Source organism: Candidatus Pantoea formicae, assembly GCF_011752625.1.
GTDB lineage: Bacteria > Pseudomonadota > Gammaproteobacteria > Enterobacterales > Enterobacteriaceae > Pantoea > Pantoea formicae.
Map to the genome: position 1 here is coordinate 227053 of NZ_VWXD01000006.1, position 89606 is coordinate 316658.

Here is an 89606-nt window from a genome sequence, read left to right on the forward strand (position 1 = left end):
ATCAAATTCTGATGCTGGATGAAACAACCCTGCCCGGTTTTTGGTATGGCACTGCCATTCTGTATGGCGCTCCCTCAACTGGCGCTGGCGCGCAGCAGTAAACGCGTGGCGAGATCGTCACTCAACGCGCGTCGGCCACGCATATCCAGCTGTTGATCACACCAGGCATCGGCCAGCGGCGGTTCTGCCACTTTGAGCAGCACAGCCGCACTCGCCAATTGTAATATCTCTTGCGTCACGTCTCGTGCCACGCCTTCACGCAGGTTATTCAATTGCAGCCGTAGCTGACGCCATCGACGATCAAAGTGACGGTTACTGCCTTTCACTGCATCGAACTCATCATTCAGCATCGTCATCACATCCGCATGACGCCCTAAAACGCGCAATACGTCGAGGCACATGACATTACCCGAACCTTCCCAAATGCTGTTCACCGGCATTTCGCGATAAAGGCGCGGCAGCTCACTCTCTTCGCAGTAACCCATCCCACCCAGCACTTCCATCGCTTCCGCCACAAACGGCATGCCCGCCTTGCAGATGCCGAATTTCGCGGCGGGAGTCAACAAGCGCGCATATAAGCGTTCATGCTCACTGGCGGGGGTTGACCAGGCTCGTGCCAGCCGTAATAGCAGCGCAGTCTGTCCCTCCAGTTGCAGCGCCTGCTGCGCCAGCACATAACGCATCAATGGCTGGTCGCTGAGGTTTTTTCCCATCACTTGACGCTGCTGCGCGTGGTGCAGAGCGATGGAGAGCGCTCGACGCATCAAACCATGGCTACCCAAGGCACAGTCAAAGCGCGTCATGCCACCCATCTTAAGGATCAAGCGGACGCCATCGCCCTCTTCGCCCATCAACCAGCCAATCGCGTCCTGAAACTCCACTTCGGCACTGGCATTGGAACGATTCCCCAATTTGTCTTTCAATCGTTCGATACGGATGGCATTACGCGTTCCATCCGGCAGCAGTCGTGGCAGGAAGAAACAGCTCAATCCCTGTGCCGTTTGCGCCAGAATCAAATGCGCATCACTTTGTGGCACCGAGAAGAACCATTTGTGGCCGGTAATACGATAAGGCTCACCCGATCCCCGCACGCCAAGCGGTTCCGCGCGCGTCGTATTGCTCAAGACATCCGTACCGCCCTGTTTCTCCGTCATCCCCATACCAATCAACAGCCCGCGCTTTTGGCTGCCCGGCAGATGATGCGCATCGTAACGGTCGCTGAGCAGCGGTTCACGCCAGCTGGCGTAAGCGTCCGGCAGATGGTTTTGCAGCAGCGGGATGGCAGCGTGCGTCATGGTGACGGGACAAAGCGAACCCGCTTCCACTTGGGCATGCAGGATAAAACGCGCAGCACGCGCCACCATCGCATTGGGCTGCACATCCGGTTGCCAACTGAGATTGTGTAAGCGACTGGCACACAAGCCTTGCATCAAAAGATGCCACGCAGGATGGAAGCGGACTTCATCGAGTCGTTCACCACGCGCGTCATAGCGCATCAATTCGGGTGCTTGAGTGTTGGCCAGGCGGCCTAATTCAAGCGATTCGGCGCTGCCAAGTTGCAGCCCGACGGAGGCGAGCCATTCACGATCCCAGCTGGCACCTTCACGGGTGACCGCTTCGACCAAGGCGCTGTCGCGGGTAAACAGGTTAGTGTTGCTGAGTGGTTGCGGTTGATTGAAAACACTGTGAGTTGTCCAAGGCATCACATTGCATCCCCCATACTTGAACACATGGTTCAAGTATGGAGAGGATGTGCAGTTATGCCTGGTACAAAAACACTTTTGCGGCGAGGATCACGCCTGACGCTGGCGCACCGCTTCAAACAGGCACACACCGGTCGCCACAGAGACGTTCAGAGAAGAGACGCTACCTGCCATCGGGATGCTGATCAGCTCATCGCAATGCTCGCGAGTCAGACGACGCATCCCTTCGCCTTCTGCACCCATCACCAGCGCCATTGGGCCGGTCATTTTGCTCTGATACACCGTGTGATCGGCTTCACCTGCGGTACCGACCACCCAAATGTTATATTCCTGCAGCAGACGTAAGGTGCGCGCCAGGTTGGTAACGCGAATCAACGGCACGTTTTCAGCGGCGCCGCTGGCGACTTTTTTCGCTGTGGCATTGAGTGGGGCGGCGCGGTCTTTGGGCACAATGACAGCATGCACGCCAGCGGCGTCTGCGCTACGCAGGCATGCGCCCAGGTTATGGGGATCGGTAACGCCATCCAGCACCAGCAAGAACGGCTTATCGAGGCTTTGCAGCAGGTCCGGCAGGTCGCCTTCCTGATAGTTCTTGCCTTGCTTGACGCGCGCCACAATGCCCTGATGCACCCCGCCTTCCACCTGGCTATCCAGCCATTGACGGTTAGCCACCTGCACTACGATCCCCTGAGCTTCCAGTGCGGCAATCAGTGGCTGCAGGCGACGATCGTCACGGCCTTTGAGAATAAAGACTTCCTGAAAACGCTGAGGATCACGTTCCAGCAGCGCCTGCACGGCATGAATACCAAAAATTATTTCACTCATTTGTTTGCTCAAGGTTGGATGTAGATATTTGAATATTGGGGTAATAACCAGGTGCGCATAAATGCGCACCCTACAAAACGCGCTATTCTGACGTACGGTAGCCATTACAACAGGCTGACCTTACGTAGGGGCGCCATTTATGGCGACCCTTGCATCAAGATGCGATCAGCCCTTCAGGCCTCGCGCCCCAGCCTCAGGCTTCGTTAGGTTTCTTCTTCGGCCCACGCTTGGCCTTTGTGGCGGCGGCGATTTTACGGGTTTTCTCTGAGACTTTTTTGCCTTTTTTCTCAGTTTTTGCCGGTTTTTCAGCAACCGCTGACTTTTTCTTATCACCACGGAATGCAGAATCAGGCTCGAAAGTGCCTTTTTTACCCGCATCACGGCGGCGCTTAGCCGGTGGTTTACCGCCGCGCTTCTCACGTTCACGCTCGGTTTTACCCTCACCGCGCGGCACGCGTTTGCTGGAGATCAGCGCGAAGTCGATTTTTCTTTCGTCCATATGCACCGCTTCGACACGGACTTCAACAGCATCGCCAAGGCGATAAGTACGGCCACCTGACTCACCGATCAGACGTTGACCAATCGGATCGAAGCGATAGTAATCGTTATCCAGCGTGGAAACGTGGACCAAACCATCGATAAACAGGTCATTGAGACGGACAAAGAAACCAAAGCCAGTGACGCTGGAGATCACGCCGTTGAAGACGTTACCCACCTGATCCTGCATAAAGTCACACTTCAGCCAATCGGCCACATCACGCGTTGCTTCGTCAGCGCGGCGTTCGGTCATCGAACAGTGCTGGCCGAGTTGCAGCATCTGCTGCATGTCGTAGTGATAGCCACCGTTTGGTGTGGTATTGCCCTTCAGCGTGCCCTGCTCTTTGGCCAGCAGATACTTAATGGCACGGTGCAGCAGCAGATCGGGATAACGACGAATCGGCGAGGTAAAGTGCGCGTATGACTGAAGCGCCAGACCAAAGTGGCCACGGTTCTCAGGATCGTAAACTGCCTGCTTCATCGAGCGCAGCAGCATGGTTTGCAGCATTTCCGCATCGGGGCGATCGGCCACTTGCTTTAACAAATCGGCATAATCGATGGGGTTCGGTTTCGCGCCGCCCGGCAGACTCAAGCCCAGCTCGTTCAACACGGTACGGAAGCTTTTGATGCTGTCTTCCGTTGGACGATCGTGATCGCGGAACAGCGAAGGTTCCTGATTTTTCTCGACAAAGCGAGCAGAGGCAATGTTCGCGAGAATCATGCACTCTTCAATCAACTTGTGCGCGTCATTGCGTACGGTGCGTTCCACGCGATCAATGCGACGTTCAGCATTGAAAATAAATTTGGCTTCTTCAGTTTCAAAGGAGATGCCGCCACGCTGTTCACGTGCAATTTCCAGCGCCTGATACATTTGATGCAGCTCTTCCAGATGCTTCACCTGCGCGGCGTACTGCTCGCGCAACTCAGCATCACCCTGCAGAATGTTCCACACTTTGGTGTAGGTCAGACGCGCATGGGAGTTCATCACCGCTTCATAATGTTTGAAACCGGTCAGCTTACCGCCCGCAGAGACCGTCATCTCGCAGACCATGCACAGGCGATCCACCTGTGGATTGAGTGAGCAGAGGCCGTTAGAGAGAATCTCTGGCAGCATCGGCACCACTTGAGAGGGGAAGTACACGGAGGTGCCGCGCTGGTGCGCTTCCGCATCCAGTGCCGTACCCGGACGCACGTAATAACTCACATCGGCAATCGCCACCCAGAGACGCCAGCCACCACCGCGTTTTTTCTCACAGTACACCGCATCATCAAAGTCACGCGCATCTTCACCATCAATGGTGACCAGCGGTAACTTGCGCAGATCGACGCGGCCTTGTTTCGCCGCTTCTGGCACTTGCTCATTTAGCTTAGAAATCTCTTTCTCAACTTCTTCCGGCCAGGTATGGGGGATCTCGTGGGTGCGCAGCGCCATATCGACTGCCAAGCCGGTGCCCATATTATCGCCAAGAATCTCGGTAACCTTGCCGATGGCTTTGGTGCGGCGGGTTGAGCGCTGCACGATCTCTACGACCACCACTGAGCCCATGCGCGCGCCCTGGGTTTCTTCCTGCGGGATCAGGATATCAAAGCTCAGGCGGCTGTCATCCGGCACCACAAAACCTGTACCGGCATCGGTAAAGTAGCGGCCCACAATCTGGCTATTACGCGGTTCCAGCACGCGCACGACGCGTGCCTCACGACGACCTTTACGATCCGCACTGCCCGGCTGCGCCAGAATCACATCACCGTGCAGGCAAAATTTCATCTGCTCAGCAGAGAGATAAAAATCGTCTTTCTGGCCTTCCACGCGCAGGAAGCCATAGCCATCACGATGGCCAATCACTTTGCCGCGCAGTAAGTCGAGGCGCTCTGGCAAGGCGTAACATTGACGACGGGTAAACACCAGCTGACCGTCGCGCTCCATGGCGCGCAGACGACGGCGCAGCGCTTCGAGCTGCTCTTCGCTGGTGATATTCAATTCCTGGGCAATTTCATCACGATTGATGGGTTTCTCACGCTTTTCAAACAGCGCCAGAATAAATTCGCGGCTTGGAATGGGGTTGTCGTACTTCTCTGCTTCTCTATCCTGGAAAGGATCTTTTGACATTACGGTTCCTCCGATGTCATTTAATTTGGATTGCCACCGGCGGTTCGGACAATAAAATTTGGTACAGCGAATCGTTATCTTTGACCAGGTCAGCCAGCGTGTAGTTATCCAATTCCTGCAGGAAAAGTTGGACCGCACTGTTCAGTGCATTACGCAGACGACAGGCTGGGGTGATAGCACACTCTTCACAGTTCACCAGCTGCAAAGGCTCCATTTTTCTCACAACCTGGCCAATCACGATTTTTTCCGGGTCCATGCCTAAACGAATTCCGCCGTTTTTACCGCGTGTTGCGGCGACAAAGCCAGCCCGGCTCAGTTGATTGATGATTTTAACCATATGGTTACGCGACACTCCGTAGGTGTCGGTGACTTCGGTAATGTTGGTCTGCTTACCTTCCGGCAACGTCGCCATGTAAATCAGCGCACGCAGACCATAATCGGTAAAACTTGTTAGTTGCACATATACCTCGGTGAATCATCGGGCGTTAGGGTTATGCGCCGGTCGGCGTGGTGTTTAAGTATGATGATAAACCAGTGTGTGAAGGCCGGTGCGTTTTTTTCAGGCAAGTATCGATAACTGCAAGAAAAAAGAGAGTGAGCGGAGTCAAAGAGCGGATAAACAAAGGCCGGACTATGTCCGGCCTGAGAAGATTATGCGTCGAACGGGTCGCGCAGAATCATGGTCTCACTACGGTCCGGGCCAGTAGAAATAATATCAATCGGCACACCGGTCACTTCTTCTACACGCTTAATGTAATCACGTGCTGCCTGTGGCAAACCTTCCAGCGTCTTCACGCCAAAGGTGGTTTCGCTCCAGCCTGGCATGGTTTCGTAGATTGGCTCAATGCCTTCCCAACCTTCCGCAGCCAGTGGCGTGGTGGTCATTTCGCGGCCATCAGGCATACGATAAGCCACACAGATTTTCACTTCTTTCAGGCCATCCAACACGTCCAGTTTGGTCATGCAGAAACCTGACAGAGAGTTGATTTGTACCGCACGACGTACTGCAACCGCATCCAGCCAGCCAGTACGACGACGACGACCGGTGGTCGCGCCAAACTCGTGGCCCTGTGCACACAGGAACTCACCGGTTTCATCAAACAGTTCGGTTGGGAATGGACCTGCACCCACGCGAGTTGAGTAAGCTTTCACGATACCCAGCACATAATCGACGTAACGCGGACCGATACCAGAACCGGTCGCTACGCCACCCGCGGTGGTGTTCGACGAGGTCACATACGGATAAGTACCGTGGTCGATATCCAGCAGCGTACCCTGCGCACCTTCGAACATGATCAGATCGCCACGCTTACGCGCGCCGTCCAACAGGTCAGAAACGTCAACCACCATGCTGGTCAGAATGTCAGCCACAGCCAACGTATCGCTCAGCACTTTTTCGTAGTCAACCGCATCGGTTTTGTAGTAATTAACCAGCTGGAAGTTATAGAAATCGACGATTTCTTTCAACTTAACGGCGAAGGTTTCTTTGTTGAAGAGATCGCTCACGCGCAGACCGCGACGTGCAACTTTATCTTCGTAAGCTGGACCGATACCACGACCGGTAGTACCGATAGCTTTGGCGCCACGCGCTTTCTCGCGCGCCACGTCCATCGCGACGTGATATTGGAGAATCAGTGGACATGCTTCAGAGATCAGCAGACGTTCACGTACCGGCACACCGCGCTCTTCCAAGCCTTTCATCTCTTTCATCAGCGCTTCAGGTGAAAGCACAACACCATTACCAATGATGCTGGTCACGTTATCACGCAGGATGCCAGATGGAATTAAGTGGAGGACGGTTTTTTCACCGTTGATGACAAGTGTATGGCCTGCATTGTGGCCACCCTGGTAACGCACAACGTAATTCGCGCGTTCAGTCAGAAGGTCTACGATCTTACCTTTACCTTCGTCACCCCATTGGGTGCCCAGTACGACGACGTTCTTACCCATTTTTTCAAAATCACCGATTGCTTAAAAATGGATTCTACCACCGGATTTTGTCTCTTTCAGCACTTTTAGCATACGATTGCGCGGTTTTTTGCCTGAGTTTTGGTCAACTCACAACATGTAGGGGAAATCATGATGGCAAAACACAATTTATCCATGCGACATCACAAAAATTCAGATTCAACCATTCGCATGGACGCTGAGCATGTAATAAATCACAACACCTGCCACCACCAAGCCACCGCCAAAACGATGCAGGATGCGGTCGGGTAATTGCGCCATCGACAAGATCATGCGACGCCAGATGCGTGGCAGGAACATCGGTCCCAACCCTTCCAGCACCAAAACGAGCGCGAGTGCCATCCAGATGGTTGTGTTCATTGTATTTTTCCCAAAAAAAAGGCCGACAACATTGTCGGCCTCAAGGTTATATCAGTTATTAACGCGTGGTGTTAGTAGGCGCCTTCATAAAGCGGAAGAAATCGCTATCCGGGCTTAATACCATCACATCCTGATTATCAGAGAAGCTGTTCTCATAGGCACGCAAGCTACGGATAAAGGCGTAAAAATCAGGATCCTGACTGAATGCATCGGCAAACAGCTTCGCTGCCTGAGCATCCCCTTCACCACGAGAAATCAGCGCCTGACGCTGAGCTTCTGCCAGAGTACGCGTCACCTGGTAGTCTGCCTGCGCACGCAGTTTCTCTGCCTCTTCCTGACCTTGTGAACGCTGACTACGCGCTACGGCTTCACGTTCAGCACGCATACGGTTGTAGATAGCATCTGACACTTCAGCTGGCAGGTTGATCTGCTTGATACGTACATCAACCACCTGAATACCCAGAGCCGCCATACTGTTCGGATTCGGCGCTGGTTCGTTGCTGTTGGTTTCACGCTCAACACGGGCTGCCGCGCTGGCGATAGCATCATCTGCTGCTGGCGTCGCGACTTCATCATCATTGCCCGCAGTACCGGTATTCAGGGCATCGCGCACGTCGGTAGTCAGACGGCCACGTGAGTCCGTGACGATGTCCTTCACATCCAGACGACCCATTTCAGAACGCAGACGGTCGCTAAACTTACGCTTCAGCAGGACTTCTGCCTGAGAAACGTCGCCACCACCGGTTGCCAGGTAGTAACGGCTGAAATCACTGATACGCCATTTGATGTAGGAATCAACGATCAGATCTTTCTTCTCTTTGGTCACAAAGCGGTCAGCTTGGTTATCCATGGTCTGAATGCGTGCATCCAGCGACTTCACGGTCTCAATAAATGGAATCTTGAAGTGCAAGCCCGGTTCGAATACTTGCGGTTTGTTCTCGCTGTCACGCAGAACCTTACCGAAACGCAGCACGATGCCACGCTCACCTTCTTGCACCACAAACAGTGATGCGTACAGCGCCACCAGTACGACAATGATTACGGCGATAATTGGCTTACGCATCGATTACTCCCTCCCTGCGCGCTGGGTATCGTTGCGCAGCGCATTCGCGCGACGCTGGTCCATGATGCTACTTGGACTGTAAGATGAAGTCTCATCGCTGCTGGCAGTGCTGCCTGACGAAGACGGCAACTTCATCAAATTGGTATTTTTCTGGCCGCCCTGGTTGCCAGAAACTTGGCCCCCACGCATCAGTTGATCCAGTGGCAGAACCATCAGGCTGTTACCACGGTCGTTAACCAATACCTTGCGCGTATGACTGAGCACGCGTTCCATGCTTTCGATATACAGACGCTCTTTGGTAATTTGCGGTGCGGCTTTGTATTCAGGCAGCAGTAACGCAAAGCGGGCCACTTCACCCTGAGCTTCCAATACCGTACGCTCTTTGTAAGCACGGGCTTCTTCAAGAATACGTTGAGCCTGACCGTTTGCACGCGGCTGTACTTCATTCGAGTAGGCTTCTGCTTCACGCACGTACTGCTCACGGTTCTCACGTGCGGCGATGGCATCGTCAAACGACGCTTTCACCTCTTCCGGTGGACGCGCCGCCTGGAAGTTCACGTCGAGCAGCGTGATACCCATGTTGTAAGGACGGATGGTTTCGTCAAGCTCACGCTGGGTTTCGCTACGCACCACGGTACGGCCTTCTGTCAGAATACGATCCATGGTGGAACGACCGATGACACCGCGCAGCGCGCTGTCAGTGGCCTGGCGCAGGCTGTCGTCAGCACTGGTGACCGCATACAGATAGCGTTCAGGATCGGTCACACGGTACTGCACGTTCATTTCAACGCGCACCACGTTTTCGTCTGAAGTCAGCATCACGCCAGAAGCAGCCAGCTCACGCACGGCTTCAACGTTGACGGCACGGACCTGATCGATAAAGGTCGGTTTCCAGTTCAGACCCGGCTCAACCAGATGGCTGAATTTGCCGAAGCGCGTCACCACGCCTCGTTCCGCTTCTTTGATGGTGTAGAAACCGCTGGCAGCCCAGATGACCACTGCGGCTACAGCAACGATGCCAACCAGTTTGCCACCGCTACCACCGCCGCGCTGGCCATTGTTGTCACTCTGTTTGCCACCGCCCAGTCCGCCGAGTTTTTTACTCAGCTTACGGAAGATATCATCCAGATCAGGAGGCCCCTGATCGCGCCCTCCCTTATTTCCCCCAGAGTTGCCGCCTTGATTATTGCTGCTTCCCCACGGGTCGCGGTCCTGTCCGTTATTTCCGGGCTGATTCCACGCCATGTCTCTACTCCATTTATTGTATTTACGTTTTTTACCCTTCCTCTTTCGAATTGCAGCTGCGTTGGCTGTCTTCGTTCACTCCAGTCACTTACTGACGTAAGCTCCCGGAGATTCACTCAGTTGCCGCCTTGCTGAAATCCGAAATAGTCGGTCAAAACCTGCTTATCTGCGGCTTACAGCAATTGTCACAACACTTTTCAATCAGTTGGGTAAAGGCGTTAGGGCAATATCAAACAATATAACTGGCTAAGGATGGCTCCTGCTTGCACAAACGACGCCAGTCAACGATAGGCATTCGCACGTGTAAACCGACAGAGCCATCATCTTCATTCCATTCTTTTTCAATCGCCTGCAACTGATAGAAGCGGCTGCGCAAACGGCCCGCTTCCGGCGGCAGACGTAAATCGTACTGCGCAATTTCACCGGCTAAACGCTCAGAAAGCGCCTGCCAAAGTAAAGGTAGACCTTCTCCACTCTGAGCGGAAAGCCACACGCGAGTGGGTTTATTCTCTTCATCACGATCAATACGCGGCACAAAGCCATCCAGCATATCGATCTTATTCATTACCAACAGCGTCGGTATCTCATCGGATTCGATTTCTGCCAGCACTTCATTTACGGCTTCAATATTGTCGTTAACGCGTAAATCGGCAGCATCGATCACATGCAGTAATAACGTCGCCTGACGCGTTTCCTGCAGAGTAGCTTTAAAGGCCGCCACTAAGTCATGTGGCAAGTGGCGGATAAAACCAACGGTATCCGCTAATACCACTTCACCCACGTCTGCAACGTTCAGGCGACGCAAAGTCGGATCAAGTGTGGCAAACAGCTGATCCGCCGCATACACATTGGCAGATGTCACCGCATTGAACAGGGTGGATTTTCCGGCGTTGGTGTAACCCACCAGTGAAACGGTTGGCACATCGGCTTTGGCGCGGGCTTGTCGGCCCTGTTCACGCTGTTTCTCTACACGCTCAAGGCGGGAAAGGATAAGGCTGATGCGGTTACGCAACAAACGACGGTCCGTTTCCAACTGCGTTTCACCCGGTCCACGCAGACCGATACCGCCTTTTTGGCGTTCGAGGTGCGTCCATCCACGCACTAATCGGGTTGCCATATGGCGTAACTGTGCCAGCTCGACCTGTAATTTACCCTCATGGGTACGGGCGCGCTGGGCAAAAATATCGAGAATTAAGCCAGTGCGGTCGACAACGCGACATTCACACACTCGCTCGAGATTACGTTCTTGGGCAGGCGATAAGGCATGATCGAATAACACGACCGATGCTCCACTCGCTTTCACCGCATCGGCAATTTCAACTGCCTTTCCTTCACCGACAAAATATTTGGGATGTGGCGCTTTACGGCTGCCAGTGATCACTTGCAGCGCTTCGACGCCCGCAGAAGAGACAAGAGTTTCAAACTCCTGCAAATCTTCCAGCTCTTTGTCTTGGGAGAACCAGATGTGTACCAGTACGGCCTGCTCACCGGCATCATAACGGTCAAACAAGCTATAACCTCGCTAAAATAAAATAACCAGGACGGGAAAACGTTTTCGCTCCCCAGCCCTGGCTTTACGGCATCGCAAAATTATTCTGCGTTATCGCCGTCTTGTTGTGGCTGCGACTGAGCGCCCTGGTTGCTTCCGCCATGATGGTAATTGCTGCTACCACCGCTACCGCCCGGGTTGTTGCTATGGTGCGAAACCGGACGCGAAGGAACCACTGTAGAGATGGCGTGCTTGTACACCATCTGGCTAACCGTGTTTTTCAACAGAATGACGAACTGATCAAAGGATTCAATTTGTCCTTGCAGCTTAATACCATTCACCAAATAGATCGAAACCGGTACACGTTCACGACGCAATGCGTTCAAAAACGGGTCTTGTAATGATTGCCCCTTAGCCATTCTATCTTTTCCTTATATGCTTGTTGTTTGTTACTTTAAGAACCGTGGTTCAGAAAAACTGCGTAAAAATTTGCGCACGATAACGGACCAATTGTACACAATCATCCCTGCTTCGCACTAACTACCTGAAGCACCGCATTACGCGCTAATTCTGGCTCGTCACTGTCTAACCAGTGGACTTCAGGCCAGCCACGTAACCAGGTCATCTGGCGTTTAGCGAGCTGCCGGGTGGCGCAAATTCCCCGATAAACCATTTCGTCGTAATCGATTTCACCAGAAAGATAAGACCACATCTGGCGATAACCTACACAACGAATGGAAGGCATGTCCGTATGCAAATCACCTCGTGCAAACAGTTCACGAGCCTCCGCTTCAAATCCTGACGCTAGCATCTGGTCGTAACGCAACGCAATGCGTTGATGTATCAGTTCACGACTCGCCGGAGCGATAGCAAATTGGTACACGTCGTAGGGTAACGCTTCGCCGGATGTTTTTGTCAGTTCCGTTAAAGTTTTACCCGAAATAAAAAAAACTTCCAGTGCTCGCGAAAGTCTCTGCGGATCATTCGGATGAATACGACTACCCGCGACCGGATCGATTTCACACAGTTGGCGGTGCAGGGCTTCCCACCCCTTCTCCGCCGCCATTTGCTCAATCTTCTGGCGCACGTCGGGATCGGCCGAGGGCAACGGCGACAATCCTTCAAGCAACGCCTTGAAGTAGAGCATGGTTCCACCAACAAGCAGCGGAATCTTACCCTTTTGGGTAATCTCCGCCATTTCTGCCAAGGCATCGCGACGAAACTCTGCAGCGGAATACGCTTCCGCTGGGTCACGAATGTCCAGCAAACGATGGGGCGCCAGTGCTAACTCTTCTGCCGACGGTTTCGCCGTGCCAATATCCATCCCGCGATAGATTAAGGCAGAGTCAACGCTGATTAGTTCAACCGGAAGTTGCTGACGCAACGAGATGGCTAACGCCGTCTTTCCGGAAGCAGTAGGCCCCATCAAAAAAATTGCCTTTGGCCGGCCAGCCTGGTTTAGTTCACTCATGCTTCAACGCGTTAATCGCGCTCTCAATCTCAATGGTCTGTAACAGACCTGAAGGCGGCGACTTCAGCAGTTGCGGACAAAGCCGTTCCAGCTCTGCCAGCAGTGCAATCGCCTGCGAGTGATTCCAGTTCGCTGTTTCTGCTTCATCACGTCTTGCCAGCCATTGGGCCAGCGAGGATGCAGAAACCTCTTGCTGCCGGGCGAGATAGCCTAACAGGTCTGGAATCAAGATTTGTAAATTTTGTGTTCGTAACGGTAAAGGGACAGCGCGTAGGGTCACATGCTGACCTTCTCTTTGTAAATCAATGCCCATCAAGCCCAACAGCGCGGCTTGCGACTCAATAATATTCAACTCTTCTTTGGCAATTTTCAGCCGTACGGGGATCAACAATGGCTGAGGCTTTAGCCCCTCTTCTCCCGGTTGTAACTGGGCCTGTTTTAGCCAGCGCGCAGCAACACTCAGTGAAAGAAGCTGCAACTGAGTGCCACGCTCCAACAACGCATAGCGTTCGTGCATCACGCTTAATACGCGACCAAAGCTCTGTGCATGCGCAGCCAGTGGCGCTTCTCGTGCGTCCGCTTGCCGGGCAGCAGGCTTCGAGGGGGAGATAACATCCCGTGGCGTTTCCACCACAGATGTTTTCATCAACTGCTGATAAGCAGTCCCTTCACGTGCGCGATAAACCGGCTCTTTGCTCTGCCAACCTGCTTGCGCGCCGCTTGTAGATGTTCCGGCGTTGTGACGAGGTGTGTTGGCGGGCTGTGCGAAGTGATTAGCCCCCGCAGCCTGGCGATTTTCCGGCTGCCACTGTGGGATCGGTTCTTCCGCATGCGCGATCGGTAACGCCGCCGCACGACTGGCCTGCAGTGCGCTCATCACGCCCTGCCAGATAAAGTCATGTACCAGCCGCGACTGGTGAAAGCGCACTTCATGCTTGGCGGGGTGTACATTCACATCCACCTGATGAGGATCAATTTCCAGATAAAGCACATAAGCCGGTTGTTGGTCGTCACCAAGTTGCGTCTGATAGGCTTGGCGGATGGCGTGGTTGATCAGCTTGTCACGCATCATACGGCCATTCACATAGCAGTACTGTAGGTCGGTAACCTGACGCGAACCCGCCGGATCGGCCACCCAGCCGCGTAATGCCAGATCGTCATGCTGCCAGTCAATGCGCAGCGCATGCTGCATAAATGTGGTGCCACAGATGGCGCCTAACCGACGCTCTCGCTGCGCATCCTGATCCACCGCGCGATACTGTCGCATCAGCTTGCCGTTGTGCGTCAGTGATATCGCCACGTCAAAACGTGCCAGCGCGATACGGCGAATCACCTCATCAATGTGCGTAAATTCGGTTTTTTCGGTACGCATAAACTTGCGCCGCGCCGGGGTGTTGTAGAACAGATCGAGCACTTCAAGCGATGTGCCTACCGGATGGGCCGCAGGTTTCACCGTGACATCCATATCACGCCCTTCCGCATAGGCTTGCCAGGCTTCGTTTTGTTCCGCAGTACGTGAGGTGAGCGTCAGACGCGAAACCGAGCTGATACTGGCAAGTGCTTCGCCGCGGAAACCGAGGCTGACAATCGCCTCCAGATCATCAAGCGAGGAAATTTTGCTGGTGGCATGACGCGCCAGCGCCATCGCCAACTCCGCTTTGGCAATACCGCAGCCGTTATCACGGATGCGAATAAGCTTGGCGCCGCCTTTTTCGATATCAACATCAATACGGGTTGCCCCCGCATCAAGACTGTTTTCCACCAGCTCTTTAACGACCGATGCCGGTCGCTCAACCACTTCGCCTGCGGCAATCTGGTTCGCCAGCTGCGGAGGTAAAATCTGTATTGGCATGGTGGTGTTCCTTGTAGCGGGCTGGCTCCTTAGAGCCAGCAATCAGGATTGCGGAATCTTTAAATTTTGCCCCAGCATGACATTGCTCGACTTCATATTATTCGCCTGCATGATGGCTTTGGGACTGACGCCATAATGCGCCGCAATCCCGGTGAGCGAATCCCCTCTCACCACTTTATGCCGCGTTGGACGACTGGCCGTAGTGGCGATGACGCCCGACTTTGCGGGCACCTTCAGGCGTTGCCCCACCCATACCACATCGCGCTTCAGATTGTTGAGATCGCGCAAGGTGTCCATGCTGACGCCATATTTGGCGGCAATGCCGGAGAGTGTCTCACCGCTCGTCACTGTGTGGCGTTGAGTGGCGCCGGTATATTGCACAGTGCCCGTCGCCGGGTTGCTGGCTACGCTAACCGCTGGTGCGCTGTCCAGCGGCCGGTTTTCCTCCTTTGGGATGGATTGCAGCGGATGCGCGAGGAAATAGTTACGCAGTCCTTTATAAATCGACTGAGCAATCTTCTCCTGATACGCGCTACTGCCAAGCAGCCGCTCCTCCGCCGCGTTACTGATAAAGCCAGTCTCAACCAGTAAAGAAGGGATATCCGGGGAACGCAACACGCCAAGGCTGGCATGTTCCGGTAAACGTTTGTGCAACGGTGTGACACCACGCAGTTGCTGCAACACTTTTACCGCTACGTCATAACCTACGCGCTGAGAGTGGCCGAACTGCAAATCCAGCACCGCCTGGCTTAGGTAGGGATCGGCCTGGCTGTTCGCCAGTAAATCGCCGGCACCACCCAGCAGTTCAGACTGCTTCTCTTTCTGCTCCAGCCAGTTAGCCATTTCGTTGTTCGCGCGACGGTTTGACAGCACCCAGACCGATGCACCGGTCGCTGAATGGTTTGGTGCGGCATCGGCGTGAATGGAAACCAGCAGGTTGGCATTCTCTTTACGCGCCACCTCTGAACGGCCCATCACCGAAATGAAGTAGTCGCCGTTACGCGTCAAGACTGGCTTGAACATCGGGTCCTGATCCATCAATGCCTTAAGTTTACGCGCAATGGCAATGGTGACGTTTTTCTCATGCAATCCATGCTGACCCGAGGCACCCGGGTCCTGGCCGCCGTGGCCGGCGTCGATCGCGACAATCACCGCTTCGTTACGCGATACCGCACCGCCAGGGCGCACCGTAGTATTGGTGTTAGAAACCGTGGTGACGGGATTGGCATTGAACGGATTCGCGGCACTTTCACTCTGACGTACCGCCGTCACGGGAGCGGCAGCCGAGCTACGACGTGCCGGCTGCGTGCCGTTGATAGTGAACACAACGCGGTACTGATTACCCTCGCGCTGTGTGGTCGCACGTGTCTTTGCCGCCTGCGTTAGCTCAAACACCAAACGAATGCTTTGTTTATCTTTTGGCTGGCTATTGCGAATGCGCTGAACAATGTTTTCACCGCTGAAATTGAGCGGTAAGCCTTTAATCGCACCGCTCTGGCGAATATCCAGCACTACGCGGTTCGGGTTGTGTAGCGGAAAAAAACCATACACAGGTTGGCCGTTAAAGCTCAGTGTGACCGTCGCCTGGCTGTCACCGTTCTCGACTTTAATATCTGACAACGTGGCTGCTAGCGTCGAGGCAGAAAAGAGACAGAGCGCCGCCAGCAAAATCCCTTTCATCCGTGAAATCATGCCTGCTCCCTGCCTTGCTGAAACTGCTGCAACAAGGTTTCACCTACTGCAGAAACGGCATTGATTTCTGCTTCACGTGCAGAATCCACATAGCGCAACGTCAGCGCCAGATCGGGCTCCGGCAGCACGCCACTCCCCTGCTGCGGCCACTCCACTAAGCAAAGGGCATCACCGCTGAAATAGTCGCGAATCCCCATGAACTCCAGCTCTTCGGGGTCGGCGAGGCGATAAAGATCGAAGTGATACAGCGTGCGTGAACCAATCTCGTACGGTTCGACCAGCGTATAGGTGGGGCTTTTGACATTGCCCTGATGGCCCAGCGCCTGCAAAAAGCCGCGACTAAAGGTGGTTTTACCGGCACCAAGATCGCCATAAAGATAGATCACCACCGCGCTGCTGCATACGCGCGCCAGTTGCGCACCCAGATTCAGGGTTGCTGCCTCATCGGGCAAAGGGAGAACACAGGTCTTCATGCTTTATTGTTGGATCATCTCTGGATTAACAAACTGCCACAGCAGTTCGAACAAATCAGTGGCTAACATGCCTCGCGTCCCGCGCTGACGGGCAGCGGCATCAGCTGCTGCCCCATGAGCGACGCAGCCCGCGCAGGCTGCCTCAAATAAATTTAGTTTTTGCCCGACCAGGGCCGCAATGATGCCGGTCAGCACATCGCCCATACCACCTGACGCCATGCCCGCATTACCCACATCAGCAATCGCCATCTCACCCACCGCGCTAGCCACAATGGTGCCAGCGCCTTTCAACACCACCACGCCACCATATTGTTTCACCAGGGTCTGCGCGGCATGTAAGCGATCGTGTTCGATTTCAGCGGTTTTCACACCTAATAAACGTGCCGCTTCGCCGGGGTGCGGCGTAATAATGCGATTCTGACGGTAATCCTGATTGATTGCCAGCAGGTTAAGTGCATCAGCATCCCAAAGCATCGGCTTTTCACTGGTCGCTACCTTCTTCAAGGCCTGCTGGGCCCAATCGCGTTGCCCCAACCCCGGTCCGATGGCGATGACATCAGCCCATTCCAGCGCGTGATCCAGCGATTTATCACTCAAGGTTTCGACCATCAGCTCTGGCCGCGCGGTAAGAATCGGGCCGATATTATCTTCATGTGTCAGCACGCGCACAAGCCCGGCACCGCTGCGCAGTGCCGCCTCCCCCGTCATGCGGATGGCACCCGCGGTGCCCGTATCGCCACCGATGACCAACAGGCGGCCGTGATCGCCTTTGTGCGAGGTGGCGCGACGCGGTTTCAGCCAGTGTGTCAGATACTTTGCATCGTAACGCGAGAGGGGGGCCACTTCGCCAGCAAGATAGGCACCTAAACCCAGCAAGTCACAATGCAACTGGCCCACGTAATCACGCGCTTTACCGGTCAATTGACCCGGTTTTAACGCGATCATGCTGAGCGTGTGATGAGCAATAACGGCGCTACCGGGCGTGGTGCCCGTCGCAGCATCAAGCCCTGATGGGATATCAATGGCCAGAACGGGGGCAGCATGCGCATTGGTTAATTCAATTAGATAATCATACGGAGCAGCAGGGGCGCGATTGATACCTGTGCCCAGCAGCGCATCCACAATCACATCAATCTGTTCTGGCCAAGCGGCTTCCGCTGCATGGATGACGCCCCCTGCCGCCAGCCAAGCCTCCTGCGCAAGCCGCGCTTCTTCAGGCAAAGGCTTGTTACCGACACACGCCAGCAAGGTGACATTCAGGCCCGCCGCTTGCGCCAGCCGCGCCACGACATATCCATCGCCGCCATTGTTGCCATGACCGCACAAAATCAGCCAGTGCTGCGCCTGCGGCCACTGCGCTCTTGCCAGCTCATAACTCGCCTGACCCGCGCGCTGCATCAGTTCATACAGCGTGACACCCATACTGTCAGCAGCATCACGTTCCAGTTTCCTCATCGCCTGCGCAGGCCAGACAGAGTGTGATAAACTGCGTGCGTTTGCTTCAACTTCCTGGTTTCTCATGTCATACCCTCTCGATCTTCAACAGCTTGCCCAACAGATAAAACAGTGGGGGCGCGAACTCGGCTTTCAGCAGGTTGGTATTTGCGATACCGATCTCAGCGCCGAAGAACCTAAACTACAAGCCTGGCTGGAAAAGCAGTATCACGGCGAGATGGATTGGATGGCGCGTCACGGCATGATGCGTGCACGTCCACATGAACTGCTGCCCGGCACATTACGCGTGATCAGCGTACGTATGAATTATCTTCCCGCTAAAGCCGCTTTTGCCAGCACCTTGAAGAACCCACAGCTGGGCTACGTGAGTCGCTATGCGCTGGGCCGCGATTATCACAAAGTATTGCGCAATCGACTGAAAAGGCTTGGAGAAATGATCCAGGCACATTGTGGCGAACTCAACTTCCGCCCGTTTGTCGATTCCGCGCCAATACTTGAACGCTCAATTGCCGCCAAAGCAGGATTGGGCTGGACCGGTAAACATTCACTGATTCTTAACCGTGAAGCGGGCTCCTGGTTCTTCCTCGGCGAGTTGCTGATTGACCTGCCATTGCCGATTGATAAGCCTCAGGAAGAGCAGTGCGGGCGCTGCGTTGCCTGCATCACCATTTGCCCCACCTCCGCCATTGTTGAACCTTATGTCGTAGATGCGCGCCGCTGTATCTCCTATCTCACCATCGAATTGGAAGGCGCCATTCCCGAAGAGTTCCGTCCCCTGATTGGTAATCGAATTTACGGCTGTGATGACTGCCAGCTGATTTGCCCATGGAATCGCTATGGCCAACTGACGGATGAAGAAGATTTTTCCCCGCGCGCCGTTCTGCACGCGCCAGAGTTGATCGATTTGTTCAAATGGGATGAGGCGAAGTTTTTACGCGTCACAGAAGGCTCCGCGATACGACGTATTGGGCATTTGCGCTGGTTAAGAAATGTGGCAGTAGCGTTAGGTAATGCGCCTTACAGTATGGAGATCATGGAGACACTGAGGTCACGGCTGGGGGAGCATTCGATGCTGGATGAACATATTGATTGGTCAATCAGCCAACAGCAGCAAAAACGCAGTGAAAATGCAGTTGAAGTCCAGCTTGCGCAGCAAAAAAGGCTGGTACGGGTCATTGAGAAAGGCTTGCCGCGTGATGCCTGAACAAAAAATAGCAAAGGTTATGCGTTAAAACCTTTTCCACACGCTGTGCATAAAAATAAAAACTTGTTGTCATTCAATTGTCATAGCAGTTGCAATGCATTATTTCAACATTTCGAAATAAAATATTATCCAATAAAATCAACTTGTTATTAAAATAATGTAAATAAATAGAGCTGAATTTGGCTTAATAACACCAATGCAAAGCTGTGGATAACTCTGTTTACGATTTTTTGTAAAATGGCAAGAGTCGCCAGAGAGAATAGCGCTTACGCTGTGGATAATTTTTAAATCAAACGGCAAATGAGAAATTTTGCATGGAGAGTGACGAGACACTTAACTCATTGATTTTTATAGATTTTACCGCATGGAATGCCGGAAAGGTCGCTATTGTGGACTGAATTGCCTGGGATGGCAAGCCTTATTGCGTATTTTTTAGCGTCGATCATCCATCATCATGGCGCATATTATCGCGAAAATCTTTTAAGGTAAAAGCGGTTAACAGGCCCACATTCAACTCAAGTTGGGGCTTAAAATCCACTAAATCCGCAAAAAAGAACGGGTTGATAATTGCTTGTCATCACCTCTCCCACTGTTATTATCAATAATGATAATCATTTACAATAAAAATAACACCGCGCGCCAACCAGCAGCGATACGCACGACAGGGAAAACGTTATGGCAGACACAGCAAGGAGTGCGATGGACAACTCGCGCCACAATCCCACTCAGGTGGCCCAGCAAGCCCTTCCCGAAGGCTGGGCGCGCATCATTCGAATGGAGCAACCTCGCCCCGGCGTGAATATTTGCTTTATGAATGGACGCCCGGATAGCGCATGGACCTTCAAAGTTGAGGGCGGCGCTTCTCTCTCAATGAGCATCCTTTTACGCGGCTGTATCGAGGCGGGCTTTGATAACGGAGAGACTTTTCGCCTGGATGCTGGCTGCGTCAGCCTCACTGCCACCGGTGAACAGGTGTCAGGATGGGATACGCTTACCCCAGAACCTGAGTTCCGTCTGGTCAATATTCACCTGACGCCAGACGCGTTAGAAGGCATGACCGGTCTCAGCATGGATGACGTGTTGAAATACATGAAGTCCATCCTGGGCGGGATGCCACACATCAACGCCAGCGTGGCGCAAATGCCCATCTTTAGCGGCCTGCAACGTTTAGCGGCTGAAATTAGTCAGTGTCGTTATCTTGATGATAAAGCGAGGAATGTTTTTCTCTGTGCCAAAGTCAGCGAGGCCATCGCAGCGGTGCTGGATAAATGTTCGCGTGAGCATGGTAATGCGTCAACGCTGCGCGCTGTACCCTCCGACCGACTGCGATTACTGCAAGCGCGGGCCATGCTGGAAGACCGCCATCAGGAAACATGGAGCGTGCAATCACTGGCCGATGCTGTTGGGTTGAATGAAAAGCGTCTACAGGCGGGCTTTAATGCGTTATACGGTGCCACCGTCCACGAGTCTTTAACACGCATTCGGCTGGATGTCGCGCTAGCCATGCTCTCCTCGGGAGCCAGTGTGACAGAAACAGCGCAGGCCGTAGGGTTCGCCAATGTCAGCCACTTCAGCAAGGTGTTCCGGAATCAGTTTGGCATTGCCCCTAAAAAATGGGCGCACGGACATTTGCCAGAAGAATAACCCTCCACTTCTTGCGGCGATTTGCAGCGTACTCACTTAAAAATGGTCGCAATTTGTCATCCCAACGTAAGTGTAATGTAAAAATATTTCCGAAATTGACAAGTTTTGTCTGGAATGCGGTAGCCGATATTTTGTTCTTCTCTTAGCATCCTGGCACCTGCAGAAAAGGTATTCAGATAAATCTTGATTGGTTGAGCCGCTTTTACGATTGCAACTCTCCTTCTCTGAATCCAAACGCCGGACATGTGCGAGATAAAAACGAAATAACTATCAATCTCATTATCATTCGCATACTCATAAAAACATAAGGGATTGTTTCCTTTTTAACAGGCTGATACCGACATGATTTGGGATCGTAAAGCGGGCAGATATACCGGCACGCTCTCTAAGATTACGTTGTTGACCTTGATGTCATTTTCCAGCGCGCAGACGCTGGCGCAGCAGACTGCCTCCACCGGAGCGGACGCCAAGCCGACTTCCGCAGATACCCTCACCGTGACGGGAAGTGAGCCTGCTGCACCGCCACCGAAAACCATGCTGAACGCCGGTGCCAGCAAAAAAGACCTTGAACGCCGCAAAGCCAGCCACCTGAGTGACGTAGTGGACCAGATCTCCGGCACCTCGATGAACAGCCTTTATGCGCGCCCTGATGTGTCGATTGGCATTCAAGGAGTGGCGGGCTATGGTCGTGTTTCGCAGCAACTTGAAGGCATTTCACAAAACTTTACCGCCTTTACCAGAGATATCGGTCAAACCGGCTCAATCTATGTTGAGCCACAGTTTCTGCAATCTATTGATGTCACGCGCGGCGTGAATACCTCCACCGGTACACTCGGCAGTCTCGGAGGCAGCGTCAATTTCCGCTACCTGGATATTGACGACGTGCTGCGTCCCGGTAAATCGCTCGGTGGCATGGTGCGCGGCTCAACGGGTTTCAGTCAGTATGCCAATGGACAAAAACCGTCGGGCGCCGCTTTCCTTGCTGGCCGTGATGAAAGCTGGGATGTATTGCTCGGCGTATCACGCAGCAAAAATGATGCTTACAGCGTGGGGAGCAATTTCAATCAGGGTGAGATGCTTAATGGGTTTCACGCGACCAATCTGCAGTTCTATGATGATCAAAACACTTATTACAATTCGGCCGAAAACTGCCGCTATGGTGGAGTTACAGGCGTCTCTGGCGGTTTTCAGGATGGCCTGAATAACTGCATGCTGACACCTCAGCGTTTGCAATGGCTAAAACAGGCAGCCAAATCCGGCGCGCTAAAAGGCACTGAGCGAACAGCTGATTCACAAATGCTCCGCCTACGACATTACTTCAACGACGAATTTAACCAACGCCTGGATTTGTTCGCCTCAGCCAGCCACTCGCGTTTTGAAAGCGATCAGAAGCCGCAAATTAAAGCGTCTAATAATGGTACTGACGCGGAATGGTTCGGTTCTCCGTGGTCGGTGAAAAATGAGCTGGATAGCCGTGTGATCAGCCTGAAATATCAGGGTGAATTTTCTGACCTAATTAACCCCAGCATTCAGATTTACCACGAGCAGCAAAGAAGAAAACAGGGCTGGCTCGGTATTGCTGGTTCCTACGCTTATAACCAACCGCTGCATTATGACGTCGATAATCAGTCTAATGGCATCAAGCTGGCTAACAGTAGTCATTTCTCACTGCCGGTGGTGGGCAACTGGCGACTGGATGCCGGCGCAGAATTGCGTCGTGAAAAGAAAACTGTTGATAGCCTTTCCGAAGAAGATGCGCTGCAGAAACAATATGCTCAATGGGGTCTGACCTATGTGGTGCCTGAATGGGACACCGACTCGCGCACTATCACTCAAAGCCTCGCCCTTAATCTCAGCACCGACGACGATGGCCCGCTAAAAATTAGCGCCGGAGTCGGGTTCCAGCACGTGGCAATGGATGTTTATTCACCTCGCTATCTCAGCGGGAATATCGGCAAGGGTGGCACAATTCCAGGGTTCCAACCGTTAATAGACCAGTATATTAGTGCGGGCGAAAGCTATGCGGACGCCACGGAAAAAGCCCTTGAAGAACTCACCGCTGCAACCGATGCAGTTAAGATCGATCCCAGCAACGGTAATGGCTACACGCGCTGGGTGACGGATAACCAGAAGCATCACTACAATCTGAAGTCCGGCAACCTGGCGGTCCAGTATACCCTGCCAGGAACAGGGCTTACTCCTTATGCTTCATTAGGTTATGGTGAACGAGCGCCGACTAGCGGCGAGATGTACATTTCCGGCGCCTGGATGCGCCAAGCCTTTATTGCCAACCCTGATTTGAAGCCTGAAAAAAATCTCTCTCTACAATTAGGGCTCAATTATCATCGCCCTGCCCTGTTTACCGAGTCCGATGATTTCAGCGCCGGGGTAGGCTTCTACCGCAACCGCATCAAAGACTATATCGGCTACGGTCCACTGTGGATGAGCAACGATATTATTGGTGAAAATGGCGGTAGTGCCGGGCAAAGTGTTGGCAGTGTCAACAATCTCAGCGCGGTGATTCGTCAAGGATTTGAATTTAATCTCGCCTATCAGCAACCTCTGTTCTATATCCGCAGCAATTTGACGGTGCCACTGCGTCACGACAATAAAATGTGCAGTGCGAATTCACCCAGCGGCAACTATTACACCCAAAGCATTGCCGATGACGGCACCACCACGATTACGCGCGGTAGCGGAAATGGCGGACAGAGTTGTTACTCCGGCTGGAACTGGATGGAAACCAGCCAGATTGAGCCGATCCGTGGCAGTCTCACTGCAGCGATCACTCCTTATCATGGCCAGTTAGAGCTGGGCGCGACACTTATCTACCGTGGCAAACAGCGCGCCGCTTATTGGTATGTCAAAGATGCTCAGCCGGGTTCGGCAGCAGAAGAGAACTCACAGCAATCGCTGCCCGATCACGATGGCTGGATTACCGCCAACCTATGGCCCAAAACATTCAAAGTCGACCTCTTTGCGAATTACAAAGTCACCGACGATCTGAAACTGGGTGTTTACCTCGCCAACCTGACCAATCAGATGGACGGTACCACCACCAGCATGGGTTACAACTTCTACCCCGGCCGAACCTTAACAGCCAATTTGGAATATCGTTTTTAAATTCAGTTGGTTGAGAGAGTTAGCTTGAAGAAATCAGGGTCAGGATGGTACCTGGCCCATCACAAAAGGAGTAAGCCGTATGTCTTTACAGACCGATGTCACGACCTGGCGTAACAACTTCGACCAAACCAACATCAACACCAATAACCCCGCTTATTTAGGGTCAATCAAGGATACCAGTGGGGTTTATCACACCGGGGCTGCTAGCTATCAAGCGGGGACTAACAACCCCTATCCTTTCACCATTTATGCAGGCCAGGGGGTTAATCACACTACACCCGCTGCTGGAGGGGGCAAATATGTACTGACCTCTACCAATGGATTCAGTTGGACCACCACCGACAGCGACGGAAATGGCAAATATGAATTCAATACCAGTGGCGCACTTAACACTTTGACTCTGGGGACAACACCAGCCACGGATCATGGTGCCGCACCCGCATCATCAACTCTGACATCATTCCTTAGCTCTGCGCCATTGATTCAAGTAACGGGCTTTAATGTCGCGGTGGATTATGTTGCGCAGCATGAGTTTGGCGTAGCAAACGGCAACTCGGCGATTGCCGTGACCGGCACCTTTGCCAGTCTTCTGTCCAACGCTGCATTGTTTGATAGTAGCTCATTGAATGCCGCCATCATCTACGATCTGACCTTCGACAGCACCAGCACTCAAGCCTTTGAGTACGTGCTGGATAAATACCTTGAGTCGAAAGGTTCGGATATCACCGACACCTACGCGCATATTCAAACTGCGCTGGCCGGTTCTGGCGTATCCATCACTTACTACGCCCAGGCAAGTAGTGCGAGTGGCGTGACCACTGCAGCAGTGGCGCAGGCAGAAACCTCTCACGAGTTACTGCATGCAGCCTGATAGGGTGCCAGAAAACCTGACGTCACTGACGGGCTGATTTCAACGCAGTTTTGAAGCTGCATAGATGTTAAGCCCCTCGGCGGCGAGGCTTGGCGTTCCAGCGCCAAGCCTCACTTTCCGGCAATCGCGGAGTGTAGCGCTTTGCCACATCGCCTGCAAACAGAAGCCGCAGGCCGTATTCGTTACCCCGACTTCATGGGGAACAAGGCTAACGTAACATGACAACAGGCAATGCCCGGCTGGCAGATCAGGCGCGCGGCGAGCTTGCTCGCGCCCTGCTGAGCTATAAACGCAGTTTCATCCATATTGGCGTCTTCTCCGGCGTGATCAATATCCTGATGCTGGCCCCGGCGCTCTACATGCTCCAGGTCTACGATCGGGTCTTAACCTCTAACAACACCATGACGCTGCTGATGCTCTCACTGATGGTGATCATGATGTATGCCCTGCTGGGCGCACTGGAATGGGTACGCAGCCTGGTGGTGCTCCGCCTGAGCACCGGCTTTGACCGTACACTGGCGCCACGTGTTTATGACGCAGCCTTCAGCGCCAACCTGAAAAGCGGCAAACTCAACGCCGCTCAGCCACTGGAAGATTTGCAACAGTTACGCCAGTTCGCTACGGGTCAGTCGCTGTTTGCCCTGTTTGATGCCCCCTGGTTCCCGGTCTATTTGCTGGTGATGTTTATGTTCCACCCGCTGCTGGGCTGTTTTGCCCTCGCCGGAACAGTGATTTTGATGTTTGTCGGCTGGCTCAATGAACGCATGACGCGCCCACATCTGCAGCAAGCCGGATTTCTGGCGATGACCTCACGCCGCGATGCCAGCGCCAACCTGCGTAATGCCGAGGTGATTGCCGGTATGGGCATGCTGGCGCATCTGCGCCAGCGCTGGGCCACACAACATCTGGGCTATGTCCGCGAACAAAATTTGGCCAGCGCCCGCATGTCGGCGATTCAGGGCTGGAACAAGGGTCTGCGCCTGACCATTCAGTCGCTGGCGTTAGGTGTGGGCGCCTGGCTGGTGCTGCAACACGAGATGACCGCCGGCATGATGATTGCGGGTTCAATCCTGCTGGGCCGCGCACTGGCACCTATCGATCAGCTGATCGGGGCTTCACGCCAATGGAGCAGCGTCAAAGAAGCGGAGAAACGTCTGAGCCAGTTACTGGCTGAATTCCCACCTCTGGAAACCGGCATGGACTTTCCCTGCCCGGCTGGCGCACTCAACGTCGAGTCCTTAACCGCTGCGCCGCCCACTCAGACACAGCCGGTGCTGCGTGGCATTGATTTCACCCTGCCTGCCGGTGAAACCCTGGTGATCATCGGTTCGTCCGGCGCGGGGAAAAGTTCGCTGGCTCGCTGCCTTGTTAACGCCTGGTCTCCGCTACGCGGTTGTGTTCGTCTTGATGATGCACCAATGACCCAGTGGCGCAGTGAAGCATTAGGCGCACGCATCGGCTACCTGCCTCAGGATGTCCAACTGTTTGCGGGTAGCGTGGCGGAGAACATCGCCCGCTTTGGTGATATGGATGACAGCCGAGTCATGGATGCCGCACAAATGGCCGGCGTGCATGAACTGATCCTGCAACTGCCGGAAGGTTATCAGACCCTGCTGGGCGAAAACGGCATGGGTCTCTCCGGTGGACAGCGGCAGCGCGTGGCGCTGGCGCGAGCACTTTACGATCGGCCTCGCCTGGTGGTGCTGGATGAGCCAAATGCCAACCTCGACCAGGCGGGTGACGCCATGCTGGCGCAAGTGATTGCACGGATTAAACAAGCGCAGATCACCTGCGTCGTGGTGACCCATAAACCCGACATTCTTAAGCAGGCCGATAAGCTGATGGTGTTGCACAGCGGAACGCAAGCAGACTTCGGCCCTACGGCGGAAGTGATGCAGCGTATCCAGCGCGGCAACGCCCCGGCACAGCAGGTGTCTGCGGTACGTCCGCCGCATCTGAACAGCCGCGTCACACCGTTGAATCGCACAGGCAGTGCCGACTTTACCCAGCGCCGGGAGGGTGCATGAGCAGTAAATCCATTATCAGCCTGCCTGTTGCAGGCGAACTGATTGATCCCACAGACGATCTCCTTTCCGTCGATAACCGCCATTATGTGCGTCTTGGCTGGGGAATCGTGCTGGTTGGTTTTGTCGGCTTTCTCACTTGGGCCTCATTGGCGCCGCTGGATGCAGGCCTGCCGCTTGAGGGAAAAGTAATTGTCAGCGGTAACAGCAAAGCGGTGCAGCCTGTCGCCAGTGGCAAAGTCAAACATATCCTGGTACATGAAGGCGATGCGGTTCAGGCAGGCCAACTGCTGGTCGAGCTGGAACCGGACCTGCCTGCTAATCAGCTTGATTCCCTGCGCTTTCAGTACCTCAGCAGTATTGCCAGTGAAAATCGCCTGACCGCAGAGCGCGATGGACTCGCCACCATCCCCTTCGATAGCCGCCTGCGTGACGGTCGCTCACCGCGTTCTGGAGAAATCATCCAAACGCAGCAGCAGCTGTTTGACAGCCGCCGCAGTTCGCAAAAAGCGACCTTAAGCGGGCTGGAGGCCACCATCAGCAGTGCCCGCGATCAGTTGAACAGCCTGCGTAAGGGCTTAAACGCGGTACAGCAGCAGCGCGGCGTGTTTCAGCAGCAGTTAAACGATCAACGCGATCTCGCCGACGAAGGGCTGCTGGCGCGCAATCGCCTGCTGGAGAGTGAACGGCAGTATATGCAGCTTAATGGATCGATTGCCGATCAGCAGGGCCGTTTAGCCAGTCTGCAAGGCCAGTTAATGGAGTCTCAGCAACGTCTGATCGAGCAGCGCGACAACTACCAGAAAGATCTGCGTAACGCATTGGCTGAGACGCGCACCCGCAGTGCCGATCTGCAAGGACGCCTCGACAGCGCGGAATATGAGGTCAGCAACACGCGGATCGTGGCGCCGGTTAGCGGCATCGTCGCGGATGTCAAAGTGTTCACCGAAGGCGGCGTTGTGAATGCTGGCGATCATTTGATGGCTATCGTGCCACACGACCGTCCGCTGCAGGTGGAGGCGCGTCTGCCGGTCGCCTCGATTGATAAAGTCCACGCCGGGCAGAAGGTCGATCTGGAATTCATGGCGTTTAATGTCGCCAGCACGCCGAAAGTGCCGGGCACCGTACGGATTGTCTCCGCCGACCGCATCGAAGCGCCTCAAGGTGAACCCTACTACAACGTTGAAATTGACGTCGATAATTTGCATAGCCGTGAAGTCCTGCCGGGGAAAAATCTTCAGCCAGGTATGCCGGTCACCGCTTTCGTGAAAACCGGTGAACGCACCATGATGAGCTACCTGCTGAAACCCCTGCGCGATCGCAGCCGGATGGCGATGACGGAGAATTAAATGAAAGGAATCACCTTTGTGCACCTGAAAAGCCGCAGGTGCCCGGTGGCTATTTTGCTACTGAGTGCGCTCGCTTTACCGGCTCACGCCGCCATTTTTACCGATACGCCAAACTCGCCGCGCGCCGACGCCGTGGCAGCGAGCAACACACTCGATCTGGCGCAAGCCTATGCACGTATGTTGTACAACGACCCGCAAATCAAAAGTGCGACGGCAGCGCGTGATGCCGGCCGGGACGAAAGCGGTATCGCCCGTGCCGCATTGCTGCCTCAGGCATCCATTACCTATCTCCGCAACCGTACCGATCTGAAAGAGAATATGACTCAGAGCACCGGTATCGCAGGTTTGCCCGACGAGCATTACCAGGTAAAAGAGAAGTTCTACGGCAAACGTGCCGGCATCACCGTTGAACAATCGCTATTTGATTACTCTGCCATCAGTACTTATCGCATCGGAAAAACCCAGGCGCAGTATGCCGACGTGCAGTATCGGCTGCAGCTGCAGCAGGAGGCCGTGACCCTGATTGATACTTATCTCAATGCCCTGCTGGCTCGCGATACCTTGCAACTGGCGCAGTACCAGCTGCAGGTGTACGAGGATATGCTGCGCGACAACCAGCGCCTGATCGATCGCGGCGAAGGCACGCGTATTGATACCCTCGAAACGCGCGCGCAGATCAGCGCCACGCGTTCGGAGCTGATTAAAGACGAAAATGATCTTAAGGATCGATTGGGCGAGCTATCGGCTCTGGTAGGCGAGCCCGTACAACCACAGCAGTTGATGGCGATAAACCTGCAGCATGGGCTGCTGCCATTACAACGTCTCGATCTGCCTACTCTGTTGAAAGATGCCAACGAGCAAAACCCACAGATGCAGGCTGCGCGACTGAGCGTGCAATACAGCGATCTCACCATCGAGAAAGCCAAGGGCGAGTTTATGCCCAAGGTGAGTGCTTTCGCCTCACGAGAGCATATTGAATCGGACAACATCGATAACATCGGGCGGGACTATTACGACAATACTATTGGCATTCAGGTCTCCATTCCGCTGTTTAACGGGGGTTCCAGTTACTACACTGCCCGACAGGCGTACAGCCGGCGTGAACAGGCACAATATGAACTGGAGCACACCAGTAACAGCACTGCGACCCTGCTAGAACAGTATTTTCGCGTTACCGATACCAGCTTAAGCCGCATTCGTACACTGCGGCAGAATGTCACTGAGAGCGAGGATTTAGTGCAGGCGATGCGACGCAGCGTGGCAGGGGGCGAACGCACCAACACCGATGCGCTACAAGCGGAACGTCAGGCCTTCCAGGCGCGGCTGGCGTTAATACGCAGCTATGTGGAGTGGTTCCAGGCGTATGGGAAGCTACAGTTTTATGCTGGGCGTTTTTCTGAGGACGATATTGTGGTGCTGAACCGCCAACTGGTGATGGCGCGCCAGTAAGGCAAAATAAAGACGTAAAAAAAGGACCTTTGAGGTCCTTTTTTCATGGCTCGTAGAAAAAATCTACTGAACCGAATTTGGAGCGGGAAACGAGACTCGAACTCGCGACCCCGACCTTGGCAAGGTCGTGCTCTACCAACTGAGCTATTCCCGCAAAGAGGTGACTACTGTATACATTTTGGAGCGGGAAACGAGACTCGAACTCGCGACCCCGACCTTGGCAAGGTCGTGCTCTACCAACTGAGCTATTCCCGCAACAGGGTACTACTGCACATTTTTTGGAGCGGGAAACGAGACTCGAACTCGCGACCCCGACCTTGGCAAGGTCGTGCTCTACCAACTGAGCTATTCCCGCATAATCTTCGTCTTTCAATTTGCTGCTGCGTTAGCTTCCTTCACTCACACAGGTCACTTACTGAAGTAAGCTCTCTGTGATTCGTTCAGTTGCTGCCTTGCCGCAAACTGAAATACTTGATTCAAAATCTTTGTGCTATTGCCGCGTAACGAATGAAATTCTTCACCGGTACGGGGTGCGCATTATACGAGAAATCCTTTCAGTGGCAAGAGTCTGGAAGCAAAATTTTGCGCTTTCAGCTCGTTTGCTGCTTTAATCGTCAACCTGATGATTTCCTGCGCACCCTATGTCGATTAAAGGTTCAGGAAGTGCTCGCGGTAGTAGGTCAGCTCAGCAACCGATTCGCGAATATCATCCAATGCCTGATGGCTACCCGATTTTTTGAAGCCTGGCAGAATTTCAGGCTTCCAGCGACGCGCCAGTTCTTTCAGCGTGCTGACATCCAGATAGCGGTAGTGGAAATAGGCTTCCAGTTCCGGCATGTATTTGAACAAGAAGCGGCGATCCTGACCAATGCTGTTGCCGCAAATCGGCGAGGTATTCGCAGGTACCCATTGTTTCAGGAACTCAATGGTCGCCAGCTCCGCTTCACGATCGCCATACTGACTCGCCTTCACGCGATCCACCAGCCCGCTGTTGGTGTGGGTGCGCACGTTCCAGTCATCCATCAACGCTAACTGCGCATCGGACTGATGCACCGCTAACACTGGCCCTTCCGCCAGGATGTTCAGGTTGGCATCCGTTACGATGGTCGCGATCTCAATAATGCGATCTTGCTCTGGATCCAGACCGGTCATTTCCAGGTCGATCCAAATCAGATTATTTTCATTTCCAGCTGTCATGCGTTTTCCGCCCGTTGCCAAAGTCGTCATTAAACTCAATTCAGGTGTATCATAGACGTTTTGCCCAGCGGGGCGAAGCCTGGCGAAAGCTGTGAGAGGATGCGTGAGCAAAAATAAACTGTCGAAGGGTCAACAACGTCGCGTAAGCGCGAACCATCAGCGTCGTCTGCAGCAACGGAGCGAGAAGCCCGAACCGGATGACAGCCTGTTTGGAGAAGCGTCCGAAGGCGTGGTGATCAGTCGTTTCGGCATGCACGCAGATGTGGAAGACGGCGCAGGCGCAGTCCATCGTTGTAATATCCGTCGCACCATTCGCTCGCTGGTCACCGGCGATCGCGTGGTGTGGCGTGCAGCCATTGGCGGCGGTAAAGGGATCGTAGAAGCGGTTCACGATCGTAAAACCGTATTAACCCGCCCTGATTTTTATGATGGCGTTAAACCCATTGCTGCGAATATCGATCAGATCATTATTGTGTCGGCGATCCTACCAGAATTGTCGCTCAACATTATCGATCGCTATCTGGTCGCCAGTGAAACCCTCGGCGTCGAACCGCTGCTGGTTCTGAACAAAACCGACCTGCTCGACAAAGACGCGCGAGCATTTGTTGATGAGCAAATGGATATCTATCGCCATATCGGCTATCGCGTATTGATGGTTTCCAGTCGCGCGAAAGACGGCTTGGTTGAGCTGGAACAGGCACTCACCGGGCGCGTCAGCATTTTTGCTGGTCAGTCAGGGGTCGGTAAATCCAGTTTGCTGAACAATCTGTTAGGGTTGGATGTCGCAGGTGATGAGATTCTCACTAACGATGTTTCTGATGTTTCCGGATTGGGCCAACACACCACTACCGCTTCGCGTCTTTACCACTTCCCGCATGGCGGCGATGTGATCGACTCCCCTGGCGTCCGTGAATTTGGATTATGGCATTTAGAGCCGGAACAAATTACGCGCGGATTTGTCGAATTCCGTGAGTTTCTCGGCAGTTGCCGCTTCCGCGACTGCAAACATGATAACGATCCCGGCTGCGCCATTCGTGAAGCGGTTGAAGCGGGCACCATCGATGTCTCGCGCTTCGATAACTACCATCGAATCCTGGAGAGCATGGCGCAGGTAAAAACGCGTAAAAACTTTTCCGCCAGCGAAGATTAACGAGTACAACGGCACATTCGCCAACTGACCGGGGCACTGCTACAATCCGGCCCCTTTTGTAAAACCAAGCGTAATTAAGCCAGGAGGCAACGGTGTTTGATCGTTTTAAACTCGGCCTGAATCATATTCTGCCCAAGAAAGGGCTTACCGAACTTGCCGGCTGGGGCGCCAGTCGTCGTGGTGGCTGGCTGACCAAAGCGGTCATCGACATTTTTGTCTGGTACTACAAAGTAGATATGGCGGAAGCCAGCAAGCCGCACACCGGTAGCTACCGCACCTTCAACGACTTTTTTGTTCGTCCCTTAAAAGAGGGTGCGCGTCCTGTCGATCCAGACGCGACGCTACTGGCGCTGCCAGCCGATGGCGCAGTGAGCCAGTTAGGCCGCATTGAAGGCGATCAAATCTTCCAGGCCAAAGGTCACTATTACACGCTGCAAGCGCTGCTGGCCGGTAACGACGATCTGGCTGAAAAGTTCATTGATGGTGAGTTTGTGACCACTTACCTCGCACCGCGCGACTATCACCGTGTGCATATGCCGTGTAATGGCATCTTGCGTGAGATGTTTTACGTGCCAGGCGATCTCTACTCGGTCAACCCGCTTACCGCACGCAACATCCCGAACCTGTTCGCACGTAACGAACGCGTGATCTGCGTATTCGATACCGATCATGGCCCGATGGTGCAGATTCTAGTGGGTGCAACCATTGTGGGCAGCATCGAAACCGTGTGGGCTGGCACCATTACCCCGCCGCGTGAAGGTGTGATCAAACGCTGGCGCTATCCTTCTGCCGAACATGATGGTGCGGTCGTGCTGTTAAAAGGCCAGGAAATGGGCCGCTTTAAACTCGGTTCCACGGTCATCAACCTGTTTGCGCCAGGCCGTGTTAAGCTGGCAGAAAGCCTTGAGGCCGAAAGCAAAACCCGCCTTGGTCAGCCGCTGGCCATCGCCCTGCCGCAGCCCGGCGAACACGCCCCGCTCGCCGACTAACCGGAAACCTCTCCCGTGCGCGTTTTCCTCTCCCTACTGCTGAGCCTGGTGCTCAGCAGTTCTGTATTTGCCGCCACCGTTCCCCCCGCCAGTCAGCTCAAGCAGGAACTGGATACGGCAAAAGCGGCCAAAGCCTCTCCCACGCAAGCTGAACAGGTTCAGGCGATTGAAGCGGCGATTAATTTCCTCTCTGAGCGTGATGAATCGTTAGAGCGAGCCAAACAGTATCAGCAAGTGATCGACGATTTCCCTCGCTTGGCGCGTGAGTTACGTCAGCAGATCGCTACGCTGACGGACAGCAGCAAAACGGTGCGCAATAACATGAGCAGCGCCGAGCTGGATCAGGAAATCCTGCAAATCAGTAGTCAGCTACTGGAGGAAGGCCGCCAGGCACAGCAGGAGCAGGATCGCGCCCGCGAAATCAGTGACTCGCTGTCACAGTTACCGCAGCAGCAAACCGATGCACGCCGTGCGATGACCGAAAGCGATCGTCGTGCCCAAGGTTTTTCAGCCTCCGCCACGCCGTTAGCCCAAGCGCAGATTTATGCGCGCCTGGCAGAAAATGCCGCTAACAAAGCGCGAGTGGATGAATTAGAGCTGGCACAGCTGTCGGCAAATAACCGCCAGGAATTGGCGCGCATGCGTGCTGAGGTCCATCAGCGCAAAGCCACACAGCTTGATAACTATCTGCAAGATCTGCGTAATCAGCTTAATAACCAGCGCCAGCGTGAAGCCGAGCTGGCACTGGAACGCACAGAACAATTGGCAGAGAACAGTGGCGACCTGCCCGCCTCAATCAGCGATCAATTTCGGGTTAACCGTGAATTATCGGCAGACCTAAATGCGCAAGCCCAACGTATGGATTTGGTCGCTTCACAGCAACGGCTGGCGACGAACCAAACGCTACAAGTGCGTCAGGCGCTCAGTACACTGCGCGAGCAGTCCCAGTGGCTTGGCGCATCGAATCTGTTAGGTGAGGCATTGCGTGCCCAGGTCGCACGGCTGCCAGACATGCCGAAATCCCAGCAGATAGACAGTGAAATGGGGCAGTTACGCGTCCAACGCCTGCACTATGAAGATTTGCTGGAGCGCCAAAAGGACCTGCGTAAAGAGAAGCAGGATGACGGCACGCCCTTCACCAGTGAGCAGATTCGCATCCTTGACGCGCAGTTGAAAACCCAGCGCGAGCTGCTCAACTCGCTCATTTCCGGCTGCGATACGCTGATACTGGAAATCACCAAACTCAAGGTATCGAATACGCAGTTGCAGGATGCACTGAGTGAAGTCAGAGACGCCACGCACCGCTACCTGTTCTGGACGGCGGATGTCAGCGCTGTGGATTTGAAATACCCCATTGAGGTGGCACGCGATTTAACCCGCTTGCTGTCACTGGATACCATCGGGCAGCTCGGTAAAGCGCTGGCCATGATGTTTACCAGTAAAGAAACCGTGATGCCGATTATTTGCGCGGTGCTGTTGGTCGGTTTCAGTATCAGCTCTCGCCGTCATTACAATGACTTTATGGCACGATCCGCTAGCCGCGTCGGCAAGGTCACGCAAGACCGCTTCAGCCTGACGCTGCGTACCGTGTTCTGGTCAATTCTGGTCGCCGTACCGCTGCCTGTCCTCTGGGCTGCACTGGGCTTTGGTTTACAGCACGCCTGGCCATATCCGTTTGCCGTGGCGATTGGCGATGGCATCACCGCGACCCTGCCATTGTTGTGGGCCTTTATGATCAGTGCTGCCTTTGCCCGCCACGATGGGCTGTTTGTGGTGCATTTCCGCTGGCCACAAGCACGCGTGGCACGTGCAATGCGCTACTACTCGCTTTCCGTTGGCTTTATTGTGCCACTGATTATGCTGTTGATTGCCTTTGCCAATCTGGACGATCCACAGTTCTCCGCCACACTCGGCCGCCTGTGCTTTATCCTGATCTGTGGTGCCCTCAGCATTGTTACCGTCAGCCTAAAACGCGCCGGTATTCCGCTGTACCTTGATAAAGAAGGCAACGGCGACAACTTTGTGAACCGCATTCTGTGGAACCTGATGATCGCCATTCCACTGGTGGCCGCGCTGGCTTCCTGCATCGGTTATCTGGCAACCGCGCAGGCACTTCTGGCGCGCCTTGAAACCTCCGTGGGTATCTGGTTCTTCCTGCTGGTGATTTATCACATCATTCGCCGCTGGATGCTGATACAGCGCCGTCGTATCGCCTTTGATCGTGCTCGTCAACGACGTGCCGATATGCTCGCCAACCGTGCGCGCAGCGAAGAAGAAAAAGAGCAACAGACCTCTTCTACTGCAGACACCATCGAGATTGATGAACCCAGCCTGGATTTGGATGAGATCAGCGCCCAGTCATTGCGTTTGGTACGCTCGATTCTGACGCTAATTGCCTTGGTATCCGTGATTGTGCTGTGGTCCGAAATCCACTCTGCCTTTAGCTTCCTCGACAACATTCCGCTTTGGGATGTCAGCACCACCATTCAAGGCGTAGAGAGCGTGCAGCCAATTACGCTGGGCTCGGTATTGATTGCCATTCTGGTCTTTATCATTACTACCCAACTGGTGCGCAATATGCCCGCGCTACTGGAACTGGCACTGTTGCAGCACCTCAGCCTGACGCCCGGCACCGGGTACGCCATTACGACTTTAACCAAGTATGCGCTGATGCTGATCGGGGGGTTGATCGGCTTTTCAATTATTGGCGTAGAGTGGGCGAAGCTACAGTGGCTGGTTGCAGCCTTGGGTCTGGGACTGGGCTTCGGGATGCAGGAAATCTTCGCCAATTTTATCTCTGGTCTGATTATTCTGTTTGAAAAGCCGATTCGTATTGGTGATACCGTGACGATTCGCGATTTGACGGGCAGCATTACGCGCATCAATACACGCGCCACCACCATCACCGACTGGGACCGTAAAGAGATTATCGTGCCTAACAAGGCCTTCATCACCGAGCAGTTTGTTAACTGGTCGCTGTCGGATTCCGTCACACGTGTAGTGCTCACCATTCCGGCTCCCGCACATGTTGACAGTGATGAAGTCACGAACATTCTTAAGCAGGCTGCCGACCGCTGTACCTACGTGTTGGATATGCCCGCGCCAGATGTATTTCTCGTGGATCTGCAACAGGGGATTCAGCTGTTTGAACTGCGTGTACACGCCGCTGAGATGGGACATCGTATGCCGCTGCGTCATGAGCTGCACCAGCTCATTCTGCGCGGTTTCGAAGAGCACGGTATCGAGATGCCCTTCCCGCCCTTCCAGGTGCGCATGGAAACGCTGGGGCGCAAAACCCCCGCGACCAATGGCTCTCCTTCAAGTCGGACTTTCAAGTCTGGTGGCTTATAAACGAAAACGCCCGGCAATCGCCGGGCGTTGTTTTATCTGCTGGCGTTATTTGACGAACGCTTCACCCTGCACAATATCTTTCTTCAGCGTATCTAACATGCCGTTAAGGGCTTGCTGTTCGAATGCACTCAATGGTCCCAATGCACGGCGTTCCACAATGCCGTTTTTCCCCAGCAGCAGGGGCTGTGAGAAGAAGCGTGCATATTCGCCGTCACCTTCTACATATGCGCACTCCACCACATTCGCTTCACCCTGAATCGCACGAACCAATGACAGGCCAAAGCGCGCCGCAGCCTGTCCCATCGACAGCGTCGCTGAGCCGCCACCGGCTTTGGCTTCCACCACTTCGGTACCGGCGTTTTGAATGCGTTTGGTGAGGTCAGCCACTTCCTGGTCGCTGAAGCTAATGCCTTTGACCTGGGAAAGCAGCGGCAGAATGGTAACGCCAGAATGCCCCCCTACGACCGGCACTTCAATGTCGGTAGGCTTTTTACCCTTTAGCGCAGCAACGAAGGTATTGGCGCGAATCACATCCAACGTTGAGATACCAAACAGGCGATTCTTATCGTAGACACCCGCTTTTTTCAGCACTTCAGCAGCAATCGCCACAGTGGTATTCACGGGATTGGTGATCACACCAATCAGGGCTTTAGGCGCGGTGCTCGCCACCTGTTCGATCAGGTTGCGAACTATCCCTGCGTTGACGTTAAACAGGTCGGCGCGATCCATCCCAGGTTTACGGGCTACACCAGCGGAAATCAGCACAATATCGGCACCGTGCAGTGCGGGAGTCGCATCTTCACCACTGAAGCCTTCTACCTTCACATCCGTGGGAATATGGCTGAGATCCACCGCCACACCGGGTGTGACGGGCGCAATGTCATAAAGTGAGAGAGCTGAACCTGCGGGTAATTGGGTCTTGAGCAGCAGTGCAAGCGCTTGGCCAATACCACCAGCGGCACCGAGAACGGCAACTTTCATCCTGAACTCCTTATTAAGGTGGGGCAGAGATATGCCGAAAATCCATCAGGTTACGATTTTAATCAACTTCTCAGGCGATAGCGACACACCTGTCGCGCATTAACAAACGCCGCAATCGGCTCCCGAGACATCTCCACTTCAGAAGTCGCCTGAATGATGCATCCGCAGCCAGAAGACAATGGACGGCAATGATCATCGATAATGTTGTTACCACTTCAATACTATAACAACATTGCAACCTTCGCTTTGCGCGTTACCCCGCGATTTTGGTGCAGCGGGATTCTCTGATAACATGCCACTCCCGCAGCGTTATGTCGCGATTGACTCATCAAGTTTTATTGCATAAAAATTCATCTAAATGCATAATAATTTATCTGCTGTAGGCCTGTTGCCTGCTGCAACTCCTCTCTCATTGGTAGCTTATGCGAAACCCATCAAAACAAGACGACCTGATTAAAGCGTTCAAAGCTTTATTAAAGGAAGAGAAATTCAGCTCGCAGGGCGAGATTGTGCAGGCGCTGCAAGAAGACGGCTTCGAGAATATCAATCAGTCAAAAGTTTCTCGTATGCTGACCAAGTTCGGTGCAGTACGCACCCGCAACGCCAAAATGGAAATGGTGTATTGCTTGCCTGCTGAACTGGGGGTGCCGACCACCACCAGTCCTCTGAAAAATCTGGTGCTGGATATTGATTACAACGATGCCTTAGTGGTGATCCACACCAGCCCTGGTGCCGCACAGCTAATTGCACGCCTGCTGGACTCACTGGGTAAAGCAGAGGGCATCCTCGGGACTATCGCGGGTGACGACACAATCTTCATCACCCCCGCGCGTTCATTTACGGTGAAACAGTTACACGACGCCGTGCTGGTTTTATTCGAACAAGAACTATAAAACCCTGCTGTTTACCGGCAGATCACCTGCCGGTAACAGACCTCACATTTCGCAGTTTCCCGTCACGTTTGTTACAAACTCCTTTCTTAATAATAAGTTACCTATATAACAGCCTGTTCTGCATCTGCTGCCATATTGGTACGACCTTTTCCCCTTCTTAACCATATGCGCTATTTTACACTGCTTTACATATCGTGCTCAGCCGTTATAGCTTCTAATGGCGTATCAGCCAGCGGGATCGACCACGATCTTTCGCACAAAAAGATAATTTGATGCAGATCATTGTTTTTACGGACAAATAACAGTCTATGGTTAAGATCCAGGCGGTTTTTATAACTTCAGGTTCTAAAAAGGTGTCATAAGGACAAAGAATAACAACCAAACATTATTAGCCAGATATTAATTTCATGGGTGATTAGATCTATACTTCTTTTCGTGATGCGAATCACACGAAACAAAAAGATAAAAACAGAAGACGAGGAAAAAAACCATGAAAGTTAAAGCTACTATCGCAACCCTGAGTGTTCTATCTGCCCTGTCATTTGGTGCTTTCGCAGCAGATTCTATCAATGCCCAACAAGCAGCGAATCTGCAGCCTGCCGGCACCATTAGCGTCAGCGGCGTAGGCGGTTCTCCGATGGATTTTCGTGACCAGCTGAATGCCAAAGCCGATCAACAAGGTGCAAAAGCCTACCGCGTGATCGAAGCGAATACCGGCGACAGCTACCACATCACCGCTGAGCTTTATAAATAAGTTTGCTGAATCAAGACGCAGTGTGAAGGCGACCCGTTTGAGACGCATTTGCCTCTCAGGTTGCCAAACCAAATTTCAGGAGAGTGAATCATGAAAACCAAATTAGCTATCGCAGTATTGGGTCTGGCTTCCGTAATTTCTTTCGGTGCCAGCGCTGCCAGCCTGGTGTCTAACGAACAAGCCGAACAACTGCAGCCGCTGAATCAAACCATCAGCGTGAGCGGTGTTGACGGTGACCAGACTAACGTCCGTCAGGAACTGTCGCAGAAAGCGGATGCTCAAGGTGCTAGCCACTACCGCATCATTGAGAACAACCGTGGCGATACCTTCCACGTGACCGCAGAACTGTACAAATAAGAATACATCGAACGTCGGGCGCCTGAGCGGCGCCAGACAATTGATCGACGACCCGCCACACCCACTTTTATGCCGCAGGTTGTTGATTCTAACGAGGAGAAAAACTATGAAAATCAAAACAACCATCGCAGCCGCCAGCCTTCTTTCCCTGTTTGCCTTTGGTGCTTCTGCAGCACAACTGGTGACAGATGAGCAGGCGCAGAATCTGCAACCTACCGGCAGCACTATTACCATCAGCGGTACCGGTGGCTCACCAATGGATTATCGCGCAGAGCTTTCTCAGAAAGCCGATGAGCAAGGTGCCAGCGCCTATAAAGTGATCGAAGCAAAAACCGGTGACAGCTATCACCTCACCGCTGAGCTTTATAAATAATTCCTCGTCAATTCTGACGAACCCTTTGGCCCCGCTCGCCGGGGCCCTTTTTAGGCTTGTCACTTCACATTAAAGCGGAGCTGACCTTCCAGCTCCTCTTCTGCTTCATCAAACAACAGAATCAATGCACCATAGCGGCGTTTCTGCCCTTTCCCCAGATTCACAAACTCAATCTCCAGTGGCAAAGGCAACTTCTCACCCATGATCGCATCCCAGAGATCGTCAAGATCGCTAATGGCTAGATCTGTTAACCCAAAACGATCGCTGAACTGCCGGTAGAAATGGGCCTGATCGACGATTTCGTTGAAATCGAAACGCTCGATTCTCATGGTGATGCCCTCTTTTAGGCAAGTCCGCCAATGTGCAGCGCTTTAACCTCAAGATACTCTTCCATCCCCAGTACCGACCCTTCACGACCCAGTCCCGACTCCTTCACGCCACCAAAGGGGGCCAGCTCGGTAGACACCGCACATTCGTTGATACCGACCATCCCCGCCTCCAAAGCCGCCGACACGCGGAACACACGTTGAAGATTTTGCGTGTAGAAATAGGCTGCCAGACCATATTCAGTATTGTTAGCCCGTTTAATCACATCCGCTTCATCATCGAAACGGAAACAAGCCGCCACGGGACCAAATGTCTCTTCTTGCGCCAGTTTCATGCCTTCATGAGCATCGCCTATTACGGTAGGCTGCCAGAAGTTTCCGCCCAACGGGTGACGCTCGCCGCCCGTTAGCAATCTACCGCCTTTACTCACAGCATCCTTCACATGCTCTTCCACTTTCTCTAGGGCAGAAGGTTCAATCAACGGGCCAACTATCACGCCCTCTTCAACGCCATTGCCCACTTTGAGCTTGCCGACTGCGTCAGCCAATTGATTGACGAACCGATCGTAGACAGCATTGTGAACATAAAAGCGGTTAACGCTGACACATACCTGTCCGGCATTACGAAATTTATTGGCGATCGCGCCCTGCACGGCGGCGTCGATATCCGCATCTTCAAACACGATATAGGGCGCATTGCCCCCCAGTTCCATGGAGATCTTCTTCATGGTCTCAGCAGCATTACGCATCAGCGTCTTACCCACTGCCGTAGAGCCGGTGAAGGAGATTTTGCGTACCGCCTGGCTTGCCATAATGGCATCGCTGATAGCGTGCGTATCACCTGCCACCGCGTTTAATACGCCGTCTGGCACCCCGGCTTCCTGTGCCAATGCCAGCAAAGCAAACGCGCAGAGCGGTGTGTTATTGGCGGGCTTGATGATGCCAGTACAACCAGCGGCCAGCGCCGGGCCTAATTTACGTGTCAGCATAGCCATCGGGAAATTCCACGGCGTGATAGCCGCGACAACGCCAATAGGTTCACGCGTCGCCAGAATGCGCGATCCCGGCTTAGCCGGTGGGATAATTTCACCATTGGCGCGCTTAGCCTGTTCGGCAAACCATTGGATGAAGCTCGCGGCGTATTCCACTTCACCTTCAGCTTCTTTCAGTGGTTTGCCTTGCTCAGCGGTCATTAACTGTCCGAGCCAGCTTTTGTTCTCAATGATCAGTTGATACCAGCGATGAAGAATTTCTGCGCGCTGCTTCGCGGTTTTATCGCGCCAGGCGGGAAAGGCTTGCTGCGCAGCGGCAATCGCCTGCTCTGTCTCCGCTTTCCCGGCCTTAGCGACTTTTGCCAGTACTTCGCCGGTAGCGGGATTGGTCACATCAAAGGTCGCCGTGGTGGTGTGCCATTGGCCCGCCGCGAAGTAACCTGTTTTGAATAGCGCGTGTTGTTGAAGAGAGTTATACATCGATATTCTCCTGTCAGTTTGCATCCTGTCAGAAAAGTATAGATGCCAAAACCGCAGGGTTTTGTGTCAGCGTGGGATCAAAAAAGCCGCTGCGGAGTGCAGCGGCCGGTTTCAGATTTGGATGAGGGTGTTCTGATACTTATCCAGCATCAGCGAGAGTCGCTTCACGGGCTCAGTCACACTCTCTGGTGCCGAATAGTGATGAAGTTTTTCCTGATAAATCTCCAGCTCTTTCAGCAACCGCTCAAAGTAATAGCGCCGCTTGTCATCGCTGGTAGCCGAGATGACCCGATCTGCCGTGTAACGCAGCTGTCGGTGATACGCCGACAGCTCAGCATTGATCGGGACTTCCGCATTGCGCAGTCGCTGGTGTCCAATAATCAAGGTCAGCGCGATACGGTATTTATCAATATCGCCTGGGAACAGATTGAGCAATAAGAACAACTGCTGATAGAGCGCAGGTAAATGGTTCTCGCGACGTCGCGCCTGGTTGGTTGTTAAGGCGGCCACAGCGGCATACATGAAGCGGTTGAGCAGTTTACGGCCAGTACGCGCTTTCGACTTATCGCGGATGAGCAGAATCACCATCATCGCCACGAAGCTGCCAATCCACTGACCCAACGCGTTATCAAGGAATACGTTGAACTCAAACTTCATTGGATTATCCAGCACCAGCACGTTGATAGTACCAATCAGCGCACCCAGCGTCCCGATCTGCCGCCGTTGCACAAAAATACCGCCGATAAAGCCCAAAGCGCCGATCGCAATACACAATAGCAATGCACTTTGCTGCGTCGCAGGCAGGATATAAACGAAGTAGAGCAAGCCCAGCGGAACGGCAAACGCCATGCCGTAGAAGAAGTCTTTTGCCATCATCAGCGGATTCGGCATACGCATGGCCAACGCGGTGATGACCGCGAGCATCACCATACAGCCACTGGCGGAGGTCCAGCCCGTATACAGCCAGAACAGCGAACCGAGCGCCGTGGCGACAAACGTACGCACGCCGTTGATCATCGCATGATGGGTTTCTGCAGAGCGCGCTTGAATCACCACTTCACGCTGTAAAATACTCTCTTCCAGCGTGGTAATGCGGCTGTTGCTTTTCACCCCGTTGATTAACAGCAGATACTCCGTGGCCGCACCGACCCAGCTTGCAACCGTCATCGGCACCGTTTTGCTGGTGATGCCAATCAAGCGGCGCATCACCTTCATACGTTTATGCACATCGTTAACGTTGCTGACCTCTTTCTCAATCAGCAGACGATACTGCGGCGGAATATATTCCGGGCGTGAATTCTGAATCAGGAAGGTTTCTGCAGCTTGGGTGATCAAGGTGAGCGACAGCGTATTCAGCATCTGCAGGCGTCGGCTGGTGTTCTTCCAGCGTGATGACTCCATTAACAACTGGCTACGCATGCCGTTAAGTGCGGTGGTACGACGCACCAGCGCGCTCCAGGCTCTATCGACTTCGTCTTTATCACCATGCGCCACGCACAGTTGTAGCAGCTTGTAATGTGCCACCAGCAGCGCATCGACTTCCGCATCGATCACTTTTTTAATCGAACGCGGTGAGAACAGCATATCAGCGAGAATCGCACACAGAATACCAATCACGATTTCGCTGCAACGCTCCACAGCAAACTGCGGTGCCAAAGTGAGGCCGCCGCTGGCATCTGCCGTGACCACAATAATGAGCGCGGTGTAACCCGCAAGGCCGAGTGCGTAGGAGTTCTCCACTTTGATCAGTGAAGAGAGCCAGACGCACATCCCTGCCCACAAGCAGCACAGTAACAACATGACCACCGGCGCACGCACCGTAGCAATCATGATGGTGAGTGCAGCGATACAGCCAATAAAGGTACCAATAATGCGTAGAATGCCGCGATAGCGCAGTGCGCCAGAGTAGGGATCTCCCCCTGCAGCAAAAGCGGTACCACCGGCCACAATACCGGCAGTCATCACCGCCCAACGCGGCGTTTCCAGATTAAAGTGAAAGCCAATCATCAGCGCGGCGACCAGCGCGAATGTCAGCTTCACCGGGAAACGCAAAAACTCAATCATAACGCCCTCGCTTAACCAAACTCGCGCAGGCGGTTAAAGAACTGCGCCAGCGGCGAGACTTTGGTCTGACGATCTTTGTCACCGGTGATCACCACGGTGGCGGTGGTCCCCGCAGGGAAGCGGTTACCGGGCTGATCGTCAAGATGAATACGCACTGGCACACGCTGTGCCAAACGCACCCACTCAAGATTGGAGTCGATGGTTGCCATACCTTTGCTATCGACGCTGCTGCTGCTGTTGGTCACACCGGCAGCGATGCTGTCCACGGTGCCGCGCAGCACAGTATTACTGCCCAGCGGGGTAATTTCGGCACGGAAGCCCGGACGTACGCCATCCAGTTTGGTCTCTTCCATATAGGCCAACACGTAGAACGAGTGCTGCTGTACCAGCGCAACGGCGACAGAACCACGCGTGATGAACTCACCTTCATAGACATTGAGGTTAGTCACCCAGCCGTCGGACGGTGCTTTAATGGTGGTACGATCCAAATCGATCACTGCCAAATCGCGTGTCGCAACCGACTTCGCCAACTGGTGTTCGCTGGTTTGCAGATCGTTGTTGGCCTGATCGATAGCTTCACGTGACATCGCGCTGGTGCCGAGTTGGTTACGACGCGCCGCTTCACGGCGTTTCTCGTTTACTAGTGCCTGGTAATATTCGACATCGGCTTGGGCTTCATCCAGCGCTTTTTGGTAGCGTGGGCGATCGACCACAAACAGCGTGTCGCCTTTTTTCACCAGTTGGTTATCACGCACTGGCACATCCGTAATAAGGCCGGTGACATCGGGTGAGATTGCCACAACATCGGCGGAGAATTTGGCGTCACGCGTCCAGGGCGATTCGGTGTAAAACACCCAGGCGCGGAAGATGATCACGATTGCGATGATAACCAGCAGGAGCGTAATCGCGTAACGCGCGATTTTTCTTATTAGCGCTTTCACTTAAAAACCTCAGACGAATAGACGGGATACAAGGTAAAACACACAGCAGTACAACGCTGTGTTAAAAAGTGCCGGATGCCACACCAGATCGTAAAGTCCGCTGGGCGTCAGCACGCGTTTCACCAGCCAGAACAGCGCCAGCGAAACCAGTAGTTCAATGAAGATGGGCGGAAAACTCAGCCCGAATACCACAAATACCGGAAGCACACTCATTTCGGTTCCTTAGTTCGACCTTGCCGGATCGCACCGATACCCACCCTCATGCCACGTAGCACGTTGGGTTGATAGTCAGGGGATAATTGGGAGACTGATGGCAACATTCAGGCCGCATTGCGCTAATGATAGCGTATCATCGAGTAAACACAGCCGTGTTAAGGTGCGGTGAACAGACCCAGCGTGCGTATAGTAACGCGCTTGACTATACGTTTTCTACATATTGTGAGCTAAATCACTTTTTAGCCAGAGTAAACAATGGAACGACTCAAAGGCATGTCCATCTTCGCCAAAGTGGTTGAATTAGGCTCATTTACCGCGGCGGCACGTCAACTCCATCTTAGCGTTTCGTCAATCAGCCAGATCGTGGCCAAACTGGAAGATGAACTGCAGGTTAAATTGTTAAATCGCAGCACACGCAGCCTTGGCCTGACCGAAGCCGGCAAGATCTACTATCAAGGTTGTCGCCGTATGCTAGCGGAAGCATCACAGGTTCACGAACAGCTATACGCCTTTAATAATACGCCAATCGGCATTTTGCGCATCGGCTGTTCTTCAACAATGGCGCAAAATGTTTTGTCGGCGATGACCAGCGAAATGCTGAAAGAATATCCCGGTCTGAGCGTCAATCTGGTGACAGGCATTCCGGCTCCGGATCTGATTGCCAACGGGCTGGATCTGGTGGTCCGTGTCGGCGCGTTGCAGGATTCCAATCTGTTCTCCCGTCGCCTCGGCGCGATGCCGATGGTGGTGTGTGCGGCAAAAAGCTACCTGGCGCTCAATGGCACCCCAGATAAACCTGGCGAAATCGATAATTTTTCATGGCTGGAGTACAGCGTTCGCCCGGATAACACCTTTGAGCTGGTGGCACCAGAAGGTCTGGTCACCAAGCTCACACCGCAAGGGCGCTTCGTGACTAATGATTCACAAACGCTGATTCGCTGGCTGAAGGCAGGTTGTGGTATTGCTTATGTGCCATTGATGTGGGTGATTGATGAAATCAACGCTGGAGAGATCGATATTCTGTTCCCGCAATACTATTCAGAACCCCGTCCGGTGTATGCGCTCTATACCGAGAAGGACAAGATGCCGTTGAAAGTGCAGGTGTGTATTGATTATCTGACCGAGTACTTTAAGCAAGTGGCGCAGCAGTATCAGCAGCATCGTAAAAGCTGATACCCCAGGTCGCCATAAATGGCGCCCCTACGGGTTCGGTGAGGTTTTCGTAGGGGGCGCATTTTTTGCGCTCCTGGCATTGGAGGACGCCATAAATGGCGCCCCTACAGAGGACGGTGCCATCATTCATGGAGTGCATCATGAGGAAAGCAGGTTCAACGGTAAGTTGCAGGGCGCGCCATAGGGAAAGCAGGTGCTACGGTAATTCGTAGGGTGCGCATTTATGCGCACCAGGAATCATTAGGCCGTGCCGCCAACCGTGATTTTATCCAGTTTCAGGGTCGGCTGACCCACACCCACCGGCACGCTCTGCCCCTCTTTACCACACACGCCAACGCCTTTATCCAGTGCCAGATCGTTGCCCACCATTGAAATCTGCTGCATCGCTTCAATGCCGGAACCGATCAGCGTTGCGCCTTTCACCGGTTTGGTCACTTTGCCGTTCTCAATCAGATAGGCCTCTGAAGTGGAGAAGACAAATTTGCCGGATGTGATATCTACCTGCCCCCCACCGAAGTTTGGCGCATACAAGCCATACTCCACACTCTGAATAATATCCTGTGGCGTGGATTTGCCCGCCAGCATGTAGGTGTTGGTCATACGTGGCATCGGCAGATGGGCATAAGACTCACGGCGGCCATTACCTGTTGGCGGCACCCCCATCAGACGCGCATTAAGCTTGTCCTGCATATAGCCTTTCAGTATGCCGTTCTCAATCAACACGTTGTATTGACCTGGCACCCCTTCATCATCCACCGCCAGAGAGCCTCGCAGGCCTTCGATGGTGCCATCGTCCACCACGGTGCAGAGTTCTGAGGCAACCAGTTGCCCCATCTTACCGCTGAATACGGAGGTTTCACGGCGGTTGAAATCACCTTCCAGACCGTGGCCCACCGCTTCATGCAGCAGCACGCCCGGCCAGCCTGCGCCCAGCACCACCGGCAAGGTTCCGGCAGGTGCCGCAACCGCAGACAGGTTAACCAGCGCCAAACGAACGGCTTCACGTGCCCATGCATCTGCACGCACATCGCCATTTTCATCGGCGAAGAAGAATTCATAACCGGTACGCGCGCCGCCGCCGCTAGAACCGCGCTCGCGCTTGCCCTGATCTTCAACCTGCACGCTAATAGATAAACGCACCAGCGGACGAATATCTGCCGCCAGTGTGCCATCAGTCGCCGCCACCAGCACCTGCTCATACACACCGCTCAGGCTGGCATTGACTTCCTGCACGCGGGGATCGGTTGCACGGGCCACTTTGTCGACGCGATGCAGCAATGCAATTTTGTCTTCGCGCGTCAGGCTATCCAGTGGGTTAATCGGGGCATACAGTGAACGATTGATCACAGCAGAAAGGGTATGCGCTTTGCCATTTCCCTGTTCCCGCACAATACTGCGTGCCGCTTCAGAAGACTGGCGCAGGGCGTTTAGGGTGATTTGGTCCGCGTAGGCGAAGCCCGTTTTCTCACCGCTGATGGCACGCACCCCCACACCTTGATCGATGTGGTAGGAGCCATCTTTAATGATTTTGTCTTCCAGCACCCATGATTCATGGAAGCTAGACTGGAAATAGAGATCGGCATAATCCAGACGACGTTCTGAAAGCTGCCCTAACAGGGAAAAAAGGTCCTGCTGATTAATGCTGTTCGCAGCTAGTAACTGCTCACTTACCAGATTCAGAGTCATCGTTTCTCACTCATTATGTGCTCGGATAGTCATAGCCTGCGGCAATTCCCCGACAACGTCAAATTCACTTATTGTCGTCTTCGCGCGGTTTGCGCAGCACTTCACTGATTTCCGGTTTATCCAGTGGTCCGCTAATGTGATAACGCAGCAGTGAAATCTTATTCCATATCGGCCCCAAGACTTTACTGGCGGCAAACACCGCCGCACCAATCACTGGGTTGACCACAAAAGCCGTTGCCACGCCAACACCGGCGGAAATTTCGGGTGCCACTACGGCTTCCATATCAATTTGGCGTTTCACCAGATCGATATGACCTTGCATGGCGATATCCGCTTCAAGCCCATCTACCAGCAAGTTATCGGTGCGCATCACGCCATTTTCAATCCACGCCGTGCCGTTGATCGAGTCGAAGTAGAAGCCTTCGCTGAAGGTGTCGCTGAAGTCGAAACGCAGCTTGCGCAGCAGGGCATCAAAACTGAACAGACGCAGCAGCTGCCCCGCGCGGCCAGTATTCACATCGGCGATTTGACCTTTGCCGAAGTGGGTTTTCAGGGTGCCGCTTAAGGTCTCTTCCGAAGGCTGCCACGGTGCAGAGCGCCAGTGCAGGTCATAATCCAGTTTAAATGGCGCATCACGCAGCGGCGTGTTCATACCGAACCAGTTGGTAGCGTCATTAATATTCTTACCGCTCAGCGTCCCTTTCAAAGAGGTGCGCTGATCGCCCGGTTTGTTCACCCACTCACCGTTGATCAGCAACTTAGAACTGCCGGTATCCACGCTACCGTTAGTAAGCGCTAACGTATCGCCTTGCGGCTGTAATCTGGCCTGCATGTGGCCAAACTTCTGACCGCGTAACCAACACTCGTCACAGTTAAACTGTATGGCTGGCCAACTGCTGAAGTTGATACTGCTGCTGTTGCCACCGAACGGTGAAGCCGCGCTGTCCTGCTTATCTGGCCATTCTGGATTGTAATAAAGATAGCTGAGGTCGATCTGCCAGGGTACATGCTGTGCGGTGATCACATTGCCGCGCGCTTCGCGACTTGCCAGCTGCACTTGGGTGTTGCCTGTCGGGCCTTGCGTTACCGTGGCGTTAACGTCGTGCCATTTCTGGCCCCCCAAGGTTAATGTCGGCGTTCGTAAAATCACATCGCCCGGCAGTATAGCCCCGCCCACTTCTGTTTCGCCTTGCGCATTGCGCGAGCTACCCGACCCCGCCAGCAATGCCATCCAGGCTTCACCGTCCAGCGCGGGCAGATTGAGCTCCATACCGCGATTTTCGGGTAGTTTGGGTGTGCTCTTCGCGTCGTTAAGCCAGATGCCACGATCAACGCGCAGTTGCGGTTCCAGAATCCAGCGGCTGTTAAAGCGGTTATGTTCACGTACGCTGCCGCTTAAGGTAAATCCATTCAGATCGCCGGTGGCATTGATGGCAATCGGCATCGCTTCACCACTTTGCTTATCCAGTGGTGCAGGTAAGTGACTGCTTACTGTTTTGCCATCGCCCTTGAGGTCGACTTTATAGGTAGCGCCACCTTTGTGCGGCAGTGTGATATCCACATTCCCCTGCCAGGCCAGGCTACCACTCAACTGGCTACGCACACTTTGCGGCAACGCTTTCAGTTTTGCCGGTTGCCAGTCCCCCAGCAGTTTGACGTTGACGCCAAAATCATTCGGATTTTCAGTGGTGCTAAAGCTGACCCCGGTTGGCTGCCCGAACCAGTTGGCCTGCATCTCTTCGCTTTGGAGGTTGCCGTTGTTGTAACGGAAACGCCCAGTGAGATTGTTAAGTGTGGTGTTCAACGGCTTAATGTGCAGGCTATTGTTGTTCAAGAGCACGCTGCCACTGGCGTGCACCAGCTCACCGTCCAACGGAATATCCAGATTCAGCGAACCGCGGACGTTGCCACCAATCTGCAACTGCTGTAGCGCAGCACCCAAGGTTGATTTCAGCGGCGTCTGTTCAAAGTAATCTGCAATTTGCTGGCCTTCCCCACTGAGATCGCCATCGATAATCAGCTTCTCTTTGAGATAGTCAGGAATCACCGCACTGACGTTGCGCGCGTCCACATCGCCCAGCTTGGTCTTCTCCGCCTTCATCCACAGTCCATTGTTTAAGAAGTCGAGATTGATATCGAGGTTCTCCAGCGCTGGCCAACCAGGCTGGAACTGGAACGTAGAGTTGCGCAGCGGCACCCACACCTCAAACATGCCGTCATTATGTTTGAATGGGAACAAGCTCGGGTCCCCCGCGAACAACAGCGTAGCATTATCCACCTGCCCGCCTTTGATCGACTCACTGAGGAAGTGCGTCAGATCGTGCCCCATCAAGGGTTCAGGGAAGTAACGCCAGGCATCGCCCGCATCGGTCACACGAATACCAGCCAGAATGTCGAGGCGAGGCGATTTGCCAAGATTCTGCTGATAGCGGAAATCCCCTCTCGCCCACAGCGATCGCGCTTGTACATCGAGGTTTTGGCCATCCAGCGTTAAACCGTTGGCATCGCGTAACCAGTTAAGTTTTCCGGTGATCTGCTTAATCTGCAACGGAGCCTGGAACATATCGCCATAAGGCACTTCTGCTTGCCCCATCGCCACATCAAGCTGTCCATTACTCACGCTGCCTGTCGCACTGCCGTTCAAATTGCTGATACCCGGCAGTAGCTCCCATTGCTGCCAGGCCAGATTGCGCCATTTAGCTTGCAAACGTGTTTGCTCAGGTTGATTCAGCGGAATATCCAGCGCCAGCGCATCAATGTTGCCGCGCGGCTGTAGCGCACGCCAGTTATCCAGTAAAGCCGGCGATAACGGCTTGAACAGCGGTACTAAGGGCGCCAGACGTTCCAGATCGAGCTGCGTCGCACGCACACGCACTTCTGCGCCGCTGTTCGCGCCTAACATCTGGTGATCTTCCGGTTTCCACAGCACAGCGAAATGACCCGGTGCCCAGGCAATGCCATCCGTGCTGAGGCGCGTTTGCGGCACTGACAGACTCCAGCCGTTTTGGAAACGCGACAGATGTGCGGTTAATCCATCCACCTGTAACTGGTGATCGCCCTGCTCCCCACGCCAGCGTGCACCGCCTTTGCTCAGCAGTAAATCACCGGCATAGACATCGCCATCACGCAAATTGACCCAGGCCGCCAGGCTGAAGCGCGCACTTTCCAGGCTGGTATTGTCGCGTAGCCAAGGGCCAATCCACGGCCGCACGTCTACGTCATCCGCTTGCATCCAGATGCGGCCATCGTTGAGCAGCCCATTGGTATCATTTAAATCGAGCCGGACCTGCACAACACCGTGCTGGCCAGTAAAGCTGGAGAGGCTGACTTCCCCCTCCGCACGATGGCGCGTGCTTTCGTTAAGCCAGGTCAAGCGCGGGATCGCTAGCTCGGCATGCTGGCCAGAGGGCGTCAGGAAGCGGATACTGCTATCACGAAGATCAAAATGGTCAAACTGACGCAGGAACAGATCGTTAATCTGCGCCGGTCTAAAGCTATTTTTTTGCTGATCGCTGGTGAGCAGCGGATGATTGGTTTCGAGACGCAGCTGCCAAAAGGTGAGATCGCGGAACTGCCAGCGCCAGTGCAGCAGGGATTGCCAGATATTGAGCGCCAGATTGACGCGGCCAATGGTGAGTTGTCCCTCGTCCGGCATGGTGACATTGAGATCGCGGACCTGCAAAGTTGGGCCGAAGTTCTCCCACTTACCCTGCAGTTCACTGGCGTCCACTTTCATACCGCTGACGCGTGAAATCGTCTGCAGTATGTCGCTGCGATAGCTGTTGAGATGCGGCATGACGAGGCGCAACCCGCTGACCAGCAGCGCCACAATAACGATGATTGCGGCGAGCAGCAGTAACAATATCCTCGGCAACCGCCTCACACACCTCTCCTTGCTTTCTGTTGGGTTACAGCCTTCAACCTCACGATTTACATCATGACGACGTCAAACTGCTCCTGCGTATAGAGCGGCTCAACATGGACTTTAACCTGCTTACCGACAAAGATTTCCACTTCCGCCAGCGCATGTGACTCTTCACTTTTCAGCGCTTCCCCTACTGCCGGGGACACATACACCAGGAAGCGGTCAGAATCGTAGGCGTGATGCACGCGTACAATTTCACGCATGATCTCATAACACACCGTCTCAACGGTTTTGAGCGTACCGCGCCCCTTACACACCGGACAATCGGCACAGAGAACATGCTCAATACTTTCCCGCGTACGCTTACGCGTCATTTCTACCAAGCCCAGTGCCGAGAAACCGTTGATGCCGGTTTTCACGCGATCTTTGCTCAGCGCGCTCTCCAGCGAATGCAGGACGCGGCGACGGTGTTCGTCATTACTCATATCGATAAAATCGATGATGATGATACCGCCCAGGTTGCGCAGCCGCAGTTGGCGAGCAATCGCCTGAGTCGCTTCAATGTTGGTGTTGAAGATGGTTTCGTCAAGATTCCGATGCCCGACAAAGGCACCGGTGTTGATATCCACCGTGGTCATGGCTTCGGTTTGATCGATGATCAAATAGCCGCCCGATTTCAGTTCAACCTTGCGTTCCAGCGAACGCTGGATTTCATTCTCAACGTCAAACAAGTCGAAGATCGGTTGCTTACCGCTGTATAGCTCCAGCTTGCTGGCCATCTCCGGGATATATTCACCGGTAAACTCCACCAGCAGATCGCAGGTCAGACGCGAATCAACCCGGATACGATCCAAGGCTGCGCCCGCGAAATCACGCAATACACGCTGCGCCAGCGCTAACTCGCCGTACAGCAGGCAGCGTGTCTGGTTGCGCTTCTTGCGCTCGCTGACTTTGGTCCACAGCCGTTTAAGGAAGGCGGCGTCCTGCGCCAGATCGTTTTCGCAAATGCCTTCAGCGGCGGTACGAATAATAAAGCCGCCCAGATCGTCGCAGTAAGCGGAGACCACGGCTTTCAGACGATCCCGCTCGGCTTCACTTTCAATACGCTGCGAAACGCCCACATGGGAAGCGCCTGGCATAAACACCAGGTAACGCGATGGCAGCGTGATATCAGTGGTGAGGCGCGCACCTTTGGTTCCCAGCGGGTCTTTCACCACCTGCACCACTAAATCCTGGCCGGGGCGCACCAACTCACTGATATCACGGACCACAAAATTCTTCTTTTCATCACCCGCGACGCACTCGGTATGCGGCATGATGTCAGAAGCATGCAGGAAAGCGGCTTTATCCATGCCGATATCGACAAAGGCCGCCTGCATGCCTGGCAAGACGCGGCTGATGCGTCCTTTATAAATGTTACCCACGATGCCGCGCCGTGCTTCGCGCTCAATGTGGATTTCCTGCAAGATGCCGCCATCAATATAGGCAACACGGGTTTCAGAAGGTGTAACGTTTACCAGCAGTTCAGCCGTCATCTTGTCCCCTTAACGCACGCAGCGACTGAAAATGGCTCAGCAGCTCATTGGTCTCAACCAGCGGTAATCCCACTACGGCGTGATAACTTCCATTAATCCTGCGGACGAAATTACCGCCCAGGCCCTGTATTCCGTACGCGCCGGCTTTATCCATCGGCTCGCCGCTGGCGATATAGTGCGAAATTTCCTCTGCCGTGATATTGCGAAATGTCACGTCAGTGGTCACAAGGCAATCTAGTTCACGCTGCGCATCGGCTATCGCCACCGCAGTCATCACCTGATGCGTTTGCCCAGAGAGTTTACTGAGTATTTCTGCAGCATGCTCGGCATCACGTGGCTTTTCCAGCACCTCGTTATTGAGCACTACGATAGTGTCGGCACCTAACACCGGTAAATCCTGCGGTGCCACAGCCACCCCTGCTCGCGCTTTGTCTGACGCCAGGCGACGCACATAGGCTTCCGCCGCCTCATCCGGCTGGCGCTGCTCCTCGACGTCAGTAATAAGACGTTCAAATTGCAGGCCAAGCTGTGTGAGCAGCTCACGGCGACGCGGTGAACCGGAGGCGAGATACAGGGTTATCATAGTATTCCTTACTGAACAGCGAACTGGCGGCGAATCTTTCTCATTAATAAGAATAGCCAAGGCCACAGAATGCCGTCGACTACACTGCTCCAGAAGATTTCAGGACGGAATGAGACATTGATCACCAAAAATTCCGCCCAGAAAACAATGACATCGACTGCAAGCGACAGCACCATAACCATTAATGCTTGTTGCCACAACGCCAGATTTCGGAATAGCTGAAATTTGAAGGCCACCAGATACGCGATGATGCTGAACGCCAGCGCACGTACGCCCAATGTTGAACCGGCCACCAGATCCATGACGGCACCCAAAAAGAAACCAGTCCCCACATTCACGCGGTGTGGCAGCGCCAAAACCCAGTAAATCAGGATCAACAAAAGCCATGAAGGCCGGAACATGAATATCTGTTCCGGCCAAGGCATGATTTGCAGAATGAGGGCAATCAGAAAGGACAGCCAGATAACCCATCGGCCCTGGCTGCGATATCGACTCAAGGCTGGCCTCCGCGTGTGTTCGCAGGAATCCCTTGCGAACGACTGCCGTTAGCGGCGGGCGCGGGTGGCCCCATCTGTTGCGTCATGTCCGGTGCCGGGGGTCCCATTTCGCCTGCGGGCGGCAGGACTTGCGGCATCATCTGCATCAGACGTTCATTCGCCACGCGGTGCACTTCATCCGGTGCCATTGGCATGTCACCGTTCTTATCCGCGCCCCACAGTAGCAGCAGATAACGCAGACGTTGCAGACCTGCTGTTGGGTGCGCCTGAATCACAGTGTAAGCACGTTGAGTATCCACTTTCACTGAGGACACCACGCCAACCGGATAGCCTTCAGGGAAACGACCACCGAGGCCCGACGTGACCAGCACATCGCCCACGCGAATATCGGTGTTACCCGGCAGATGTTCCAGCTGCAGATCTTCGCTACAGCCGTTACCGGCCGCAATCACGCGAATATCGTTACGTAACACCTGAATCGGAAGCGCATGCGAAGCATCGCAAATCAGCAGAACACGGCTGGTTACCTGGCCCACAGCGACCACCTGGCCGACCACACCTTTATCACTGATCACCGGCTGGCCTTCGTAAACGCCGTTTACGCTGCCTTTGTCGATCACCACCTGATCGGTGTAAGGATCGGTCCCGGTTGAGATCACCTGGGTCACCATTTTATGCTCATCCTGACGCAGCGGCGAGCCGAGCAGTTCACGCAGACGTGCGTTTTCCTGCTTGTATTGCCCCAGCATCAGCAGGTCACTGTTTTTCAGGAAGAGCTCACGGCGCAAGGCTTTATTTTCGAGTTCGAGCTGCTGGCGAGAGGCCAGCGTTTCAGATACGCCGTCCAGAAGCTGTCGCGGCCCGTTTGCCAGAAAATAAAATGGACTCACCGACGTGTCCAGGTAGTTGCGGATCTGGGAAAAGGAGCTCACGCGGCTATCAGCGATAATAATCGCAATAGCCACAATGACTGCCAGAAAGAGGCGCAACTGCAGGGAAGGTCCCCTGCTAAAAATCGGCTTCATAAAATCTGCGTGTTCCTCGACATCAGGGAAGAAGCGTTAGCCATATGACCAACGCCTCCAGGGCTGGACGCATCACGCCGTCGTGCGCAGCGTCGATTAGCGCGACTCCCTGCGCAATTTGACCACGGTCTCAGCCGATGAGGAATTACTCCTCGCTGAACAAATCGCCGCCATGCATGTCGATCATTTCCAATGCCTTACCACCACCACGCGCAACGCAGGTCAGCGGGTCTTCAGCAACGACAACCGGGATGCCCGTCTCTTCCATCAGCAGGCGATCGAGGTTACGCAGCAATGCGCCACCACCGGTCAGCACCATGCCGCGCTCAGAGATATCGGAAGCCAGTTCCGGTGGGCACTGCTCCAGCGCCACCATGACGGCACTCACGATGCCCGTTAACGGCTCCTGCAGTGCTTCAAGGATCTCATTGGAGTTCAGCGTAAAGCCACGTGGTACACCTTCTGCCAGGTTACGGCCACGTACTTCAATTTCGTGTACTTCATCACCCGGATAGGCAGAACCGATACCGTGTTTAATACGTTCCGCAGTGGCTTCACCAATCAGTGAACCATAGTTGCGGCGTACATAATTAATGATAGCTTCGTCGAAACGGTCACCACCAATACGTACAGAAGAAGAGTAGACCACACCGTTCAATGAGATCACGGCAACTTCAGTGGTACCACCACCGATATCCACCACCATTGAACCTGTTGCTTCGGATACTGGCAGGCCAGCACCGATTGCAGCCGCCATCGGCTCTTCGATCAGGAAGACTTCGCGCGCGCCCGCGCCCTGTGCCGACTCACGAATAGCACGACGCTCAACCTGAGTTGCACCAACCGGTACGCAAACCAGTACGCGTGGGCTAGGACGCATAAAGCTGTTGCTGTGCACTTGCTTGATAAAGTGCTGGAGCATTTTTTCAGTAACGAAGAAGTCGGCGATAACACCGTCTTTCATTGGACGGATAGCCGCGATGTTGCCCGGTGTACGACCAAGCATCTGCTTCGCGTCATGGCCCACAGCAGCTACGCTTTTAGGCGAGCCAGCACGATCCTGACGAATGGCAACCACGGAAGGCTCGTTCAGCACGATGCCTTGTCCTTTTACGTAAATCAGGGTATTCGCGGTACCCAGGTCAATGGACAAGTCATTGGAAAACATGCCACGAAATTTTTTAAACATACTAAGGGATAATCCTGCAAGCTGGGGGCGGAAAATAAAATCCGCCTACTTTACCAACCACGCGAAGCCGCTACAAGGCGCAAAAACGTTCTGCTTCGGTGAAAAAATACGCTGATTAATTTTTTGGGCCGATTCGCTTATCCCTGGCCACCGTTAAATAGCGCTAAGCCGCCCTATTAAACGCAAATTCACCCGTCGAGAGCGGGTGAATTCCGACATAAAATCTAACATTTCCTACTATCCGAACTGCGCGAGCGGCAATATAAAGGATATAAAAATGACCTTCTACCTCAGAACACGCTCATAAGCATTAAATTCGGTAACGTTGCGAGTGTTTTTTCACATTACTGTTAACCGGTAATGAAGGTGCGAAGAAGTCGCCTTGTCCACCCGAAACACCCAACCCGGCGAGGCTCTGCCACTCCGCGCGCGTTCGCACTCCCGTCGCAAAAACCTGCGTTTGTGTGGATTTGCACACTTCCAGCAAACTTTGTACGAACAGCTGATTTTCGGTACGACGCTCAATATTACGCACTAAGCCTGGATCAAGCTTGATCACCTCAATCGGAAATTGCTTGATGTAGGCACTGCTCACCACGGTTAATCCTGCCTGATCCACCGCAATACGGCAGCCAAAAGCCGTTAGCATTCGGAAAACCGGGACTAAGCGATTGATGTGTTGACAAACATCTGCCTCGGCAAGTTCAAATAAAAAACGCTTTCTTTGCGATTTAGTGCACTGCAACAGCAGCTTTTGCAGCCAACGCTGAAAAGGTTTCTGTAATAACGAATCAATATTCACCGGCAGCGCCAGAGTTTCATCGGGCCAGACTTCGGACAGTGCAGCAATACGTGTAACAAGCTGTCGGTCCCAGCTATCAGTCAGGCCAAGCTGTAAGACCAACGGCATAAATTCGGCTGACACTACCTCTTTATCACCGTCAAAGACACGAGCCAGCATTTCGCGGTGATGAACTTTACCGTCTAAAAGCACAGCGGGTTTCTGGTAAAGCCGTGGGCCACCACGGTTAAGGGTATTTTCCAGTAAGGTACGCCAGCGTACGCTACCACGCCCCATATCCAGCGTGTTGCCCTCACCCACTGACCAACTGTTGCCACCCTGCAACACCGCGCGCCGCGTTGCCATTTCGACGCTTTCCATCACCTGAGAAACACTTTGGCCGCTCCGCCAGGCACTAATCCCAATGTGAATGATGTCATCGCGATCGACCATGCGCATCGGTGGCAGTGAATCAACGGCGTTGACCAATTGATCCGCAATGCTGTTGGCCTCTTTCAGCGTGCGATGGGGCAGCAGCACGGCAAAATCACTGCGGAAATAGCGCGCCAGCAAGGCGCCAGGATAACGCAGGACAAAAGTGGATAACATGTTGATCATATCAAACAGGTATTCGTCCACCAGCGTCGGACCCAGCGTTTCCTGCAGCGTCTCCAGATCCGGTAACCGCACCATCATAACGACGCCATGCGTACCAACATCTTCCTGATCCTCCAGCAGGGTCGCCAACTGGTTATCAAAGAAAAGACGATTATTCAGTCCGGTTCGCGAATCCTGTGCGGCAAAGGTGCGGATCAGAGTATCAATGCGTAAACGCTGCTCACCCGCTTCCTGTAAGTCATTTAATAAGGCATCCATCGCCCGACTGGCTTTAGGTGGCCATTCGCTGTCATGGACGATTTGAGGAATACGTTCACCAGCAAGAATACGTTCGGAGCGGTCCTCTAAATGCTCCATATTCTGCCAACGGCGAGTGATCCAGCGATGCGTCATCACCAGCAAGGCCGACATAATAGCCACGACGGTGCACAAAACAATTAAGGTATAGGCGCCGGTGAAGGAGCGGAACCATGTTTTAGCGGGATCGAGCACCACAACACGCAGCCCGAGACCCGGCGAATGCGCCAGAGGGATGTCAAATTGGATAAAACGGTTCGGTTCGTCTTCCAGCATGGGATTCTCATGCCGATTGAGCTGGAAGATCACGTCATCGCCGTTACGCATCTCAATCTGTTCGGCATTGATGACCGGCATCAGCCTGGTCAGCCATTGCGTAAGTTCTTGCGGCGATTGTGTTGCGAGCGCTTTATCGACCTCGGTAGCCAGCGTGTTGATACGTGTCTCTACCCGCTGCTGCGACAGCCAGATAAAACTAAAAGCGCAGCCCACCAGCATCAATAGCATTGCCAGTAAGCTTAATAATGTAATAAACGCAGAAAACTTAGTTGTTAATCGCATCCCTGTGCCCGTATCACTGCGGTTCTGAACGGTCGCCATCCGACCCGCGCCAAAAGCTCACTGGCGCAAACCTGAGCAAAATATCACAAAACATTGCCTGAATCAGCGCCAGACATGCATCAAATTCATGTGGTGCGCCATGCTAATTGGCCCTTCGCCGCGAGTATAGCCGCAAAGTGTGATGCCCTGCCTTTTACTCCGGCTTTTTCGTCCTATTCTCAACAGAGCGATTCCACCAGGAAATTTCATATTTTTCTGAGCAAAGTGGCGTGACAACTGCCCTTTAAGCAAGCTGTGAGTTATCTACTTTTCGCCGGAGAATGCCATGAAGCTGAAGCAATACCCCACAGAAGCCGACGTCACGCCTGAAAGCATTTTTAATATGCGCCGCCGTCAGGTTTTGAAAGCGCTGGGCCTGGGTGCAGCAGCGGCCAGTTTGCCCGGTGTCGCACAGGCGGATGTATTGAGCTGGTTTAAAGGTAACGATCGCCCCCCTGCCCCCGCAGGCCGTGACCTGCAATTCACCAAGCCCGCAGAGTGGCAGGCTAATTTGCCACTGACGCCGTTTGACAAGGTTTCCGGTTATAACAACTTTTATGAATTCGGTTTAGATAAAGCCGACCCGGCCGCCAATGCTGGCACTTTGAAAACTGAACCCTGGCAGCTGCGTATTGAAGGAGAAGTCGCCAAACCCATCACGCTGGACATGGATGACATCTTCAAGCGTTTTGCCATGGAACAACGTATCTACCGCATGCGCTGTGTTGAAGCCTGGTCAATGGTGATCCCGTGGGTAGGCTTTGAGCTCAATAAGCTGCTCAAGCTGGCTGAGCCCACCAGCAATGCGCGCTTTGTTGCTTTCCAGACCCTCTACGCACCGGACCAAATGCCCGGCCAAAAAGATCGTTTTATCGGTGGCGGTCTGGATTATCCGTATGTGGAAGGCCTGCGCCTGGATGAGGCCATGCATCCCCTCACGTTACTCAGCACGGGCGTGTACGGCAAAGCGCTACCTCCCCAGAATGGCGCCCCGATTCGCCTGACTGTTCCTTGGAAATACGGCTTCAAAGGGATCAAATCAATCGTGAAGATCACACTGACTCGCGATCAGCCACCGACAACATGGAGCCAGATCGCCGCTAATGAATATGGTTTCTACGCCAATGTGAATCCACACGTTGATCATCCGCGCTGGTCACAGGCGACGGAGCGTTTCATTGGTTCGGGCGGCATTCTCAATGTGGAACGTCAGCCAACACTGCTGTTTAACGGCTACGCTAAAGAAGTGGCATCGCTCTATCGCGGGCTCGATTTACGGGAGAACTACTGAGTGCGCCTGACGTTACGTCATATCACCCTGCTGAAAGTGGTGCTGCATCTGGCTGCCTTCTTGCCGTTCGTCTATTTATTTATGGCAGCCAGCCAAGGCTGGCTGAGTGCAGACCCGGCTAAAGACATTCAGCATTTTACTGGCAGGATGGCGTTAAAGCTGCTGCTGGCTACGCTATTGGTCAGCCCTTTAACGCGCTACCTAAAGCAACCCTTGCTGATCCGCACCCGCCGCATGTTGGGTGTGTGGTGTTTTGTGTGGGCCTGTTTGCATCTGACAAGCTACTACCTGCTGGAGTTGGGTTACAACCACCTGCAACTGTTGGGTAAGGAGATTGTTTCACGCCCTTATCTGTTACTGGGGATGATCTGCTGGCTCGTGCTGTTTGCGCTGGCCATCACTTCGTTTCAACGTGCGCAACGCAAACTGGGTCGCCGCTGGCAAACCCTGCACAATGGCATCTATCTAGTCGCGATCCTCGCACCTATCCACTATCTCTGGTCGGTTAAAGTCTTCTCCCCTCAGCCTTGGATATATGCGCTGCTGGCTTTGGTGTTGTTAGGCTGGCGTTACAATAAGTTGCGTAATCTTCTGCGTCGATAATCCCCGCACGGTTGTTTTCCTGTCACGAGATCTGTTAAAAGGTGTGGCCTAAGGGCCGCATCCGATCAACTTCGCAGATAAGACCAGTATTTTGCTGCGAATTGCGACGAAACGGATATAATGCCCGGCTTTATTGCAAGCGAAGTCGCCTTTTTCACTCTCAGGAGTGACAAACGGCAGATGTCGCGGTATTTTACGCGATGCCTCACTGATTGCAGGAGATAGCAGCAAGATGGCGCACAAATTTCACATACTGCTTTTGAACGGTCCCAATCTGAATCTGCTGGGAACGCGCGAGCCTGATAAGTATGGTCATACCACGTTGGCGCAAATTGTCGGCGATCTGACGCAACAGGCTGAACAGCACGATGTGAAATTAAGTCATTTGCAATCGAACGCAGAGTTTCAGTTGATTGATCGTATTCACGAGGCCCGTGGCAATGTGGATTACATCATCATCAATCCGGCTGCGTTCACGCATACCAGCGTTGCACTGCGTGATGCCCTGTTGGCGGTCAGCATACCTTTTATCGAGGTGCATCTCTCGAACGTGCATGCACGCGAACCGTTCCGACATCACTCCTATCTTTCTGATGTATCTGCCGGCGTCATCTGTGGACTTGGCGCTGATGGATACTCATGGGCTTTACAAACGGCAGTAAAACGCCTGTCACATTCCAATTAAACAGAGTACGGAACCACACTCATGGATATTCGTAAAATTAAGAAACTGATCGAACTGGTAGAAGAGTCTGGCATCTCCGAGCTGGAAATCTCCGAGGGCGAAGAGTCCGTTCGTATCAGCCGTTCACCTGCGAACGCTGGCTACCCGGTCATGCAGCAGGCTTATGCTGCACCAATGATGCAACAGCCTGCGCTGGCAACTGCGGTTGCCCCTGTAGCTGCCGCACCTGCTGAAGCCGCTAAGCCAGAAGTCACTGGTCACATCGTGCGTTCTCCGATGGTCGGTACTTTCTACCGCACCCCAAGCCCGGACGCGAAAGCTTTCGTGGAAGTGGGCCAGAAAGTGAACGCAGGCGATACCCTGTGCATCGTTGAAGCGATGAAAATGATGAACCAGATCGAAGCCGACAAATCCGGCGTTGTGAAGGCGATCCTGGTGGAAAGCGGCCAACCGGTTGAATTTGACGAGCCGCTGGTCGTCATCGAATAACGAGGCGAAGCATGCTGGATAAAATTGTCATTGCTAACCGCGGTGAGATCGCTCTGCGTATTCTCCGCGCGTGTAAAGAATTAGGCATCAAGACCGTTGCGGTTCACTCAACCGCTGACCGCGACCTGAAGCACGTGCTGCTGGCAGACGAAACTGTCTGCATCGGTCCGGCGCAGTCGGTCAAAAGCTATCTGAACATCCCTGCACTGATCTCCGCCGCCGAAATCACTGGCGCAGTGGCGATCCACCCAGGCTACGGCTTCCTCTCTGAGAATGCCGATTTCGCCGAGCAGGTTGAGCGTTCAGGCTTTATCTTCATCGGCCCGAAAGCTGACACCATCCGCCTGATGGGCGACAAAGTGTCTGCAATCACCGCGATGAAGAAAACCGGCGTACCGACCGTGCCAGGATCTGACGGCTCGCTGACCGATGACATGGATAAAAACCGTGCCATTGCCAAGCGCATCGGCTATCCGGTGATCATCAAAGCCTCTGGCGGCGGCGGTGGTCGTGGTATGCGCGTGGTGCGCAACGAAAAAGATCTGGAACAATCCATCGGCATGACGAAAGCGGAAGCTAAAGCGGCTTTCAACAACGACATGGTCTACATGGAGAAATTCCTCGAGAACCCACGCCATATCGAAATTCAGGTGATGGCCGATGGTCAGGGCAACGCTATCTATCTGGCGGAACGTGACTGCTCTATGCAGCGTCGTCACCAGAAAGTCGTCGAAGAAGCACCAGCGCCAGGCATCACCGCTGAGCTGCGTCGCTACATCGGCGAGCGCTGTGCGAAAGCCTGTATCGATATCGGCTATCGCGGTGCGGGTACCTTCGAGTTCCTGTACGAAAACGGTGAGTTCTACTTCATCGAGATGAACACCCGTATTCAGGTGGAGCATCCGGTGACCGAGATGATCACCGGCGTGGACCTGATCAAAGAGCAGCTGCGTATTGCTGCCGGTCAGCCGCTGTCGATCAAACAGGAAGACGTGGTGGTACGCGGTCATGCGGTGGAATGCCGTATCAACGCCGAAGACCCGAACACCTTCCTGCCAAGCCCGGGCAAGATCACCCGTTTCCACGCGCCAGGCGGTTTTGGCGTGCGCTGGGAATCGCATATCTATTCCGGTTACAGCGTGCCGCCGTACTACGATTCCATGATCGGCAAGCTGATCACTTACGGTGATACCCGTGAAGTGGCGATCGCGCGCATGAAAAATGCGCTGGCGGAACTGATCATCGACGGCATCAAGACCAACGTCGAGTTGCAGATGAAAATCATGTCCGACGAAAACTTCCAGCAGGGTGGCACCAACATCCACTATCTGGAGAAAAAACTCGGCCTGCACGAGAAGTAATTGCAGAGCAGAGCCAGCAAAGGCCGGTTAATCCGGCCTTTTTCATTTTTGTTGCCTTTGAGGTTGCATAATGGATTGGCGTTTTTTACAAGCGAACAAAGAGGCGCGCTGGTCGTTTTATCTGACGCTGGCTTACCTTGCCGTTTGGGGGCTTTCTGCCTGGTTAGGTGGAAATGAGATCGGCATGTTTGGCTTACCACGTTGGTTCGAGCTTTCCTGCGTCTTTGCGCCGCTGCTGTTTATTGTGTTGTGTTGGCTAATGGTGCGCATCCTGTTCCGTGACATGTCGCTGGAGGACAATGATGGACTCTGAAATCATTCTTCCGCTATTGGCTTATCTGGTGCTGATTGCCGGGCTGTCAGTATTTGCCATGCGCAAACAACGCGAAGGGAATTTCCTGAGCGAATACTTCCTCGGAAATCGCTCGATGGGCGGTTTTGTCCTCGCGATGACCATCACTGCGACCTACATCAGCGCCAGTTCGTTTATCGGCGGCCCCGGTGCAGCTTATAAATATGGCCTCGGCTGGGTATTGCTGGCGATGATTCAGGTGCCGGCCGTTTGGCTGTCACTCGGCGTGCTTGGGAAAAAATTTGCCATTTTGGCCCGTCGCTACAACGCCGTGACGCTGAATGACATGTTGTATGGTCGTTATGGCAGCACGCTGCTGATCTGGCTTTCCAGCATCAGTTTGTTAGTGGCTTTTATCGGCGCGATGACCGTGCAATTTATCGGTGGTGCACGTCTGCTGGAAACGGCAGCAGGTATCCCTTATGACACTGGCCTGCTGATTTTTGGTGGTACCATCGCACTCTATACTGCGTTTGGTGGCTTTCGTGCCAGCGTGCTCAATGACGCGATGCAAGGCCTGGTGATGCTGATCGGCACCTTCCTGCTGCTGTTCGCGGTGATTCATCAAGCCGGTGGGCTGGAAACGGCCGTGACCAAGCTGCGGACAATTGACCCGCAGTTAGTGTCACCGGAAGGCGTGGGCAATGTTATCAATCCCACCTTCCTCAGCTCCTTTGCCGTACTGGTCTGCTTTGGCGTGATTGGCTTGCCGCACACGGCGGTACGCTGTATCTCCTATAAAGACAGTAAGGCCATGCACCGGGGGATTGTGCTCGGCACGATTGTGGTGGTGATCTTGATGCTCGGCATGCATCTGGCTGGTGCATTGGGCCGCGCGATTATTCCGAACCTGACGGTGCCAGACCGGGTTATCCCCACTCTGATGATCACCGTGCTACCACCGATGGCAGCGGGCATATTTCTCGCCGCCCCTATGGCAGCGATCATGTCGACAATTAATGCGCAGCTCCTGCAATCCTCCGCTACGCTGATCAAAGATCTTTATCTGCGCATCGCACCGCAGCATAGCGAGAATGAAGCGCGCTTGCGCATGCTCTCGGGCACCATCACGTTTGTGCTGGGGATTTTACTGCTGCTGGCCGCGTGGAATCCGCCGGATATGATTATTTGGCTCAACCTGCTGGCCTTTGGTGGCCTTGAAGCGGTGTTCCTGTGGCCGCTGGTGCTGGGATTGTATTGGGAACGCGCCAACTCGACGGGGGCTATCAGTGGCATGGTGATCGGTGCAGCCTGTTATACGCTACTCGCCAGCATGAATATCGAACTGTGGGGTTTCCACCCTATCGTTCCCTCATTGATCTTAAGCCTGCTGGCCTTTGTGGTAGGCAACTTGTTTGGCAGCACGCCTGACGCGCGCAATGCTGCAGTGGAATAGAAGAGAAACGCTATGCCTTGGATTCAAATCAAAATTAACAGTACCGGTGAAAATGCCGAACCGCTCAGCGATGCGTTGATGGAGGTCGGCGCCGTATCCGTGACTTTCCAGGATACCCATGACAACCCTGTCTATGAACCGCTGCCGGGTGAAACGCGCTTATGGGGTGATACCGATGTGATCGGCCTGTTTGATGCCGAAACCGAAATGGATGATGTGGTCGCTGAGTTGAGCCAACATCCGCTATTAGGATCGCATTTCCACCATAAGATCGAGCAGATCGAAGATAAAGACTGGGAACGTGAATGGATGGATAACTTCCACCCGATGCGTTTCGGCGAACGTCTGTGGATCTGCCCGAGCTGGCGCGACGTGCCGGACCCGAATGCCGTCAACGTGATGTTGGATCCAGGATTGGCGTTTGGTACCGGCACCCATCCTACCACCTCATTATGCCTGACCTGGCTTGACGGACTCGACCTGCAAGGCAAAACCGTCATCGATTTCGGCTGTGGCTCTGGCATCCTTGCTATTGCTGCACTGAAACTGGGCGCGGCGCAGGCGATTGGTATTGATATCGATCCACAAGCGATTCAGGCCAGCCGCGATAACGCCGAGCGCAATGGCGTATCAGACCGCCTGTCGCTCTATCTCCCGCATCAGCAGCCTGAGAACCTCCTGGCAGACGTCGTGGTCGCCAATATCCTGGCAGGCCCACTGCGCGAGCTTGCGCCACTGATTAGCGTATTGCCCAAAGCGGGCGGGCATCTGGGCTTATCGGGTGTGCTGGCTAGCCAGGCTGAAGGTGTCTGTGAAGCTTACGCTGAACGTTTTGCTCTCGACCCGGTGGCGGAAAAAGAAGAGTGGTGCCGCATAACCGGCGTGCGCCGTTAATGCTGAAAACCGGCTAAGCCTTTGCTGGCCGGTTTCTTATCTGAGCAGCAAAATAATGACGCCACGGGATTGTCACTTAACGAGGCAAATCGGCACCCTTGGGAATCTAAATTAGTACAATTAATAATCACCTTGCCGCCATTTCTCTGGCTAATTACCTGATGTGGCGGTTTTTATGTTGTGATTTAACGCAAGTTTTAAGAAAAACTTTTGTTCACAATTTCAGCGTATTTTTTCAATTGACTGAATTATATAGACTATTATCGAGTAGCTAGTTGTTGAAGGTGATTTCCTTGATCTTTGGCGGCGAATTGTTCAAAGTTTGGCCTTTCATCTTCAGTAAAAAATGCGTAATATACGCCGCCTTGCGAACAGTTAGGGTCACTTCTTTTTCATGCGCATTGGACACCATCAGCTACGTAATCGACTCATTGCTGCACCTATGGCTGGCGTTACCGATAAGCCATTCCGCACACTGTGTTTCGAGAACGGCGCGGGTATGACTGTCTCCGAGATGCTGTCATCAAACCCAGAAGTTTGGGCCAGTGACAAATCCCGTTTGCGTATGGTGCATAGTGACGAGCCCGGCATTCGCGCCGTGCAAATCGCCGGTTGCGATCCTGATGAGATGGCTGCTGCCGCGCGCATTAATGTGGCGTCTGGCGCGCAGGTTATCGATATCAACATGGGCTGCCCCGCTAAGAAAGTGAATCGTAAGATGGCTGGCTCAGCACTGTTACAGCACCCGCTACTGGTGGAATCCATCCTCCGTGCGGTCGTTAATGCAGTGGATGTGCCCGTTACGCTGAAAATTCGCACCGGCTGGGACAAAGAAAATCGTAATTGTGTAGAGATTGCCCAATTGGCTGAACGCTGTGGCATTCAGGCTCTCACCATTCATGGCCGCACGCGCGCCTGTTTGTTTGAAGGGCAAGCTGAATACGACAGCATTCGGACAGTTAAGCAGAGCGTTTCCATTCCGATTATCGCGAATGGTGACATTACTGACCCGCATAAAGCCAGAGCGGTGCTCGACTATACCGGAGCCGATGCTCTGATGGTTGGTCGCGCTGCTCAGGGAAGACCGTGGATCTTCCGGGAAATCCAGCATTATCTGGACACAGGGGAGCTGCTGGCACCGAAGCCGCTGGCTGAAGTGAAGCAAATGCTGATTGGGCACATACGGGAGCTGCACGACTTTTATGGTCAGCGCAAGGGATACCGTATTGCTCGTAAACACGTTTCCTGGTATTTGCAGGAAAGTGCTCCTGATGACCAGTTTCGGCGCACATTCAACGCCATTGAGGATGCCAGCGAACAGCTGGAGGCGTTGGAGGCATACTTCGAAAATCTTGCGTAAACGAAATAAAGAGCTGAAAGAACTATGTTCGAACAACGCGTAAATTCTGATGTACTGACCGTTTCTACCGTTAACTCACAGGATCAGGTGACGCAAAAGCCACTTCGTGATTCGGTGAAACAGGCACTGAAGAACTATTTTGCTCAACTAAATGGTCAGGACGTTAGTGATCTGTATGAGCTGGTATTGGCTGAAGTCGAGCAGCCTCTGTTGGACATGGTGATGCAGTACACCCGTGGCAACCAGACCCGTGCAGCCCTGATGATGGGTATCAACCGTGGTACCCTGCGTAAGAAGCTGAAAAAATACGGCATGAACTAATAGGCTCTTTTAAGCTATTGATAAAAAAGGCGCTAGTGAGAAATCACTGCGCCTTTTTTGTTAAACAGACTACACCATAGACTGCACATTACGCTGAACATATACGAACTCACCCGAACTAATGTTGAGGCCAGTCAGTCCAAAGCAGCCCAGTTTGGCTCATATTCTTTTACTTTTTTCGCCTGCCGCGCCCACTCAGCTACCACAACAAGGTCAATCCACTTTTCTTTTACTCCAGCAATTTTCAGCACCTGATTACCCTCTTGCCAAATGCCATTTCTCAACCTTTTTTCAACAACATCTTTACCTTCTCCAGTTTCTCTGCAATACATCGATATAGGCACACACTCAAGGTTGATCATTTTATGCTCTCAATCTAATCTGTGGGACGTTAAAAAAGTTAATTGAAAGGGAATAATAATGCATGCACTTTATCTCACATCCTTGATTATTCAACTCAACAAAGCTGTTGATACAGGAAATTATAACAAAATTTCCATAGACCAAATCCATGCAGCAATTGAACAAAAAAGACTATTAAGATTTATCAAAGAATCGTGCGGTGAAGATATTGATTTAAGTATTCAGCTTAGTAGCTCTTCGAATTTTGAAGAAGAGTATGAAGAAAGAATTAATAGAATTTTCACAGCTCATGCTGGTGATGAGTCGCGAAAATGGGGAGTGAGAAAATCAGGTCTTTGCTTAGCCTTGGCATGGACCAATGAAATTATACAAATTCATTTTTCTAAATCTGATGACCAAATTTTAGAATAGCCTATAAAATTAGGGGTATTATTTAATACCCCAAAAAATCCTATTTTCCTCTTGGAGTTTTAGGTTTAATCCAATTAAATGACACCGTAGCCGAACGCGCATAATTCTCACGCCTGCGCTGCGCCGCCATGCTGCCCGATACCGTATTGCGGATGATCAGGCGATCAGCACCGTCCAGCTCATGCCCGTCTCGCTTCATGGCTACTGCCAGCGCTTCAGCAATCTCTTTCTGGTGCATACATACCTCAGTTAATTGTTGCTGGAGCCTGCATAACATTAAGTTGTCGGGCTGCAATATGCTCTTTCATGTGATCGCACCACGCGGCAAATATAATTTCAGAAACCTTTATGTCCTGACTGAGAAAACATTTCAGCATGTAGTCAGACAGGCTTTTCTCTAAATCCCAATCAACGATAAATTGGCGAAAAAGTGGGTAAACCCTGTCCGGATTCTGGTTCTCTTGCAATTCGACCAAGGTTTCGAATGGAGGAACAATATATGTCACCTCCACTTCGACCAGATCGCCCTGAGACGGTATGTTTACCGTTTTGGAAAACAACGTACCTTCAGGCCATGCTCTTGGGTCGTTAATCACATCTGATCCTCTACGTAGATACCAGCGGAGATGATTGCACCACCGATGCGTCGTTGACCGTAGCAGAGCGGGACTGGATAGCCTTGAGACGCTGTGTTGGTCGGGCTACCGAAGGCATAGGAAGCTTGGTTATCGGCGCTCTGCTTGCTAGCAAGTCCTGTTGGTTGAGGTGAAAGCATCTGAACAATTCCGCCAACCATCAGTGCGGCACCAAACTTCGCCACTCCAAACCCGACCGTAGATAGCGTACCGGATGACATAACACCTACAACTACTCCAACAACAACCAATACCGCACCCAAAATCGTTTGCAGAGCACCTGCTCTTTTGCTGCCAACAATGACCGGAGCAATTTTTATCTCTTTGCCAATATGTGGGTATTCGAAATCATCTTTATTCACATTCTTACCCCCAATAAAAACAGAGTAAGTGAGTCCGCGCTTACGACTATTATTTAGAAACTTTTCAAAGCCGGGAATTGTTATGCAAAGTGCGCGAATTGCCTCTCTAGCTGAACTAACCATTCGGCGATGTGTTTTACCGAAGGTTTGCCCAAGAACTCCATATAAACGGATTTCTGTCATTACTTCATTCGGTGCCAGTTGTAATGGACCTTTCATAGTTGATACCTCTCAAATACCGTCGAACGCGCCAAGGCGCTGTTTATGACTATCACTCATGCTGAACTCAAAATCTTCGTGCTCTGCCTGCCAGGTGCCGAACGACATCAGCGCGGCAACTGCCGGGTCTATCTTGTTAGCTGACTTCTTCTTATTGGGCTTGATGTTGGCGTTAGCGTCACTTTCCATCACCACATTACTGATTGCCCAGGCGAGAACCGGATCGCCGTTATGGCGCACCACCTGACGATTAACGAATACCTCAAGCGACTTCGCTACCGGATTAAAGCGGGTATACGTCTGCTGGAACGGCTCCACATCAAGGCCTGCGCCCTGTAACTGAGTTCGAAGATGTGTGGCGTTCCACGTATCGAAGCCCACCAGGCTAATACCGAACATTTCCGCATCACGCAGAATGTCGTCCCGGATGCGGTCATAGTCGATGCAGTCACCGGGCGTTGTGCGAATCCAGCCCGCTTTGGCCCACTGCCGGTATACGCTGCGGTTTTTGTTGGCAACGTTATTTAGCTGCGCTTCAGGCAGGTAGTGCCGCGTCAGCAGGCGCAACTCATTACCTAACGGGAAGGTGTAACAGACGCTGGAGATATCGCTGGTAGATGACAGGTCCAGCCCCGCATAACAGCTCATGCCTTTCAGGTCAGATTCACTGTAATCAGCTTTGCAGGCATCCCATGAGCCTGCACCCATCCACGGCGTGGCACCCTGACACCAGATGTTGAAACGCTTAGTGAGCATCTCTACCCACTGCGAAGGAATACCCCGAGCCTTTGCAATAATGTCGCCTAACGCGGCACCGTCTACTGACACATTCAGGTTGGGATTGGCCTTTATCCACATGGCCGGATCGTCAATCTCCGCTTCGTCGTCCAGCTCGTAAATCAGCGCGAACTGCGATTCGTTGACTTCCTCACCCGCCAGAATCTGGCAGCAGTAGTCATAGTGCTGCTTGCAGGCTGAAATGATATTGCTGCCAGCGGTGGTAATGGCGAACAGCAAGCCTTCGGGGCGTGCGCCCATACCCAGCTCAAGCGCTGAATAAACACCGTTATCCGGGTGAAGGTGGTACTCATCCACCACGGCAAGGCTAGGGTTTGTTCCCTCAATCGTGGCGGCTTTGGCGGCAAGAGGCTTAAGCAGGCTGTTTGATTTGGCGTAAATCATCTTGTGCTGCTGGATGGTCAGGCGCTTGCGCAGCGGTTTTGACAGCAGGCACATCTGACGCGCGTCATCGAAAACGATACGGGCCTGATCGCGGCTCACGGCGGCGGTGTAGATATCCTGCTGCCCTTCCTCCATCACAAGAAACCAGCTGGAGAGCATTGCGGCCACAGTGGATTTGGCATTCTTACGCGGCACCTGAATGTAGGCGCTTTTAAATTTACGGCGCCCGTTTTCAACCACTTTGAAGCCCAGCAGGCATGCAAAGGCAAACTGCTGCCACGGCTCCAGTTCTATTGGCTTGCCGCGCAGCGGCCCTTTGACGTGCGGACACAGCCGGGAGAACGCTATAAAACGTTCAACAGTTGCGGTATCGAACCAGTAACGCGGGTCATTCAGGTCTGAAAAGTAGCGTTCGACGGCCTGTTTTACCCGTTTACATGCGGCAATTTCGCCCGATTTTATGGCGTTCGCGTAGTTATCCCAGGCGGTCAAGCTCATCATCCTCATCATTTTCTACAGGCGTTTTGCGGCGACTGACCGGATCAAACCCGAGCAGCGAAGACATCTTGATCATGATTTTCTCTGCGTCCGCTTTGGCACTCAGCGCCGGGTTACGGCTCTCGCCACCCTGACTGTTGGTGATGCTGAACCCGCGCCGCTCAAGGTCTGCCACCGCACGGCGGTACATCGAGTAGTTCACGCAGTAAAGCTCTAAGCTGTTCCAGTCAGCTGGCGTCAGGTCTCCGCGTTCTGCCAGCTGCTTAGCCTTTGCCTTCCATTGCAGGGCCGCAATCTCATCGAGATAGACTGGCGGTTTCGGAGGTCTGGCCATAAAAAATTTATTTTCCTGCTCGTTTTATTTTCAAAAAAATCACCGTGCGTAAAAATTTGAGGGGGCGGGTGGTGCCTTGGCCTTGGGGTTTTGTCCTGAAATATACCCCCACCCCCTCTGCGCTGGCCTTCAGCGGTTGCGCATGCATTCCCTGAGCTCTAGATCGCGTGGCGTCATGCGTGGCTCAGCGAGGCGCTCACGCGTTCTGCTGCGGGTCTGCATGAAGCTTTCACGGCTGTTCATCAGTGAGCGATACAGGTTGGTCACGTCTTTCTCATTCATGGTTAGCCTCATGCATCCAGTCGTTGCGGTTAGTTGCTCGCTCTTCTTGCTCGCGATACATACCAGCCTTACGGTTAGCTTTGGTCGTGGGGTCCTGCTGTACTGTCTTCTGGTTATGGTGTGTCTGGCACAGCCCCTGATGATTCCAGTCAGGCCAAAACAGGATGTCATCGCCTCCATTAATCGGAATGATGTGATCCACAACTTTTGCAGGCACATACAGGCCCTGTTTGAGGCATTCGACACACAGAGGATTGGCTTTAAGGAATTGCAGGCGGTACTTCTCCCACGCTGCTGAATAACCTCGCTCCCGGCGTCCACCTCTTCGCTCATCCTGCATTCGCTGCGCTACTCGCTTGTGCTCTTCGCACTTGCCAGACTTCACGCGCTTATTGCAGCCAGGCTCTGTGCAACGGCGTAATGGTTGCCACGGCATCAGTACATACCCGGATCACGATAAGCTGACCAGAGCGATGAGATAGCGAACGGTACCTCTTTGGCTTCAACATCGCTGATGGTGGCGCGGTACTCATACAACTGTGAGACATACATCATGCAGCCCACCTTAAGCGCCGCGTTGAACGCCTGCTCAGGCGGCTCGCTGTCAAAGCGTTTGCCGATGTGCTTCTGACAGACCTCAAGAGCGGCGGCAATGTAGGCCTCAAGCAGTGAGTCCTCATAATCGTCATCAATGCGGCAGTGCAACTTCACCTCTTCCAGCGTGATCAAGTCATTCATCTGCTGCCTCTCCTTTGCCGCTGCTGACCTTCACTTCCTGTTTCCATGCCTGGCTAAATTCATCACCACCCTCACGCGGTGGCATACCTTCCAGCAACCGGGCATTGTTAGGGCTCAGGAATCCGTTTTTAATGCCAGTCTGATAGTTCTCGTAGCGCTCTTTTGGTGTGCCTCGTAGCAGGTCAGCTGTATCAAATTCAATCTGATAACGAACGCCGGGAACTGAAGATGAGGCAACTAGCGCCGCTTTAATCTGCTGTTCAAAGTTGGTGAGCCATGGGCGCATGGTCATCGTGGCAAAGGCGCGGCTTGCTTCGCTAAAGTTGCTGTAAGTGCTGTTGCTATAGTCCTGCAGGAAGATGGGCGAGACGTTAAACATGCGGGCAATGTCTTCTATGGAGAACCGGCGAGAATCAAGCCACTCTGCATCCTGATTGCTCATACCTAATTGTTCATACTCCATCCCGCCTTCAAGAATGGGTGTTTTACCCGCGTTTTTAGCGCCTTTGTAGCGATCCAATGCGTCGAGTGCTTTCTTCCCTTTAACATCATCAAACCACTCGTTAGTTTTAACGACAGATGAGGCCATCAACCCGTTTTTCATGACGCTGGAACCATGGCGCTGCTGAGCCAGACCCAGACCCAGTGCTTCACGACAAATAGTGATTGGCGAACGCCCTAGGAATCCGTCATCAGATGCATAGCGAAGATGAAGAATTTCATCCTGTAGATAAACGTTAACCTCACCGCTGTAGGGCTCAGTGATGGTGTAACGGAATTTACGATCACCAATACGCTCTGGAACAACCGAACCCGGCGCATATGGGTAGAGTGATTCAGGCTGACCCTCACGCCCCCATTTAATTACTGCATAGGCGTTTCCGTTCAGCAGGCAGTGGCGCATCATCGTGCGCTTAAACTGGTATGCGGTCTGCACTTCATTGGGGCGCTCGTTAAGCAGGAAATCTACGGCGTGATTACTCAGCCACTCCCTTTCCTCCTGCCCGTTTACGTGGCGAACCTGATAGAGAAAGCACGGCATGGTTGCCACGGCTTCACTGATTACTGAAATGGCATTCATGACCGCCGGCAGAGATTCCGCTGTTCCGGCAGAGACATATTCTCCTGAGCCGGTATTGGGAATCCCTGCCATCGCCATAAACTCATCAATGGTCATGCTGCGCTGTTCGGTGAGTTCAGCTTTGCGGCCAAAAGGCCAGATGTTCCACATATCAGAGCCCCGCTAGTTCAGCCCAGCGGCGGCGGTTGTCAGCCACATGGCGCAACTCGGGATGCTGAGTAAAGAGAGAACGCTGAGCTACCTCAACTGCGCTTTCAGAATAGGCAGGCATACTGGTGACGGTAATTTCGGTCAATTCAGCGACTGACACTGTGCGCAGATAAGGAGCTTTGCGCGTATCCCATCCATCTTTTAATGCTCTGAAACCAAAGCTCATGCCTGACAGATCACCGCGCTCCACCAGCGTCAAAACATCACGGCCAAGCTGCGTATCAGGTGGCGTTAATTCAAAACGAAGCCCGATATTGTCTTCTTCCAGCAGCAACGTGCGTGAAGTCGTTCGGCCTAAAAGGTTAAGCGGGTTGTGCTCGAAAAGGGCGCGCACGTCTGAGCCAGTTGCGAGGCTTTCGCTGAAAGCGTTAGGTGAAAATTGCTCCTGAAACTCACCCCAAATGACCTCTGACAGACTGTTCCAGCGCACGGCATAACCCACCAACTTTTTATCGTTGGCAGTGACTTCAGATGTGCGGATTTCAAATTCTTTTGTTTTCATTGATGTGCTCCACAAAGGCTGAAAAGGGGCCGTAGCCCCTCATTTACTGAATCAGGAGCCTGCGCCTGCCAGTTCCAGCACCTTGATCGCGTTAGAGTCCACCACGCCACCACCAACATATTTGTCAGTGTGAACTTTGTAGAAGCCGGGTTCGGTGATGTTGTCCGGGCGGGTACGCACACCAGTGGTGTGATCGACAATGAAGTAACCGCGCTTAAAGTCACCCACAGCCAGGAACGCTTCGCCAGCTTCAGCATCTGACATTGTTTCAACGTACTGAACCGGACGGCCTAGCAGTGTGTCAGGAGAACCAGCGACCAGACGATCACGCCAGATGTAATCACCGTTGCCGTTCTTCAGCTTCTGCAGGGTTGCAGCAGTACTGGAGTTCATCAGCCAGACGGCATTTTTTCGGTATTTAGACTTCAGCTTGTAGAGCAAATCGATCAAGCCATCAGCAGACACAGCTGCTGTTTCCACTTTTTCCAGCGTGCCAAACGGGCGGGTTTTGTCGCCAGTCGCAGCACGTGGGTAATTCAGGAAGCCTTTAGCTTTTTTCACGCCATCGCCATTCACGAAGTCATCTTCTTCAGTGGCGCTGAATGTGTCGGAGATTTCAGAGGTGAGCCAGCCAAGAATATCCACTTCTGAGAAGTCGAGAATTTCTTGAGTGGTTTTAGGGTAGGCATAGACCGGGTTCAGCTTAATGCTGACTTCTTCCAGCTTAGGCGTGGCGGTTTCGGTGCGTTCTTCACCTTCAGTGCCGCGATTCACCGTTGCGCCACCGACAGATACCAGCTTCAGGTATTCATTGCTCTTGGTAGTGCGCACTGTAGCCACTGAGCGCATCACACTGTCATCCTGCAGCTGGCGCATGATCTCTTTATCCAGCTCAGGAATAACGGTATAGCCGCCAGACTCCGACACCAGAGTAGAAAGAGATCGGGTGTCACCCGTCAGGATATAAGTTCGGAGTTCGTCGTTAGTGATACTTTTGCCGGTTGTGGATGTGCCAGGCAAATGACGTTCTTCTTCCTGAACGGCTTCAAGGCGGCTAATTTCAATTTCAAGCGCATCAGCCTGAACACGTAGCTCATCGAATTTTTTGCCTTCTTCATCGGTCAGACTGCGTTTTTCTCCGTCAGCAGTGGAGATCAATGAGCGCATTTCGTTCTTGAAGGTGGTCTTCTGCTGGCGCAGTTCGAACAGTTTTTTCATGAGTGGTTTCTCGTTGCCATAAGTAGGTTGAGACGTGAAACCGACAAGGAAGGGAGGCCGTTAAACCTTTTTCTGAATCTCTCAGGCTGTACTCGCTACAGCTTGATTTAACGGCCAGTGGCGGCTCACGTCTGAGTGCCACTCATTAAGATATACATTGAAGAGAAGGTGTAAACCACCTTCAATAAGTGGTTTACAGGGGTGAACAACCTTGAACAAATAATTTACAAAGAAACACTTTAATCACTACTAGGTTCATTGCCTTTCTTGTCTTTATTCTTTTCTGTACCTACATCGCTTTTCTTCGCTAGCTTTTCCATTTCCTCTAAATCCACTTTAGTTACTGGGAAAAGATTACGGATAACTATAACGAAAACAGCCACAATGTTGACTGTAACACCACTAATCAAAGCGATAAGCACAGGATCACTAATAGTGAATTTTGAATGCCATTTGAAGTCATTGGCTTCGATCTGTAGATCGCCAAACCCAACGAATAAGATCGTCAAAAATAAAAAGCAAGACCACATAAATACAAATTTATATGCTTTCGATGCATATCTCCTTCGCATTTTGACATCTTGCTTTTGATTTTTAATCTTCCACTTGAGAATTTTTCCGTTTTTTCTTCTTGTTTTTATATTGTCCAATGCTTCGGCATACTCGATGTACTTTTTGAGATATGTTGAAGGGTCTTCATTTTCTTTAAATGTTGTTTCTTCTTCTAAAGTATAATCATTCTCTTTAGTGAAATTCTCATCATTTATTTTGCTTTCAATCTCAGCTTGAGCAAGTAACTTTATTTGCTCAAGCTGTTCATTTAGTTTATTTAGATGGGAGTTTTCAGCCAACGTTTAGCCCCAATTGCTTTCGTGTTGTTTCCCCGATAACGCTATTGGGAATAGTCCAACTGCTAACTTGACCATGATTATGTTTGTCTTTAGTAACTTCCCACGCAGAGCCAGGCTGATGGGTGAGGTTAGACAGAAAGATAGCGCTTTGATTACCGTAAGTATTAATCACGGCATCAATCAATTGAATCCCTTCCTTGTCATTCACAGTGGGGATAACAGGAAATGGCACTCCTTGGCTGTGCTCATAAGCCACTGCTGGCGTAATTATATTGCCAGAACCATAGCCCTTAAAAGCGTTGTATACAGATTGTACAACTGGACCGTAGCGCCAAGCACATACCGGCTCATCGAAGAGAGGTTTACCAGTTAGTGCAAGCTGCCAAGCGTGTGCAAAGTATACCAATTTTTGCAACTTCATTGGAGACAGGTCACTGATACCGTACTGTTTTGCTCTCTCAATGAAGGCATTGGCAACCGCGATTGCAGAATAAGCCATTTTAAGCCCCCTTTGTAGTCAAAGTACACATACCACTTCACGATAAACTGTATGAACATACAGTGTTTTGATGGGTTGTGATTTTAAATCATTGCCAAATGAATGTACATGATAATAACCGATTTGGTAACAGTTACTTAGATTTTGATGGCATAACCACCTTACATACTTAATTTGAATAGTAGATTAATCTACTTAAAGCATGAAAACACAAAAAGGATAGTTTTTTATGTCTTTAAGTGCTCATAAACATTCATTACTGAGTTTTTTTAGCACTTCAATCAGACAATCAATCTGTTCTGCATTCGATGCCATCACCTCACCGGAAAACTGGTGACGAAGGAAACCGTTGTGATCGACATAGAAGAATGCATCACGCTGTGACATGTCACGATAATCACTCAGTGGCATAAGCTGCAAATCAGTCTTACTGCCAGGCATGCCGAAGTGATCCTGATGCTCTGCCATTTTTTTGATGAACACCTGAGAATAAATCTGGTCCTTGGTCAGGTTAGTACTCATAACGCCCTCACTTTTTCGTATATATAAACAAAACGTTGTTGGTTCAGTTGGTTCAGTTAGTTCAATTTGTAAAGATGATTGTTTTAAAAGGATTATTTTTCAGAAAGTGAACCAACAGAGGCCTGTTTTGAACCAACAAATGGTGTTTTGATGTTGGTTCAGTACGACCCGCAATTTTTCTCGGCTTAAATCCTGTTGGTTCAAATAGCCAGTTTGTTGGTTCAAAATCGCTGTTTGTTGGTTCAGTGTTGGTTCAGTTTTTAAATAAAATTATCAGTAAAATCATATGACTAATAACTTACCTATATCAGTGAACCAACTGAACCAACAAAATAGATGCTCACATGTAACTATTCTTCCTGTGCCTCCTGCTGATACTGCATGACATAAACATTAATCTGCCTGCCATCAATTCGCGGTGACTTACGCTGATAGCCTCTGCCACTAGCTGGCGGCGTCAGCATTCCCGATTCAGCTAAAACGCGAGCGAACTGCTTAGCGTTGAATCCCTGAGCCATCTCTTTCTCAAACGTAGCCGGGAAGGTGTAAAACACCATTGGCGAGTCGTCATGCTTCCCTCGCTCTCTGTAGCCAGCCAGGTCGCGAATAGGCATCTCTGATGGGTTATAAGGCAATGGCGCAAATCGGCTCAGGCCATGAGCATTAAGAAACGCCTCGCACTGCTCGATGATCTGCTGGTACTCCTTGTTGCCAGTACCAAACTCTTTCACCCAGGCATTAAAGCAGTGCTGAATGGCGTCACGGCTTTGTAGCTCGGTCCAGCCGGTTATGTCCGCTCCCATTACCAGTGCAGCCTCCAGAATGGCGAACCGCTCACCCACCCTGTGTACCTGCTCACCATAGTCAGCCGGGATTAAAGCGCGCCACCGTTCCTGAGCATCTCGCACGGCCTGTTTAGCCTGCTGCTGGTGGATAGCAAGATATCGAACCCACTCGCGACCTGCTGCGCCGTGATTGGCCTGATAAGCATCTTTCAGCGCATCGGCATGCTGCTTGCCGTTCTGGTAGTCGTGGAATACTGAAGCCTTCTCCATTGGGATATTCAAAAGGCGAACCAGCTGCCCTGCCTTAACCCTTATCCCACCTGCAGAGAGGAACGTCTCGATATCCATTTCACCAGTACTGATCGCCACTGTGCGCCAGCGTTTTAGCTCCCGGTTGCCTCCCTCTTTAGCACCCTGCAGTTTTCCCGCGCCGTTAAAAAGCGTGTATGCCGATGTGGCCACATCTTTAGCGCTGCTGCCCTGTCCAATCTCATCAAGCGGTAACAGGCTGTCATTGTGCGCTTCAGCTTCGTTGGCGATCCCCAATGCAGTGCCGTACCACGTAAGACGCAATGCATCAGGCTCCCCCCATAAGCTGCTGCCGATATTGGCCGTGGTTGTCTTACCGGCACTCGACTGTTCGAACAGGTGAACCCCGAACCCATCAGCGCCCACCAGTCCAATTAGCGGCGCAGAGAGCGCGGCAGCAACCCCCAGCATCATTGACGGGTTACCGCATGCCAGACGTGATACTGATTTCTTCCAGCTGTCAGGCGTTCCCGATACTGCATAGCCAGATGCGGCAGCACTGCGACCATTAAACAGGATTGGCGTCTCAGGTTCTCCGATCACTTCACCGTCCGGCATGATGTAAGCGCCGTGATGCCATCCGGTGGTTTGGCTGATTATCCATTCTTTACCGCCGCCGCTCTGCTGTAGCCAGTCAGCCAGGATAGCCCTGAATGAACTCTTAGTCGTGACGTTAACCCCGCCAGCCTTTAATGCGCGCCAGCCGTCTCGCTCACCAATATCAGCGCTTGGAATGGGTCGGGTAATCTGCTCATTGCCTCGCGGCGAACGCCAGCGCAGCACCAGATAACGCTCTGCTCCATCACTTCCTGAACCAACCACCTCCAGAGGAGAGCAAAGCCACGTCTCATTGTTGATGATTTCACCACTTTCTTTATCAACTTTAGGCACAACCCAATACACACCATCCTTTCGGCTAACAATGCGAGGCTTGAGATCGTCCTGAAGTTTCTCCTTACTGAGTGACTGAATTTCTGCTTTTGTCATGGGGAAAAGGCGGTTGATACGGTCAGAATCACGCAGCAGAGCTTTAGTCGCCCCATCCCCTATAAAACTGCTGACAAGCGCAACGCGATTCTTACGCTGCTTATCTTTGTCGGTCAGTATGAATCCATTTTCACAAAGCCATTCATACGTAACGCCATCACCTGGAGTGATCGCCATCATCTTTCTGGCTAGCGCACCGTAAGGTGCAGTTTTATCTTTGTGCCTCGCTGCAGCTGCACTGGTTTCCTTTCTGTCTGGTGAGTGACCATTCATCCAGCGATAGACACATGAAAATAGCGCGTCCGACATTTCCTCAAGGTTGATAGCAACATCAGTCATGATTTGCCCCCGCCTGAGCATTGCGCACTCTCATCTCATGCTCAACAAGCCCGCTGTTATGTTCCAGCGCCTGGGCAATGCGCGGTAAATTTCTCAGTACAGAACCAACCAGGAACAAATCTCGCTTGGCATCGGTGTCCGGGTAATCTTCGCTTTGGCTCGCTTCAAACGTTAAATTGCCAATCAGCGAAAGGGCCGAGTTAATAGCCATAACTGCGCTATGGCAGTTGTCGCCGTATTCCTGAAGTGATTCTGTCGGAACTTCCGCAAGGGTGTGTTTAATCAGTGCGTGATAGATATCAGCCATTGTTTGCACCCTCCAGCATCGCCTGATCCATGTCCTGGCTGACGCCGCGAACGATGTTATTGATTCCAGCAATAGCGGCGGTAACGTCGTCTCCTTCCATCTCAGTGCTGCCATGCTCAAGAGCAATCAGTAACGCACAGGCTTGATGCAGACCCTGCATTCCGGTGTTGAAACGAGATGAACCGACAGATGTGATGTTTGCTTTAGGCATGTTCCACCTACGGCAAGTGGCTTTCGGCAAGCATAAAGGCGGCAACCTGACCTGACAGCTTTTCTGCCAGTTCAATTAAGTTTTCACGGTCAACGCTGGACACCCCATCACCGCTACCAACCAGCACCACCAGAAGTGAATTAAGTTGCGCTGCAGTGTATGCGTACTGTTTCATCTCTTGTTTATGCATGGCGAACCTCCGCAGGCAGACGGCCAGCGAATACCATTACGCAACCTTGCGGTGATTGCTCTCGGGCTTCGCGTTCTGTGGTGGCGGTGATGTGGATTACGTGGCTATCTGTGGCGCTGAGTGCCATGAATCGCCAAGTGAAGAATTTAGTATTGTATGTAAATTCAGGGTGAGTTTGGGTATGCTGATGTTCAGCCATAATGTAAGCCTCGATTACGTTGTGGTAAGAGGCCCGGTTAGTGTTAGCGCACTGCCGGGCTTCGTCGTTTCTGGTCACTAACTCAAATGAGGTGAACACCACCAATATATTAACAGGTGAACACCACGTCAATGTTTGATTTGAGAATTTTCTCAGGCATACTGAACACCACCAAGAACACGGAGATTCAGTAATGGCAACGGGTAGAAGGAATAATAAATCACTGCAAGTGTCAGTTAGGCTCCCCCTAGAAGATTTGGAATTGATTGAAAAAGTGAAAGAATCAGACGAAAGCATCGCTGGTTTTTTGATTGCCGCTGCCAAAACAGAAATCAAAAGACGACAGAGAAAATCAGCTCGTGATGAAACAAAAAGCTGATAAAAATCAGCGGACTCAAAATTGAGCTGGCGAGATTTTGAGCCAAAAAGCTGAATAAAATCAGTGGGCTCAAAATTCAGCCAGCAAGGCACTGAGAAAAAAATATTAATAAAAACAGCGGGCTCAAAATTGAGCCGGTTGAAACTTAACTGCGCCAAAGACGCGGCGGTCCGAGGGGTGTACTGCATTGCGGCATACCCAGAAGGATTGACCAGTCCGATCACTGTGATATCCTGGAATCTCGAATTCGAAGTGGTAAGTTGACATGAGCGGCTCTGCAAAGCCGCTTTTGTTTTATTCAGCATTTGCATCACCTCCCTTCAGCATCCCAGCCTCTACCAGCTTCTGAACCAACCAAATTTCACCCTTGCCGCTTAATGAAGTGGAGAATGACGCCCGTCGCTCTCCGTTGGCTTCGTAGTGGCTATGGCGAACGGCAAAGTAACCCCGGTCGATGTATCTCTGTAGAGGCAGGTTGTGTCGCTGTCCACCAGCGATGAGAATGCCGTTATCCCGCATCCATTCGAATAGCTTCAGCGGACCAAGGCCAACCGTTTTGGCGAAGTTGGGAATTGATATGCCTTTGGTGATTTCAGCAATGCGATCGGCGAACTCTACCTTGGGCGATGCGGCTTCAATCTGGGCTTGTTGGTGTATGGTCTGCTCAGCCAGGTCAGCAGCTAAGCGCAGCGCCTCTGGCAAAGATGGCAATGACTGTCCTGCGCTCTCTAACTCACGTATGCGCTTAATCACTTTCATGCGGAGCGATGCGCTATAACCAGTGATCAAGCATTCCGTGTGTTCACGGTCCAGGTGATATTCATTCTGTTGGCGGTTCATGCTGTCAAAATAGATGTGAGCAAATTTGCTCGTATCTTCCTGAAGCTGAGAAAGCATGACCTCAATGTCGCGTTTAACATCCGGGTGGCGCTTGCCAATGAGGTTGGCAATCTCACGACTGGTCATTTTTAAAGGGCCGGTGCCCTGAATGGTTAAATTCATGGTCACCTCACGCCGCGTTAGAAGAAGAAACTTTCGGGCTGTTCTGCTGCCACTCGCTGATTTCTGAAAGTAGCCAGCCAACGCGGTTGCCACCAATCTTGCGGCGAGAAGGAAATTTCCCTTCTTTTTCGAGCATGAAGCGCGTTGTTCTGGATAATCCTGTCAGATGTTTGCACTCATCTTCACGAACTATGCGGTCATTAAACTGATTAATTTGAGCTTTGTTCATATTTAAATCCACCTGTTCAAATGTGTTCAGGTGGATTTAATGACGTTTTGCTTTTGAGTAAGGTGATATCACATACACAGAAGGTGATATCACTTTCTTCCCAAGTATCTCCTCCACGTTTGGATATGCATCTGGGGCATTTCAACCCCTCGCGAAGCCGCAATGCTTTCAACAAGAGCCACAACCTTTTCAGCTGGCGTTTCATCAACATCAACATCATTAAACTCAGGTATTAACTTAATTAACTGAGGTATAATTTCAGCCTTTTTAGCAATGGTTTTATTTGACTCAGTCGCCTCCCTGCGAGACATTGAAGAAATATCTTTTTCTAATATACATATTTTCCGCTTTTCTATAGTAACTTCACCACGCAGAAAATTAATATCCAAAGGATAGTCACCGCCCCCTAAATCTCTTTCTGATGATAATTGCTGAACAAATATTTCGTCATCACCAAATTCTAATGGGGAAAGATACAAACCATCTACATAGAATAACCCATCTATAGTTCCAGCATAGTAACCAGATGATATTATTGCATCGTAATTGTTAATTTTTTTAATATCATAAACGGACCATTGTTCTCCAGTAATCGAGGAAAAACAATCTATACGCCTCACAAGTTCTTCAGTCATGTTAAGGTGCATAAGCTTGCCGTCATCCAACTTGAAATTGTTCATAAAAACATAGGCATCTAGTTCACCTATTGCAATTAAGTGCAATACGTCACTTTCTTGGCATTGCATTCTTTTTGCTGCTTCAGTAATTGGATAGTATTTTCTGGCAGGCAGGTTCATTTAATTACCTTCATTAAAACAATATTATCGTGACTTGCTGAAATTAATATTAGCCTATCCATCCATTTATTCAGTGCGTCTAGTTTCTCAGGTAGGTACTGACTGCGGTTGTATACCGCCATGACGCCGCCCAGCGTATGCCCCAACAACTGCTCCACAACGTGCGGCGCGATGCCCATATTGTTTAACGTGGTGGCAAACGTACGGCGAATATCATGAAGCGTCCAGGCATTCTCATGCCCGAGCCTTTTATAAAGCATCCTGCCCCACTGACTGACGGCTTCAGGCTTTTTCATTTCACCGAGCAACAGCCCGGATGGCTTGTTTTCTTGAAGCAACTGCGCCACGAAATCCCGAATATCTACCGGGATTGGCCTGACAATACGCTCGCCGCCTTTACTGTGCTCACGTGGCACCGTCCAGACCCAATCTTTCAAATCCCATTCACCGATGGTGGATAGCCTTAATTCCTGCGTCCTGCATCCAAACACGATCAGCAGGCGCAACAGTGCGGAGTAATACGGCTGGAATTTAAGGCCAAATGTCTCACGCCATACATCAGCCAGCTCCTGCGCGCTGTGCTCTCTGTCGCGCTTGTCTTGTTTACGGCCAACATCATCAATCGTCAGATCGTTAAGAGCGTTGCTTTCTGCATAGCGGTGCACCCTGCAGAACTTCAAAGCTTGTTTGCACATCTGCAGAAGGTAACCGGCTGCTACTGGAGCGTTAGCACGAACGCGGCTGAAGCATTCCAGCCAGTGCCGGGTTTCACACATGGAGAGCGGGTACTCCCCAATATATGGGTAGATATGTCGCCTGAGTTGCTCTTTATGTTTAGCAACGTTGGATCGCCTGTGAGCTGCGTATTCCGCTATCCAGTATTCAAGCGCCTCTTTGACTGTGACCGGCTTGAGTGATTCCTGCTTACTGATGCCTAACTGGTGCTTAGGGTTCTGACCTTCAGCGAGCCATCTGCGGCACTGCTCGCGCATCTCCCTGGCTGCTTTCAAGGATAATGAAGGGTAATTGCCCAACTTCAGACGCTGCGGTGTTGTCTCGCGGCCACCTATGCGATACGTGAAAAACCAGGTCATCAGACCTGATTTTGATACCTTTACTGTCAGGCCTTCACCATCTGCATAAAAGTTATCTGACGGGCTCTCTCTGCCGATCATCTTCCTTAGTGACGTGTCTGAAAGCTTGTTTGTTCCACCAGCCATTCTAAGCCCACAACATTAGTTCATTTGCGAAATAGACTACACTATAGACTGCACACCTGTCTGTTTCTCCGCGAACATTTATGAACTCACCTGAACGATTAATCCCTTAAAACCATTAATATCAATTGCTTGTTATAGCACCATGGAACTACGCCGAACCTATCAGAACATGAGGTCGGAAAATACGGCATGAACTAATTGTTCATTGCTGCGCTAACGCCAACCTTCGGGTTGGCGTTTTTGTTTGTCGCTTGCCAATAGTTTCGCTACGTTAACAACGTATGAAACAATTGTCGCGGATATGGTAACGATAGTTGCAATTGCATCCGTGATCTTTAGCTTCTTTCAAATCCCTCTTATTGTCCCAAAATGGCTTGATGCTGTGCGCCATAACGCCCGCTGTGCCCTGCTCTCTGTGATCTTGCACTGTTTCAGTCGCAAGTCTTCAAACCTGTACATTTTGTCCTAAGTGGTAGCTCACACTACTTCCATATAGTGAAACTTTTTGCACTATTTGTGATCGTGGCGTCTCGTCATGCTGCCTTTTGGTGCGCGATAGTAGCGACTGATTTCAGGTTCCTTCCGATTATTAAAAGATCTTTCCCGTGAATTCAGGATTCTGCAAACCTGGCATTACCTTTGCAGAGTTGTGGATGGCACACCGCCACAGACAGAAAAAAGTGCACATAAAAGTGCGCGTAAACATAACAACACACGATCACGTCACACAGGATGCTTTATGAAAAAGATGATGCTTTCCACCCTGGTCGCTGCAGCCTCACTGTTAGCCGTAGCTCAACAAGCGCACGCGGGCGCCACGCTGGATGCCATTAAAAAGAAAGGTTTCGTACAATGCGGTATCAGTGATGGCTTACCTGGTTTCTCCTACGCTGATGCCAGCGGCAAATTCACCGGTATTGACGTTGATGTTTGTCGTGCAGCCGCCGCCGCGGTGTTCGGGGACGCCAGCAAGGTGAAGTACACCCCACTGACAGCCAAAGAGCGTTTCACAGCACTGCAGTCGGGCGAAGTAGATATTCTCTCACGCAACACCACCTGGACCTCCTCACGTGATGGCGGAATGGGCTTCCTGTTTGCAGGCGTGAACTATTATGACGGTATCGGCTTCCTGACCCACAAGAAAGCCGGACTGAAAAGTGCGAAAGAGTTGGACGGTGCCACCGTTTGTATTCAGGCCGGTACCGACACTGAGCTGAACGTGGCTGACTATTTCAAAGCCAATAAGATGCAATACACGCCAGTGACCTTTGACCGTTCTGATGAATCTGCTAAAGCGCTCGACAGCGGTCGCTGCGATACCCTCTCTTCTGACCAATCTCAGCTGTATGCACTGCGTGTCAAACTGGGCAAGCCAGATGACTTCATCGTGCTGCCAGAAGTGATCTCTAAAGAGCCTCTGGGTCCCGTTGTTCGCCGTGGTGATGACGATTGGTTCACCATTGTTAAGTGGTCGCTCTTTGCGATGCTGAACGCGGAAGAAATGGGCATCAGTTCGAAGAACGTTGACCAGATGGCAGCAAAACCGACGACGCCTGATATGGCTCACCTGCTGGGTGCAGAAGGCGACTTCGGTAAAGATCTGAAGCTGGATAACAAGTGGGCTTACAACATCATCAAGCAGGTCGGTAACTATCAGGAAGTGTTTGATCGTAACGTTGGTAAAGACAGTGCATTGAAAATCGCGCGCGGTCAGAACGCACTCTGGAACCAGGGCGGTATTCAGTACGCTCCACCAGTACGCTAATTCTGGTTTGCCAGTCGGGCACCGCACCCTGTGGTGCCCACGCGTTTTATTCAGTGAGGTTTCAACATGTCACAACGCCCAACCGTAAAGAGGGATTTTTCTTTTGGTAATCCTACGGTTCGCGCCTGGCTTTACCAGATCGTCGCGATTGTGGCCGTGTTCGCTGTGGTGGGGTATCTGATCCACAACACAGTGATCAACCTGGCCAATCGCGGCATAACATCCGGCTTCGGATTTCTTGAACGCAATGCCGGCTTCGGTATCGTTCAGCATCTGATCGATTACACCGAAGGCGATACCTACGCACGTGTGTTTATGGTGGGGTTAACCAACACTTTATTGGTTTCCGCACTTTGCATCGTGTTTGCCTCTATTCTTGGCTTCGCCATCGGCCTTGCGCGTCTTTCTGATAACTGGCTGCTGCGTAAACTCTCCACCATTTATATTGAGACGTTTCGTAATATCCCTCCGCTGCTGCAGATCTTCTTCTGGTACTTTGCGGTATTGCGCAACCTGCCAGGACCACGTCAGGCGCTTAATGCGTTTGATCTGGCGTTTGTCAGTAACCGCGGTTTGTATATTCCGTGGCCGGAGTATGCGCCTGGCACCTGGCCTTTCCTGATTGCACTTGTGTTAGCTGTGCTTGCGAGTTGGGCACTGTTTCGTTTTAACCGTAAGCACCAACTGAAAACCGGACAGCTGCGCAGTACGTGGCCTGCCGCGGCCGGGTTGATTGTGCTGCTGCCGCTGATCGCACACACGATTTTTGGTGCAGCAACGCATTGGGATGTGCCTGAGCTACGCGGATTCAACTTCCGTGGCGGCTTTGTCATGATCCCTGAGCTGGCGGCCTTAACGGTAGCGCTGTCTGTCTATACCTCATCGTTTATCGCGGAAGTCATACGTTCCGGCATTCAGTCGGTGCCGCACGGTCAGAATGAAGCTGCCCGCTCATTAGGTCTGCCAAATCCTGTCACGATGCGTCAGGTCATCATTCCGCAGGCAATGCGCGTGATCATCCCGCCGCTGACCAGTCAGTATCTCAATATTGTGAAGAACTCTTCGCTTGCGGCCGCGATTGGTTATCCCGATATGGTATCGCTTTTTGCCGGAACCGTACTGAACCAAACTGGACAAGCGATTGAAACCATTGCGATTACCATGGCGGTCTATCTGATTATCAGTCTGATTATTTCGCTGCTGATGAACCTTTATAACCGCAAAATCGCGCTGGTTGAGCGTTAAGAGAACGGGACCATTATGTCTGTTACCACACATGAAACACCGCCCGTCCCCAGCAATCCGTTTGGAAAAGCTTGGCTTTGGGCACGGAAAAATCTGTTCTCCAGCTGGCTGAATACCTTGCTCACACTGTTCAGTTTTTGGATTATCTGGAGTGTGATTCCACCGGCACTGGATTGGCTGATCTTCCAGGCAAACTGGATTGGCGAAACCCGCGCAGACTGCACCAAAGCAGGCGCATGCTGGGTATTTATCCATGCACGTTTTGGCCAGTTTATGTATGGGCTTTATCCACACGAACTGCGCTGGCGCATTAATCTGGCATTGGTGGTTGGCTTACTGTCGATCATTCCCATGTTCATTAAATCCATGCCACGCCGTGGCCGTTACATCGCCTGCTGGGCAGTGATCTACCCGATCGTTGTCTGGCTGCTGATGTATGGCGGCTATCTGGGGCTCGATCGTGTGGAAACCCGCCAGTGGGGTGGCCTGACGCTCACGCTGATTATTGCCTCTGTGGGTATCGCCGGTGCCTTGCCGCTTGGCATTCTGTTGGCGCTAGCACGACGCTCCAAAATGCCCGTAGTGAGAACCTTGTCGGTAATTTTTATTGAGTTCTGGCGCGGTGTACCACTGATTACCGTTCTGTTTATGTCTTCAGTGATGCTGCCGCTGTTTATGGCGGAAGGCACGACCATCGACAAATTGGTACGTGCTTTGGTTGGCGTCATTTTGTTCCAGTCAGCTTATGTCGCGGAAGTGGTTCGTGGCGGCTTACAGGCATTGCCAAAAGGCCAGACTGAAGCGGCGGAATCTTTAGCTCTGGGCTACTGGAAAACGCAGGTGCTGGTGATTTTGCCACAAGCACTTAAGTTGACCATCCCAGGGCTGGTAAACACCATCATTGCACTGTTCAAAGATACCAGCCTGGTGATCATCATCGGCTTATTTGACCTCTTCAGTAGTGTGCAGCAAGCCACCGTTGACCCCACCTGGTTGGGCATGTCGACCGAAGGTTACGTGTTTGCTGCCATGGTCTACTGGATTTTCTGTTTCAGCATGTCGCGCTATAGCCAGTATCTGGAGAAGCGTTTTCACACCGGGCGTAATGCGCACTGAGGTTTAACATGACAAAAATTATGAATAATGCGGCTGACGCGATGATGATTTCGCTAGAGAACGTGAATAAATGGTACGGTCAGTTTCATGTGCTAAAAGATATCAATCTGCAGGTAAAACCACGCGAACGTATTGTACTTTGCGGGCCTTCGGGTTCGGGAAAATCGACCACCATTCGCTGCATCAATCATCTGGAAGAGCATCAGCAAGGCCGGATCGTGGTCGACGGTATCCATTTAAATGAAGATATTCGCAATATCGAGCGTGTTCGAACTGAAGTGGGAATGGTGTTTCAGCACTTCAATTTGTTCCCGCACCTGACTGTGCTGCAAAACTGTACCCTGGCGCCTATTTGGGTGCGTAAGATGCCGAAGAAGGAAGCGGAAGAGTTAGCGATGCATTACCTGCAACGCGTGCGCATCGCGGAGCATGCACATAAGTTTCCAGGCCAGCTCTCAGGTGGGCAGCAACAGCGTGTAGCGATCGCACGTTCGCTGTGTATGAAACCGAAAATCATGCTGTTCGATGAACCCACCTCAGCACTCGATCCAGAAATGGTGAAAGAGGTACTCGATACGATGATTGGCCTGGCAGAAGATGGTATGACGATGTTGTGCGTCACGCATGAGATGGGCTTTGCGCGCACGGTGGCAGATCGTGTGATCTTTATGGATCGTGGTGAAATCGTTGAAGAAGCACCACCACTGGAATTCTTCGCTAATCCGAAATCAGAACGTACTCGCGCATTCCTGTCCCAGGTTATTCATTAGAAATTAATTGGTTAGAAAGCAGCCGCTGTTCGCAGGAATAGCGGCTTTTTTTACTGCCGCGAGGCAGAAATTGGCTGGGCAAACCGTCTTTTTAGGGCGGCTTTCCGGAATTTTGCATACAAAAAAGCCCTGAACTTTCGTTCAGGGCTTCAGTGTTTGATGCCTGGCAGTTCCCTACTCTCGCATGGGGAGACCCCACACTACCATCGGCGCTACGGCGTTTCACTTCTGAGTTCGGCATGGGGTCAGGTGGGACCACCGCGCTAAAGCCGCCAGGCAA

85 protein-coding genes, 3 tRNA genes and 1 rRNA gene (1 of these 89 running past the window's edge) are annotated in these 89606 nt (G+C 52.5%); 31 read left to right on the forward strand and 58 right to left on the reverse strand.

Annotated elements, in window-relative coordinates; genetic code table 11:
- Positions 1–101, forward strand: the end of a protein-coding gene (gene bsmA / locus F3J38_RS18505; RefSeq protein WP_167140829.1) for a biofilm peroxide resistance protein BsmA. The gene continues 226 nt to the left of window position 1, outside the view; 101 of the gene's 327 nt are visible here — the last part of the coding sequence; its start codon lies off the left edge, out of view; its stop codon occupies positions 99–101.
- Here the strand turns inward: bsmA and F3J38_RS18510 are convergent.
- The 15 genes from F3J38_RS18510 to nnr form a co-directional block, all read right to left on the reverse strand.
- A complete protein-coding gene (locus tag F3J38_RS18510; protein ID WP_167140830.1) occupies positions 75–1703 on the reverse strand; it encodes an isovaleryl-CoA dehydrogenase in 1629 nt (542 codons plus the stop codon). The genes bsmA and F3J38_RS18510 overlap by 27 nt on opposite strands.
- A 90-nt stretch (positions 1704–1793) precedes the next feature.
- Positions 1794–2528, reverse strand: coding sequence for a 23S rRNA (guanosine(2251)-2'-O)-methyltransferase RlmB (gene rlmB, locus F3J38_RS18515; protein WP_167140831.1), 735 nt, complete (start codon positions 2526–2528; stop codon positions 1794–1796).
- A gap of 193 nt (positions 2529–2721) precedes the next feature.
- Positions 2722–5172, reverse strand: a complete 2451-nt coding sequence (rnr, locus tag F3J38_RS18520) for a ribonuclease R (RefSeq protein ID WP_167140832.1) — start codon at positions 5170–5172, stop codon at positions 2722–2724.
- A gap of 16 nt (positions 5173–5188) precedes the next feature.
- Positions 5189–5632, reverse strand: a complete 444-nt coding sequence (nsrR, locus tag F3J38_RS18525) for a nitric oxide-sensing transcriptional repressor NsrR (protein WP_167140833.1) — start codon at positions 5630–5632, stop codon at positions 5189–5191.
- 191 nt (positions 5633–5823) lie between these two features.
- Positions 5824–7122 (reverse strand): adenylosuccinate synthase, encoded by a 1299-nt coding sequence (locus F3J38_RS18530; protein ID WP_097119488.1) that lies wholly within the window; start codon positions 7120–7122, stop codon positions 5824–5826.
- 177 nt (positions 7123–7299) lie between these two features.
- A complete protein-coding gene (locus tag F3J38_RS18535) occupies positions 7300–7500 on the reverse strand; it encodes a DUF2065 domain-containing protein (protein WP_167140834.1) in 201 nt (66 codons plus the stop codon).
- 58 nt (positions 7501–7558) lie between these two features.
- Positions 7559–8563 carry a protease modulator HflC gene (gene hflC, locus F3J38_RS18540; RefSeq protein WP_167140835.1) on the reverse strand — a complete coding sequence of 335 codons (1005 nt, stop codon included), beginning with the start codon at positions 8561–8563 and terminating at the stop codon, positions 7559–7561.
- A 3-nt stretch (positions 8564–8566) separates the two neighbouring features.
- A complete protein-coding gene (gene hflK, locus F3J38_RS18545; RefSeq protein ID WP_167140836.1) occupies positions 8567–9808 on the reverse strand; it encodes an FtsH protease activity modulator HflK in 1242 nt (413 codons plus the stop codon).
- 229 nt (positions 9809–10037) lie between these two features.
- Complete coding sequence (gene hflX, locus F3J38_RS18550) at positions 10038–11318, reverse strand: ribosome rescue GTPase HflX (protein WP_167140837.1); 1281 nt, start codon at positions 11316–11318, stop codon at positions 10038–10040.
- Positions 11319–11398: 80 nt separating this feature from the next.
- Positions 11399–11716 (reverse strand): RNA chaperone Hfq, encoded by a 318-nt coding sequence (gene hfq, locus F3J38_RS18555; RefSeq protein WP_167140838.1) that lies wholly within the window; start codon positions 11714–11716, stop codon positions 11399–11401.
- A gap of 101 nt (positions 11717–11817) precedes the next feature.
- On the reverse strand, positions 11818–12768 hold the full coding sequence (gene miaA / locus F3J38_RS18560) for a tRNA (adenosine(37)-N6)-dimethylallyltransferase MiaA (protein ID WP_167140839.1): 951 nt from the start codon (positions 12766–12768) through the stop codon (positions 11818–11820).
- Positions 12761–14620 carry a DNA mismatch repair endonuclease MutL gene (gene mutL, locus F3J38_RS18565; RefSeq protein ID WP_205298313.1) on the reverse strand — a complete coding sequence of 620 codons (1860 nt, stop codon included), beginning with the start codon at positions 14618–14620 and terminating at the stop codon, positions 12761–12763. Before mutL ends, miaA begins: the two co-directional genes overlap by 8 nt.
- Before the next feature lie 42 nt (positions 14621–14662).
- Entirely contained in the window at positions 14663–16312 is a 1650-nt protein-coding gene (gene amiB / locus F3J38_RS18575; protein ID WP_167140841.1) for an N-acetylmuramoyl-L-alanine amidase AmiB, read from the reverse strand.
- Positions 16309–16785, reverse strand: coding sequence for a tRNA (adenosine(37)-N6)-threonylcarbamoyltransferase complex ATPase subunit type 1 TsaE (gene tsaE / locus F3J38_RS18580; RefSeq protein ID WP_167140842.1), 477 nt, complete (start codon positions 16783–16785; stop codon positions 16309–16311). Before tsaE ends, amiB begins: the two co-directional genes overlap by 4 nt.
- Before the next feature lie 3 nt (positions 16786–16788).
- Positions 16789–18306 (reverse strand): bifunctional ADP-dependent NAD(P)H-hydrate dehydratase/NAD(P)H-hydrate epimerase, encoded by a 1518-nt coding sequence (gene nnr / locus F3J38_RS18585; protein ID WP_167140843.1) that lies wholly within the window; start codon positions 18304–18306, stop codon positions 16789–16791.
- On the opposite strand from nnr, the gene queG reads away from it, so the two are divergent.
- The 7 genes from queG to F3J38_RS18620 all read left to right on the forward strand — a co-directional run bounded on the left by queG (position 18305) and on the right by F3J38_RS18620 (position 29904).
- Positions 18305–19444, forward strand: coding sequence for a tRNA epoxyqueuosine(34) reductase QueG (queG, locus tag F3J38_RS18590; RefSeq protein ID WP_167140844.1), 1140 nt, complete (start codon positions 18305–18307; stop codon positions 19442–19444). The genes nnr and queG overlap by 2 nt on opposite strands.
- Before the next feature lie 675 nt (positions 19445–20119).
- Positions 20120–21088 (forward strand): helix-turn-helix transcriptional regulator, encoded by a 969-nt coding sequence (locus F3J38_RS18595; protein WP_167140845.1) that lies wholly within the window; start codon positions 20120–20122, stop codon positions 21086–21088.
- A 342-nt stretch (positions 21089–21430) separates the two neighbouring features.
- A complete protein-coding gene (locus F3J38_RS18600; protein ID WP_167140846.1) occupies positions 21431–24211 on the forward strand; it encodes a TonB-dependent receptor domain-containing protein in 2781 nt (926 codons plus the stop codon).
- 79 nt (positions 24212–24290) lie between these two features.
- Positions 24291–25082 carry a hypothetical protein gene (locus F3J38_RS18605; protein ID WP_167140847.1) on the forward strand — a complete coding sequence of 264 codons (792 nt, stop codon included), beginning with the start codon at positions 24291–24293 and terminating at the stop codon, positions 25080–25082.
- A gap of 218 nt (positions 25083–25300) precedes the next feature.
- The gene (locus tag F3J38_RS18610; protein ID WP_167140848.1) at positions 25301–27109 is read left to right on the forward strand and encodes a type I secretion system permease/ATPase; all 1809 of its coding nucleotides are present in this window, start codon (positions 25301–25303) and stop codon (positions 27107–27109) included.
- Positions 27106–28455 (forward strand): HlyD family type I secretion periplasmic adaptor subunit, encoded by a 1350-nt coding sequence (locus F3J38_RS18615; RefSeq protein WP_167140849.1) that lies wholly within the window; start codon positions 27106–27108, stop codon positions 28453–28455. The genes F3J38_RS18610 and F3J38_RS18615 overlap by 4 nt, the downstream gene beginning before the upstream one ends.
- A complete protein-coding gene (locus F3J38_RS18620; RefSeq protein ID WP_167140850.1) occupies positions 28456–29904 on the forward strand; it encodes a TolC family outer membrane protein in 1449 nt (482 codons plus the stop codon).
- A 78-nt stretch (positions 29905–29982) separates the two neighbouring features.
- Here the strand turns inward: F3J38_RS18620 and F3J38_RS18625 are convergent.
- From F3J38_RS18625 to orn, 4 genes are all read right to left on the reverse strand, one after another.
- Positions 29983–30058 (reverse strand) — tRNA-Gly (locus F3J38_RS18625).
- Positions 30059–30083: 25 nt separating this feature from the next.
- Positions 30084–30159: transfer RNA gene (locus F3J38_RS18630), tRNA-Gly, on the reverse strand.
- 24 nt (positions 30160–30183) lie between these two features.
- A tRNA-Gly gene (locus tag F3J38_RS18635) sits at positions 30184–30259 on the reverse strand.
- A 293-nt stretch (positions 30260–30552) separates the two neighbouring features.
- Positions 30553–31101: an oligoribonuclease gene (gene orn, locus F3J38_RS18640; RefSeq protein ID WP_167140851.1), complete on the reverse strand. Its 549-nt coding sequence runs from the start codon at positions 31099–31101 to the stop codon at positions 30553–30555.
- Positions 31102–31204: 103 nt separating this feature from the next.
- On the opposite strand from orn, the gene rsgA reads away from it, so the two are divergent.
- From rsgA to mscM, 3 genes are all read left to right on the forward strand, one after another.
- Positions 31205–32251 carry a small ribosomal subunit biogenesis GTPase RsgA gene (gene rsgA, locus F3J38_RS18645; protein WP_167140852.1) on the forward strand — a complete coding sequence of 349 codons (1047 nt, stop codon included), beginning with the start codon at positions 31205–31207 and terminating at the stop codon, positions 32249–32251.
- 92 nt (positions 32252–32343) lie between these two features.
- Positions 32344–33240: an archaetidylserine decarboxylase gene (gene asd / locus F3J38_RS18650; protein WP_167140853.1), complete on the forward strand. Its 897-nt coding sequence runs from the start codon at positions 32344–32346 to the stop codon at positions 33238–33240.
- Between the two features lie 15 nt (positions 33241–33255).
- Complete coding sequence (gene mscM, locus F3J38_RS18655; protein WP_167140854.1) at positions 33256–36591, forward strand: miniconductance mechanosensitive channel MscM; 3336 nt, start codon at positions 33256–33258, stop codon at positions 36589–36591.
- A 45-nt stretch (positions 36592–36636) separates the two neighbouring features.
- Here mscM and mdh read toward each other — a convergent pair whose 3' ends face one another.
- Positions 36637–37572, reverse strand: coding sequence for a malate dehydrogenase (mdh, locus tag F3J38_RS18660; protein WP_167140855.1), 936 nt, complete (start codon positions 37570–37572; stop codon positions 36637–36639).
- Between the two features lie 422 nt (positions 37573–37994).
- Here mdh and argR point away from each other — a divergent pair, with 422 nt between their 5' ends.
- From argR to yhcN (F3J38_RS18680), 4 genes are all read left to right on the forward strand, one after another.
- Entirely contained in the window at positions 37995–38465 is a 471-nt protein-coding gene (argR, locus tag F3J38_RS18665; protein WP_084937964.1) for a transcriptional regulator ArgR, read from the forward strand.
- Positions 38466–38955: 490 nt separating this feature from the next.
- Positions 38956–39219, forward strand: coding sequence for a peroxide/acid stress response protein YhcN (yhcN, locus tag F3J38_RS18670; RefSeq protein ID WP_084937965.1), 264 nt, complete (start codon positions 38956–38958; stop codon positions 39217–39219).
- Between the two features lie 90 nt (positions 39220–39309).
- Positions 39310–39576: a YdgH/BhsA/McbA-like domain containing protein gene (locus tag F3J38_RS18675; RefSeq protein WP_167140856.1), complete on the forward strand. Its 267-nt coding sequence runs from the start codon at positions 39310–39312 to the stop codon at positions 39574–39576.
- A gap of 106 nt (positions 39577–39682) precedes the next feature.
- On the forward strand, positions 39683–39949 hold the full coding sequence (gene yhcN / locus F3J38_RS18680) for a peroxide/acid stress response protein YhcN (RefSeq protein WP_167140857.1): 267 nt from the start codon (positions 39683–39685) through the stop codon (positions 39947–39949).
- 59 nt (positions 39950–40008) lie between these two features.
- Here yhcN (F3J38_RS18680) and F3J38_RS18685 read toward each other — a convergent pair whose 3' ends face one another.
- The 5 genes from F3J38_RS18685 to aaeX form a co-directional block, all read right to left on the reverse strand.
- Positions 40009–40278 (reverse strand): barstar family protein, encoded by a 270-nt coding sequence (locus F3J38_RS18685; protein ID WP_167140858.1) that lies wholly within the window; start codon positions 40276–40278, stop codon positions 40009–40011.
- Positions 40279–40292: 14 nt separating this feature from the next.
- Positions 40293–41747 carry an NAD-dependent succinate-semialdehyde dehydrogenase gene (locus F3J38_RS18690; protein ID WP_167140859.1) on the reverse strand — a complete coding sequence of 485 codons (1455 nt, stop codon included), beginning with the start codon at positions 41745–41747 and terminating at the stop codon, positions 40293–40295.
- A 111-nt stretch (positions 41748–41858) separates the two neighbouring features.
- A complete protein-coding gene (aaeB, locus tag F3J38_RS18695) occupies positions 41859–43811 on the reverse strand; it encodes a p-hydroxybenzoic acid efflux pump subunit AaeB (RefSeq protein ID WP_167140860.1) in 1953 nt (650 codons plus the stop codon).
- 11 nt (positions 43812–43822) lie between these two features.
- A complete protein-coding gene (aaeA, locus tag F3J38_RS18700) occupies positions 43823–44752 on the reverse strand; it encodes a p-hydroxybenzoic acid efflux pump subunit AaeA (RefSeq protein ID WP_167140861.1) in 930 nt (309 codons plus the stop codon).
- A gap of 9 nt (positions 44753–44761) precedes the next feature.
- Positions 44762–44965: a p-hydroxybenzoic acid efflux pump operon protein AaeX gene (gene aaeX / locus F3J38_RS18705; protein WP_084937982.1), complete on the reverse strand. Its 204-nt coding sequence runs from the start codon at positions 44963–44965 to the stop codon at positions 44762–44764.
- A 258-nt stretch (positions 44966–45223) separates the two neighbouring features.
- On the opposite strand from aaeX, the gene aaeR reads away from it, so the two are divergent.
- The gene (gene aaeR, locus F3J38_RS18710) at positions 45224–46141 is read left to right on the forward strand and encodes an HTH-type transcriptional activator AaeR (protein ID WP_167140862.1); all 918 of its coding nucleotides are present in this window, start codon (positions 45224–45226) and stop codon (positions 46139–46141) included.
- Between the two features lie 240 nt (positions 46142–46381).
- Here aaeR and tldD read toward each other — a convergent pair whose 3' ends face one another.
- The 8 genes from tldD to csrD form a co-directional block, all read right to left on the reverse strand.
- Entirely contained in the window at positions 46382–47827 is a 1446-nt protein-coding gene (gene tldD / locus F3J38_RS18715; protein WP_167140863.1) for a metalloprotease TldD, read from the reverse strand.
- A gap of 64 nt (positions 47828–47891) precedes the next feature.
- Complete coding sequence (gene yhdP / locus F3J38_RS18720; RefSeq protein ID WP_167140864.1) at positions 47892–51710, reverse strand: AsmA2 domain-containing protein YhdP; 3819 nt, start codon at positions 51708–51710, stop codon at positions 47892–47894.
- Between the two features lie 47 nt (positions 51711–51757).
- Entirely contained in the window at positions 51758–53227 is a 1470-nt protein-coding gene (gene rng / locus F3J38_RS18725) for a ribonuclease G (protein WP_084937989.1), read from the reverse strand.
- Positions 53217–53810: a Maf family protein gene (locus F3J38_RS18730; protein ID WP_084937992.1), complete on the reverse strand. Its 594-nt coding sequence runs from the start codon at positions 53808–53810 to the stop codon at positions 53217–53219. The genes rng and F3J38_RS18730 overlap by 11 nt, the downstream gene beginning before the upstream one ends.
- A gap of 8 nt (positions 53811–53818) precedes the next feature.
- Complete coding sequence (gene mreD, locus F3J38_RS18735; protein ID WP_084937995.1) at positions 53819–54307, reverse strand: rod shape-determining protein MreD; 489 nt, start codon at positions 54305–54307, stop codon at positions 53819–53821.
- Positions 54304–55332 (reverse strand): rod shape-determining protein MreC, encoded by a 1029-nt coding sequence (gene mreC / locus F3J38_RS18740; RefSeq protein ID WP_167140865.1) that lies wholly within the window; start codon positions 55330–55332, stop codon positions 54304–54306. The genes mreD and mreC overlap by 4 nt, the downstream gene beginning before the upstream one ends.
- Positions 55333–55477: 145 nt before the next feature.
- Positions 55478–56521: a rod shape-determining protein MreB gene (gene mreB / locus F3J38_RS18745; protein ID WP_007891976.1), complete on the reverse strand. Its 1044-nt coding sequence runs from the start codon at positions 56519–56521 to the stop codon at positions 55478–55480.
- A 310-nt stretch (positions 56522–56831) separates the two neighbouring features.
- Positions 56832–58778, reverse strand: a complete 1947-nt coding sequence (csrD, locus tag F3J38_RS18750; RefSeq protein ID WP_167140866.1) for an RNase E specificity factor CsrD — start codon at positions 58776–58778, stop codon at positions 56832–56834.
- 325 nt (positions 58779–59103) lie between these two features.
- On the opposite strand from csrD, the gene msrP reads away from it, so the two are divergent.
- The 10 genes from msrP to fis all read left to right on the forward strand — a co-directional run bounded on the left by msrP (position 59104) and on the right by fis (position 67569).
- Positions 59104–60108: a protein-methionine-sulfoxide reductase catalytic subunit MsrP gene (gene msrP, locus F3J38_RS18755; RefSeq protein WP_167140867.1), complete on the forward strand. Its 1005-nt coding sequence runs from the start codon at positions 59104–59106 to the stop codon at positions 60106–60108.
- A complete protein-coding gene (gene msrQ / locus F3J38_RS18760) occupies positions 60109–60711 on the forward strand; it encodes a protein-methionine-sulfoxide reductase heme-binding subunit MsrQ (RefSeq protein ID WP_167140868.1) in 603 nt (200 codons plus the stop codon).
- 232 nt (positions 60712–60943) lie between these two features.
- On the forward strand, positions 60944–61396 hold the full coding sequence (gene aroQ, locus F3J38_RS18765) for a type II 3-dehydroquinate dehydratase (protein ID WP_038644361.1): 453 nt from the start codon (positions 60944–60946) through the stop codon (positions 61394–61396).
- Positions 61397–61417: 21 nt separating this feature from the next.
- Positions 61418–61885 carry an acetyl-CoA carboxylase biotin carboxyl carrier protein gene (gene accB / locus F3J38_RS18770; protein WP_167140869.1) on the forward strand — a complete coding sequence of 156 codons (468 nt, stop codon included), beginning with the start codon at positions 61418–61420 and terminating at the stop codon, positions 61883–61885.
- An 11-nt stretch (positions 61886–61896) separates the two neighbouring features.
- Positions 61897–63246: an acetyl-CoA carboxylase biotin carboxylase subunit gene (accC, locus tag F3J38_RS18775; RefSeq protein ID WP_167140870.1), complete on the forward strand. Its 1350-nt coding sequence runs from the start codon at positions 61897–61899 to the stop codon at positions 63244–63246.
- Between the two features lie 70 nt (positions 63247–63316).
- On the forward strand, positions 63317–63559 hold the full coding sequence (locus tag F3J38_RS18780) for a YhdT family protein (protein ID WP_167140871.1): 243 nt from the start codon (positions 63317–63319) through the stop codon (positions 63557–63559).
- The gene (panF, locus tag F3J38_RS18785) at positions 63549–64994 is read left to right on the forward strand and encodes a sodium/pantothenate symporter (RefSeq protein WP_167140945.1); all 1446 of its coding nucleotides are present in this window, start codon (positions 63549–63551) and stop codon (positions 64992–64994) included. Before F3J38_RS18780 ends, panF begins: the two co-directional genes overlap by 11 nt.
- A gap of 12 nt (positions 64995–65006) precedes the next feature.
- Complete coding sequence (gene prmA, locus F3J38_RS18790) at positions 65007–65888, forward strand: 50S ribosomal protein L11 methyltransferase (protein WP_167140872.1); 882 nt, start codon at positions 65007–65009, stop codon at positions 65886–65888.
- Between the two features lie 394 nt (positions 65889–66282).
- Positions 66283–67248, forward strand: a complete 966-nt coding sequence (gene dusB / locus F3J38_RS18795) for a tRNA dihydrouridine synthase DusB (RefSeq protein ID WP_167140874.1) — start codon at positions 66283–66285, stop codon at positions 67246–67248.
- A 24-nt stretch (positions 67249–67272) separates the two neighbouring features.
- Positions 67273–67569 carry a DNA-binding transcriptional regulator Fis gene (gene fis, locus F3J38_RS18800; RefSeq protein WP_003855228.1) on the forward strand — a complete coding sequence of 99 codons (297 nt, stop codon included), beginning with the start codon at positions 67273–67275 and terminating at the stop codon, positions 67567–67569.
- A 134-nt stretch (positions 67570–67703) separates the two neighbouring features.
- On the opposite strand, the gene F3J38_RS18805 is transcribed toward fis, so the two are convergent.
- Positions 67704–67931, reverse strand: a complete 228-nt coding sequence (locus tag F3J38_RS18805; RefSeq protein WP_167140876.1) for an excisionase — start codon at positions 67929–67931, stop codon at positions 67704–67706.
- Positions 67932–67989: 58 nt separating this feature from the next.
- On the opposite strand from F3J38_RS18805, the gene F3J38_RS18810 reads away from it, so the two are divergent.
- Entirely contained in the window at positions 67990–68343 is a 354-nt protein-coding gene (locus tag F3J38_RS18810) for a hypothetical protein (RefSeq protein ID WP_167140878.1), read from the forward strand.
- 40 nt (positions 68344–68383) lie between these two features.
- Here F3J38_RS18810 and F3J38_RS18815 read toward each other — a convergent pair whose 3' ends face one another.
- The 23 genes from F3J38_RS18815 to F3J38_RS18925 all read right to left on the reverse strand — a co-directional run bounded on the left by F3J38_RS18815 (position 68384) and on the right by F3J38_RS18925 (position 84430).
- The gene (locus F3J38_RS18815) at positions 68384–68581 is read right to left on the reverse strand and encodes a hypothetical protein (protein WP_167140880.1); all 198 of its coding nucleotides are present in this window, start codon (positions 68579–68581) and stop codon (positions 68384–68386) included.
- A gap of 7 nt (positions 68582–68588) precedes the next feature.
- On the reverse strand, positions 68589–68939 hold the full coding sequence (locus F3J38_RS18820) for a hypothetical protein (RefSeq protein ID WP_167140882.1): 351 nt from the start codon (positions 68937–68939) through the stop codon (positions 68589–68591).
- Entirely contained in the window at positions 68936–69559 is a 624-nt protein-coding gene (locus F3J38_RS18825; RefSeq protein ID WP_240156030.1) for a tail assembly protein, read from the reverse strand. The genes F3J38_RS18820 and F3J38_RS18825 overlap by 4 nt, the downstream gene beginning before the upstream one ends.
- Before the next feature lie 12 nt (positions 69560–69571).
- The gene (locus tag F3J38_RS18830) at positions 69572–71233 is read right to left on the reverse strand and encodes a terminase large subunit (protein WP_167140947.1); all 1662 of its coding nucleotides are present in this window, start codon (positions 71231–71233) and stop codon (positions 69572–69574) included.
- A complete protein-coding gene (locus tag F3J38_RS18835) occupies positions 71217–71573 on the reverse strand; it encodes a phage terminase small subunit P27 family (protein WP_167140884.1) in 357 nt (118 codons plus the stop codon). Before F3J38_RS18835 ends, F3J38_RS18830 begins: the two co-directional genes overlap by 17 nt.
- Before the next feature lie 129 nt (positions 71574–71702).
- On the reverse strand, positions 71703–71855 hold the full coding sequence (locus F3J38_RS18840; RefSeq protein ID WP_167140886.1) for a hypothetical protein: 153 nt from the start codon (positions 71853–71855) through the stop codon (positions 71703–71705).
- Entirely contained in the window at positions 71848–72291 is a 444-nt protein-coding gene (locus F3J38_RS18845) for an HNH endonuclease signature motif containing protein (RefSeq protein ID WP_167140888.1), read from the reverse strand. The genes F3J38_RS18840 and F3J38_RS18845 overlap by 8 nt, the downstream gene beginning before the upstream one ends.
- On the reverse strand, positions 72291–72593 hold the full coding sequence (locus F3J38_RS18850; protein ID WP_167140891.1) for a head-tail connector protein: 303 nt from the start codon (positions 72591–72593) through the stop codon (positions 72291–72293). Before F3J38_RS18850 ends, F3J38_RS18845 begins: the two co-directional genes overlap by 1 nt.
- A complete protein-coding gene (locus tag F3J38_RS18855; protein ID WP_167140893.1) occupies positions 72586–73824 on the reverse strand; it encodes a phage portal protein in 1239 nt (412 codons plus the stop codon). Before F3J38_RS18855 ends, F3J38_RS18850 begins: the two co-directional genes overlap by 8 nt.
- A 1-nt stretch (position 73825) precedes the next feature.
- Positions 73826–74386, reverse strand: coding sequence for an HK97 family phage prohead protease (locus tag F3J38_RS18860; protein WP_167140895.1), 561 nt, complete (start codon positions 74384–74386; stop codon positions 73826–73828).
- Between the two features lie 51 nt (positions 74387–74437).
- Positions 74438–75604, reverse strand: coding sequence for a phage major capsid protein (locus F3J38_RS18865; RefSeq protein WP_167140897.1), 1167 nt, complete (start codon positions 75602–75604; stop codon positions 74438–74440).
- Between the two features lie 239 nt (positions 75605–75843).
- Positions 75844–76455, reverse strand: a complete 612-nt coding sequence (locus tag F3J38_RS18870; protein ID WP_167140899.1) for a hypothetical protein — start codon at positions 76453–76455, stop codon at positions 75844–75846.
- Positions 76448–76954 carry a Panacea domain-containing protein gene (locus F3J38_RS18875; protein ID WP_167140901.1) on the reverse strand — a complete coding sequence of 169 codons (507 nt, stop codon included), beginning with the start codon at positions 76952–76954 and terminating at the stop codon, positions 76448–76450. Before F3J38_RS18875 ends, F3J38_RS18870 begins: the two co-directional genes overlap by 8 nt.
- A gap of 243 nt (positions 76955–77197) precedes the next feature.
- Positions 77198–77476, reverse strand: coding sequence for a hypothetical protein (locus F3J38_RS18880; protein WP_167140903.1), 279 nt, complete (start codon positions 77474–77476; stop codon positions 77198–77200).
- A gap of 350 nt (positions 77477–77826) precedes the next feature.
- Positions 77827–79557, reverse strand: a complete 1731-nt coding sequence (locus F3J38_RS18885; RefSeq protein ID WP_167140948.1) for a DUF927 domain-containing protein — start codon at positions 79555–79557, stop codon at positions 77827–77829.
- 331 nt (positions 79558–79888) lie between these two features.
- Positions 79889–80203: a hypothetical protein gene (locus F3J38_RS18890; protein ID WP_167140905.1), complete on the reverse strand. Its 315-nt coding sequence runs from the start codon at positions 80201–80203 to the stop codon at positions 79889–79891.
- A complete protein-coding gene (locus F3J38_RS18895) occupies positions 80196–80414 on the reverse strand; it encodes a hypothetical protein (protein WP_167140907.1) in 219 nt (72 codons plus the stop codon). The genes F3J38_RS18890 and F3J38_RS18895 overlap by 8 nt, the downstream gene beginning before the upstream one ends.
- A gap of 7 nt (positions 80415–80421) precedes the next feature.
- Positions 80422–80604: a hypothetical protein gene (locus F3J38_RS18900; RefSeq protein ID WP_167140909.1), complete on the reverse strand. Its 183-nt coding sequence runs from the start codon at positions 80602–80604 to the stop codon at positions 80422–80424.
- Positions 80597–81493, reverse strand: a complete 897-nt coding sequence (locus F3J38_RS28485) for a host cell division inhibitor Icd-like protein (protein WP_444505526.1) — start codon at positions 81491–81493, stop codon at positions 80597–80599. Before F3J38_RS28485 ends, F3J38_RS18900 begins: the two co-directional genes overlap by 8 nt.
- Positions 81477–82184: a phage antirepressor KilAC domain-containing protein gene (locus tag F3J38_RS18910; RefSeq protein WP_167140911.1), complete on the reverse strand. Its 708-nt coding sequence runs from the start codon at positions 82182–82184 to the stop codon at positions 81477–81479. The genes F3J38_RS28485 and F3J38_RS18910 overlap by 17 nt, the downstream gene beginning before the upstream one ends.
- A 7-nt stretch (positions 82185–82191) precedes the next feature.
- Positions 82192–82413, reverse strand: coding sequence for a helix-turn-helix transcriptional regulator (locus tag F3J38_RS18915; protein ID WP_167140912.1), 222 nt, complete (start codon positions 82411–82413; stop codon positions 82192–82194).
- Between the two features lie 89 nt (positions 82414–82502).
- Positions 82503–83210, reverse strand: a complete 708-nt coding sequence (locus tag F3J38_RS18920; RefSeq protein WP_167140915.1) for a hypothetical protein — start codon at positions 83208–83210, stop codon at positions 82503–82505.
- The gene (locus tag F3J38_RS18925) at positions 83207–84430 is read right to left on the reverse strand and encodes a tyrosine-type recombinase/integrase (RefSeq protein WP_167140917.1); all 1224 of its coding nucleotides are present in this window, start codon (positions 84428–84430) and stop codon (positions 83207–83209) included. Before F3J38_RS18925 ends, F3J38_RS18920 begins: the two co-directional genes overlap by 4 nt.
- Positions 84431–85169: 739 nt before the next feature.
- On the opposite strand from F3J38_RS18925, the gene F3J38_RS18930 reads away from it, so the two are divergent.
- The 4 genes from F3J38_RS18930 to F3J38_RS18945 all read left to right on the forward strand — a co-directional run bounded on the left by F3J38_RS18930 (position 85170) and on the right by F3J38_RS18945 (position 89326).
- Positions 85170–86195 carry an amino acid ABC transporter substrate-binding protein gene (locus F3J38_RS18930; protein ID WP_167140919.1) on the forward strand — a complete coding sequence of 342 codons (1026 nt, stop codon included), beginning with the start codon at positions 85170–85172 and terminating at the stop codon, positions 86193–86195.
- Between the two features lie 66 nt (positions 86196–86261).
- Entirely contained in the window at positions 86262–87440 is a 1179-nt protein-coding gene (locus tag F3J38_RS18935; RefSeq protein WP_167140921.1) for an amino acid ABC transporter permease, read from the forward strand.
- Positions 87441–87455: 15 nt separating this feature from the next.
- On the forward strand, positions 87456–88556 hold the full coding sequence (locus tag F3J38_RS18940) for an amino acid ABC transporter permease (protein WP_167140923.1): 1101 nt from the start codon (positions 87456–87458) through the stop codon (positions 88554–88556).
- A gap of 8 nt (positions 88557–88564) precedes the next feature.
- Positions 88565–89326 carry an amino acid ABC transporter ATP-binding protein gene (locus F3J38_RS18945; RefSeq protein ID WP_167140925.1) on the forward strand — a complete coding sequence of 254 codons (762 nt, stop codon included), beginning with the start codon at positions 88565–88567 and terminating at the stop codon, positions 89324–89326.
- Between the two features lie 161 nt (positions 89327–89487).
- Here F3J38_RS18945 and rrf read toward each other — a convergent pair.
- Positions 89488–89603 (reverse strand): 5S ribosomal RNA (rrf, locus tag F3J38_RS18950).
- Positions 89604–89606 lie beyond the last annotated feature (3 nt).

Excerpts from the sequence above, each read along its gene's own strand:
- hflK (WP_167140836.1), bottom strand. The coding sequence starts at position 9,808 with ATGGCGTGGAATCAGCCCGGAAATAACGGACAGGACCGCGACCCGTGG.
- F3J38_RS18925 (WP_167140917.1), bottom strand. The coding sequence starts at position 84,430 with ATGGCTGGTGGAACAAACAAGCTTTCAGACACGTCACTAAGGAAGATG.
- mreC (WP_167140865.1), bottom strand. The coding sequence starts at position 55,332 with ATGAAGCCGATTTTTAGCAGGGGACCTTCCCTGCAGTTGCGCCTCTTT.
- hfq (WP_167140838.1), bottom strand. The coding sequence starts at position 11,716 with ATGGCTAAGGGGCAATCATTACAAGACCCGTTTTTGAACGCATTGCGT.
- F3J38_RS18855 (WP_167140893.1), bottom strand. The coding sequence starts at position 73,824 with ATGTGGAACATCTGGCCTTTTGGCCGCAAAGCTGAACTCACCGAACAG.
- prmA (WP_167140872.1), top strand. The coding sequence starts at position 65,007 with ATGCCTTGGATTCAAATCAAAATTAACAGTACCGGTGAAAATGCCGAA.
- F3J38_RS18620 (WP_167140850.1), top strand. The coding sequence starts at position 28,456 with ATGAAAGGAATCACCTTTGTGCACCTGAAAAGCCGCAGGTGCCCGGTG.
- F3J38_RS18615 (WP_167140849.1), top strand. The coding sequence starts at position 27,106 with ATGAGCAGTAAATCCATTATCAGCCTGCCTGTTGCAGGCGAACTGATT.
- F3J38_RS18920 (WP_167140915.1), bottom strand. The coding sequence starts at position 83,210 with ATGAACCTGCCTGCCAGAAAATACTATCCAATTACTGAAGCAGCAAAA.
- F3J38_RS18535 (WP_167140834.1), bottom strand. The coding sequence starts at position 7,500 with ATGAACACAACCATCTGGATGGCACTCGCGCTCGTTTTGGTGCTGGAA.
- mutL (WP_205298313.1), bottom strand. The coding sequence starts at position 14,620 with ATGCCAATACAGATTTTACCTCCGCAGCTGGCGAACCAGATTGCCGCA.
- F3J38_RS18605 (WP_167140847.1), top strand. The coding sequence starts at position 24,291 with ATGTCTTTACAGACCGATGTCACGACCTGGCGTAACAACTTCGACCAA.
- accC (WP_167140870.1), top strand. The coding sequence starts at position 61,897 with ATGCTGGATAAAATTGTCATTGCTAACCGCGGTGAGATCGCTCTGCGT.
- yhcN (WP_084937965.1), top strand. The coding sequence starts at position 38,956 with ATGAAAGTTAAAGCTACTATCGCAACCCTGAGTGTTCTATCTGCCCTG.
- orn (WP_167140851.1), bottom strand. The coding sequence starts at position 31,101 with ATGACAGCTGGAAATGAAAATAATCTGATTTGGATCGACCTGGAAATG.
- F3J38_RS18730 (WP_084937992.1), bottom strand. The coding sequence starts at position 53,810 with ATGATAACCCTGTATCTCGCCTCCGGTTCACCGCGTCGCCGTGAGCTG.
- msrP (WP_167140867.1), top strand. The coding sequence starts at position 59,104 with ATGAAGCTGAAGCAATACCCCACAGAAGCCGACGTCACGCCTGAAAGC.
- F3J38_RS18690 (WP_167140859.1), bottom strand. The coding sequence starts at position 41,747 with ATGTATAACTCTCTTCAACAACACGCGCTATTCAAAACAGGTTACTTC.
- aroQ (WP_038644361.1), top strand. The coding sequence starts at position 60,944 with ATGGCGCACAAATTTCACATACTGCTTTTGAACGGTCCCAATCTGAAT.
- F3J38_RS18810 (WP_167140878.1), top strand. The coding sequence starts at position 67,990 with ATGCATGCACTTTATCTCACATCCTTGATTATTCAACTCAACAAAGCT.
- F3J38_RS18935 (WP_167140921.1), top strand. The coding sequence starts at position 86,262 with ATGTCACAACGCCCAACCGTAAAGAGGGATTTTTCTTTTGGTAATCCT.
- F3J38_RS18915 (WP_167140912.1), bottom strand. The coding sequence starts at position 82,413 with ATGAACAAAGCTCAAATTAATCAGTTTAATGACCGCATAGTTCGTGAA.
- F3J38_RS18860 (WP_167140895.1), bottom strand. The coding sequence starts at position 74,386 with ATGAAAACAAAAGAATTTGAAATCCGCACATCTGAAGTCACTGCCAAC.
- tsaE (WP_167140842.1), bottom strand. The coding sequence starts at position 16,785 with ATGAAGACCTGTGTTCTCCCTTTGCCCGATGAGGCAGCAACCCTGAAT.
- aaeB (WP_167140860.1), bottom strand. The coding sequence starts at position 43,811 with ATGATTGAGTTTTTGCGTTTCCCGGTGAAGCTGACATTCGCGCTGGTC.
- tldD (WP_167140863.1), bottom strand. The coding sequence starts at position 47,827 with ATGACTCTGAATCTGGTAAGTGAGCAGTTACTAGCTGCGAACAGCATT.
- mreB (WP_007891976.1), bottom strand. The coding sequence starts at position 56,521 with ATGTTTAAAAAATTTCGTGGCATGTTTTCCAATGACTTGTCCATTGAC.
- F3J38_RS18595 (WP_167140845.1), top strand. The coding sequence starts at position 20,120 with ATGGCAGACACAGCAAGGAGTGCGATGGACAACTCGCGCCACAATCCC.
- nnr (WP_167140843.1), bottom strand. The coding sequence starts at position 18,306 with ATGAGAAACCAGGAAGTTGAAGCAAACGCACGCAGTTTATCACACTCT.
- F3J38_RS18675 (WP_167140856.1), top strand. The coding sequence starts at position 39,310 with ATGAAAACCAAATTAGCTATCGCAGTATTGGGTCTGGCTTCCGTAATT.
- F3J38_RS18885 (WP_167140948.1), bottom strand. The coding sequence starts at position 79,557 with ATGACAAAAGCAGAAATTCAGTCACTCAGTAAGGAGAAACTTCAGGAC.
- F3J38_RS18910 (WP_167140911.1), bottom strand. The coding sequence starts at position 82,184 with ATGAATTTAACCATTCAGGGCACCGGCCCTTTAAAAATGACCAGTCGT.
- F3J38_RS18890 (WP_167140905.1), bottom strand. The coding sequence starts at position 80,203 with ATGGCTGATATCTATCACGCACTGATTAAACACACCCTTGCGGAAGTT.
- F3J38_RS18825 (WP_240156030.1), bottom strand. The coding sequence starts at position 69,559 with ATGAAAGGTCCATTACAACTGGCACCGAATGAAGTAATGACAGAAATC.
- rnr (WP_167140832.1), bottom strand. The coding sequence starts at position 5,172 with ATGTCAAAAGATCCTTTCCAGGATAGAGAAGCAGAGAAGTACGACAAC.
- argR (WP_084937964.1), top strand. The coding sequence starts at position 37,995 with ATGCGAAACCCATCAAAACAAGACGACCTGATTAAAGCGTTCAAAGCT.
- rng (WP_084937989.1), bottom strand. The coding sequence starts at position 53,227 with ATGACGGCTGAACTGCTGGTAAACGTTACACCTTCTGAAACCCGTGTT.
- aaeX (WP_084937982.1), bottom strand. The coding sequence starts at position 44,965 with ATGAGTGTGCTTCCGGTATTTGTGGTATTCGGGCTGAGTTTTCCGCCC.
- dusB (WP_167140874.1), top strand. The coding sequence starts at position 66,283 with ATGCGCATTGGACACCATCAGCTACGTAATCGACTCATTGCTGCACCT.
- accB (WP_167140869.1), top strand. The coding sequence starts at position 61,418 with ATGGATATTCGTAAAATTAAGAAACTGATCGAACTGGTAGAAGAGTCT.
- mdh (WP_167140855.1), bottom strand. The coding sequence starts at position 37,572 with ATGAAAGTTGCCGTTCTCGGTGCCGCTGGTGGTATTGGCCAAGCGCTT.
- fis (WP_003855228.1), top strand. The coding sequence starts at position 67,273 with ATGTTCGAACAACGCGTAAATTCTGATGTACTGACCGTTTCTACCGTT.
- F3J38_RS18940 (WP_167140923.1), top strand. The coding sequence starts at position 87,456 with ATGTCTGTTACCACACATGAAACACCGCCCGTCCCCAGCAATCCGTTT.
- F3J38_RS18530 (WP_097119488.1), bottom strand. The coding sequence starts at position 7,122 with ATGGGTAAGAACGTCGTCGTACTGGGCACCCAATGGGGTGACGAAGGT.
- queG (WP_167140844.1), top strand. The coding sequence starts at position 18,305 with ATGTCATACCCTCTCGATCTTCAACAGCTTGCCCAACAGATAAAACAG.
- F3J38_RS18945 (WP_167140925.1), top strand. The coding sequence starts at position 88,565 with ATGACAAAAATTATGAATAATGCGGCTGACGCGATGATGATTTCGCTA.
- rlmB (WP_167140831.1), bottom strand. The coding sequence starts at position 2,528 with ATGAGTGAAATAATTTTTGGTATTCATGCCGTGCAGGCGCTGCTGGAA.
- panF (WP_167140945.1), top strand. The coding sequence starts at position 63,549 with ATGGACTCTGAAATCATTCTTCCGCTATTGGCTTATCTGGTGCTGATT.
- F3J38_RS18600 (WP_167140846.1), top strand. The coding sequence starts at position 21,431 with ATGATTTGGGATCGTAAAGCGGGCAGATATACCGGCACGCTCTCTAAG.
- F3J38_RS18510 (WP_167140830.1), bottom strand. The coding sequence starts at position 1,703 with ATGCCTTGGACAACTCACAGTGTTTTCAATCAACCGCAACCACTCAGC.
- F3J38_RS18900 (WP_167140909.1), bottom strand. The coding sequence starts at position 80,604 with ATGCATAAACAAGAGATGAAACAGTACGCATACACTGCAGCGCAACTT.
- F3J38_RS18835 (WP_167140884.1), bottom strand. The coding sequence starts at position 71,573 with ATGGCCAGACCTCCGAAACCGCCAGTCTATCTCGATGAGATTGCGGCC.
- F3J38_RS18815 (WP_167140880.1), bottom strand. The coding sequence starts at position 68,581 with ATGCACCAGAAAGAGATTGCTGAAGCGCTGGCAGTAGCCATGAAGCGA.
- F3J38_RS18880 (WP_167140903.1), bottom strand. The coding sequence starts at position 77,476 with ATGAGTACTAACCTGACCAAGGACCAGATTTATTCTCAGGTGTTCATC.
- F3J38_RS18840 (WP_167140886.1), bottom strand. The coding sequence starts at position 71,855 with ATGAATGAGAAAGACGTGACCAACCTGTATCGCTCACTGATGAACAGC.
- amiB (WP_167140841.1), bottom strand. The coding sequence starts at position 16,312 with ATGATTTCACGGATGAAAGGGATTTTGCTGGCGGCGCTCTGTCTCTTT.
- aaeR (WP_167140862.1), top strand. The coding sequence starts at position 45,224 with ATGGAACGACTCAAAGGCATGTCCATCTTCGCCAAAGTGGTTGAATTA.
- F3J38_RS28485 (WP_444505526.1), bottom strand. The coding sequence starts at position 81,493 with ATGCAAATGCTGAATAAAACAAAAGCGGCTTTGCAGAGCCGCTCATGT.
- F3J38_RS18865 (WP_167140897.1), bottom strand. The coding sequence starts at position 75,604 with ATGAAAAAACTGTTCGAACTGCGCCAGCAGAAGACCACCTTCAAGAAC.
- F3J38_RS18685 (WP_167140858.1), bottom strand. The coding sequence starts at position 40,278 with ATGAGAATCGAGCGTTTCGATTTCAACGAAATCGTCGATCAGGCCCAT.
- yhcN (WP_167140857.1), top strand. The coding sequence starts at position 39,683 with ATGAAAATCAAAACAACCATCGCAGCCGCCAGCCTTCTTTCCCTGTTT.
- hflC (WP_167140835.1), bottom strand. The coding sequence starts at position 8,563 with ATGCGTAAGCCAATTATCGCCGTAATCATTGTCGTACTGGTGGCGCTG.
- F3J38_RS18805 (WP_167140876.1), bottom strand. The coding sequence starts at position 67,931 with ATGATCAACCTTGAGTGTGTGCCTATATCGATGTATTGCAGAGAAACT.
- F3J38_RS18875 (WP_167140901.1), bottom strand. The coding sequence starts at position 76,954 with ATGGCTTATTCTGCAATCGCGGTTGCCAATGCCTTCATTGAGAGAGCA.
- F3J38_RS18780 (WP_167140871.1), top strand. The coding sequence starts at position 63,317 with ATGGATTGGCGTTTTTTACAAGCGAACAAAGAGGCGCGCTGGTCGTTT.
- F3J38_RS18845 (WP_167140888.1), bottom strand. The coding sequence starts at position 72,291 with ATGCCGTGGCAACCATTACGCCGTTGCACAGAGCCTGGCTGCAATAAG.
- F3J38_RS18895 (WP_167140907.1), bottom strand. The coding sequence starts at position 80,414 with ATGCCTAAAGCAAACATCACATCTGTCGGTTCATCTCGTTTCAACACC.
- F3J38_RS18930 (WP_167140919.1), top strand. The coding sequence starts at position 85,170 with ATGAAAAAGATGATGCTTTCCACCCTGGTCGCTGCAGCCTCACTGTTA.
- miaA (WP_167140839.1), bottom strand. The coding sequence starts at position 12,768 with ATGAGTGAACTAAACCAGGCTGGCCGGCCAAAGGCAATTTTTTTGATG.
- F3J38_RS18610 (WP_167140848.1), top strand. The coding sequence starts at position 25,301 with ATGACAACAGGCAATGCCCGGCTGGCAGATCAGGCGCGCGGCGAGCTT.
- csrD (WP_167140866.1), bottom strand. The coding sequence starts at position 58,778 with ATGCGATTAACAACTAAGTTTTCTGCGTTTATTACATTATTAAGCTTA.
- F3J38_RS18850 (WP_167140891.1), bottom strand. The coding sequence starts at position 72,593 with ATGAATGACTTGATCACGCTGGAAGAGGTGAAGTTGCACTGCCGCATT.